Origin of the sequence: Cupriavidus sp. KK10, from assembly GCF_018223725.1 — a bacterium.
Lineage (GTDB): Bacteria > Pseudomonadota > Gammaproteobacteria > Burkholderiales > Burkholderiaceae > Cupriavidus > Cupriavidus necator.
Genome location: NZ_CP073677.1, coordinates 1622841 through 1735431 on the forward strand (window position 1 = coordinate 1622841; position 112591 = coordinate 1735431).

The 112591-nt window shown below is 67.2% G+C and carries 107 protein-coding genes and 2 pseudogenes (2 of these 109 only partly in view); 53 read left to right on the plus strand and 56 right to left on the minus strand.

Annotated elements, in window-relative coordinates; all coding sequences use genetic code 11:
* From KB879_RS07920 to KB879_RS39240, 5 genes are all read left to right on the plus strand, one after another.
* Positions 1–461, plus strand: the 3' portion of a protein-coding gene (locus KB879_RS07920; RefSeq protein WP_013956544.1) for an SDR family oxidoreductase. It extends 442 nt beyond the left edge of the window; 461 of the gene's 903 nt are visible here — the last part of the coding sequence; the start codon falls outside the window, past its left edge; it ends in the stop codon at positions 459–461.
* A gap of 34 nt (positions 462–495) precedes the next feature.
* Positions 496–1446 carry an alpha/beta fold hydrolase gene (locus KB879_RS07925; protein ID WP_153954824.1) on the plus strand — a complete coding sequence of 317 codons (951 nt, stop codon included), beginning with the start codon at positions 496–498 and terminating at the stop codon, positions 1444–1446.
* Positions 1447–1698: 252 nt separating this feature from the next.
* Positions 1699–1911, plus strand: coding sequence for a GntR family transcriptional regulator (locus KB879_RS07930; RefSeq protein WP_228772498.1), 213 nt, complete (start codon positions 1699–1701; stop codon positions 1909–1911).
* Positions 1908–2180 (plus strand): hypothetical protein, encoded by a 273-nt coding sequence (locus KB879_RS39235; protein ID WP_228772497.1) that lies wholly within the window; start codon positions 1908–1910, stop codon positions 2178–2180. The genes KB879_RS07930 and KB879_RS39235 overlap by 4 nt, the downstream gene beginning before the upstream one ends.
* Positions 2138–2680 carry a hypothetical protein gene (locus tag KB879_RS39240; RefSeq protein ID WP_228772500.1) on the plus strand — a complete coding sequence of 181 codons (543 nt, stop codon included), beginning with the start codon at positions 2138–2140 and terminating at the stop codon, positions 2678–2680. The genes KB879_RS39235 and KB879_RS39240 overlap by 43 nt, the downstream gene beginning before the upstream one ends.
* Before the next feature lie 41 nt (positions 2681–2721).
* Here KB879_RS39240 and KB879_RS07940 read toward each other — a convergent pair whose 3' ends face one another.
* Positions 2722–3243, minus strand: coding sequence for an O-acetyl-ADP-ribose deacetylase (locus tag KB879_RS07940; protein ID WP_013956548.1), 522 nt, complete (start codon positions 3241–3243; stop codon positions 2722–2724).
* A 77-nt stretch (positions 3244–3320) separates the two neighbouring features.
* On the minus strand, positions 3321–4469 hold the full coding sequence (locus KB879_RS07945) for an iron-containing alcohol dehydrogenase (RefSeq protein WP_013956549.1): 1149 nt from the start codon (positions 4467–4469) through the stop codon (positions 3321–3323).
* A gap of 334 nt (positions 4470–4803) precedes the next feature.
* Here KB879_RS07945 and KB879_RS07950 point away from each other — a divergent pair, with 334 nt between their 5' ends.
* The 4 genes from KB879_RS07950 (at position 4804) to KB879_RS07965 (ending at position 8047) form a co-directional block, all read left to right on the plus strand.
* Positions 4804–5826, plus strand: coding sequence for an alpha/beta hydrolase (locus KB879_RS07950; RefSeq protein WP_013956550.1), 1023 nt, complete (start codon positions 4804–4806; stop codon positions 5824–5826).
* 80 nt (positions 5827–5906) lie between these two features.
* On the plus strand, positions 5907–6890 hold the full coding sequence (locus KB879_RS07955) for a tripartite tricarboxylate transporter substrate binding protein (protein WP_013956551.1): 984 nt from the start codon (positions 5907–5909) through the stop codon (positions 6888–6890).
* A gap of 115 nt (positions 6891–7005) precedes the next feature.
* Positions 7006–7443 carry a YbgC/FadM family acyl-CoA thioesterase gene (locus KB879_RS07960; RefSeq protein ID WP_013956552.1) on the plus strand — a complete coding sequence of 146 codons (438 nt, stop codon included), beginning with the start codon at positions 7006–7008 and terminating at the stop codon, positions 7441–7443.
* A 235-nt stretch (positions 7444–7678) separates the two neighbouring features.
* Positions 7679–8047, plus strand: a complete 369-nt coding sequence (locus KB879_RS07965) for an EF-hand domain-containing protein (protein WP_153954823.1) — start codon at positions 7679–7681, stop codon at positions 8045–8047.
* A gap of 100 nt (positions 8048–8147) precedes the next feature.
* On the opposite strand, the gene denD is transcribed toward KB879_RS07965, so the two are convergent.
* The gene (gene denD, locus KB879_RS07970; RefSeq protein ID WP_153954822.1) at positions 8148–9122 is read right to left on the minus strand and encodes a D-erythronate dehydrogenase; all 975 of its coding nucleotides are present in this window, start codon (positions 9120–9122) and stop codon (positions 8148–8150) included.
* Positions 9123–9211: 89 nt separating this feature from the next.
* On the opposite strand from denD, the gene KB879_RS07975 reads away from it, so the two are divergent.
* Positions 9212–10021 (plus strand): transposase, encoded by an 810-nt coding sequence (locus tag KB879_RS07975; RefSeq protein WP_276522815.1) that lies wholly within the window; start codon positions 9212–9214, stop codon positions 10019–10021.
* A gap of 54 nt (positions 10022–10075) precedes the next feature.
* Here the strand turns inward: KB879_RS07975 and otnI are convergent, their stop codons facing one another.
* The 6 genes from otnI to KB879_RS08005 all read right to left on the minus strand — a co-directional run bounded on the left by otnI (position 10076) and on the right by KB879_RS08005 (position 16076).
* Complete coding sequence (gene otnI, locus KB879_RS07980) at positions 10076–10858, minus strand: 2-oxo-tetronate isomerase (RefSeq protein WP_013956556.1); 783 nt, start codon at positions 10856–10858, stop codon at positions 10076–10078.
* Between the two features lie 67 nt (positions 10859–10925).
* Positions 10926–12299, minus strand: coding sequence for an MFS transporter (locus KB879_RS07985; protein ID WP_013956557.1), 1374 nt, complete (start codon positions 12297–12299; stop codon positions 10926–10928).
* A gap of 129 nt (positions 12300–12428) precedes the next feature.
* On the minus strand, positions 12429–13082 hold the full coding sequence (locus KB879_RS07990) for an aldolase (RefSeq protein ID WP_114130384.1): 654 nt from the start codon (positions 13080–13082) through the stop codon (positions 12429–12431).
* Positions 13079–14380, minus strand: coding sequence for a 3-oxo-tetronate kinase (otnK, locus tag KB879_RS07995; protein ID WP_013956559.1), 1302 nt, complete (start codon positions 14378–14380; stop codon positions 13079–13081). Before otnK ends, KB879_RS07990 begins: the two co-directional genes overlap by 4 nt.
* Before the next feature lie 12 nt (positions 14381–14392).
* Positions 14393–15286, minus strand: a complete 894-nt coding sequence (gene ltnD / locus KB879_RS08000; protein WP_153954820.1) for an L-threonate dehydrogenase — start codon at positions 15284–15286, stop codon at positions 14393–14395.
* A 55-nt stretch (positions 15287–15341) separates the two neighbouring features.
* Positions 15342–16076 carry a FadR/GntR family transcriptional regulator gene (locus KB879_RS08005; protein WP_211980990.1) on the minus strand — a complete coding sequence of 245 codons (735 nt, stop codon included), beginning with the start codon at positions 16074–16076 and terminating at the stop codon, positions 15342–15344.
* Positions 16077–16277: 201 nt separating this feature from the next.
* Here KB879_RS08005 and KB879_RS08010 point away from each other — a divergent pair, with 201 nt between their 5' ends.
* The gene (locus KB879_RS08010; protein WP_013956562.1) at positions 16278–16706 is read left to right on the plus strand and encodes a GNAT family N-acetyltransferase; all 429 of its coding nucleotides are present in this window, start codon (positions 16278–16280) and stop codon (positions 16704–16706) included.
* Positions 16707–16724: 18 nt separating this feature from the next.
* Here KB879_RS08010 and KB879_RS08015 read toward each other — a convergent pair whose 3' ends face one another.
* The 3 genes from KB879_RS08015 to KB879_RS08025 all read right to left on the minus strand — a co-directional run bounded on the left by KB879_RS08015 (position 16725) and on the right by KB879_RS08025 (position 18946).
* Positions 16725–17552 (minus strand): NRDE family protein, encoded by an 828-nt coding sequence (locus tag KB879_RS08015; protein ID WP_153954819.1) that lies wholly within the window; start codon positions 17550–17552, stop codon positions 16725–16727.
* Positions 17553–17621: 69 nt separating this feature from the next.
* On the minus strand, positions 17622–17912 hold the full coding sequence (locus tag KB879_RS08020) for a DUF4936 family protein (protein WP_013956564.1): 291 nt from the start codon (positions 17910–17912) through the stop codon (positions 17622–17624).
* A gap of 17 nt (positions 17913–17929) precedes the next feature.
* Positions 17930–18946 (minus strand): folate-binding protein YgfZ, encoded by a 1017-nt coding sequence (locus KB879_RS08025; protein ID WP_211980991.1) that lies wholly within the window; start codon positions 18944–18946, stop codon positions 17930–17932.
* A gap of 224 nt (positions 18947–19170) precedes the next feature.
* On the opposite strand from KB879_RS08025, the gene mltG reads away from it, so the two are divergent.
* The 8 genes from mltG to KB879_RS08065 all read left to right on the plus strand — a co-directional run bounded on the left by mltG (position 19171) and on the right by KB879_RS08065 (position 24886).
* Positions 19171–20166: an endolytic transglycosylase MltG gene (gene mltG / locus KB879_RS08030; protein WP_013956566.1), complete on the plus strand. Its 996-nt coding sequence runs from the start codon at positions 19171–19173 to the stop codon at positions 20164–20166.
* A 7-nt stretch (positions 20167–20173) separates the two neighbouring features.
* The gene (gene tmk / locus KB879_RS08035) at positions 20174–20785 is read left to right on the plus strand and encodes a dTMP kinase (protein ID WP_013956567.1); all 612 of its coding nucleotides are present in this window, start codon (positions 20174–20176) and stop codon (positions 20783–20785) included.
* 117 nt (positions 20786–20902) lie between these two features.
* Positions 20903–21910 (plus strand): DNA polymerase III subunit delta', encoded by a 1008-nt coding sequence (locus KB879_RS08040; protein ID WP_153954817.1) that lies wholly within the window; start codon positions 20903–20905, stop codon positions 21908–21910.
* 61 nt (positions 21911–21971) lie between these two features.
* A complete protein-coding gene (locus KB879_RS08045) occupies positions 21972–22364 on the plus strand; it encodes a PilZ domain-containing protein (protein ID WP_010810001.1) in 393 nt (130 codons plus the stop codon).
* 37 nt (positions 22365–22401) lie between these two features.
* A complete protein-coding gene (locus KB879_RS08050) occupies positions 22402–22902 on the plus strand; it encodes a GNAT family N-acetyltransferase (RefSeq protein ID WP_153954816.1) in 501 nt (166 codons plus the stop codon).
* Between the two features lie 24 nt (positions 22903–22926).
* On the plus strand, positions 22927–23721 hold the full coding sequence (locus tag KB879_RS08055; RefSeq protein ID WP_013956571.1) for a TatD family hydrolase: 795 nt from the start codon (positions 22927–22929) through the stop codon (positions 23719–23721).
* Entirely contained in the window at positions 23714–24481 is a 768-nt protein-coding gene (locus tag KB879_RS08060) for an ankyrin repeat domain-containing protein (protein ID WP_153954815.1), read from the plus strand. Before KB879_RS08055 ends, KB879_RS08060 begins: the two co-directional genes overlap by 8 nt.
* Positions 24482–24496: 15 nt before the next feature.
* Positions 24497–24886, plus strand: a complete 390-nt coding sequence (locus KB879_RS08065) for a YkvA family protein (protein WP_041228373.1) — start codon at positions 24497–24499, stop codon at positions 24884–24886.
* Here KB879_RS08065 and egtB read toward each other — a convergent pair.
* Both egtB and KB879_RS08075 read right to left on the minus strand, forming a co-directional pair.
* Positions 24883–26172 (minus strand): ergothioneine biosynthesis protein EgtB, encoded by a 1290-nt coding sequence (egtB, locus tag KB879_RS08070; protein ID WP_013956574.1) that lies wholly within the window; start codon positions 26170–26172, stop codon positions 24883–24885. The genes KB879_RS08065 and egtB overlap by 4 nt on opposite strands.
* Positions 26173–26354: 182 nt before the next feature.
* On the minus strand, positions 26355–26975 hold the full coding sequence (locus KB879_RS08075) for an FMN-dependent NADH-azoreductase (protein ID WP_013956575.1): 621 nt from the start codon (positions 26973–26975) through the stop codon (positions 26355–26357).
* Between the two features lie 140 nt (positions 26976–27115).
* Here KB879_RS08075 and KB879_RS08080 point away from each other — a divergent pair, with 140 nt between their 5' ends.
* The 3 genes from KB879_RS08080 to KB879_RS08090 all read left to right on the plus strand — a co-directional run bounded on the left by KB879_RS08080 (position 27116) and on the right by KB879_RS08090 (position 29356).
* The gene (locus KB879_RS08080; protein WP_013956576.1) at positions 27116–28063 is read left to right on the plus strand and encodes a LysR family transcriptional regulator; all 948 of its coding nucleotides are present in this window, start codon (positions 27116–27118) and stop codon (positions 28061–28063) included.
* A gap of 197 nt (positions 28064–28260) precedes the next feature.
* Positions 28261–28680 carry a DoxX family protein gene (locus tag KB879_RS08085; protein WP_013956577.1) on the plus strand — a complete coding sequence of 140 codons (420 nt, stop codon included), beginning with the start codon at positions 28261–28263 and terminating at the stop codon, positions 28678–28680.
* A 109-nt stretch (positions 28681–28789) separates the two neighbouring features.
* A complete protein-coding gene (locus KB879_RS08090; protein ID WP_041227891.1) occupies positions 28790–29356 on the plus strand; it encodes a DUF4136 domain-containing protein in 567 nt (188 codons plus the stop codon).
* A gap of 18 nt (positions 29357–29374) precedes the next feature.
* Here the strand turns inward: KB879_RS08090 and KB879_RS08095 are convergent.
* Positions 29375–30605, minus strand: a pseudogene (locus KB879_RS08095) (EAL domain-containing protein).
* Between the two features lie 259 nt (positions 30606–30864).
* Here KB879_RS08095 and KB879_RS40320 point away from each other — a divergent pair.
* Both KB879_RS40320 and KB879_RS08105 read left to right on the plus strand, forming a co-directional pair.
* Positions 30865–34161 (plus strand): DNA translocase FtsK 4TM domain-containing protein, encoded by a 3297-nt coding sequence (locus KB879_RS40320; protein ID WP_211982143.1) that lies wholly within the window; start codon positions 30865–30867, stop codon positions 34159–34161.
* Positions 34162–34194: 33 nt separating this feature from the next.
* On the plus strand, positions 34195–34530 hold the full coding sequence (locus tag KB879_RS08105) for a cupin domain-containing protein (protein ID WP_013956581.1): 336 nt from the start codon (positions 34195–34197) through the stop codon (positions 34528–34530).
* A gap of 34 nt (positions 34531–34564) precedes the next feature.
* Here KB879_RS08105 and KB879_RS08110 read toward each other — a convergent pair whose 3' ends face one another.
* From KB879_RS08110 to KB879_RS08150, 9 genes are read right to left on the minus strand one after another with little or no spacing between them, the layout of a single operon-like run.
* Positions 34565–35719, minus strand: coding sequence for a peroxidase-related enzyme (locus KB879_RS08110; RefSeq protein ID WP_153954813.1), 1155 nt, complete (start codon positions 35717–35719; stop codon positions 34565–34567).
* A gap of 50 nt (positions 35720–35769) precedes the next feature.
* Positions 35770–37080 (minus strand): acyl-CoA thioesterase/bile acid-CoA:amino acid N-acyltransferase family protein, encoded by a 1311-nt coding sequence (locus KB879_RS08115; RefSeq protein ID WP_211980992.1) that lies wholly within the window; start codon positions 37078–37080, stop codon positions 35770–35772.
* Between the two features lie 11 nt (positions 37081–37091).
* Entirely contained in the window at positions 37092–38672 is a 1581-nt protein-coding gene (locus KB879_RS08120; protein WP_013956584.1) for an ABC transporter substrate-binding protein, read from the minus strand.
* Between the two features lie 52 nt (positions 38673–38724).
* Positions 38725–39792 (minus strand): ABC transporter ATP-binding protein, encoded by a 1068-nt coding sequence (locus KB879_RS08125; RefSeq protein WP_249221261.1) that lies wholly within the window; start codon positions 39790–39792, stop codon positions 38725–38727.
* Positions 39789–40799, minus strand: coding sequence for an ABC transporter ATP-binding protein (locus tag KB879_RS08130; protein ID WP_211980993.1), 1011 nt, complete (start codon positions 40797–40799; stop codon positions 39789–39791). Before KB879_RS08130 ends, KB879_RS08125 begins: the two co-directional genes overlap by 4 nt.
* Entirely contained in the window at positions 40796–41752 is a 957-nt protein-coding gene (locus KB879_RS08135; RefSeq protein ID WP_211980994.1) for an ABC transporter permease, read from the minus strand. The genes KB879_RS08130 and KB879_RS08135 overlap by 4 nt, the downstream gene beginning before the upstream one ends.
* Positions 41749–42756, minus strand: a complete 1008-nt coding sequence (locus KB879_RS08140; RefSeq protein ID WP_013956588.1) for an ABC transporter permease — start codon at positions 42754–42756, stop codon at positions 41749–41751. The genes KB879_RS08135 and KB879_RS08140 overlap by 4 nt, the downstream gene beginning before the upstream one ends.
* A complete protein-coding gene (locus KB879_RS08145; protein WP_153954811.1) occupies positions 42753–44201 on the minus strand; it encodes an NAD(P)-binding domain-containing protein in 1449 nt (482 codons plus the stop codon). The genes KB879_RS08140 and KB879_RS08145 overlap by 4 nt, the downstream gene beginning before the upstream one ends.
* Positions 44194–45204, minus strand: coding sequence for a LysR family transcriptional regulator (locus tag KB879_RS08150; RefSeq protein ID WP_013956590.1), 1011 nt, complete (start codon positions 45202–45204; stop codon positions 44194–44196). Before KB879_RS08150 ends, KB879_RS08145 begins: the two co-directional genes overlap by 8 nt.
* A gap of 240 nt (positions 45205–45444) precedes the next feature.
* On the opposite strand from KB879_RS08150, the gene KB879_RS08155 reads away from it, so the two are divergent.
* Entirely contained in the window at positions 45445–46899 is a 1455-nt protein-coding gene (locus KB879_RS08155; protein WP_153954837.1) for a glycine betaine ABC transporter substrate-binding protein, read from the plus strand.
* Here KB879_RS08155 and KB879_RS08160 read toward each other — a convergent pair.
* Positions 46896–48314, minus strand: coding sequence for a PLP-dependent aminotransferase family protein (locus KB879_RS08160; protein WP_013956592.1), 1419 nt, complete (start codon positions 48312–48314; stop codon positions 46896–46898). The genes KB879_RS08155 and KB879_RS08160 overlap by 4 nt on opposite strands.
* Positions 48315–48465: 151 nt before the next feature.
* Here KB879_RS08160 and KB879_RS08165 point away from each other — a divergent pair, with 151 nt between their 5' ends.
* From KB879_RS08165 to KB879_RS08175, 3 genes are read left to right on the plus strand one after another with little or no spacing between them, the layout of a single operon-like run.
* Positions 48466–48651, plus strand: a complete 186-nt coding sequence (locus tag KB879_RS08165) for a DUF2970 domain-containing protein (RefSeq protein ID WP_010811552.1) — start codon at positions 48466–48468, stop codon at positions 48649–48651.
* Between the two features lie 15 nt (positions 48652–48666).
* Positions 48667–50001 carry a cytochrome c gene (locus tag KB879_RS08170; RefSeq protein WP_013956593.1) on the plus strand — a complete coding sequence of 445 codons (1335 nt, stop codon included), beginning with the start codon at positions 48667–48669 and terminating at the stop codon, positions 49999–50001.
* 7 nt (positions 50002–50008) lie between these two features.
* Positions 50009–51853 carry an FAD/NAD(P)-binding protein gene (locus tag KB879_RS08175; RefSeq protein ID WP_153954810.1) on the plus strand — a complete coding sequence of 615 codons (1845 nt, stop codon included), beginning with the start codon at positions 50009–50011 and terminating at the stop codon, positions 51851–51853.
* A gap of 7 nt (positions 51854–51860) precedes the next feature.
* Here KB879_RS08175 and KB879_RS08180 read toward each other — a convergent pair whose 3' ends face one another.
* From KB879_RS08180 to KB879_RS08200, 5 genes and pseudogenes are all read right to left on the minus strand, one after another.
* Positions 51861–52763, minus strand: a complete 903-nt coding sequence (locus KB879_RS08180; RefSeq protein ID WP_035814968.1) for an acyltransferase — start codon at positions 52761–52763, stop codon at positions 51861–51863.
* Positions 52764–53012: 249 nt separating this feature from the next.
* Positions 53013–53324 (minus strand): annotated as a pseudogene (locus KB879_RS08185) (transporter); the annotation flags it as partial.
* 108 nt (positions 53325–53432) lie between these two features.
* Positions 53433–53702 (minus strand): ankyrin repeat domain-containing protein, encoded by a 270-nt coding sequence (locus KB879_RS08190; protein WP_013956596.1) that lies wholly within the window; start codon positions 53700–53702, stop codon positions 53433–53435.
* A 159-nt stretch (positions 53703–53861) separates the two neighbouring features.
* Entirely contained in the window at positions 53862–54320 is a 459-nt protein-coding gene (locus tag KB879_RS08195; protein WP_013956597.1) for an Lrp/AsnC family transcriptional regulator, read from the minus strand.
* 66 nt (positions 54321–54386) lie between these two features.
* On the minus strand, positions 54387–54959 hold the full coding sequence (locus KB879_RS08200; protein WP_013956598.1) for a cysteine dioxygenase family protein: 573 nt from the start codon (positions 54957–54959) through the stop codon (positions 54387–54389).
* A gap of 300 nt (positions 54960–55259) precedes the next feature.
* On the opposite strand from KB879_RS08200, the gene KB879_RS08205 reads away from it, so the two are divergent.
* Entirely contained in the window at positions 55260–57989 is a 2730-nt protein-coding gene (locus KB879_RS08205) for a UPF0182 family protein (protein WP_013956599.1), read from the plus strand.
* A 35-nt stretch (positions 57990–58024) separates the two neighbouring features.
* On the opposite strand, the gene acs is transcribed toward KB879_RS08205, so the two are convergent.
* Positions 58025–60082, minus strand: coding sequence for an acetate--CoA ligase (gene acs, locus KB879_RS08210; RefSeq protein WP_013956600.1), 2058 nt, complete (start codon positions 60080–60082; stop codon positions 58025–58027).
* 205 nt (positions 60083–60287) lie between these two features.
* On the opposite strand from acs, the gene KB879_RS08215 reads away from it, so the two are divergent.
* From KB879_RS08215 to KB879_RS08225, 3 genes are all read left to right on the plus strand, one after another.
* The gene (locus KB879_RS08215; protein WP_013956601.1) at positions 60288–60716 is read left to right on the plus strand and encodes an ACT domain-containing protein; all 429 of its coding nucleotides are present in this window, start codon (positions 60288–60290) and stop codon (positions 60714–60716) included.
* A 317-nt stretch (positions 60717–61033) separates the two neighbouring features.
* The gene (locus tag KB879_RS08220) at positions 61034–61486 is read left to right on the plus strand and encodes a PA2169 family four-helix-bundle protein (protein ID WP_013956602.1); all 453 of its coding nucleotides are present in this window, start codon (positions 61034–61036) and stop codon (positions 61484–61486) included.
* 29 nt (positions 61487–61515) lie between these two features.
* Positions 61516–61818, plus strand: a complete 303-nt coding sequence (locus tag KB879_RS08225) for a hypothetical protein (RefSeq protein ID WP_013956603.1) — start codon at positions 61516–61518, stop codon at positions 61816–61818.
* Here KB879_RS08225 and KB879_RS08230 read toward each other — a convergent pair.
* The 7 genes from KB879_RS08230 to rpoD form a co-directional block, all read right to left on the minus strand.
* A complete protein-coding gene (locus tag KB879_RS08230; RefSeq protein WP_041227895.1) occupies positions 61815–62420 on the minus strand; it encodes a J domain-containing protein in 606 nt (201 codons plus the stop codon). The two genes, KB879_RS08225 and KB879_RS08230, sit on opposite strands and share 4 nt — an antisense overlap.
* 104 nt (positions 62421–62524) lie before the next feature.
* A complete protein-coding gene (locus KB879_RS08235; RefSeq protein WP_153954808.1) occupies positions 62525–64975 on the minus strand; it encodes an SAM-dependent methyltransferase in 2451 nt (816 codons plus the stop codon).
* A gap of 25 nt (positions 64976–65000) precedes the next feature.
* A complete protein-coding gene (locus tag KB879_RS08240; protein ID WP_013956606.1) occupies positions 65001–65780 on the minus strand; it encodes a protein-L-isoaspartate(D-aspartate) O-methyltransferase in 780 nt (259 codons plus the stop codon).
* Positions 65781–65852: 72 nt separating this feature from the next.
* Positions 65853–68681, minus strand: a complete 2829-nt coding sequence (locus tag KB879_RS08245) for an Hsp70 family protein (RefSeq protein WP_013956607.1) — start codon at positions 68679–68681, stop codon at positions 65853–65855.
* Complete coding sequence (locus KB879_RS08250) at positions 68656–70503, minus strand: Hsp70 family protein (RefSeq protein ID WP_013956608.1); 1848 nt, start codon at positions 70501–70503, stop codon at positions 68656–68658. The genes KB879_RS08245 and KB879_RS08250 overlap by 26 nt, the downstream gene beginning before the upstream one ends.
* On the minus strand, positions 70503–71081 hold the full coding sequence (locus KB879_RS08255) for a DUF2760 domain-containing protein (protein WP_153954807.1): 579 nt from the start codon (positions 71079–71081) through the stop codon (positions 70503–70505). Before KB879_RS08255 ends, KB879_RS08250 begins: the two co-directional genes overlap by 1 nt.
* Before the next feature lie 56 nt (positions 71082–71137).
* Positions 71138–73108 (minus strand): RNA polymerase sigma factor RpoD, encoded by a 1971-nt coding sequence (gene rpoD / locus KB879_RS08260; RefSeq protein ID WP_153954806.1) that lies wholly within the window; start codon positions 73106–73108, stop codon positions 71138–71140.
* A gap of 327 nt (positions 73109–73435) precedes the next feature.
* On the opposite strand from rpoD, the gene KB879_RS08265 reads away from it, so the two are divergent.
* Complete coding sequence (locus KB879_RS08265) at positions 73436–74281, plus strand: class II glutamine amidotransferase (protein WP_013956611.1); 846 nt, start codon at positions 73436–73438, stop codon at positions 74279–74281.
* Positions 74282–74339: 58 nt separating this feature from the next.
* Here the strand turns inward: KB879_RS08265 and KB879_RS08270 are convergent, their stop codons facing one another.
* The 6 genes from KB879_RS08270 to KB879_RS08295 all read right to left on the minus strand — a co-directional run bounded on the left by KB879_RS08270 (position 74340) and on the right by KB879_RS08295 (position 79496).
* Positions 74340–74591: a hypothetical protein gene (locus KB879_RS08270; protein ID WP_153954836.1), complete on the minus strand. Its 252-nt coding sequence runs from the start codon at positions 74589–74591 to the stop codon at positions 74340–74342.
* Positions 74592–74732: 141 nt separating this feature from the next.
* Positions 74733–76109: an MFS transporter gene (locus KB879_RS08275; protein WP_153954805.1), complete on the minus strand. Its 1377-nt coding sequence runs from the start codon at positions 76107–76109 to the stop codon at positions 74733–74735.
* Between the two features lie 39 nt (positions 76110–76148).
* Positions 76149–77402 (minus strand): NAD(P)/FAD-dependent oxidoreductase, encoded by a 1254-nt coding sequence (locus KB879_RS08280; protein WP_153954804.1) that lies wholly within the window; start codon positions 77400–77402, stop codon positions 76149–76151.
* A gap of 31 nt (positions 77403–77433) precedes the next feature.
* Positions 77434–77748: a non-heme iron oxygenase ferredoxin subunit gene (locus KB879_RS08285; protein WP_013956615.1), complete on the minus strand. Its 315-nt coding sequence runs from the start codon at positions 77746–77748 to the stop codon at positions 77434–77436.
* A gap of 19 nt (positions 77749–77767) precedes the next feature.
* Entirely contained in the window at positions 77768–78238 is a 471-nt protein-coding gene (locus tag KB879_RS08290) for an aromatic-ring-hydroxylating dioxygenase subunit beta (RefSeq protein ID WP_013956616.1), read from the minus strand.
* A gap of 4 nt (positions 78239–78242) precedes the next feature.
* Positions 78243–79496, minus strand: a complete 1254-nt coding sequence (locus KB879_RS08295) for an aromatic ring-hydroxylating dioxygenase subunit alpha (protein WP_013956617.1) — start codon at positions 79494–79496, stop codon at positions 78243–78245.
* Between the two features lie 114 nt (positions 79497–79610).
* Between KB879_RS08295 and KB879_RS08300 the strand changes: the two genes are divergently transcribed.
* From KB879_RS08300 to mdcH, 10 genes are all read left to right on the plus strand, one after another.
* Positions 79611–80513: a LysR family transcriptional regulator gene (locus KB879_RS08300; protein WP_013956618.1), complete on the plus strand. Its 903-nt coding sequence runs from the start codon at positions 79611–79613 to the stop codon at positions 80511–80513.
* Between the two features lie 340 nt (positions 80514–80853).
* Complete coding sequence (locus KB879_RS08305) at positions 80854–82260, plus strand: SLC13 family permease (protein WP_211980995.1); 1407 nt, start codon at positions 80854–80856, stop codon at positions 82258–82260.
* Positions 82261–82365: 105 nt separating this feature from the next.
* Positions 82366–83283 carry a LysR substrate-binding domain-containing protein gene (locus tag KB879_RS08310; protein ID WP_013956620.1) on the plus strand — a complete coding sequence of 306 codons (918 nt, stop codon included), beginning with the start codon at positions 82366–82368 and terminating at the stop codon, positions 83281–83283.
* Positions 83284–83419: 136 nt separating this feature from the next.
* Positions 83420–85078: a malonate decarboxylase subunit alpha gene (gene mdcA, locus KB879_RS08315; protein ID WP_211980996.1), complete on the plus strand. Its 1659-nt coding sequence runs from the start codon at positions 83420–83422 to the stop codon at positions 85076–85078.
* On the plus strand, positions 85078–86019 hold the full coding sequence (locus KB879_RS08320; RefSeq protein ID WP_153954802.1) for a triphosphoribosyl-dephospho-CoA synthase: 942 nt from the start codon (positions 85078–85080) through the stop codon (positions 86017–86019). Before mdcA ends, KB879_RS08320 begins: the two co-directional genes overlap by 1 nt.
* Positions 86000–86317, plus strand: a complete 318-nt coding sequence (locus KB879_RS08325; protein ID WP_013956623.1) for a malonate decarboxylase subunit delta — start codon at positions 86000–86002, stop codon at positions 86315–86317. Before KB879_RS08320 ends, KB879_RS08325 begins: the two co-directional genes overlap by 20 nt.
* On the plus strand, positions 86314–87165 hold the full coding sequence (locus tag KB879_RS08330) for a biotin-independent malonate decarboxylase subunit beta (protein ID WP_211980997.1): 852 nt from the start codon (positions 86314–86316) through the stop codon (positions 87163–87165). The genes KB879_RS08325 and KB879_RS08330 overlap by 4 nt, the downstream gene beginning before the upstream one ends.
* Positions 87162–87998, plus strand: a complete 837-nt coding sequence (gene mdcE / locus KB879_RS08335) for a biotin-independent malonate decarboxylase subunit gamma (RefSeq protein WP_153954800.1) — start codon at positions 87162–87164, stop codon at positions 87996–87998. The genes KB879_RS08330 and mdcE overlap by 4 nt, the downstream gene beginning before the upstream one ends.
* A complete protein-coding gene (locus KB879_RS08340; protein ID WP_013956626.1) occupies positions 87986–88633 on the plus strand; it encodes a malonate decarboxylase holo-ACP synthase in 648 nt (215 codons plus the stop codon). The genes mdcE and KB879_RS08340 overlap by 13 nt, the downstream gene beginning before the upstream one ends.
* Positions 88630–89547 carry a malonate decarboxylase subunit epsilon gene (mdcH, locus tag KB879_RS08345; RefSeq protein ID WP_211980998.1) on the plus strand — a complete coding sequence of 306 codons (918 nt, stop codon included), beginning with the start codon at positions 88630–88632 and terminating at the stop codon, positions 89545–89547. Before KB879_RS08340 ends, mdcH begins: the two co-directional genes overlap by 4 nt.
* A 58-nt stretch (positions 89548–89605) precedes the next feature.
* Here the strand turns inward: mdcH and KB879_RS08350 are convergent, their stop codons facing one another.
* Both KB879_RS08350 and KB879_RS08355 read right to left on the minus strand, forming a co-directional pair.
* Complete coding sequence (locus KB879_RS08350) at positions 89606–90172, minus strand: YbhB/YbcL family Raf kinase inhibitor-like protein (RefSeq protein ID WP_013956628.1); 567 nt, start codon at positions 90170–90172, stop codon at positions 89606–89608.
* Between the two features lie 49 nt (positions 90173–90221).
* Complete coding sequence (locus KB879_RS08355; protein ID WP_153954799.1) at positions 90222–91424, minus strand: MFS transporter; 1203 nt, start codon at positions 91422–91424, stop codon at positions 90222–90224.
* A gap of 361 nt (positions 91425–91785) precedes the next feature.
* On the opposite strand from KB879_RS08355, the gene KB879_RS08360 reads away from it, so the two are divergent.
* Complete coding sequence (locus tag KB879_RS08360) at positions 91786–92166, plus strand: hypothetical protein (protein ID WP_013956630.1); 381 nt, start codon at positions 91786–91788, stop codon at positions 92164–92166.
* A 52-nt stretch (positions 92167–92218) separates the two neighbouring features.
* On the opposite strand, the gene KB879_RS08365 is transcribed toward KB879_RS08360, so the two are convergent.
* Genes KB879_RS08365 through cyoA form a run of 7 tightly spaced genes read right to left on the minus strand, consistent with a single transcriptional unit; the run spans position 92219 to position 98775 of the window.
* Positions 92219–92467, minus strand: a complete 249-nt coding sequence (locus tag KB879_RS08365; protein WP_153954798.1) for a hypothetical protein — start codon at positions 92465–92467, stop codon at positions 92219–92221.
* Positions 92468–92495: 28 nt separating this feature from the next.
* Complete coding sequence (locus tag KB879_RS08370) at positions 92496–93035, minus strand: DUF934 domain-containing protein (RefSeq protein ID WP_153954797.1); 540 nt, start codon at positions 93033–93035, stop codon at positions 92496–92498.
* Complete coding sequence (locus KB879_RS08375; protein WP_153954796.1) at positions 93028–94767, minus strand: nitrite/sulfite reductase; 1740 nt, start codon at positions 94765–94767, stop codon at positions 93028–93030. The genes KB879_RS08370 and KB879_RS08375 overlap by 8 nt, the downstream gene beginning before the upstream one ends.
* Positions 94768–94794: 27 nt before the next feature.
* Positions 94795–95172 carry a cytochrome o ubiquinol oxidase subunit IV gene (gene cyoD / locus KB879_RS08380; protein ID WP_013956633.1) on the minus strand — a complete coding sequence of 126 codons (378 nt, stop codon included), beginning with the start codon at positions 95170–95172 and terminating at the stop codon, positions 94795–94797.
* Positions 95169–95801 (minus strand): cytochrome o ubiquinol oxidase subunit III, encoded by a 633-nt coding sequence (gene cyoC, locus KB879_RS08385; protein ID WP_013956634.1) that lies wholly within the window; start codon positions 95799–95801, stop codon positions 95169–95171. Before cyoC ends, cyoD begins: the two co-directional genes overlap by 4 nt.
* 2 nt (positions 95802–95803) lie before the next feature.
* Positions 95804–97780 carry a cytochrome o ubiquinol oxidase subunit I gene (cyoB, locus tag KB879_RS08390; RefSeq protein ID WP_013956635.1) on the minus strand — a complete coding sequence of 659 codons (1977 nt, stop codon included), beginning with the start codon at positions 97778–97780 and terminating at the stop codon, positions 95804–95806.
* Positions 97781–97782: 2 nt separating this feature from the next.
* Positions 97783–98775, minus strand: a complete 993-nt coding sequence (gene cyoA / locus KB879_RS08395; RefSeq protein ID WP_013956636.1) for a ubiquinol oxidase subunit II — start codon at positions 98773–98775, stop codon at positions 97783–97785.
* 167 nt (positions 98776–98942) lie between these two features.
* Between cyoA and KB879_RS08400 the strand changes: the two genes are divergently transcribed.
* Positions 98943–100325, plus strand: coding sequence for a PLP-dependent aminotransferase family protein (locus KB879_RS08400; RefSeq protein ID WP_013956637.1), 1383 nt, complete (start codon positions 98943–98945; stop codon positions 100323–100325).
* Between the two features lie 21 nt (positions 100326–100346).
* On the opposite strand, the gene KB879_RS08405 is transcribed toward KB879_RS08400, so the two are convergent.
* Positions 100347–101276, minus strand: a complete 930-nt coding sequence (locus tag KB879_RS08405) for a LysR substrate-binding domain-containing protein (RefSeq protein ID WP_211980999.1) — start codon at positions 101274–101276, stop codon at positions 100347–100349.
* A gap of 163 nt (positions 101277–101439) precedes the next feature.
* Between KB879_RS08405 and KB879_RS08410 the strand changes: the two genes are divergently transcribed.
* The 3 genes from KB879_RS08410 to KB879_RS08420 all read left to right on the plus strand — a co-directional run bounded on the left by KB879_RS08410 (position 101440) and on the right by KB879_RS08420 (position 104376).
* The gene (locus KB879_RS08410) at positions 101440–102432 is read left to right on the plus strand and encodes a tripartite tricarboxylate transporter substrate binding protein (RefSeq protein ID WP_013956639.1); all 993 of its coding nucleotides are present in this window, start codon (positions 101440–101442) and stop codon (positions 102430–102432) included.
* A 35-nt stretch (positions 102433–102467) separates the two neighbouring features.
* On the plus strand, positions 102468–103679 hold the full coding sequence (locus KB879_RS08415; RefSeq protein WP_013956640.1) for a PLP-dependent aminotransferase family protein: 1212 nt from the start codon (positions 102468–102470) through the stop codon (positions 103677–103679).
* 91 nt (positions 103680–103770) lie between these two features.
* Complete coding sequence (locus KB879_RS08420; protein ID WP_013956641.1) at positions 103771–104376, plus strand: glutathione S-transferase family protein; 606 nt, start codon at positions 103771–103773, stop codon at positions 104374–104376.
* A gap of 21 nt (positions 104377–104397) precedes the next feature.
* Here KB879_RS08420 and KB879_RS08425 read toward each other — a convergent pair whose 3' ends face one another.
* Both KB879_RS08425 and argH read right to left on the minus strand, forming a co-directional pair.
* On the minus strand, positions 104398–105366 hold the full coding sequence (locus tag KB879_RS08425; protein WP_153954794.1) for a tripartite tricarboxylate transporter substrate binding protein: 969 nt from the start codon (positions 105364–105366) through the stop codon (positions 104398–104400).
* 32 nt (positions 105367–105398) lie between these two features.
* A complete protein-coding gene (gene argH / locus KB879_RS08430; RefSeq protein WP_013956643.1) occupies positions 105399–106898 on the minus strand; it encodes an argininosuccinate lyase in 1500 nt (499 codons plus the stop codon).
* A 126-nt stretch (positions 106899–107024) separates the two neighbouring features.
* On the opposite strand from argH, the gene KB879_RS08435 reads away from it, so the two are divergent.
* The 5 genes from KB879_RS08435 to KB879_RS08455 all read left to right on the plus strand — a co-directional run.
* A complete protein-coding gene (locus KB879_RS08435; RefSeq protein ID WP_013956644.1) occupies positions 107025–107903 on the plus strand; it encodes a LysR substrate-binding domain-containing protein in 879 nt (292 codons plus the stop codon).
* Between the two features lie 120 nt (positions 107904–108023).
* Positions 108024–108515, plus strand: a complete 492-nt coding sequence (locus KB879_RS08440; protein WP_013956645.1) for a VOC family protein — start codon at positions 108024–108026, stop codon at positions 108513–108515.
* A gap of 81 nt (positions 108516–108596) precedes the next feature.
* Positions 108597–108851: a hypothetical protein gene (locus KB879_RS08445; protein ID WP_013956646.1), complete on the plus strand. Its 255-nt coding sequence runs from the start codon at positions 108597–108599 to the stop codon at positions 108849–108851.
* Between the two features lie 92 nt (positions 108852–108943).
* Positions 108944–111310, plus strand: a complete 2367-nt coding sequence (locus KB879_RS08450; protein ID WP_211981000.1) for a DNA polymerase II — start codon at positions 108944–108946, stop codon at positions 111308–111310.
* A gap of 289 nt (positions 111311–111599) precedes the next feature.
* Positions 111600–112591, plus strand: partial view of an efflux RND transporter periplasmic adaptor subunit gene (locus KB879_RS08455; protein ID WP_013956648.1) — the 5' portion only. Its footprint extends 160 nt past the window's final position; only the first 992 of its 1152 coding nucleotides appear in the window; its start codon is at positions 111600–111602; the stop codon falls past the right edge of the window.

A 112591-nucleotide genomic window follows, 5' to 3' on the forward strand; every position in this document is an offset into this window, starting at 1 on the left:
CGATGGCGGGCTTGCTGAACCCGCCGGCAATGGGCGTGTACAACGTGTCCAAGCACGCGGTGGTGGCTTTGACTGAAACCCTATACCAGGACCTGGGCCTGGTGACGGAGCAGGTGCGCTGCTCGGTGCTGTGCCCGTACTTCGTGCCGACCGGCATCAACCAGTCCCAGCGCAACCGGCCCGCCGACCTGGCCAACCAGGCGCCGCCGACGCGCTCGCAGCTGGTGTCGCAGGCCTTGTCGGACAAGGCCGTCGGCTCCGGCAAGGTGACCGCCGCCGAGGTCGCGCAGCTGACCTTCGATGCCATCCGCGACGAAAGCTTCTATATTTATTCCCACCCCCAGGCGCTCGCCCCCGTGCGCCAACGCTTCGAGGATATCGTCGGGCAGCGCAATCCCGGCGATCCGTTTGCCGACAAGCCCGAGGTCCGCGCGGGCCTCGTTGCCGCGTTGCGCGGCTGACGCCAGCACAACGCCACAACGAGGAGGACCGCATATGGAGAACAACATGGCTGCCCCCGCCGCCGTGATCCGCCACCTGCAGTACGCCACGCTGCCCAACGGCACCCGCCTGCACTACGCCAGCGCGGGCGAGCGCGGCAAGCCGCTGATGCTGTTCGTGCACGGCTTTCCTGAATTCTGGTTCGAATGGGAGGCCCAGCTGGCCGAGTTCGGGCGCACGCATTTTGCCGTGGCGCCGGACCTGCGCGGCTACAACCTGTCGAGCAAGCCCGCCGAGGTCGAGGCCTACCGGCCGCGCCATATCGTCGAAGACCTGGTGCAGCTGGTCAGCGCGCTGGGCTATGACCAGGCCGTGGTGGTGGCGCACGACTGGGGCGGGGCGATCTGCTGGAACCTGGCGATCCAGTTCCCGCGGCTGGTGCGCCAGCTCATCATCGTCAACTCGCCGCATCCGTACCTGTTTGCGCGCGCGCTGGCCACCGATCCCGAGCAGCAGGCCGCTTCCGCGTACATGAACTGGCTGCGCAAGCCGGGCGCGGAAAAGGCACTGGCCGCCAACGACTTCGCGCTGCTGGACCGGATGCTGGCCGATGCCGACGGCAAGCCGGCGGCCTGGTACACGCCCGAGACGCGCGCCAGGTACCACGCGGCATGGTCCCAGCCGGGCGAAGGCCTGGACGCCGGCGTCCATCCGCTCACCGGCGGCGTCAATTTCTACCGCGCCTCGCCCATGCACCCGCCGGGCGAGGGCGAGCCGCCGCCCGACATCTCGCGCCTGGATTCGGCCGCCTTTGTGGTCAGGGTGCCCACGCTGGTGATCTGGGGCGAGCGCGACCGCGCGCTGCCGAAATCACTGGTGGACGGGCTGGGTGACTTCGTGCCGGACCTGCGCGTGGAACGCATCCCCGAGGGCACCCACTGGGTGATCCACGAGCAGCCGGAGCGGGTCAACCTGCTGATCCGCAGCGCGCTGCCTGTGTCCTGATCCGGGCAAGACCAGCCCCCGGGGGCTGGTCTTGCCTTCTTCCTCTTCCATTGCCATCGCGGCGCCGCCCCCCATCTCCTCTTCCACCCGGCGAACCAGTCATGCTCCAGCGAGTTTGCCGAAATTGGTTCGTACTGGTCCCTTAGTGATATCTAATTGATGCCAATGGTATTAATTGGCCGAAGGGAAGGCAGCGGCCGCGCCAGACTTGAAAGATAACGACTGCCATTCATGGGAAACCAGAGCTCACCGATGCTGCGTTATCACCGCATTTACCTCGTATTGCGCCAGAAAATCCTCAACGGGGTCTATGACGTGAGCGGCCTGCCGCCCGAATTCGGGCTGATGGAGCAGGACCGGGTGGCGCGCGTGACCGTGCGGCGGGCGCTGGCCGAGCTGCACAAGGAAGGGCTGATTTACCGGCGGCCGGGGCAGAGGACCTTCGTCACGCCGCCGGCGGCATGAAGTCGCTGGGCGGCGCCAGGCTGGAAGCGGTGCTGGGCGATGCCGAGTCGCAGCCGGAGATCGGCGCAGCCGAAGTCGAGAAGATGAACGAGGCTGGCGCCAGCGCCGTGGTCGGCGCCTATGCCAGCGCGATATGCCTCGACACCGACGCCATTATCCCGTCGCGGGAAATGAAGCGTGTCTCCAAGCACGGGCTGGCCGAGGGCCTGTTCTCGGCTGGCGCTACCTGGCGGGAACGGACCGCAGCCTCGCTCCCTTGTTCGTGCTGAACCAGCCGGCGTACACCGGGGCGTCGATCCTGCTGGCCGGAAGCGATTTCGGCTCCGGCTCCTCGCGCGAGCATGCGGTGTGGACGCTGAAGGAGTTCGGCATCCGCGCCATCGTCGCGCCTGGCTTCGGTGCCATCTTCCACAACAACTGCGTGCGCAACGGCCTGTTGCCGGTGGTGCTGCCGATGGCAACGGTGCAGGCGCTCGCCGACGACTGCGCCGGAGCGCCGGCCACGCATCACGGCACCGCGATCTTCAACAACGTGGAAGCCAGCTTCAAGTACCAGGTGACGCCGGCATTGCTGATGAGCGTGTGGCCGCGGACTATGCCAGGGGCTGCGGCATCAACGACGCTCCAGGCGCACCGAATGGCGATCTACCAGAAGGCATCGGGGATCGATTGCACCGGCCAGCGCGCGGTGGCCGCGATCAACGGCGTGTGTCCGTCGGCCGATGACAGCCAGGCGGTGTTGCCCGTGGGCCTGCGCCACAAGTTCTGACGCAGGCGGTGCGGATCGCGGGGCACGCCCCGCGATCCGTCTCAGGACAACCGCTCGCGGTACAGGCGGTAGTTCTCGTCGTCGAAGCAGACGAAGGTGACCTGCTCGATCTCCGGCGCCCCGGCCAGCGCCTCGCGCACCGCGGCGATGGCAATGTCCGCCGCGCGCTCGCGCGGGAAGGCGTAGATGCCGGTGCTGATATTGGGAAAGGCCAGCCTGCGCAGGTGGTGCTGCGCCGCCAGCCGGATGCTGTTGCGGTAGGCGTTGGCGAGCAGTTCGTCCTCGCCCTGGTCGCCGCCTTGCCAGACCGGCCCGACCGCGTGGATCACGTATGGCGCCGGCAGGTGGCCGCCGGTGGTGATCACCGCCTCGCCGGTGGGGCAGCCGCCCTGCGCGTCGCGGATCGCGCGGCAGGCCTCCTTGATGGCGGAGCCGCCGGCCCCGTGGATGGCCCCGTCTACGCCACCGCCGCCCAACAGGCCGCTATTGGCCGCGTTGACGATGGCATCGACCTCCATCCGGGTGATATCGCCATGGACTACCTGCAAATGCTCGCCGCTCATGTTGTCTCCTGCGCTGTGGAGGGGAGGGCCGCCGGACAGCCGCTTGGTCGGTCTGACCGGCGGGAAGCTGCTGTGTGCTACATGGACTGCTCAAGCATACGCCGATAATCCGCGGCGCTGGCGTCTTTCGGGTTGGTCTTGTGGCAGTGATCGACCAGCGCACCGGCAATCACCTTGTCGAACATGTCCTCGGTGACGCCCATCTGGCGCAGCCCGGTGGGCAACCCCAGGCGCGCGGTCATGTCGTGCACGGCCTGCGCGATATCGGCGCCGTCGGGCAGGTGCATGGCGCGGCGCAGGCGTGCGTAGCGGTCGTCGCGCACCACCGTGGGCGCGTCGGCATTGAAGCGCAGCACCGCGGGCATCACTACCGCATTGAGGGTGCCGTGGTGCAGGCCGGTGCGGCCGTCGATCTTCAGCCCGCCCAGCGGGTGCGACAGCGAATGCACGCAGCCCAGCCCCTTCTGAAAGGCCATTGCGCCCTGCATCGATGCGCTCATCATGTTCAGGCGCGCGTCGCGGTCCTGGCCGTCGCGGGTGGCGCGCTCGATATGGCCCCAGCCGCGCTCCAGGCCATCCAGCGCAATGCCGTCCGCGGGCGGGTTGAAGGCGGGGGCCAGGAAGGTCTCGATGCAGTGCGCGATTGCATCCATGCCGGTGGCCGCGGTCAGCCCGGCGGGCAGCCCCAGCGTCAGTTCGGGGTCGCAGACTGCGGACTTGGGCAGCAGGTGCCAGGAATGGAAGCCCAGCTTGCGGCCGTCGTCCAGGATGATGATGGCGCCGCGTGCTACCTCGCTGCCGGTGCCCGAGGTGGTGGGCACCGCGATCAGCGGCGCCGCCTTGTCGGTGATCTTGGCGCTGCCGCCTTCGATGGTGGCATAGGTGGTCAGCTCGCCCTCATGCGTGGCCAGGATGGCGATGCCCTTGGCCAGGTCGATCGACGAGCCGCCGCCCACCGCCACCAGCCCGTCGCAGCCGGCCTCGCGGTATTGCGCGGCGGCCTTGCGCACCATGGCCTCGGTCGGGTTCGACGGGGTTTCATCGAACACTGCAACCTGCAGGCCCTGCATCGCATCAACGGCACGCTGCGCCACGCCGGCGGCGACCACGCCCTTGTCGGTCACCAGCAGCGGGCGGCGGATGCCGATGCGCTCGCATTCGGACTTGAGCAGGCTTACTGCGCCGAAATCCAGGTGGATGTGGGTCAGATAGTAGATAAACGCCATGTTTGCTTGTCTCCTGCCGGGATCTGCCGCGAAATTGTCTTTTGCACGGGCCTGGACCGGATACTCGCCAGGCACGCTGTCTTGGGTTTCAATGGGCCTGCATTGCTGTTTCCGGAGCCCTCGGGATCGCTTCAGCCGATCATCGCCCAAAAACTTGCCGCGTGGCAGGCTGACAGGGATTTTTCGGGGTTATCTCGTACTGCCGGGCACCTGGAACATCTGGCATCATACTAAAATCGAACGATCGTTCACAATTCGAACTTCTCCCGATGCGGGCGACGTGCCAGAGCTTCTGCGCGCCGCTGGCGCCGGGTCCGGATCCGCGTCATTCCCTATGTCCGCCGTACCGTCTTCCAGCCCTGATGCGCCCGCCACGCCCGGCCTGCCGTCCAGCCCGCTCGACCCGCAGGTGGCCGCGCTGCTGGAGCTGATCGCGCGCGCCAAGCGGCCGCCGATCCACGCGATGGCGCCGGAGGACGCCAAGATCGCCTACGAGAAAAGCGCGCCGATCCTGGATATCAACCCGCCGCCCGTGCATATGGCGGAAGACCTGCTGGTGCCGGCGTGCGACGGCCACGCCATTCCGGTCAGGCTTTACACCCCGCGCGAGGCCAGCTGGACTGAACCGCTGCCCTTGCTGGTGTATTTCCACGGCGGCGGCTTCACGGTCGGCAGCGTCAATTCGCACGATCCACTGTGCCGGCTGCTGTGTGGCCAGGCGGACTGCATGGTGCTGTCGGTGGACTACCGGCTCGGGCCGCAATGGCGTTTCCCGACGGCGGCCAACGACGCTTTCGACGTGCTGCACTGGGTCTTCGCCGAAGCCGACCGGCTGGGTGCCGACCCGGCGCGCATCGCGCTGGGAGGCGACAGCGCCGGCGGCACGCTGGCCGCGGCGTGTGCCGTGGAGGCCCGCAATACGGGCCTGGCGCCCGTGCTGCAGTTGCTGATCTATCCCGGCACCTGTGCGCGCCAGGACACGCCGTCGCACCGCGCGCTGGCCGATGGCTACCTGCTGACGGCGGACATGATCCGCTGGTTCTTTGCCCAGTACCTGGACCAGGAAGCCAGCCGCGACGACTGGCGTTTCGCCCCGCTGGACGGCGGCGGCACCGGCGCCGAGGTGCGCGGCACATGCCCTGCCTGGATCGCCGTGGCCGGCTACGACCCGCTGCACGACGAGGGCGTGGCCTACGCAGAGAAGCTGCGCGCCGCCGGCGTGGCCGCCACGCTGGCGGACTACCCCGGCATGATCCATGATTTCTTCAAGCTGGGCCGGTTCGTGCCGGCGGTGGCGCAGGCACATGCCGACGCCGTTGCCGCGCTGCGCGCCGCGTTCGGCACACCGCACAACTAGACCAGCAGCCGCGGTCAGCGCCGCACCGGCCCGGCCTTCCATTTTCAGCAGTGACTTGCAGCACAAGGAGACATAGTCAAATGCAACGCCGCCACTTCATCGCCCGCGCGGGCATCGCCGCCGCCACCGCGGCACTGGGCCTTGCCGCCATGCCCGCCCAGGCACAGGCCGACAAGTTCCCGCAGCGCCCGATCCGCCTGGTGATCGGCTACACCGCCGGCGGCTCCACGGATATCCCGTTCCGCGTGCTGGCCGACAACGCCTCCAAGATCCTGGGCCAGCCCGTGATCGTCGAGAACAAGCCCGGCGCGGGCGGCGTGCTGCCCGCGCAGATGATGCAGGCCACCGCGCCGGACGGCTACACGCTGGCCCAGGTGGCCATGCCGGTCTACCGCCTGCCGTACACCACCAAGATCAACTGGGACCCGGTCAAGGACCTGAGCTACATCATCAACCTCGCCGGCTATTCGTTCGGCCTGGTGGTGCCGGCCGATTCGCCGATCAAGACGATGCAGGAGTACATCGCCTACGCCAAGGCCAACCCGGGCAAGCTGACCTACGGCTCGCCGGGCTCCATGACCACGCTGCACCTGACCATGGAAGAGCTGGCCATGAAGCAGGGCGTGCAGTTCTCGCACATCCCCTACAAGGGCAATTCCGAGTCGATGCAGGCGCTGCTGGGCGGCCACGTGATGTCGGTGGCCGACACGCCGGCGTGGGCACCGTATGTGGAGCAGGGCAAGCTGCGCCTGCTGTCGACCTGGGGCGAGAAGCGCTCGGCGCGCTTCCCCAACGTGCCGACGCTGAAGGAACTGGGCATCGGCATCGTGCAGACCTCGCCGTTCGGCCTGGTCGCGCCCAAGGGTACCGACCCGAAGATCGTGCAGAAGCTGCATGACGCCTTCAAGAAGGCCATGGACATGCCGAACTACCGCGAATCGCTGGCCAAGTTCGACATGGAGCCGTACTACATGAACAGCCAGCAATACGCGCAGTTTGCGGCCGAGACCGTCAAGAAGGAAAAGGCGATCATCGAGAAGCTGGGGCTGGCCAAGGCGCAATAACGCGATCAGCCTGCCGCCACCATCATCGATTCAGGCCGCCGCGCCTGCCGGCCCTGTCCGGCGGGCCGGCGGCCTGGTGCCTTGACAAGCCACGACAAACAAGGAGACCAAGCCGATGGCCAAAGAGGATTTCCGCCACAGCATCCCCCTGCGCGTGCGCTGGGCCGAAGTCGATCCGCAGTCGATCGTCTTCAACGCGCACTACCTGACGTACTGCGATATCTGCGTGACCGAGTACTGGCGCGCGCTGGGCATCCGCTATCCGGAAGACGTGCTGCACGCGCATGGCGTGGACATCTTCGTGGTCAAGTCCACGCTGGAATACCACGCCTCGGCGCGCTTTGACGACGAGCTGGAAATCCGCGGCCGCATGTCGCGCCTGGGGCGCTCGAGCATGCTGTTCCGGGTGGAGATGTTCCGCGGCGACGAGCACCTGATCACCGGTGAGATCGTCTATGTGTGCGCGGACCCGGCCACGCAGAAATCGGCGGCGATTCCGGGGCAGGTAAGGGAGACGATTGAAGGGTATGAGGTGGTGAAGCCGGCGGTGTGAGGCAAGGCGTCACCGAATGACGCCGCCCGCCTTGCCGGTAGCGCGCCGCCGGATTCCAGGTGCAGCAAGAATTATCGGTGTCCTGCATCAGCTGTCGCGACCTGTAACACAAAGATGTTGGTAAGTAGGGATCGCTTGCCTAGAATCGGTGTGAGCCAGTGCTCAAAGAGGATCTTCGTTGCCGAAGCATTCTTTAGGAAGGCAATGTCGAATCACAAACCATGAGGAGACGGCAATGACCATGCGTAAGCTGCCTGCAGTCGGCTTGACAGTGATGATGGTGCTCGCTTTTACGGCGGCGAGCGCCCAGCAGAAACCGGAATCAACAGCCCCGCAAAGCGCGGAATCCACCCAAATTCCGCCAGCGCCATCGACTACCGCCGAAGCCAAGGCCAAAATCTCCGAGCGTTTCAAGATTGCCGATACCAACCACGACGGGAAGCTAAGCCGCGAAGAAGCCCAGGCAGGCGCGCCGGTAGTCTACAAGCACTTTGACAAGATCGATGTCAAGAAGTCGGGTTACGTCACCGAACGTCAGATCGGTGCGTACTGGACATCGAAGTCCAAGGCACAGCAGCAGAAAGAGGATCCCATCTGGAACTGACGTCTTCGCCTCTGCTTGACCCGGCCCCCTCTCCCGCGCACGGGAAAGGGGGCCGGCCCGCGGGAGATGCCAGTATGTCGCGAAGGAAGCCGGCCTGGCTTTACTTGCTCAGCCCCACATCCTCCATATAAGCCCGAATCACCTCATCAAAGCTCGCATCGCTCTGGAACCCCAGCGACTGCGCACGCTCCGCATTCCACGCCGCCGGCCAGGTGCCGACGATGTTCTCCACGCGCGCTTCGCGCTCCCACGTCACGCGGTCCGCCACGGCATCGCCCGCCACGCGGCGCAGGGCGTCGACCATGCCGGCAGCCGTGACCGACAGGCCCGGCAGGTTCACCACGCGGCGGTTGCCCAGCCGTTCGCCGGCCAGTTCGATGCCATTGACCAGTGCCGCCACCGCTGCGCGCGGCGACAGCAGCCACAGCGGCGTGTCCGGTGCCACCGGGCAATTGGCGCTGACACCCGACAGCGGCTCGCGGATGATGCCGCTGGCGAACGACGAGGCCGCCGCATTGGGCTTGCCCGGGCGCACGCTGATGGTGGGCAGCCGAAGCACGCGGCCGTCGACAAAGCCGCGGCGGCTGTAGTCCGACAGCAGCAGCTCGCCGATGGCCTTCTGCACGCCGTACGACGATTGCGGGCTCAGCGCGGTGTCGTCCTGCACCACCGGCGGCAACTGGCCGCCGTAGACCGCGACCGAGCTGGTGAACAGCACGCGCGGCTGGTGGCCCAGCTCACGGCAGGTTTCCAGCAGCGCGCGCGAGGCGTCCAGGTTGACGCGCATGCCGAGATCGAAATCCGCCTCGGCCTGGCCGCTGACCACGGCCGCCAGGTGGAACACGGCGCCGGTGTCCTTGTCGATGGCCTGGCGCAGCACGGCCGGGTCGGACAGGTCGCCCGTCACCACGCGCACGCGCGCATCGTCCAGGCCTTGCGGCGCTACCACGTCGAGCAGCGTCAGGCGGTCGATGGCGACGGGCTGGCCGTCCAGGTTCAGGGTGCCGCGTTGCAGCAGCAGGCGGGCGAGTTGCAGGCCGAGGAAGCCGGCGCCGCCGGTAATCAGTACGTTCATCAGACTTGCTCCGAGAAACCTCGCCCTTCAGGGCGGGGAGTGAAAGGAGTGCTGCCGGCAGCAAGCAATCCCATATTAGAATGACCGGCATGCTTCTGGTCTATCGCTGCCGGGTGAAGTCGCTGAACGGCCTGCTCAATCAGCAGAGCCGCGCGGTGAACTACGTCTGGAACTTCTGCAACGACACGCAGAAGCACGCACTCAAGTGGGGCAAGAAATGGCCCACGGGTTTCGATCTGAACGTGTTGACCACCGGCAGCAGCAAGGAACTGCGCATCCATTCCGGGTTCCTGAACATCGTGATTGAAGTTGCCGACACCCAGGCCCGCTGCCCGGAACGCGGCATCGGCATCGATCTGGGCTTTAAGGACATTGCCACGCTGTCCACCGGCGAGAAGGTCGAGAATCCGCGCCACCTTGGCCGACTCGAGCAAGCGCTGGCCAAAGCGCAGCGAGCGCGCAAGCGGCGACAGGCAACGAACCTTCACGCCCGCATCACCAACGCAAGGCGTGACTTCCTGCACAAGCTCTCGCGTCGCATCGTGCGAGACTTTGACTACATCGCGGTGGGGCATGTGAACGCCGCCGGCCTCGCCAAAACCAGCATGGCGAAGTCCGTCCTCGATGCGGGCTGGTCGACCTTCCGCACAATGCTCGCGTACAAGGCGATTGCGCATGGCGCGTGGTATGAGGAAGTCGACGAACGTTTCACCACCCAGGTTTGTTCTTCGTGCGACGCGATGCCGCCGGGGAGGCCGAAAGGTATCGCAGACCTCGGAATAAGGCAGTGGGTATGCAGTGAATGCGGTGCCGTACATGATCGCGATGTGAACGCTGCGTTAAATATCCTTGCCCGATCGGGACATCGATCGCCTGCAGAGGGAATCTCCTCCCTTTAGGGAGGGGAGAATGTCAAGGCAGGAAGGATTTGTTCTTTGGGTTTGCGCGAAGGATCAGCGGCCGAGGTAAGGCTTGAGCCAGCCCAGGCCCTCGGAAGTGCCGGCGCGGGGGCGATATTCGCAGCCGATCCAGCCTTCGTAGCCGAGCCCGTCGATGACCTCGAACAGATAGGGGTAGTTCAGTTCGCCCAGGTCCGGTTCATGGCGCTCGGGCACGCCGGCGATCTGGATATGGCCAATGCCGGACATGTCGCGCTTCAGTTTCATCGCGATATCACCCTCGACGATCTGGCAGTGATAGCAGTCGAACTGCACCTTCAGGTTGGCCGCGCCGATCTCCTTGCAGATTGCCTGCGCATCGTCCTGGCGGTTCAGGAAGTAGCCTGGCATGTCGCGCGTGTTGATCGGTTCGAGCACGATGGTGATGCCCTGTGCGGCAGCGGCCTTGGCGGCGAAGGCCACATTCTCCAGGTAGGCGGCGCGGTGGCGGGCGCGGTCGGCACCGGCCGGCACTAGCCCCGCCATCACGTGCACGCGGTCATTGCCGATCACGCCAGCGTATTCCAATGCGCGGCCGACGGCGTCGCGGAACTCCGCCTCGCGCCCCGGCAGCGCAGCCAAGCCGCGCTCACCGGCTGCCCAGTCGCCCGGCGGGGCGTTGAACAGCGCCTGCGTGAGACCGTTCGCGTCCAGGCGCGCGCGCAGCTCGGTGGCGGCGTGCTCGTAGGGGAACAGGTACTCCACTGCCCGGAAGCCGTCCGCCGCGGCAGCGGCGAAGCGGTCCAGGAAAGCGTGCTCGTTGTACATCATCGAGAGATTTGCGGCGAAGCGCGGCATGGGAACTCCAAAGCGGTAGTACGGAACCGGCCCGATCGAGGCTAGGTCGAAAGCGGGCCGGCCAGGATCAACGGTTGACCAGTTTAGCGGGCGTCAGCCACACCAGCACGGCGCCGACGACCAGGATCGCGGACAGCACGTACATGGGCAGCTGCGTACTGTGCGTCATGTCCTTCAGCGCGCCGACCATGTACGGCGACACGAAGCCGGCCAGGTTGCCGACCGAATTCACCACGGCAATACCAGAAGCGGCGGCAATGCCCGACAGGAACGAGGTCGGCAGCGACCAGAACAGAGGCGCGCAGGTCAGCACCCCGGCAGCGGCCAGCGACAGTGCGGCGATGGCCACCGTTGTATTGTTGGTGAACGAGGCAGCAATGGCAAAGCCCAAGGCACCCATCAGCGCCGGCACGATCAGGTGCCAGCGGCGCTCGCGGCGGGCGTCGGCGCTGTGGCCCAGGATGTTCATCACGACCACGGCGCAGATGAAGGGGATCGCCGACAGCAGGCCGATGTTCAGGTTGCCGGTCACGCCGCTGGCCTTCACCAGCGTGGGCATCCAGAAGGTCAGAGCGTATTGGCCGGTGACGAAGCAGAAGTAGATCAGGCACATCCACCACACGCGGCGGTCGGAGAACACCGCGCCCAGCGAGTGGCCGTGGGACTTGCCGGCGGCGGTGGCGGCGTTAAGGGCGTTGCGCTGGTCTTCCTCGATATTGCGCTTGAGCACGCGCTTTTCATCGGCGTCGAGCCACGGTGCCTTGTCGATGCCGTCGCGCAGCACGAAGATCGTCACCACGCCGATCACGAACGCGGGCAGCGCCTCGATCAGGAACATCCATTGCCAGCCACGCATATCGTGCACGCCGTTGAAGGCATCCATGATCCAGCCCGACAGCGGGTTGCCGAACATGCCTGCAATCGGGATGCCCGACATGAACAGCGCGATCATCTTGCCGCGGCGGTTGGCCGGGAACCAGTAGGTCAGGTACAGGATCACGCCGGGGTAGAAGCCCGCTTCGGCCAGGCCGAGCAGGAATCGCATCGTGTAGAACTGGGTCGGCGTCTTCACGAACAGGAACAGCGCCGAGATGATGCCCCAGGTGATCATGATGCGCGCGATCCAGATGCGCGCGCCGATGCGGTGCATCAGCAGGTTGCTGGGCACCTCGAACAGGAAGTAGCCGATAAAGAACAGGCCGGCGCCGAGGCCGAACACGGTCTCGGAGAAGGCCAGGTCCTGGCCCATCTGCAGCTTGGCGAAGCCGACGTTGACGCGGTCGAGGTAGGCGACCACGTAGCACAGCATCAGGAACGGCATGACACGCCAGAACACCTTGCTGTAGGCGCGTTTTTCGATCTGGGCTTCGGTGTCCAGCCGGGCGTTGCCGCCCAGGCTGTCAAGGGCGGGCACGCTCGCCGCCGGTTGGTTTGGATTCACGGTGGTCTCCGGGTATGGTGGTGGGTCTAATGCGGCGGCGCGCGGAATGCAGGCATGCGCGTCCCCCGCACGGTGGCCGCTAGGCAACCGCGCCGGGTGAAGCCGTCGTTTATCGGGGAAAAGCGGTTGTTACCAGCGCGCCTGGAAGGCGTCGCGCAACTCAGCCAGTGCGCCGTCGGGCAGCGCCGCGCGGGCGGCGAAGCCCGGCGTGTCTTTCATCGTCATCCATAGCTTGGCGGTCTCCTCCAGTTCTTCCAGCGCGAACGCGGCGCGCGAGACGCTGGATTCCCACACCACCGGGCCAAGGCGCTCCAGCAGCACGCCACGCACCTGCGCGGCCAGCGTGGCCACGCGCGCGGCCACGGCCGGATCGCCGGGGCGATGGTAGGGAATCAGCGGGATATGGCCGACCTTCATCACGTAATACGGCGTGAGCGGCGGCAGTACGTCGTCCGGTTGCCAGACACCAGCCAGCGTCAGGGCCACGAGGTGCGTCGAGTGCGTATGCACCACGGCGTGCGCCCCGGGGTTGTTGTCGTAGATCGCGCGATGCAGCGTCAGCGTCTTGGACGGCTTGTCGCCGGAGACCCAGCTGCCATCAGTGGCCACCTTGGCAACCGCGGCCGGGTCCATCATGCCCAGGCAGGCATCGGTCGGCGTGATCAGCCAGCCGTCGTCCAGCCGCGCGCTGATATTGCCGGCCGAGCCCACGGTATAGCCGCGCTGGTACAGGCTGGCGCCGATGCGGCAGATCTCTTCGCGCAGCTGGTTTTCCGTACTCACGACTGGCCTCCAAGCTGGCGCAGCGCCTCGTCAAAGAAGTCCGGGCCGCCGAAGTTGCCCGACTTGAGCGCCAGCGCCAGCGGCTTTGCATCCAGCGTGACGGTGGCCGGCACGCCCGGTGCAATCTGCGCGCCGATACGCAAGGCGCGCACGCCCAGCGCCTGCACCACCGCGCCGGAGGTTTCGCCGCCGGCCACGACGAAGCGGCGCGTACCGCGTGCCAGCAGCCCGGCGGCAACCGTGGCCAGGCACTGCTCGACCAGGTGTCCTGCGCGCTCAACGCCCAGTTCGGCCTGCACGGCCTTGACTTCATCGGGGCTGGAGGTGGCGTAGATCAGCACAGGTTCGTCATGCGCGGCAGCAAAGGCCAGCGCCGAGTCGGCCACGGCTTCGCCGCGCGCCAGCGCGAGCGGGTCGATGCGCAGCGCCGGGCGGCCTTGTTCCAGCCAGCGTGCCACCTGGCCATTGGTCGCGCGCGAGGCGCTGCCGGCCAGCACCACGCCCGGGCCGTCGATGGCAGGCACCGAAGCGGCGTCACCGCGCTGCGGCAGCAGGCCGGCGCGGCGGAAATTCCCGGGCAGTCCCAGCGCGATGCCGGAGCCGCCGGTAATCAGCGGCAGGTTGGCGCAGGCTTCGCCCAGCGTAAACAGGTCCGCGTCGGATACCGCGTCGGCTATCGCCAGCCGCACGCCGTCGCTGCGCAGCGCGGCGATACGCTCGGCCGTGGCCTGCGCGCCGCGTGCCACCGCGTCGTAGCGCAGCAGGCCGACCTTGCTCTTGCTCTGGCGCTGCAGCACGCGCACCAGGCTGGCATCGGTCATCGGCGTCAGCGGATGGTGCTCCATGCCCGATTCATTGAGCAGCACGTCGCCCACGAACAGGTGGCCGCGGAAGATGGTGCGGCCGTTCTCGGGAAAGGCCGGGCAGGCGATGGTGAAATCGCTGTCCAGCGCCGCCAGCAGCGCTTCGGCCACCGGGCCGATATTGCCGGCATCGGTTGAGTCGAAGGTGGAGCAGTACTTGAAGACAAACTGGCGGCAGCCCTGCGCGCGCAGCCATTGCAGCGCGGCCAGCGACTGGGCCACGGCCTCGACGGCCGGGATGGTGCGGGACTTGAGCGCCACCACCAGCGCATCGGCTTCGCCAATGTCCTGCACGGCGCCCACGTCGGGCAGGCCGATGGTCTGCACGGTGCGCATGCCATTGCGCACCAGCGTGTTGGCGAGGTCGGTGGCGCCGGTGAAATCGTCGGCGATGCAGCCCAAAAGCGGGCGATGGGCGAGGGTGCCTGCGGTCATCGTGCGCCCCTCTTATTCGGCCTTGCCCGGCAGTTCGATGCCCGGGAAGATCTTGATCACGGCCGAGTCGTCCTCGCCGCCATGGCCGGCGGTGGAAGCCATCATGAACATCTGGTGCGCGGCCGCCGACAGCGGCAGCGGGAATTTGCTGTGGCGCGCGGTGTCGAGCACCATGCCCAGGTCCTTGACGAAGATGTCGACCGCTGACAGCGGCGTGTAGTCGCCCTTCAGGATATGGGGCACGCGGTTCTCGAACATCCACGAGTTGCCCGCGCTGTGCGTGATCACGTCATAGAGCGCATCCGGGTCCACGCCTTCGCGCAGGCCCAGTGCCATCGCCTCGGCGGCCGCGGCGATATGCACGCCGGCCAGCAGCTGGTTGATGATCTTGACCTTGGAGCCCGCGCCGTGCGCGGCGCCCAGGCGGTACACCTTGCCGGCGATGGCGGCCAGCACGTCCTCGGCCAGCGAGTAGGCTTCGGCCGGGCCGGAGGTCATCATGGTCATTTCGCCGCTGGCGGCGCGCGCTGCGCCGCCGGAGACCGGTGCGTCCAGCATCAGCAGGCCCTGTTCCGCCAGCCGGCGGCCCAGCGCCTGGGCAAAGCCCGGCGGCACGGTGGCGCTGGCGATCACCAGCTTGCCCGGCTCCATCGCGGCCGCGGCACCGTTGGCGCCGAACAGCACGGCCTCGGTCTGCTGCGCGTTGACCACCAGCGTCAGCACCACGTCGCAACGGCTGCCCAGCTCGGCGGGCGAGGCGCACGGCACACCGCCGGCATCGGCAAAGCGCTGCAGCACTTCGGGGCGCAGGTCGCACGCGTGCACGTTGAAGCCGGCACGCAGCAGCGACTGCGCGACACCAAAGCCCATGGCACCAAGGCCGATGACGCCGATATTCCTGGACATGAAGGGACTCCTGAAACAGATACGGATAATTCGATGGTTCGGGCTTGCGCGCGCGTCAGTTGGTGGCGCCGTGCGCTTCGCCGCTCTCGTCGGCACCCAGCTGGGCCAGCCGGTGCGCGGCGTTGTACATATGGTTCTGCGCGGCATTGCGGGCGGCCAGCGGGTCGCCTGCGCGGATGGCGGCGACGATGGCCTGGTGTTCTTCACGCACCTGGCGCGAAAAGTCCGCGCGGCGCGCCTCGTTGGTCCGGGTCACGCGCGTGGCCGCTTCCAGGTACTGGCTGAGGAAGGCCAGCGTCTTCAGGAAATACGGGTTGCCGGTGGCCTCGGCGATGGCACGGTGGAAGGCCACGTCTTCGGTCACGCCGTCGCCGCCTTGCGCTACCTCTTCGTCGAGCCGGGCCAGCGCGGCGTCGATGGCTGCCATCGACGCATCGGTGCGGCGGCGGGCGGCCTGCGCGGCCACCTCGGCCTCGATCGCGCGGCGCAACTCGACGATCTGCAGCACCGATTCCAGCGTGCCGGTTTCGGTGTAGTCGATGCGCAGCGGCCGGATGCCGGCCTGTAGCGTCACGAACACGCCGCTGCCCTGGCGCGACTCCACCACGCCTTCGTACTTGAGCCGGGAGATGGCTTCGCGCACCACGGTGCGGCTGACGCCGAATTCCTCGGACAGCACCGCCTCGGTCGGCAGCTTGGCGCCGCGGGCAAAGGCGCCGCTCTGGATCTTGTCCAGCAACTGTTCGGCGACGTTGTCGGTCAGGGCGCGGGCTGGGACTTTCTGGAACACGGAAGTCTCCGGGTCATTGGGTAATAAGGTCATCATACAAATTTGCTAAAGGGATGCCTCCCCGGGCAAACCCTAATCTGGTGCGGAAGATGTCGTCTTTGGTCCACTTTGGTGCAATATGCGCGCCCCGCACCACTGGCGTATGATGAGCGCCCGCCCGGATTTCGGGCGCTGCCATTCAACCAGCCTGATTGCACCGCCATGCCCGTCACCGTCCTGATCTGCCCCTGGTCCGAAGCCCGCGAACGCGCGCGCGCCATCCGCTACACCGTCTTCGTCGAAGAGCAGGGCGTGCCGGTGGAGCTGGAATGGGATGAATGGGACGAGCCGAGCTGGCACGCGCTGGCGCTGGCCGAGGATGGCACGCCGGTCGCCACCGGACGGCTGCTGCCAGATGGCCATATCGGGCGCATGGCGGTGCTGAAGTCCGCGCGCGGCACCGGCGTCGGCGCACTGGTGCTGGATGCGCTGATGCGCAAGGCTGAGGCGCTTGGCTACCCGGAACTGGTACTCAATGCGCAGACGCACGCGGCGCCGTTCTATGCGCGCGTGGGCTTTGCTCAGGTGGGGCCGGAATTCGAAGAGGCGGGCATCCCGCACGTGGAGATGCGCAAGCGGCTGGCCGGCTGAACGCCGGGAATCCGTGCTTCAGCGTGGCGCGGGCACGATGCCGGTGTCGCGTTGCAGGTTCAGCTTGCCGTGGAAGTTGACGTCGCCGATGCGCCCGTCGGCGTCGAAGCTGCGCTCGCTCAGGTCGAAACGGCCATCGTGGCGCACGCGCAGCACCGTGCTGGCGCGCGTGCCGTACAGCGGCGAGCGGATGAATGCCGACGACAGCAGCTTTTCCCATTCCGGCGCCACGCCCGTGGCTGGCAGTTCGAAATCCGCCGCCTGGCGCGCGTCGGCGAGCATTTGCAGGTAGGGCTCGGCGCTGGCGTTGGCCTGGCCGCTGTCGGCGGCCAGCACCTCGGCCAGCGCGCCCACGCGGCTGCGCACCTTGGGCCAGGGCGTGTCGAGCAGGGCGTTGGACAGGCCGTACAGCCCCGGGCGCAGCCGTTGCGGCTGGCGCGAGGCGGAGCGGTTGCTGTACCACCAGAGTTCACGCAGGTCGCTCGCCAGCAGGTTGAAGCCGTTGTAGCAGCCGTCTTCGCCGGCGAGGCCGTCCAGGTAATCGAACGGGGCCGTATGGCCGCGCAGGAAGCCGGCCACCAGCTCGCCGCGCGAGCGCGCGTCGGTGCGTTTTTCGGACGGGGCGCGGTAGTTGGTCAGTGCGGCGAAGCGGCCGTCGGCGTTGACGCCCATCCAGGTGCCAGGCTCGCCGATGACTTCCGCCAGGTCGCGCCCAGCCAGCACCTGCGGTGCATCCTGCCACCAGTGCGCGGCCGCCGCGGGGCGGACATAGAATTCATCGCGGTTGCCGGCGACGACCAGGGCATAGTCCGGGTGGGATTGCCAGGCAACCAGGATCAGACACATCGCTTTGCTTCCTTTGCCGCCGGGGTTGCTGCAGTGGCACCCGGCGTACTTCAGTCCAACGGCAGACGTCTATAGCACGTCCAGGTCCACAAAGTGCTCGGCCCGCCGCTCGCCATCCACCCATTGGTCCAGCCCGCTCTGCCGCCACAGGCCTTCCAGCGTGGCATCGAAAGCAGGCGGCACGTCGGCGTAGCATTCCATCCAGGTCTGCACGCCGGCGCGGGTTTCCGGCCTGCGCATCAGCGTACCACCAATTCCGGTTGCTTCGGCGACCGTCTCCATCCAGCGGTGCCAGTGCGGTAGCGCCTCGGCGGCGACGGCTTCCGGGACGCGGAAATAGACGTAGAGGTGATCGCTCATGGCAGGTCCCTGTGGGTTCAGCCAGCGGCCTGGGCGGCCTCGCCCAGCGGCACCTCGTAGGGCAGGGCGGCGGTGGCCACCGCTGCGCCCTCGGCGCTGCCCAGGCGCAGCGCGCTGGCGGCGGCATCGATCTTCAGCTCGGCCAGGCCGGCCCATCCGCCCTGGGGTGCCGGCGCGGCATTGACGATCATGCCGCACGGCTGGCCCGGATCTTCCGGACGATAGATTTCAGCCGCCGGTGCCGGCACTTCGCCTTCGCCCTGCACCAGCCACATGCGGCGCTTGAGCGTGCCGCGGTACTGGCTGCGCGCCACGATTTCCTGGCCGGGATAGCAGCCCTTGCGGAAATTGACGCCGCCTACCAGTTCGAAATTGATCATCTGCGGCACGAACTGCTCTTGCGTGGCCGCGACGATGCGCGGCAGGCCCGACTGCACTTCCAGCCAGTCCCACAGCGCGGGCGACGCATCCTGCAGCGAGGCGGCAAGCGCCGCGCGCACCGCCTCGGCCCGCTCGGCCGGCAGCACCAGCTGCCAGCGCGGCTGGCCGGCGCCATCCGGCAGGCGGATCACGGTGACGCCGTCGGCTTCGGCGACGGCAAAGGCGACCTCCGGCGCGGGCAGGCCGGCTGCGGCCAGGGCCTTGGCCGCGCCCGCCCCGGCGAGGCCGAGGACAGCATGGGTGGGGGTGATGTCGGACAGCCTGGCCTTGGCGCGCAGCACGAACATCGACAGGCGCTTCTGCACCGGGGCCTGGATGTCAGCCGACAGCTGCAGCACGATGCCTTCGGCATCGCGCCACATCAGGAAGGTGGCGAGCAGCCGCCCCTTGGGCGAGCAGTAGCCGGCCAGGCGGGCCGCGCCGGCCTTCAGGTCTTCGACCGCATTGGTCAGCTGGGTGTGCAGGAAGCTGCCGGCATCGTCGCCGGCCACGCGGACCAGGCCGAGCCCGGCCGGGCTGCAGACGATGCCGCTGCCGCTCAAAGCTTCAAGGTTTGCGGCGAGTTCCTGGGCTTGGGCATTCATCACTGACATTGCGTGGCAATCGTTGAGGCAATTCGGGAGAGGGAAGGCACCGGTCGTGCGCCGTGCCGGGCGGGCCGTCAAGCGGCGCCGGCGCCGCGGCGCATGGTCGGTGCGAGGCTGCCGGTTATTATATGGGGCTATGAGATTTTCGGCCGGCGCCGGCAGCACGTGGCGGCAAGCGGTGGCGCGCAAGCCCTCCGACGGATCCGGTCAGCCGCCCCTATTTTTGATACATGAAACGATTTTTCCTTAGTCTTGGCCTGGCCATCCTGGTATTCGCGCTGGCGGCCGTGGGCGCGTTCGCGTGGTGGGCCAATCACCCGCTGCCCCTCAACAAGTCGCCCATGGAGGTGGTGATCAAGCCCAATTCCGGCGTCGCCAGCGTCGGCCGCCAGATCCAGCGTGGTGGCGTCGGCATGGACCCGCGGCTGTTCATGCTGCTGGTGCGCCTGACCGGCCACGGCCCTGACCTGAAAGCCGGCGGCTATGAATTCGAGACCGGCGCCACGCCGCTGTCGATCATCGGCAAGCTGGCGCGCGGCGAGGTTACGCACTATGTAGTCACGGTGATCGAGGGCTGGGAATTTCGCAAGATGCGCGCCGCCGTGGACGCCAGCCCGGCGCTGCGGCACGACACCCGGGACATGTCCGACGCGGAGCTGATGAAGGCAATCGGCGCGGCCGAGACCTCGCCCGAAGGGATGTTCTTCCCGGATACCTACCTGTTCGCGCGCGGCAGCAGCGATGTCGAGTTGTACAAGCACGCCTACCGTGCCATGCAGCGGCGCTTGAACGAGGCCTGGAACGCACGCTCGCCCGACCTGCCGTACAAGACCCCGTACGAAGCCCTGGTGATGGCGTCGATCGTCGAGAAAGAAACCGGCCAGGCCGCCGAACGGCCGATGATCGCCGCCGTGTTCATCAACCGGCTGCGCAAGAACATGATGCTGCAGACCGACCCGACCGTGATCTACGGCCTGGGCGATGGCTTCGACGGCGACCTGCGCAAGCGCGACCTGCAGGCCGACACCCCGTACAATACCTACACCCGCACCGGCCTGCCGCCCACGCCGATTGCGCTGCCGGGGCTGGCCTCGCTGGCGGCGGCCACCACGCCGGCGCCATCCGACGCACTGTACTTCGTCGCACGCGGCGACGGCAGCAGCCATTTCTCCAACTCGCTTCCCGAACACAACCGCGCGGTCGACAAGTACCAGCGCGGCAAATAGGCATTCCATGCGCGGAAAATTCATCACGTTTGAAGGCATCGACGGCGCCGGCAAGAGCACCCATATCGACTGGGTCGCCGACCGCCTGCGCGCACGCAGCGATATTGCCGGCGTCGTCACCACCCGCGAGCCCGGCGGCACGTCGCTGGGCGAAGACCTGCGGCAGATCCTGCTGCATCGCAAGATGCACCTGGAAACCGAGGCGCTGCTGATGTTCGCGGCCCGGCGCGAGCATATCGCCGAGGTCATCGCCCCCGCGCTGGAGCGCGGCAAGTGGGTGATTTCCGACCGCTTCACCGACGCCACCTTCGCCTACCAGGGCGGAGGCAGGGGCCTGGCCACCGAGCGCCTGGAAGTGCTGGAAGACTGGGTGCAGGGCGGCCTGCAGCCGGACCTGACGCTGCTGTTCGACGTGCCGCTGGAAACCGCCAGCGAGCGGCTGGCCGGGGCGCGCGCGCCCGACCGGTTCGAATCCGAATCGCGCGCGTTCTTCCAGCGCACCCGCGACGAATACCTGCGCCGCGCGGCCCAGTCGCCGCAGCGCTTCCGGGTGATCGACGCCACGCGCAGCATTGCGGACATTCGCGATGAACTTGAAAAAATCATCGCAACTGTCTGATTTTTGGCCGATATATGCCTGGCGTGATAGATGTGAATGCCGCGCCATTGTGGAATCGCAATGGCAGGGCGTTCATTAGGTAAAACTTGAAGTTAGATCGCTAATCTACTGATTCACATGCTATATCCCTGGCAGAAGGAAGACTGGCAACGGCTCGGCGCGCTGCGTGAACGGCTGCCGCATGCCTTGCTGATCCATGGCCAGCAAGGCATCGGCAAGCGCGACCTGGCCCTGCATTTCGCGCAGGGACTGTTGTGCGAGGCGCCGCTGCCGGACGGCCAGCCCTGCGGCCAGTGCGCCGCCTGCCACTGGTTCAGCCAGGGCAACCACCCGGACTTCACCGTGGTGCGGCCCGAGGCGCTGGACGCCGCGGCCGAGGCCGAGACCGACGAGGGCGGCAAGAAGAAGGCGCCCAGCAAGATCATCCGCATGGAGCAGGTGCGCGCGCTGATCGAGGCCGTTGGCGTGGGCACGCACCGGGCCGGGCTGCGCGTGGTGGTGGTGTATCCACTCGATGCGCTGCAGACCGAGGGCGCCAACGCACTGCTGAAGACGCTGGAAGAGCCGCCGCCGTCCACCGTGTTCCTGCTGGTGACCGACCGCCTCGACCGCATCCTGCCGACCATCTTGTCGCGCTGCCGCCAGTTCTCGACCCAGCGCCCGACGCCGGAGGCCGCGCTGGCCTGGCTGCGCGGCCAGGGCGTGGCCGATGCCGAGGCCCAGCTGGCGCTGGCCGGCGGCTCGCCGCTGACCGCGCTGCATGCCGCCGAGGCCGAGGAGCAGCCGCTGCAGCGCTGGCTGGTCGGCCAACTGGGCGCCGCCGCCGCCTTCGACGCCTCTGCGGCGGCCGAGCAACTGCAGAAGCTGCCGGTGCCTGCCGTGCTTGGCATCCTGCAGCGCTGGACGTACGATCTGCTGACGCTGCGCCTGGACGGCAGTGCCGCGCCGCGGTACCTCCCCAAGGAACGGGCCGTGCTGGCGCGCTGCGCCGAGGCCACCGACGCGCGCCGCCTGCAGGCCTTTGCCACCCGGTTGGCCGCGCACCGCCGCAGCGAGAACCATCCACTGGCGGCCCGGCTGGTGATGGAGGCGGTATTCCTGGAATACCGCCAGCTGTTCCGGTAGTACGCCTGGCAGTCAAAAAAAGCCATAACAACAAGCATTACCGTCATTCAGGGGGTCAACCATGAACACAGCAGTCGCCGGCGCACCGCCCGCTGCGCCAACTGGCAGCGGAGCGGCATCGCGTCCCAATGTGCTGTCCTTGTCGATCAAGGACCAGGCCGGGCTATATGCGGCCTATATGCCGTTCCTGGCGCGCGGCGGCATCTTCGTGCCGTCGAACCGGCCGTTCCGCCTGGGCGAGCAGGTGTTCCTGGTGCTGTCGCTGCTGGACCGGCCGCAGAAATACCAGATCGCGGGCCACGTGGCCTGGATCACCCCGGCGGGCACGCCGATGAAGACCCCCGGCGTCGGCGTGCATTTCCCTGACGACGACAACGGGCGCAACCTGCGCCGCGCGGTGGAGGAGATCCTGGGCAAGATGCTGGAGTCCGGGCGCCCCACACAGACCTTATGAACGTTGTGAGGTTGTTCTCACAATATTTTGATTTTCAATGAATTTTTCACTTCGTATTGCCGAGCCCCGCGACCTGCCGGGCATCGTCGCCATCTATAACAGCACCGTGCCCTCGCGCATGGTCACCGCCGATACCGAACCGGTCACCGTGGCCTCGCGCCAGGCCTGGTTCGACGCCCACCAGCCCGGGCGCCGCCCGCTGTGGGTGTGCGAGGACGCCGACGGCCGCATGGCCGGCTGGATGAGCTTTTCAGATTTCTATGGCCGCCCGGCCTACGGTGCCACTGCCGAGGTGTCGATCTACCTGGACGCGCAGCGCCGCGGCCAGGGGCTGGGCCGCTACCTGCTGCAACAGGCCATCGACCATGCGCCCAGGGTCGGCGTGAATACGCTGCTCGGCTTTATCTTCGGCCACAATGCGCCCAGCCTGGGCCTGTTCGCGTCGCTGGGCTTTACGCGCTGGGGCGACCTGCCGCGCGTCGCCGTGCTCGACGGTGTCGAGCGCGACCTGATCATCGTCGGCCGCCGCGTGGACTGAGCCACCCGCCAACAGAGATTCCCCATGTTTGTCGATTCCCACTGCCATATCGATTTCCCCGAGCTGGCTGCGCGCCTGCCGGAACTGCTGGAGAATATGCGCGCCAACCAGGTCACGCATGCGCTGTGCATCTCGGTCACGCTGGAAGACTTCCCGCGCGTGCTGGCGCTGGCCGAGCAGCATCCCAACCTGTACGCCTCGGTCGGCGTGCATCCGGACTACGAAGAGGGCGAGGAACCGACGCTGGAGCGCCTGGTGGAGCTGTCCGCCCACCCGCGCGTGGTCGGCACCGGCGAGACCGGGCTGGACTACTACCGCCTGAACGGCCGCAGCATCGCCGACATGGAATGGCAGCGCGAGCGCTTCCGCACCCATATCCGCGCCGCGCGCCAGACCGGCAAGCCGCTGATCATCCATACCCGCTCGTCTGCCGACGACACACTGCGCCTGATGCGCGAAGAGAATGCGCGCGAGGCCGGCGGCGTGATGCACTGCTTCACCGAGACCTGGGACGTCGCCCGCCAGGCCCTGGACGAGGGTTTCCATATCTCGTTCTCGGGCATCGTCACTTTCAAGAGCGCGGCCGACCTGCAGGAAACCGCGCGCAAGGTGCCGCTGGAGCGCATGCTGATCGAGACCGATTCGCCCTACCTGGCGCCGGTGCCATACCGCGGCAAGACCAACGAACCTGCCTGGGTGCGCCATGTGGGCGAGTTCATCGCGCAGCTGCGCGGGGTGCCGGTGGAACAGGTTGCGGAACAGACGACGGAAAATTTCTTCAATCTATTCAAGCATATTGACAGGGAATCGCATGTTTAACATGAAGTTTGCCCGACGCGCTGCCGGCGCCCTTGCGCTAGTCGCCGCCACGCTGGCGCAGGCCGCGCCTGCCGACGACATGCGCAAGGCCGTCGAATTCGACGACGCCAACACCGTCAAGAAGCTGCTGGCCAAGGGCGTCGATCCCAATCTGGTGGACAGCCGCGGCAACCCGGCGCTGGTGCTGGCGCTGCGCGAGAAGTCGCTGAAGGCGGCCACGGTGCTGATCCGCGCCAAGGACATCGATTTCGACAAGGCCAACCCGGCCGGCGAGACCCCGCTGATGATGGCCGCGCTGCAGGGCGAGCTGGACATGGTCAAGCTGATGGTCGACGAGATGGAGGCCGAGGTTAACAAGACCGGCTGGACGCCGTTGCACTATGCGGCCACCAACGGCCACAACAATGTGGTCAAGTACCTGGTCGACCAGGCCGCCTATATCGACGCCGAGAGCCCCAACGGCACCACGCCGCTGATGATGGCTGCGCGCGGCGGCCATATCGAGACCGTCAAGCTGCTGCTGGACGAGGGCGCCGACATGCGCTTGAAGAACCAGCAGGGCATGACCGTGATCGACTTTGCCGAGCGCTACAACCAGGCCGAGATCGCCAAGGGCCTGAAGGTGCGCTGGCAGAAGCTGTACCCCCAGACGCCGATCGTGGCGGCGCCGCCGCTGAAGGCGCCCACCGGCGAGCCGGGCGGGCAGCGGCCCGCGGCACAGCAACCCGCGGCGCAGCAGCCCAAGACCAAGGGCTGGTAAGAGCTCATGCCGGCGATGACCGTCGGCGCACGCCTGCGCCAGTGGGCGCGCGGGCTCAAGGCGAGCCTGCTGACGCTGTGGTTCTGCAGCCGCCATCCCGGCACGCCGTGGAGCGCGCGGCTGCTGGCCGCGCTGGTGGTGGCCTATGCCTTCAGCCCGATCGACCTGATCCCCGATTTCATCCCGGTGCTGGGCTATGTCGATGACGTGCTGCTGGTGCCGCTGGGCATCTGGCTGACGCTGCGGATGATTCCACCGGCGGTAAAGGATGAATGCCGCGGCCGGGCTCAGGCGTGGCAGGCCACGCATGCAAAACGGCCGCGCAATCGCGCGGCCGCCGTGGTCATCGTGCTGGTGTGGGTGTTGCTGGCCTGGCTGGCATGGCGCTGGCTGGCGCCGGCCTAGACATCATCCGCCAGCCGCACCCCGGTGAACTGCCAGCGCTGGTGCGGATAGAAGAAGTTGCGGTAGGTCGCCCGGATATGCGATTCGGGCGTGACGCACGAACCGCCGCGCAGCACCATCTGGCCGCTCATGAACTTGCCGTTGTACTCGCCCACCGCACCCGCGTTCGGGCGGAAGCCCGGATACGGCAGGAAGGCGCTGCCGGTCCATTCCCACACATCGCCGAACATCTGGCGCAGCACGCCTGAGGTGTTCTGCCGATCCGGCAACGGCCGCAGCGCGCGGCCTTCAACAAAATTCCCGGTGGCCGGCAGGCTGCGCGCCGCGTGCTCCCATTCGGCCTCGGTCGGCAGCCGGCGTTCGGCCCAGCGCGCGAATGCCTCGGCCTCATAGAAGCTGACGTGGGTGACGGGGCTGTCCGGATCGACCGGATGCATCCCACGCAGCGTCATCTGCCACCACGTGCCTTCGCGTTCTTCCCAATAGAGCGGGGCCAGGATGCCTTGCTCGCACACCCAGCGCCAGCCGTCGGACAGCCACAGCCCGGCCGTCTGGTAGCCGCCATCCTCGATGAATTCAAACCATTGCCGGTTGCTGACCGGGTGCGAGCACAGCGTGAACGGCGCCAAGTAGGCCTTGTGCCGCGGCCCTTCGCAGTCAAAGGCAAAGGTCTCGCCGCGGTGGCCGATCTCCACCAGGCCGCCGTCAAAGCCGATCCAGTCCGGCGCGGGCCGCGGGTCGGCAATCACCGGCTCGGGCAGTTCCGGGGCAAAGGCGGGGCGCAGCGGGTTCTGCGCGAACAGGTGCAGGATATCGGTCAGCAGCAGTTCCTGGTGCTGCTGTTCGTGCTGCAGGCCGAGCATGATCAACGCCGCCTCGTCATCGGTCTGGGCGCTGCCCAGCAGCGTCAGCATCGATTCGTCCACGGCTTCGCGGTAGGCCAGCACCTCATCCAGCGAGGGGCGGGTCAGCAGCCCGCGTTGTGGCCGCGGGTGGCGCGGGCCGACCGCTTCGTAGTAGGAATTGAAGAGGTAGCGGTAGTCCGGGTCCACCGGCTCGTAGTCCGGGATGCGCGCGGCCAGCACGAATTCCTCGAAGAACCATGTGGTGTGCGCCAGGTGCCATTTTGCCGGGCTGGCGTCGTCCATGGACTGCACGGTGGCATCGGCATCGGACAGGTCGGCCACCAGGGTCTCGGTGGCGGTCCGTACGTGGCGATACTGCGAAAGCAGGGCGGGTTCGTGCGGCGGATGGAGGGCGGCGGCTGGCAACAGGGCTGAAGTCATGCGGGCTCCCGGGAGTGGATCGGTCGATGACTGCAGGCGGCGGGACAGCCGCGGGCAAATAGCCGGGGCCGGCGCGCCGCCCATGGCACGCGGGGCGCCGTAGCGCCCCGATCCATCATAGACCTGATCCGTCCGCGGGGCGAGCCGGCGCCGTCCTGCAGCGCCGGCCGGCCCTCGGGACCTCAGGCTGCCAGGCGGCCGGCGTCGTTCAGTGCCGCGATTTCGGTGCGGGCGCTGGCCAGGCCGGCTTCGCGGAACTGCGGACCCATGGCCAGGCCGTGGGCACGCACGTAGCTGATGTCGGTGATGCCCAGGAAGCGGAACACGATGTCGACGGTCTTTTCGTGCAGGTCCAGCTCATTGGCATCCTGGCGCACGCCACCGCGCGACGACACCACGATCACGCGCTTGCCGCCGGCCAGGCCCACCGGGCCGTTCTCCGTGTACTTGAAGGTGCGGCCAGCCTGCGCGATGCGGTCGATCCAGGCCTTGAGCTGGCTGGGGATGCTGAAGTTGTACTGCGGCACGCCCACCACCAGCACGTCGGCGGCCAGGAATTCGCCCAGCCATTGCTCGGTGCGCTGCAACTCGGCTTCCTGAACGGCGTTCAGGCCTTCCTTCGGGCCGCCCAGCACGGGCAGCAGGTTGCCGGACAGGTGCGCCGGAGCGTCCTGGTCCAGGTCGCGCACGGTGACCTGGGCGCCCGGGTTGGCGGCGACGAGGTCGGCTACCACGCTGGCGGTCAGGCTGCGCGAAACGGAGTTGTCGCCAAGGACGCTGGAATCGATCTGCAGGATGTTCATGTCTTTCTCCACAAGGGTGCGGTTGCGATGGATGAAAGATAGCGGCTGGCCATTGGTATCGGTAGTGAGGCAAAATGCAAATGATTGTTCTACCGGCGCAACGCCAGCCTGGCGGGCGCACGGTGATCCCGGAGCCATCCATGCAAGACCTCAACGACTTGTCCCTGTTTGCCCAGGTGGTCGAACACGGCAGTTTTTCCGCGGCCAGCCGCGCCTCCGGCGTGCCCAAGTCACGCCTGAGCCGGCGCATCGCCCAGCTGGAACGTGACCTGGGCGTGCAGCTGCTGCGTCGCACGACACGGCAGGTGCGCGTTACCCCGCTTGGCGAATCCTTCTACGAACGCTGCCGCGCCATGCTCAATGAGGCCAAGGCGGCCCGCGAGGTCATCGAGCAGGCGCGCGAGCAGCCCGGCGGCACGCTGCGCGTGAGCTGCCCGATCGCCATCGCCCAGATCCTGCTGGCGCCGGCCATCGGCCATTTCATGCGCGCCAACCCGGCGGTGCGCATCGAGCTGGAGACCACCAACCGGCGCGTGGACGTGATCGGCGAAGGCTTCGACCTGGCGCTGCGCGTGCGCGAGTCCATGGAGGACTCCAGCCTGGCGGTGCGCACCTTCGGTGAAAGCCAGGTGATGCTGGTGGCCAGCCCCGCGCTGCTGGACAGCATCGGCCGCCCGCGCACGCCGCAGGCGCTGGATGGCATGCCCGGCGTGGGCCAGCCGCCCCACGACGGCAAGCATGTCTGGAACCTGCGCTGCAAGACCAGCGACTCGATCCAGATTGCCTATGAACCGCGCCTGGTCACCGAAGACTTCGTACTGCTACGCGAGGCGGCGATCGCCGGCGCGGGCGTGGCCATGCTGCCGCGGATGTATTGCCGTGATGCGCTGGAAAGCGGCGAGCTGGAACTGGTGTTGCCGCAGTACGACATGCCGGTCGGCACGCTGCATGCGGTTTTTCCGTCGCGCAAGGGCGTGACGCCTGCCACCCGGCGCTTTCTCGACTTCCTTGGCGAGGTCCTGCCCGAATGCGCATACAAGGCCGGCATGCTTGAACCGCGCCAGCCGGCCATGCACCGGGTGGTGTAGCGCAAGCCTCCCGGATGCGGCACGGCGGGATTGGCGAGGTGGTGTGCCGGTCGCATGCCGGCCAGACGGCAGCCTCGTATTTGCGGCTTTACCTTCACGCCGCCTCGCACTAAGGTACAGGGGCGAGCCTCGCGCGTGAGGGTAAAGGCGCTTGGCTTCAACAACCAACTCGACAGACAACGGCAAGGAGAACGGCCATGGGTGGCTCTCAGGGTTCCCAGGACTTGGGCAAGGCGCTGCTGCGCATCGTGCTTGGCGTGCTGATCCTGATGCACGGCATCGCCAAGCTGACCGGTGCGTCCGGAATGGGCTTTGTGGCGAAGGTGGTCGCCGACGCCGGGTTGCCGGCATGGCTGACCTACGGCGTCTACATTGGGGAAGTCATAGCCCCGATCCTGCTGATCATCGGGCTGTGGAGCCGCCTGGCGGCGCTGATCGTTGCGCTCAACATGCTGTTTGCGGTAGCGCTGGTGCATACCAAGCAGCTCGGCATGCTGGCCGATACCGGCGGCTGGGCGCTTGAGTTGCAGGGGATGTTCCTGGGCGCGGCGCTGGCGGTGGCCCTGCTGGGGGCGGGCCGGCTCAGCGTGGGCGGCATCAATGGCAAGATGAATTAGCCCGTCGGGTCAGATGGCGTACGCTGCGCCGGCGTTCCGGCGCCGGTGGCGCGTGTGCGTGCCTGCATGGCTGCATGTGCGCGCTGCCGCGGACTCATGGAGATGTATCGTGAAACCCTTCCGGCAGCTCTTTCCGGTTGTGGCCGCGGCGCTGGTCCTGTCAGGCTGCGCCAGCGTGCCCGACATCAAGACCGACTACAACCGCAGCACGGATTTCAGCGTCTATCGCAGCTTCGGCTTTGTCGAGCACCTTGGCACCGACCGCCAGGGCTATGAAAGCCTGACCACTCAGTACTTCAAGTCTGCCGTGCAGCGGGAACTGACCGCACGCGGCTACCGCTATGCGGCGCAGTCGCCGGACTTGCTGGTCAACTTCAATGCCCGGCTGCAGGAGAAGGTCCAGGTCAGCCCGGCGCCGACGCCGATGATGGGCTACTACGGATATCGCGGCGGGCTGTATGCGCCGTGGCCGGGCTACGGCTTCTATAACGACGTCTATACCTACACCGAAGGCACGGTCAACATCGACCTGGTCGACCGGCGCCAGATGAAGCTGGTCTGGGAAGGCGTGGCGGTGGGCAGCGTGGACACCAGCGACAAGGCCAGCGCCCAGCAGCGCATCGACAAGACCGTGACGCAGATCTTTGCCAAGTATCCGTTCCGGGTCGGGCAGTAGCGCCGGCTCCGGGCCATGTCAGGCTGCCGGCGGCGTGGTTGCTGCCCGGTCGATGGCATCCGCGACGAAGACCTCGGCCGGCTTGGGCGCGGACCACAGGTAGCCCTGGCCCAGCGGGCAGCGCAGCGCCAGCAGCGCTGCCCGCTGCGTGTCGGTCTCGACGCCTTCGGCCACACACTCCAGGCCCAGCTCGCGCGCCAGGTTGATCATGTTGCGGCAGATGGCGGCACGCTGGCCATGCCCGTCGACATCGACAACGAACGACCGGTCGAGCTTCAGCTGCGTGAAAGGCAGGTCCGCCAGCAGCTTGAGCGTGGCGATGCTAACGCCGAAATCGTCGATTGCCACACCGTAGCCCAGCAGCCGCAAGCGGTTCAGCGCGACCGACAGGGCCAGCGTATCGGGCACCGGATAGCCCTCGGTCAACTCCACTGTCAGCGCCTGCCGCGGCACGCCGCTGGCGGCCACCAGGGCATCAGACGCCTCCAGCACGCCCGACCGGCACAGGGTTTGCGCCGACGCATTGATGCCCAGCGCAATGTGGATGCCGGCTGCGCGCAGCCGCTGCTGCGCTGCCAGGCACTGGCGGGTCACAAAGAAGAACACCGGGTCGGCCGCATCCAGTGCTTCGAGCCGTGGGATAAAGAGGTCGGGCTGTACCAGGCCGTGCTCGGGATGGCGCCAGCGCACCAGCGCCTCGGCGCCGGCCCGCCGGCCGCTTGCAATGTCGTGCTGGGGCTGCAGCATGACCAGCAGGTCCGTGCCTGACTGGGTGGCGGCGAGCAGTTCCGCGTCGTCGGGTGACCACGCCGGCGGGGCGGACTCGCCCGCGGGCTGGCGCACCAGCGCATCGGCCAGGATCTCTTCCACCGCATCGCGCGACAGCGGCTTGCGCAGCGCGTGCACGCGCGGGATGCCGGCGGCGTGCGCCAGGCCGCGGTTTGAATCCAGGATGTCCTCCGCCAGCGCCGTCACCCAGACCCACATCGGCGCCGCCCCGGCAAAGGCATGCTGCCCCGCGCCGGTGCAACTCGGCAATCAGTTCGGGGCCGTTGCCGCCAGGCATCTCGATGTCGCAGAGCACGATGTCGAACGGTTCGCGTGCAAGGATCTCGGCCGCTTGCGTCCCGTTTTCAGCGCAGACCGGGGTCTGCACGCCTAGATGTCGCAGCAGTCCCTCGGCCGCGACGCGCTGGAACGGATGGTCTTCGACGACAAGAGCGCGCAGCCTGGCGTAGCGGATCGGCATGGGGGAGGGGGGAGGGGGAGGCGGCGGGCCGCCTGGAGTGCAATTCGATCGGGGGTTGCCGCATGGTAGCGCGGCGCCGCTGCGCCAACCACCGGATGGCGCAAAGTCTGCCGCCGCTGGCATCCGGAATCGCACAGGGATCGAGCGCAATCGCCCCGGAAACACGCTGCGTTACGAATATTTGCGCTTTCCGATTCAATCGCCGCCTGCCATAACCGCTACAATCGCTGCCCGTAGTTTTGAACATGGCATGTCGATAATGGGTTTTGGCTGGTTCGGATTTTCGACTTTCTGGATAGTGCCGCTGGTCTGGCGGCTGGTGACGCGCTGGCTCGCCGGCGAGCGCCGGCTGGCAGGGCCCGGCTCATTGCGCGTCTGGCTCGGCACGCTCGCCGTGCTGTGCGCGAGCGCCTGCCTGGAAGCGCTGACCAGTGGCACCGATCCGGACTCGAGCGCCGGCGGTTCGGCCGGCCGCGCGCTGGCCGGCATGATGGGCAACCTGTTCGGCTGGACCGGTGCCTTGCTGTTGATGCTGGGCGTGCTGGCGCTGGCCGCGCCGATGGTGTTCGGCGAAACCTGGCGCAGCCTGTTCGCGCGCAAGCCGCGCCGCGGCGCCGCGCCCGACGCGGCGCCGGAAGAGCCGCCGGTTTCCTTTGCGCCCACCCAGCCGCTGCGCGAGGCAGAGCGCTGGGAGCCGCCGTCGGCAGGCAACCCCGGCTGGACTGCGCCCGCCACGCGCCATCGCAGCTTTGAGGCGGTCTCGGCGCGCCGCCAGCCCGCCTGGCAACCGCCGCGTCGCACGCGTGAATCCCCGCCGCAGCCGGGCGAGATCTGGCTGCACCATGCCGAGTCGCCGAACGCGGTCAAGCCGACGCGCAGCGCGCCGCCCGCACCTGCCGCACCGGCACCGGCACCGGCACCGCGCCCTGCCCAGCCGGCGGCACGCAAGCCGGCCGCGACGGCAGCCCCTTCACCGGCTTCAGCGCCGCGGCCGGCGCAGCCTCTGCGCGGCACGGTGGTAAGCAGCCCGTTCCGCCAACCGCAGCCCCTGGTGCGTTCGGCGATTACGACGCTGCCTGAGGCTTCCGGCAAGGGCATCGCCGCGGCCGCTGCTTCAGTCACCGTAGCTGCCGCCGTATCCGCGCCGGCCGAAGCCGCCGCCGCTGCGCCGGCGGCCACTGGCGCCACGCAAGCCGTGGCCGCTCCCGCGCAGCCGGTTACCAGCCCGGAACCTGAGGTAGTGGCAGTGCCCGAAGCGCCTGCCATGGAACCAGTGTCCGCAGACACCGATATCGTTGGCGATATTGCGCCGGAAGCAGTGCCGGCCGAAGCCGACGAAGCCACGCTTGCCGCGATCCGGCAGGAAGCCCTTGACCTGCTGGCCGAGTTGCAGGCGCTGGCCGGCAAGCCGGTAGTGCCGCAAGCGGCTGCGCCGGAACCGCAACAACTGGAAGCGGCTGCGCCGGATTCAGCGCCGAATATTGCCGACGACGCAGAACCGCAAGCACTGTCTACCGTCACCCTGCCAGCCGAAGCCGAAGCCGAAGCCGAAGCCGAAGCCGAAGCCGAAGCCGAAGCCGAAGCCGAAGCCGAAGCCGAAGCCGAAGCCGAAGCCGAAGCCGGGAGCGGAGATCACGTCGTTGTTATTGGGGAACCCGAAGCGCTGGCCACAGCCGAGCCCGAATTGGATGTCACCGGCGCCGAGGCCGTAGCCCAGGCCGTGGCAAGCTCCGCGATGGAAGAGGGCAGCACTCTCGATGCCAGCACCCAGGCACCCGCGGAGGACAACGAAACGGACGGATTGATGGACGGCAACGGCCTGATCGCCGAGGAGGCGGAAGCGGATGCGGCCGAGCCTGCTGAGGCAGCAGAACCGCCTGAAGCGACTGAAGCCCCGGAAGTCCCGGAAGTCCCTGAGCCCGCTGAGGCGCCTGAACTGAACCAGGCTCCGGTCCCGGCCGCCAAGCCGCGCATCGTGCTGCCCGCCGTGGTCGGCCGCACCGTGCCGCTGGCTGCCGCCCAGCCGGCGCCCGTGCCGGTGCCGGTTGCGCCGCCGCCTTCGCGCCCCTTCGTCGACTACCGCCTGCCACCGGCCGAACTGCTGGAGACCGGGGTCGACAGCGCAGAACAGGTGTCGGAAGAACGCCTGCGCGAAACCGGCGAGCTGATCGCCCAGCGGCTGGCCGAGTTCAAGGTGCCAGTCGCCGTGGTCGGCGCCGGTGCCGGCCCGGTGATCACCCGCTTCGAGGTCGAGCCTGCCATGGGCGTGCGCGGCGCCCAGGTGGTCGGGCTGATGAAGGACCTGGCGCGCGCGCTGGGCGTGACCTCGATCCGCGTCGTCGAGACCATTCCCGGCAAGACCTGCATGGGGCTGGAGCTGCCCAATGCGCGCCGGCAGATGATCCGGTTGTCGGAGATCGTCAACGCGGCCTCGTTCCAGGCGCACCATTCGCGGCTGGTGCTGGCCATGGGCAAGGACATCACCGGCAATCCGGTGGTGACCGACCTGGCCCGCGCGCCGCACCTGCTGGTGGCCGGCACCACCGGCTCGGGCAAGTCGGTGGCGGTTAACGCCATGATTCTGTCGATGCTGTACAAGGCCACGCCCGAAGACGTGCGCCTGATCATGATCGACCCCAAGATGCTGGAATTGTCGGTCTATGAGGGCATCCCGCACCTGCTGGCGCCGGTGGTCACCGACATGAAGCAGGCCGCGCACGCGCTCAACTGGTGCGTCGGCGAGATGGAAAAGCGCTACAAGCTGATGTCCGCGCTGGGCGTACGCAACCTGGCCGGCTACAACCAGAAGATCCGCGCCGCGGAGGCCGCCGAGCGCAAAGTGCCGAACCCGTTCTCGCTGACGCCGGAGGCGCCCGAGCCACTGTCGCGCCTGCCGATGATCGTGGTGGTGATCGACGAACTGGCCGACCTGATGATGGTCGCCGGCAAGAAGATCGAGGAACTAATCGCGCGCCTGGCGCAGAAGGCGCGCGCCGCCGGCATCCACCTGATCCTGGCCACGCAGCGCCCCTCGGTGGACGTGATTACCGGCCTGATCAAGGCCAATATCCCGACGCGCGTGGCGTTCCAGGTCTCGTCCAAGATCGATTCGCGCACCATCCTTGACCAGATGGGCGCCGAGAGCCTGCTCGGCCAGGGCGACATGCTGTTCCTGCCGCCTGGCACCGGCTATCCGCAGCGCGTGCATGGCGCCTTTGTTGCCGACGACGAAGTGCACCGCGTGGTGGAACACTGGAAGCAGTTCGGCGAGCCGGACTACGATGAAACCATCCTTGCCGGCGACCCTGCCGAGGCCGGCAGCACCGACCTGTTCGGCGACAGCGGCGGCGACGGCGAGGCCGACCCGCTCTACGACGAAGCCGCCAGCTTTGTGCTGACCAGTCGCCGCGCCTCGATCTCCGCCGTGCAGCGCCAGCTGCGCATCGGCTACAACCGCGCGGCACGCCTGATCGAGCAGATGGAGGTGGCCGGGCTGGTGTCGCCGATGGGCCGCAATGGCGCACGCGATGTACTGGCGCCCGGGCCGGGCAACTGACAGGCCCCGCAACCACGACTTCCAGGAGGCAGCATGCAGCCTGAACACGGAAACCTGCTGGCGGACGTCCCGGCCGGCGCGGTGCAGGAGTGCTTCCAGCCGCTGCTGGAACGGCCCGGGTTGCGGATCGAGCGCATCGTCTCCAACGGGCAGGCCAGTCCCGAAGGCTTCTGGTACGACAGTGCTGAGGCGGAATGGGTGCTGCTGGTCAGCGGCAGCGCCGCCATCGAGATCGAAGGCCAGTCCGGCCAGCATCCCATGAAGCCGGGTGACTGGCTGCACCTTCCCGCCCACTGCCGCCACCGGGTGGCGTGGACCGATGCTAGCCAGCCCAGTGTCTGGCTGGCGGTGCATCACAACGCGGGCTGAGCGCCCGCGTGCGTTGTGGCTGGCGCCTGACCGCCTACTCCCCGGATTGCTCCGGAAACACTGGCTCGCCGAGGTTTAGCATCAGCCGGTTCGCCCAGGCAAAGATGGCGACCGAGTGGATCAGGTCCAGGATCTCCGCATCCGTGACGCCCGCTTCCCGCAACGGCTTGAGCTGCTCGGCAGTGACTTCGGCGGGCTGTTCGGTCAGTTCGATCGAGAACTTCGCGATTGCCTGCTCGCGCGCAGTCATGCCGGCGGTATGGGGATCGTCGAACACCTGGCGGATCACCTCGTTGCGCTTGGCCAGCTGCTCAAAGCGCTGGGCATGGACTGACGCGCAGTAGACGCAGCCATTGATGCGGGACACCACCGTGCTGGCCAGTTCGCGTTCGGCGCGCGGCATGCCACCCGGGGCGTACATGATGGCGTTGAAGGCGGTGGAGCGCTGGCGCAGGATCTCGGGCTGGTGCACGAGGAACAGGTAGTAGTCCGATACCTTGGCCTTGGGGTGGCTCTCCTCCAACACCGCGACCTGCTCGGGCGTGGCGCTGTCGACGGATACCACGTCCAGCCAGGCCTTCCAGTCCAGCACTTCGTTAGTGAAGCCATGCGCGCGGATCGGGCTCTGCAGCAGGGTGCCGGCCGTGGCGGGCACGGTAGTGATCGCTGGGGTGCCTGCGCCCAGTGCCTGCATCGCCTTGAGTCCGGCGACCAGGCGCACCTGGTAGGACAGGAAGGCGATCAGTTGCGCCAGCGTTACCACGTCGGGCGTGGCAAGGCCGGCGGCGGGCAGGGTCTTCAGCGCGGCCTGGTCGCCTTCCACGGGGCGTTCACTCAGCGTGCGGGTGAAGGCCAGGATGGCGCGCAGGCGCGCGTCGGCGAGCGTGTCGGGGTCGCCCTGCTGGGCGAGGGTGACCAGCGCGGCGTCGGCCTCGATGGCCTGCAGGCGGGCGCGGTAGTGGGCCACCAGATCGGCGGCGCCGGCCAGGCGGGCGGCGTAGAGCGCGATCAGAAGGCGCTCGGCTAGGGTCAGGCCGGGCAGGGCAGGATCGAACAGCCCGTTGTAGCTGCCCTGGGTGGAGGCAACCACCTTGTCGCGTGCGTGACGCAGCGTGTGGATGGCGGAGCCGGCGGCTAGGCCGGCGACCTGGTCGACCACGTCAGTGGCGGCAGCGTTGGCTTGGGTCATTTGAAGACTCCCGGAGTGTCGAAGGATTCGTTGTCGTGCTGGCGCAGCCGTCAGTTCCCGGCGGTTTGCTTGCGCGCGGCCACTGCCCGCGCCAGGAATGCGCGGACCCCGCGCCAGGATGCCTCGTCGGCACCGGCATTGGCCTCGGGCGTGCCGCCAGTAGTGCTGATACGGCGCGATACCGGATGCGCGTAGACCGCTTGCGTGGTGGGCACGTAGGGAAAGAGGATGGCATGGCCGGCGTGCTCGAAGTCGAGGTGCTCGACCGGATACGGATGGCCGGTCTCGGTCAGCTTGTCGGCGACCATGCGCGAATACAGGCTGGACGGCCACGAGCCGTCGTCGGTGCCGGACAGCAGCATCACCGGCCCGCGGATGTGCTCGACCCGGATGCGGGCGCGCGCCACGGCCTCGGCATTCTTCAGCGCGGTGAGGATGGCGCGCTCGTGCCGGTGCGGCGCCGGGCCTTCGTCGAACGGTGCCCAGCTGGCGTCGGGGTTGTTCTCCCACACATGCGGCAGCGGCTTGTCATGGTGCAGCCAGGCTGCGCCCTCACGGCCGATGGCCGGGTCGGCGGCATTCTGGGCGCTATGCACCACCGCGCCCGGCACGTAGCCGACCACCGCCGACACCAGATCGGGAAAGGTCGCACCCAGCAGCAGTACCAGCTCCCCGCCGCGCGACTGGCCGGACAGGGCGACAAAGCCATGCGCCGGACGCAGCTCGCGATGCATCCATTGCAGGCCGCGCTCGAAGTATTCCAGCGGCGTGTTGGAGATATAGTCCGACAGGCCCGGCGCCTTGAAGTAGCCCAGCGCCAGCGCGGCATAGCCATGCGAGGCATAGAGCGCGGCGCGCGGTTCGTTGATGCCGCCGCCGGACCCGTTGAGCACCATCACCGCCGGGTGCGGGCCGGCGCCAGGCGGGCGGTACAGCGTGCCGACCAGCCCGTCCACGCGGATGTCTTCGCGCACCACGCCCGGTGCGGCGAGGCGCTGCACCAGCTCGCTGCGAGCCTCGCCGCCGGCGGCCGTGACGGTAATCTCGGTCACCAGCGGCCGGGTTGCGTCGGTGTGGAACAGCTCGCGGCTGTCCGATGCCACCGGCCGCTGCGCCCACAGCAAGCCCATGGGCGCCACGCCGTCGTAGCTGCCGCGCACTGGCGCATCGCGCTCCAGGTCCACGCTGCCGTCGCCTGCGGCAATGAAGTCGGCCTGGCTGGCCCAGGCGACGTCGCGGCCGCGTACGGTGCGCGTGCTGACGGCCACGGTCTCGCCGGGCCGCAGGCCGGTGATGGCGATGCGGCGCGGCGCGTCGATGAGGGCATCGGCCGGGGTGATGTCAAGGGTTGGGGCGGTCATCACGGCCATGCTCACTTGCCCGTCCGCGTCACCATCATGGCGGCGGTGCGGTCGCTGGTCATCGGCGTTACCTTCAGGCCCTTCTTTGCCGCCCAGATATTCTGGTAGTGGTACAGCGGCACCACGCCGACGTCGTCGGACACCAGCTTGACCGAGCGGCGCAGGATCGTTTCGCGCTTGGCCGCGTCGAACTCGGCGGTGGATTCCTCCAGTGCGCGGTCTACGGCCGGGTTGCTGTAGTGGCCCCAGTTGGAGGCGCCCAGGCCCTTCTTGGCGTCCACGGTGGCCAGCACGTTGACCAGCGCATAGCTGGCCTCGCCGGTGCCGTTGCCCCAGGCCAGCATGCTGACCGCGTACTCGTTCTTGTTGGCACGGCCGGAGTAGACCGACCAGGGCACCACTTCCACCTGGGTCTTCACGCCCACGCGGGTCCAGAACTGCGCCACGGCCTGCGCCGTTTCCGGGCCCTGCGGGTAGCGGTCGTTGGGGGCATGGATGGTCAGCCTGAAGCCGTCGGGAAAGCCGGCCTCGGCCAGCAGTTTTTTGGCCTGCGCGGGGTCATAGGCGATGTCCTTGACCTCGGGGTTGTAGCCAAAAGTGCCCTTGGGCATCCACTGGTTGGCTACGGTGGCGGTGTTCTGCAGGATACGGCCCACCACGGCCTCGCGGTTGATGGCCAGCGACAGCGCCCGGCGCACGCGCACGTCAAGCAGCGGGTTCTTGTCCAGCGGCTTGCCGGCGTTGTCGGTGATGTAGGGGTTGGGGCCAGGCTTGAAGCTCGGTTGCAGCAGCATCACGCGCAGGCCGTTGTAGGGAAACACGCTGACGGTGGGCGATTGCTTGAGCTTGGCGAGGTCGGACACCGAGACCTTGTCGATCACGTCCACGTCGCCGGACAGCAGCGCTGCCGTGCGCGCCGGGCCGTTGTTGATGTAGCGGTAGTTGACCTGTTGCCAGATCGCCTTGGCGCCCCAGTAGCCGTCATTGCGCGCCATGATCACACGGTCGCCCGGGGTGTAAGAGATGAACTTGTACGGGCCGGTGCCCACCACCGCGCGGCCCGCGTTGTAATCGTCGGTATTGGCCTTGTCGCCCACGTGCTTGCTGACGATATGCACCGAGGCCAGGTTCAGCGGCAGGTCGGGGTTGGCGATGTTGGTCTTGACCAGCAGCGTGTACGGGTCCTTGGCGGTGGCGGATTCGATGGTGCGCAGGTAGCCCGAGAACGAGGCCACACTACCCGGCACGTTGCGTGCGCGCTGGTAGGAGAAGACCACGTCCTCGGCGGTGAAGGGCTTGCCATCCTGCCACTTGACGTCGCGGCGCAGCTTGAATTCCCAGGTCTTGTCGTCCAGCGCCTTCCACGACAGCGCCAGCCCCGGCTGCAGCTTGTTGTCCTTGTTTTCGATCAGCAGGTCCCAGAAGTGCAGGTCCACCGAGCGGTCGCCGGCGTGGTTGTTCAGCTGGGGGTCCAGCGACGACAACGGGTCGGCAAAGCCGATCGTCAGCGACTGCGCGGAAGCCACCGCGGCGGCGGCGCAAAGCACGGCGGCCACGGTGGCGCGCAAGGAGAAGGACGGCGAGCGATTCATGGGGCGATTCCTCGGGGCGGTTTCTGGGATGAAAGGGGCTATACGGTGAGCGTCAGCCTTCGTTGAGATGGCAGGCGCTCAGATGGTTGACGGCGATGCCGCGCAACCTGGGCGGCTCCACCGCGCAGCGCGCCATGGCATGCGGGCAGCGCGGGTGGAAGTGGCAGCCGGCCGGTGGCGCCAGCGGGCTGGGGATCTCGCCGCGGATGGCGGTGAAGGTCTTGTGGCGGGCATCCAGGCGCGGGATTTCGGCCAGCAGCGCCTGCGTGTAGGGGTGGTTGGGGCGGCGGAAGATCTCCGTGGTCGGCGCGCTTTCCACCACGCGGCCCAGGTACATGATCATCACGCGGTCAGAGATATGTTCGACCACGCCCAGGTCGTGGCTGATGAACAGGTAGCTCAGGCCCAACTGCTCGCGCAGGTCCATGAACAGGTTCAGCACCTGGGCCTGGATCGACACGTCCAGCGCTGCCACGGCCTCGTCGCACACCAGCAGCTCGGGCTGCACCGCCAGCGCACGGGCAATGCCGATGCGCTGGCGCTGGCCGCCGCTGAACTGGTGGGGGTAGCGCTGGCGCAGGCTCGGGTCCAATCCGGCGCGCTGCAACTGCGCGCTGACGTAGTCGTCGAAGCCGGCCGCATCCACCAGCCCTTGCAGGCGTGCGCCCTCGCCGACGATGCGGTCCACGCGCAGGCGCGGGTTCAGGCTGGCGTAGGGGTCCTGGAACACCATCTGGATCTTCAGGCGCAGTGCCTGCCGCCCGGCGCGGTCCAGGCTGGCGGGGCTGCGGCCGTCGATGTGGATCTCGCCGGAGGAGGGGTCGAGCAGGCCCGCGATCATGCGCCCCAGGGTGGACTTGCCGCAGCCCGATTCGCCCACCAGCCCGAGCACTTCGCCGTGCTTCAGGTCGAGGTCGACGCCGTCCACGGCGTGGGTGACGCGCTCGGGTTCGGACCAGCCCAGGCGCTCCAGCGCCCGGCCGATGCGTCCCGGCTTGCGCTCGCCGAAGCGCTTGGCCAGCGCGCGGGCGGACACCAGCGGCGGCCTGCCGCCTTCTGCTGCCGCCGGTACGGCTTGCGCGTGGCCGGTGTGGGCCGGATGCAATTGGCTGACGGTCATGCCGGCTCCATGCTGACGGCCAGCTGGCCGGGGTGGAAGCAGCGCACCTGGCGCCGCGGCGCGGGGGTAGTGATGGCCGGCGCTGCGCCGCACACGGCGCTGGCGCGCGGGCAGCGCGCGGCAAAGGCGCAGCCGGGCGGCAGGGCGGCCAGGTCGGGAGTCATGCCGGGAATCTGCCGCAGCCGCTGGCCGCGCTGGTTCAGGCTCGGCAGGCTCGCGATCAGGCCGGCGGTGTAGGGGTGCAGCGGGTGGTCCAGCACGTCGTCCACCGGGCCTTGCTCGACGATGCGGCCGGCGTACATCACCGCGACCTCGTCGGCGAGGCCCGCCACCACGGACAGGTCGTGCGTGATCCAGATCAGCGCAGTGCCGTGCTGGCGCGCCAGTGTCTGTACCTCCGAGAGGATCTGGGCCTGGATGGTGACATCCAGCGCGGTGGTGGGTTCGTCGGCGATGATCAGGTCGGGCCGGTGCAGCATGGCGGTAGCAATCGCCACGCGCTGGCGCATGCCGCCGGAAAGCTGGTGCGGGTAGGCCAGCAGCCGTTCGTCCGGGCTCGGGATGCCCATCATGCCTAGGGTGTCGCGGGCCAGTTCGCGCGCTTGCTTGTGGCTGGTCTTGCTGTGCGCGCGCACCGCCTCGATCATCTGCGCATCGATCCGCATCACCGGGTTCAGCGTCATCATCGGATCCTGGAAGATCATGGCGATGCGGTTGCCCTGCAGCTGGCGCAACTCGGCCGGGCGCATGCGCGTCAGCTCGCGGCCCTGGAACAGGATTTCGCCGCCGGCGATGTGACCGGGCGCATCCACCAGCCCCATGATGGAGAAGCCGGTGACCGACTTGCCCGAGCCGGATTCGCCCACCAGCCCCAGGATGCGGCCGCGCGGCACGGCAAACGAGACATCGTCCACCGCCCGCAGCACGCCGTTGCGGGTGTCGAAATGAGTGCGCAAGTGGCGCACTTCCAGCGTGGGGATATCGGGTAGCGTGGCGGGCGCGTTCATTTCTGCAGCCTCGGATTGAGGACGTCGCGCAGGCGGTCGCCCACCAGGTTGATGGCCACCACGGTCAGCAGCAGCGCAATGCCCGGGAAAAAGCTGATCCAGTATTCGTCGGACAGCATGAACTGGTAGCCATTGGCGATCAGCAGGCCGAGCGAGGGCTCGGTGACCGGCACGCCCAGGCCGAGAAAGGACAGCGTGGCCTCCAGCGTGATCGCGCGCGCCACCTGCAGCGAGCCGATCACGATCAGCGGCGGCATGCAGTTGGGCAGGATGTGCCCGACCACGATGCGCCAGTGCGCGATACCCTGGCCGCGCGCGGCCTCGACGTATTCGCGCCGGCTCTCCACCAGGGCCTGGGCGCGGGCCGTGCGGGCATAGTAGGCCCACTCCAGGATCACCAGCGTCAGCACCACGTTGCCCACGCCCTTGCCCAGGAAGGCCAGGATCATCATCGCCACCAGGATGGACGGGAAGGACAGGAGCAGGTCCACGGTGCGCATGATCAGGCTGTCCACGCGCCCGCCGGCATAGGCCGCGAGCAGCCCCAGCAGCGTGCCGAGCACGCCGGCGAGCGCCGCCGAGCCGACGCCCACCAGCAGGCTGATGCGAAGCCCGTAAATGATGCCGGACAGGATGTCGCGGCCCTGGCCGTCGGTGCCCAGCCAGTAGCTGTAGGTGCCGGCACCGTTGGCGGTGCCAGGCGCCAGGCGCGCGTCCAGCACATCCAGTTGCAGCAGGTCATAGGGGTTCTGCGGCGTGAGCCACGGCGCCAGCAGCGCGGTGAACACCAGCAGCACCAGCACCACCAGCCCGAACACGGCGGTGCGCGAGGCGAGGAAGTCAGCCACCACGCGGCGCCACGGCGCTTCGCGCCGTAACGCGGGCGCGGCGGGCGCGGCGGGCGGCGCGAAGGCTTCGGCTGGCACTGCGCTGGTCTTGTCGCTGGCGTTCATGCCGCACCCTCCAGCCGCACGCGCGGATCGAGCAGTTTGTAGAGCACGTCGACGATCAGGTTCAGCGTGACGAACAGGCACACCACGACCACCAGGTAGGAGACGATCACCGGCCGGTCGAGCGCGTTGATGCTGTCCAGGATCAGCTTGCCGGCGCCGGGCCAGGCGAAGATGTTCTCGGTCACCACCGCGAACGCGATGGTGGAGCCGAACTCCAGGCCCAGCACCGTCACCAGCGGGATCATGGTGTTGCGCAGCACGTGGCCGAGCACCACGCGCAGCGGCGACAGGCCCTTGGCGCGCGCGAACCTGACCCAGTCCTGCGGCAATACCTCGCGCACGCCGGCGCGCGTCAGGCGCAGCACCAGCGAGACCTTGAACAAGGACAGGTTGATGGCCGGCAGGATCATGTGGCGCAGCCCGTCGGCGGTCAGCCAGGACCACGGCACGCCCAGCCATTCCGTGGTGGCGCCGCGCCCGCCCGAAGGCAGCCAGCCCAGCCGCACGCTGAAGGCCATGATCAGCATCAGGCCGACCCAGAAGGTGGGCAGCGAGAAGCCGACGATGCTGCCGGTCATCAGCACGCGCGACAGCGGGTGCTCGGGATATAGACCGGCGAACAGCCCGAGCGGCACGCCCACCAGCACGGCCAGCAGCAGCGCCGCCACCGCCAGCTCCAGCGTGGCCGGCAGGCGCTGCAGGATCAGCTGGATCGCCGGCACGTTATAGACAAAGCTGTTGCCCAGGTTGCCGTGCAGCGCGCCGTTCAGGAAACCGAGGTACTGGCGCCACAGCGGCTGGTCCAGCCCGAGCGCGGCGATGATGCGCGCGCGGTCGACCTGGTCCACGTCCTGGCCAATCAGGATGTCGACCGGATTGCCGATGGCATGCAGGCCGGCGAAGACGATCACCGTCATCACCAGCACCACCGCCGCCGCCTGCAGCAGGCGGCGCAGCAGCCAGCGCCAGGGCCAGCGGGTGACGGCGCCTCTTATCGCCCTCATGGCGCCGGCGTCCATTCGTCGCCGAACACTTCGGGCTCGGCATAGGCTTCCAGGTTGGCGTAGTGGATCTCCACGTCTTCCTGGTACAGCAGCCCGGCGATCCCCTGGCCCAGCCGGCGCGCGCCGTCGCTGATGGCCGGGATGTCGCCCGACACCGTGCCGTGCGACAGCGCGGCCGGATAGCAGAAGCAGTGGATGCGCGACAGCCCGGGGCAGGCGCCGGGCGTCTTCTCGAGGAACTCGAAGGCCGGGCCCAGGTCCGGCGAGTCGTCCAGCTCCTGGTCTTCCTGGCCGGGGCGGGGTGTGTAGCGGTCGCGCCAGTAGCGGATTTGCGGGGCGAAGGCGGCGAACTCGGGCCGGGTGTCCAGGGCGATACGGAAACCGGTGGAGAAGATCAGGAAGTCCAGCTCGAACACGCCCTTGGGCGTGAGCACGCGCAGGCCGTCGCCATGCGGCTCGATCGCTTCGATCGGGCAGCCCAGGTGGAAGCGCGCATTGGCATGGCGCGAGACCCGCAGAGTGCTGCCGCGCGGCGGCGGCACCTGCTGCGCGTTGATGTAATGGCGGATGCGCCATTTCCATTCATCGGACAGCATGGTGTGGCCGTGGACCAGGCCGGGATTGCCCGCGCCCTTGCCCTTGTTGACGCGCGGGATGTCGGCGCGGCGGATCAGCATCTCCACGCAGGCGGCGCCGGCTTCCAGCGCGGTCGCCGCGCTGTCCATGGCCGAAGCGCCTGCGCCGACCACGCCCACGCGCTTGCCGCGCAGCGTGGCGTAGTCCATTTCGTCGGACGAATGCGCCCACAGTTGGCGCGGCAGTTTGCTCGCCACCGGCGGCAGGTAGGCGCCGCCCAGGCCGTCGCGGCCGGTGGCCAGCACCACGCGGCGCGCCAGTACGGTCTGCGGGCCGTCCGGGGTCTGCATCGACAGCGCGACCAGTCCGTCCGGGCGCGGCACGATGGCATCGACCTGGTGTTCGTTGCGAATATCCAGCGCCAGCACCTGGCGGTACCAGCGCAGGTAGTCCATCCACTGCAGCCGCGGGATCTTGTCCAGCGCCTCCCAGGCGGCCGTGCCAAACTGGGCTTCGAACCAGGCGCGGAAAGTCAGCGCCGACAGGCCCAGCGCGGGGCCGGTCAGTTGCTTGGGCGAACGCAGCGTTTCCATGCGCGCGGTGGTGGCCCACGGGCCTTCGAAGCCGGCCGGGGAACGGTCGAAGGCGCGCACGCGGATGCCGAGATGCGTCAGGGTGGCGCTGGCTGCCAGCCCGGCCATGCCGCCGCCGATGACAGCGACGTCCAGGATTTCCTGGCCATCCTGGGTGCGCTGGACGGTCCAGCCCTTGGCTGGCAGTTCCAGCCATGACAGGTCCTGGCGCAGGCGCGCTTCCAGCGCGGCGAGGCCGGCGGCGGGGGTAGGGGCGGAGGCGGATAGGTCAGTCATGGCTTGGAAGTCCGGCATCTTGTGAGAGCGTGTCAGCGTCGTCGCTGGCATCGCCATAGAGCGACTGCAGCAGCGCGCCGTGTTCGGCGGGCTCGCGCCGCACCAGGTCGGGCAACAGTTCGGCGGCGGCGTCGGCCACGGCCTGCACCAGCCCCAGCACCGCGGTGCTGGCCGGGCGGGCCTGCGGCGTGATCACGCCGAAGAAAAAGGGAATATCGGCATCGATGGCCCGCACGGCGATATCGGTCAGCGGCAGCCCGCGCGCGGTCACGGGTTCCAGCACGGCGATGCCCAGCCCCGCGCGCACCAGCGTGAGCGCGCTGATCGAGGTATTGGTGTCGATCACGCCCGCTTCAGGCACGCCGGCGCCGGCAAGCGCCCGGTCGACGCGGCGGCGCAGCCGGTAAGGGTTCTGCATGGTGACGATGCGGCGGCCGCGGCAGTCCTGCAGGGCGATGGCAGGCTGCGCCGCCAGTGGGTCGTCGGCACGCACGGCAGCCACGCAGGCTGACTGGCCAATCCAGTGCACGGTCACGCCGCGGTGTTCCAGCGGCAGGCTGTTCAGGCCGATATCGGCCGCGCCGGTCAGCACCGCATGCACCACTTGTTCCGGCGACAGGTTCTGCACCGATACCCGCTCCGGTGCGCACAGCCCGCGTTCGAAGGCCAGCGCCAGGGCCGGCGGCAGCAAGCCGGCTGCCAGCGCCGGGGTCGCGGCAATGCGCAGGGGCCGGCCATCGCCGCGCGCCAGGGCCGCGGCGCGTGTGCGGATCTGCTGCATGCCGGCCAGCGTCTGCTCGACCTCGTCGTAGAGCAGGAAGCCTTGCTCGGTCGGGCTGACGCGCGGGCCGCTGCGGGTGAACAGGGCAAAGCCCAGTTCGGCTTCCAGTTCCTGGATCAGTCGCGTAATGGCGGGCTGCGAGCGGCCCAGCAGCCGCCCGGCAGCGGTGACACTGCCAGTGGTGACCACTGCGGCGAAGGCTTCCAATTGCCGGATTTCCATGGGGGCGCGCTTGGAAAGAATGTGTTTTCTGGATTCTGATGCCTTCATCATGCAAATGACAAATACTATTTCTGGATAAGGACATGCGCCAGCTATGATGTAGCGATGCCGGGCGCACACCGGCCCCCTATCGGGACAGACGTTTTGGCTTGGATCCGTAGCAGTCGGGAGATCGGGAGAACTGGGCGCCCGCTGTGGCAGGCAGTGGTGTGGGTGCTGGCTGCCGCACTCGCGGGCGCCATGCCGGCGCGCGCGGCAGATCCGCTGCGCGTCGGCTCCAAGCGCTTCACCGAGTCATACATCCTTGGCGAACTGCTGACCCAGGCCGCGGGGCCGCCCGGCGCCGCTCAACACCAGCCAGGCCTGGGCAATACCGCGATCGTCTTCGAGGCGCTGAAGGCCGGCAGCATCGACCTCTATCCCGACTACACCGGCACGCTCGCCGCCGAGATCTTGAAACTGCCCCCCGGAGCCGGGCTCGATGCCATCCAGCGCGCGCTGGCGCCGATGGGGCTGGGCGCGGCAATTCCGCTTGGTTTTGAGAACACCTATGCGCTGGCCGTGTCCGATGCCCGCGCCGGCGCGCTGCGCCGGCTGAGCGATCTCGCCGCGCAGCCCCAGCTCAGGCTCGGCCTGTCCCATGAGTTCCTGGGGCGCGCCGACGGCTGGCCGGGGCTGGCCAGCCGCTACGGGCTGCCGCAACGCCCGGTCGGGCTGGACCATGGCGTTGCCTACGAGGCCTTGGCCGCGGGGCAGGTCGATGCCATCGACATCTATTCCACCGACGCCAAGATCCGCAAGTACAAGCTGCGCGTGCTGGAAGACGACCGGCATTACTTCCCGCGCTACGACGCGGTGGTGGTCTACCGCCTTGACGTACCGAAGCGTTTCCCGCAGGCCTGGCAAGCGTTGGAGCGGCTGGCCGGGCGCGTCAGCGCCGACGACATGAGCGCCATGAACGCGGCGGCGGAGATCGATGGCCAGTCATTCGACGCGATCGCGCGCGCGTTCCTGGCCGGCACTGCAGGGCAAAAGGCAACGCATGACGGTGCCGAGCCGCGCGGCCGGCTGGCTGCCGCGCTGTTCGGGCCCGACACCACGCGCCTGGCGCGGCGCCATGTCGGCCTGGTGGCGGGGGCGGTCGGCGCCGCCACGCTGGTCGGCGTACCGCTGGGGATGCTGGCGGCGCGGCGGCGCCGCACCGGACAGGCTGTGCTGGGCGTGGTCAACGTGCTGCAGACGGTACCGTCGCTGGCGCTGCTGGCGATGCTGATCCCGCTGCTGGGCCGCATCGGCGTCTGGCCGGCCATGGTGGCGCTGTTTCTCTATGCCTTGCTGCCGATCGTGCGCAACACCACGACCGGGCTGGAGCAGGTGCCGCAGGGCATGCGCGATGCGGGGCGGGCGCTCGGGTTGCGCGGCGGACAGGTGCTGCGCTACGTGGAGCTGCCGCTGGCCTTGCCGGTGCTTCTGGCGGGCATCAAGACCGCGGCCATCATCAGCGTGGGCACGGCGACGATCGCGGCCTTTGTCGGCGCGGGTGGCTTTGGCGAGCGCATTGCCACCGGGCTGGCGCTCAACGACACGGCGCTGCTGCTGGCCGGCGCAATCCCGGCGGCCATGCTGGCACTGGTGGTACAGGCAGCGTTCGAGACCCTGGAGTGGGCGCTGCGCCGCCATCGCGATGCGCGCTAGCTGCCTTGCTGCTGCGCGATGAGCCGCCCAAGGGTGGCGATGGCGGCCTCGGCCTCATCGCTCCACAGGTGCCCGTAGTTGAGCCGGATGCAGTTGCGGTATCCCTGCCGCGCAGAGAAGATCGGACCCGGCGCTATGCCGATGCCTGCCTCCAGTGCGGCATGGTGCAATGCCAGCGCATCGAAGCCGGGTGCAAACTCGACCCACAGGAAGTAACCACCGTCTGGGCGCGACACGCGCACATCTTCCGGGAAATGCTGGCCGATGGCATCGATCATGCGGCCCTGCTGCATCTCCAGCACATGGCGCAGCTTGCGCAGGTGCTTGTCGTAGCCGCCATGCTGCAGGTATTCGGCCAGCGCCACCTGCGTGGGCACGCCGGCCGACAGCGTGGTCATCAGCTTGAGCCGTTGGATGGCCTCGCCAAAGCGGCCCGGCGCCACCCAGCCGATGCGGAAGCCCGGCGCCAGCGTCTTCGAGAACGAACTGCAGTGCATCACCAGCCCTTGCGTGTCGAAGGCCTTGGCCGGCAGCGGGCAGCGGTTGCCGAAGTAGAGCTCGCCATAGACGTCGTCCTCGATCAGCGGCACCTGGTGGCGCGCCAGCAAGGCCACCAGCGCTTTCTTCTTGTCTTCCGACATGCTGGCGCCGAGCGGATTCTGGAACTGCGTCATGAACCAGCACGCCTTGACCGGGTGGCGCGACAGCGCGGCATCGAGCGCGCCCAGGTCGATGCCTTCGGCGGGGTCGACCGGGATCTCCACGGCCTTGAGCCGCAGCCGCTCCAGTGCCTGCAGCGAGGCATAGAAGCCGGGCGATTCGATCGCCACCACGTCGCCCGGCTGCGTCACCGCCATCAGGCACAGGTTGAGCGCCTCGAGCGCGCCGTTGGTGACGATCAGGTCCTCGGCCGGCTGCGGGGCGCCGGCGCCCAGGTAGCGCAGCGCGATCTGGCGGCGCAGCGCGGTATTGCCCGGCGGCAGGTCGTTGACCGAGTACCACGGGTCGAGTGCGCGGCCGGCGCGCGCCAGCGACTTGCCCAGCCGCTCCCACGGGAACAGCTCGGGCGAGGGAAAGGCCGAGCCAAACTGCACCAGCTCGCGGTCACGCGCGCCTTCCAGCACGGCGAAGACCAGCTTGGAGATGTCGACCTGCGTCGACACCTGGCGCGATGGCCGCGCCTGCGGCTGGGGCAGCTCGCGCCGCGCCGGTCCCGCCACGTAGTAGCCGGAGCGCTCGCGCGCCCGCACCAGCCCGCGCTCTTCCAGCCGGTAATAGGCCTGGAAGGCGGTCGAGGGGCTGACGCCATACTGGGCCACGGTCTTGCGGATCGACGGCAGGCGCGTGCCCGGCGGCAGGCTGCCGTTGCGGATATCAGCGGCCAGGGTCTCGGCAAGGGCTTCGTAGCGTTTCATGGCGGGTTGGCGGGGGCGGGGCGGTTGAGCGCATTATCTCCCGTGCAGGCAAACTGATACGTAAATTTTCCTGTTATCTGATGCTGTTATGGCTGGCGCGGACGGCCCATAATCGGCACTCGTACACAAAGGCGTTGTGCAAGGAGATGCCATGAACCCGTTGAGGCTGTTGCGGACCGTGCTGTGGGGCTTCTTTGGCCTGCGCCAGGGGCAGGAGCACCAGCGCGACCTGGACACCTTGCGCCCGGTGCCGCTGATCCTGACCGGCGTGGCCGTCGCCGCCGGGCTGGTGGTGTGCCTGGTGCTTGCGGCAAACTGGGCGGTGTCGGCTGCCTGACCTGAATCTGCTCCCATGCTTCTCCTGCCCCAAGGACCTGGTATCGCCACAGCCCGTGCGCTGCGCAAGCTGGCCTGCCTGACGCTGGCGATGCTGCTGCCCGTGGGCATGGCGCTGGCCGCCACCGACACGCAACAGATCGAACGCGGCCGCTACCTGGCGCGCATCGCCAACTGCGCCGCCTGCCATACCAGCGAAGGCGGCAAGCCATTCGCCGGCGGGCTGCCGATCCGCACGGCGGTCGGCACGATCCATTCGACCAATATCACGCCCGATGCCGGCAGCGGCATCGGCGCCTATACGCTGGCCGAGTTCGACCGCGCCTTGCGGTACGGCGTGGCGCGCGACGGCAAACGCCTCTATCCGGCGATGCCGTATCCCTCGTACGCACGCATGCGCGCCGAGGACGTGGCGGCGCTGTACGCCTACCTGCGTGCCGAGGTGGCGCCGGTCACCCAGCGCAACCCCGCACCGCAGATGCGTTGGCCGTTCAGCATGCGCAGCCTGCTGGCGGTGTGGAACGTCCTGTTCGTTGATGACGACCCGGTCCGCACCGACCCCGCGCGCGGCGCAGCCTGGAACCGCGGCGCCTACCTGGTGCAGGCGGTGGCGCACTGCGGCGCCTGCCATACGCCGCGCGGCAACCTGTTTGCCGAGAAGGGGCTGGACGAGCGCAGCCGCCATTTCCTGTCCGGGGCGAGCGTGGAGGGCTGGTCCGCCACCAACCTGACCGGTGACCAGGTCACCGGCCTGGGCGCGTGGTCGCGCGCGGACATCGCCGAGTTCCTGCGCACCGGGCGCAACGGGCACGCAACCTCGTTCGGTCCGATGTCCACGGTGGTCTCCACTGCCACCCAGTACATGAGCGCGCCCGACCTCGATGCCGTCGCCGCCTACCTGAAGTCCCTGCCCGGTGCGCGGGGCGAGGACAAGCCGTTCCGGCACGATGCCGCCACCGCGCAGCAACTGCAGCAGGGCCGCTTCGATGTGCCCGGTGCGCGCCAGTACGCGGTGTTCTGCATGCCTTGCCATGGCGCCGACGGCAAGGGCTTTGCCCGCGTGTTCCCGCCGCTGGCCGGCAACCCGACCGTCGCCGATCCCGATCCGGCCTCGCTGGTGAACCTGTTGCTCGACGGCGCCGTGACCGCGCGTGTGGGCACCGCGCCGGCGGATTACCACATGCCCGGCTATGGCTGGACGCTGGACGACCAGGAACTGGCCAATGTGCTGACCTTTATCCGCGGCAGCTGGGGCAACCGCGCCGCGCCGGTGCCGGAAGCCGCTGTGGCGGCACGGCGCAAGGCGCTGGCCGCGCAGCGCCCGGCCGCGGCAGGCGACGCATCCCGATGAGCACCCGATGACGATTACGCGCAGAGACTTCCTCAACGGCACCGCCCTGACCATTGCCGCCGGCCTTGCGCCCGTGCAGTTGCTGCACGCGCAGCAGGGTGGGGCAGGCGTGGCATACCCGCCCGCGCTGACCGGCCTGCGCGGCAACCATCCCGGCACCTACACGCTGGCGCACAGCCTGGCGCGCGAGGGCGCGAAATACCCGGTCGTGCTGGCACATGAGGCCTTCGACCTGGTGGTCGTCGGCGGTGGCCTGAGCGGGCTGGCGGCGGCGTGGTTCTACCGGCGCCGCTTCGGCGCCAACCGCCGCATCCTGATCCTGGACAACCACGACGATTTCGGCGGCCATGCCAAGCGCAATGAGTTCACGGTGCGCGGCCAGCGGCTGGTGACCTTTGGCGGCAGCGCCGAGATGCCGGCAAGCGCTGCCGGCGACGCCGCGGTGCGCGAACTGCTGGCAGGGATCGGGCTCGACGCCACGCGCGCGCCTGGCACGGCGCCCGCGGATCCCTATGCCGCGCTCGGCCTGGGCCGCGCCGTGTTCTTCGATGCCGAGCATTTCGGGCGCGACCAGTGGGTCGCGGGCGATCCGTTCGGCGAGCTGATCGATGTTCGCAGCGGGCAGCAGACCGGTGGCCCGGATGCGGCTGCCCTGTCGCGCTTCCTGGACAGCGCGCCTCTGCCTGCGGCGGACCGCGCCGCTCTGGCGCGGCTGGCCGCGGGCACCACCGATTACCTGCCGGCGTTGTCCGGCGCCGAGCGAGCGGCAGCGCTGCGCGCCATGCGTTACGCAAGTTTTCTGCGTGACAAGGCCGGCATCGGCCTGGCCGGGCAACGCTTCCTGCGCAGCCGCAGCAACGATGCCTATGCGCTGGATGCCGATGGGATCTCCGTTGCCGACGCTATTGCCATCGGTCTGCCTGCCGGCGCCAACATGCCCGCGCCGGCGGGAAACCTGCGGCTTGGCAAGTCGCCGGCTTCGCGCCTGTGGTTTCCGGATGGCAATGCCTCGCTGGCGCGGCTACTGGTGCAGAGCCTGATCCCTGGCGTGGCGTCGTTCGCCCGGCCGGCCGATGTGGTGTCGGCCGCGTTCGACTACAGCCGCCTGGACCGCGACGGGCAGCCGGTGCGCCTGCGCCTGAACAGCACCGCGATCGCGGTCGAGCCCGACGGCAATATCACGCGCGTGACTTATGGATTCAGCGGCAATCTGCACCGCGTCGAGGCGCGCCACGTGGTGCTGGCCGGCTACAACATGATGATCCCGTACCTGCTGCCGTCGCTGCCGGCGAAGCAGAAGGAGATGCTGCACAACGAGGCCAAGGCGCCGCTGGTCTACACCAAGGTGGCGCTGGACCACTGGCAGGCGTTCGCGACGCTGCGCACGCGCCGCATCCACGCGCCGGCCATGGCCTATACCGACCTGTGGCTGGAACCGCCGGCGGGCAAACATCCCTCCGATCCCGCGGTGCTGCATATGCTCTATGTGCCGACCGTGCCTGACAGCGGCATGCAGGCGCGCGACCGCTTCCGCGCGGGCCGTGCCTTGCTGCTCGGCACGCCCTTCGACACGTTGGAACGCGACATCCGTGCGCAGTTGGACCGCATGCTCGGCCACAAAGGCTTTGCTTCGAAGGACGTGATCCGCGGCATCACCGTCAACCGCTGGGCACACGGATACAGCTATATGCCCGACAGCCTGGCGGGTGAGAACGTGGCGCCCGACGCGGCGTGGCCGGGGCTGGCCGGCGTGGGCAATATCAGCATCGCGAACAGCGACAACGCCGGCAGCCCTTCGCTGACCGCGGCGGTGGGGCAGGGAAAGCGGGCAGTCGACCGCCTGCCCGGGTAGCGAGACTTCAGCCGGCACGCGGCGGCATCAGCGCATCGATCTCTGCATCCTTGGCTTCCCACTGGCGTGCCAGCCAGTTGTGGAATTCCCTGCGGAAGGCCTTGTCGCTACCGTAATCAGCCTCGCAGAAGGCCGGCGGCACCGGCAATTGCCGCATGCGCACCAGCACCGGGCCGGCGCGCCCGCAGGCCAGGTCCCAGAAGCCTGGCGCGCCTTCCGGATACACGATGCTGACGTCGATCAGCGAGCGGAACTTGTTGCCCATCGCATTCAGTGCCACCGCCAGTCCGCCGGCCTTGGGCTTGAGCAGATGGCGGTACGGAGAGTCCTGGGCCGCGCGCTTGGCCTCGGTAAAGCGGGTGCCTTCGGCAAACACCATCACGCTGGTCGGCACCAGCGAAAACTTCGCGCAGGCGCGCTTCGCCGTTTCCTGGTCCTGGCGCTGCAACGCCGGATTGCGCCGCAGTTGCGCCTTGCCATGGCGCTTCATGAACGGAAAGTCCAGCGCCCACCACGCCAGCCCGATCACCGGCACATAGATCAGCTGTTGCTTCAGGAAAAACTTCAGCAGCGGGATGCGCCGGTTCAGCGAGCGCTGCAGCACGAAGATATCCGCCCACGACTGATGGTTGCAGTTCACCAGGTACCAGTCGGCATAGCGCAGCCCCTCATTGCCCTGGACATCCCACGGCTCGCGCTGGATCCACGCGAACCAGCCGGTGTTGCCGGAGATCCAGGCGGTCGCGATGCCGTTGAGCAGCGGATCGATGCGCCGCCTGACGGCGGCAAACGGCAGCGCCAGCTTCAGCAGCGCCAGCGGAAACAGCAGCGCGCACCAGAACAGCGTGCTTGCAATCAGCAGAGTCCAGCTGAGAATCCCGGTGATCCAGGCGAAGCGGCCGCGCGGCACCGGAGCCCGGCGGCGGCGAGACAAGGGGGTGGGTTCCCCGGGTGTTGATGGCGCCGAGGGCGTTGAGGCACACGTGCCGGTGGCACGTGTTGACGAGGATGGGACTGAGGTCATGGATGCCAGTCTGCAGGCTTGCAAGGGTTGCGGGCTTGCGCGTGATCAACGCAGGCACTATTGGGTGCGTACTTTAACTCGCCCGATGGGGAGCGTGGGACGCATTCTGCCTTGCCGCCTGGGAACTTGCAGGACTCAGAACACGATGGTCGCCGTTCCCATGAACGTATTCGTGCGCTTCAGGCGGTTCTTGTTGGCCACCGAGGGCACCCAGCGCAGCCCAGCGACAGCAGGCTCTTGGCGCCGATCTTGGTGTCGTAGGTGACGGTCGGGCCCACCGCCCAGTCATGGCCGCGGAAGCCGTTCAGGCGGTCGCCAGCGGGCCGCTGTCATCGCCCAGATGCTGCGTCGTGCCGGCGATCAGCCCGAGGCCGGCACCGTGGCAAAGCGCTTGAGCAGCATGGTGTCGAGCGTGAACAGCGGCGCGTCCCGGTAATCGGTGGCGTTTGGCTTCGGCCATCTCGCGCGGAGTCTCGCAGTCGTCGATGCGCGTGCGGCAAGGCGCATCCACCCCCGCCACGAGCAGCAGCGCCACCGCGGGCAAGTTGCGCACGCTCACCGCCAATGCAGCGCGGTGTAGTCGTTGATGCCGCGCTGCGCGGGATCGGCGCCGAAGTCCAGCAGCAGCCGGAGCAGTTCGACCACGTCCGAGCGTGCGCTGCCGCCCGGCGCGGCGAGCGTGCATGACAGCGCGGCAATCAGCGGCGGAAAGCCCGCTTGATCCGCCGGCCGGGGAGCCGCGCCGGCTTCGAGCGGGGTGCGGATAAAGGGCAGCGGGCTATGGTAGATCGCGTATTCGAGGCAAGCGCCAATCCCTGGCAGCATGGTCCCGTGGGAATGCAGGCCGGATCATCAACCGCTGCTCGCAGCACTTCGATATCGCCGGCACGGAAGGCGGCATGGATCTTTTCGAACTGCCGGTACGCCTCGCAGCGCTCGATGTCTGGGTTCACGGTTTTGCCCGGATGAAGGGCCGGTGCCGGCCTACGCATAATCGAGCGGCAGCGCCGTGGTGTACTTGATCTGCTCCATCGCAAAGCTGGAACTGACGTCGGCCAGCTCGGCGCCCTGGATCAGCTTCTTGTAGACGCGGTCGTAGGCGGCAATATCCGGCACCACCACGCGCAGCAGGTAGTCGGTATCGCCGGCCATGCGGTAGAACTCGGTCACTTCCGGGATCGATGCCACCAGTCCGTGGAATTGCGCGAGCCATTTCACGTTGTGCTGGCTGGTGCGGACCGAGACAAAGACCGTGACCCCGGCATTGAGCTTGTCGGCGTCGAGCAGTGCCACGCGTTTGCGGATCAGGCCGGCCGCTTCCAGCCGCTGGATCCGGCGCCAGCACGGCGTCGAGGTCAGGCCGACCCGTTCCCCGATCTCCGCCACCGGCACGGTGGCGTCTTCCTGCAGGATGGCGAGAATCTGTTTGTCGTAGCGGTCCATGGCGCGTAGCGGGTCAGGTGAGGGTGGGCCGGCGCCCGCACGCGGCGCTGGTACGCGCGGCAGATGCTAGGCGTCGGCGGTCGGCACCAGCAGGTTCACGCCGGTGGCAATGTGGTCGCGGTGCACGCCGTAGAGGTGCAGGGACACTGCGATATCGTCGCTGGCATTGCCCAGCGCATGGATATGCTGCAGCCCGGACGGCACGCTGAAGGTATCGCCGGCCGTGCGCAAGACGGAGTTGGCATGGCGCGCCTGCCTGCTGGCGGGATCCCACCGGTAGTGCTGCTCGCTCAGCGTGCCGCGCAGCACGCGGTAGGCACACCAGGTGCGATGGCCGTGCACGGGGCTGGTCTGGCCCGGGCGCCAGACCAGCACCATCGCCGAGAAGCGCTCCAGCGGGTCGGCATGAACCAGGTGGCGGGCATAGGTATCCGGCCTGCCGAGCAGGGCGCCTGGCGGCAGTGTCGCAAGCAGCGTGTCGGTGTCCGGCAGATGCACGGCGATGTGCCCGGCCACCATGCGCGCACTGTGGGCGAAGGTGGCCTCGAGGTCGAGCGCCAGCTGGTCGAGCGGCGCAGTTGGCGGGGCGGTATGGGGAAACGCTGCCGGGGCTGCGGCAGTCAGGGGGGATCCGGTCATGGCGGGCACCTTGGTCTTGTTCTGGGTACATAGCCATGATATTTGCGGGCCGGAGCACAGGCATGCGAATTGTCGTTCAATGTCGTCGGAGATTGTAATTCTATTTCCCTATTGGTTGGATTTTGAGAATCATATGCTCGAATCGGGCCGGACATGGTGAATGGGTGCTCGCCGATAGCGCCACGGCCGTGCCAGGGTGGCGTACCCGGTGCGCTGTGCAGCGAAGGCATATATGCTGATATGGACAGGCAGCCCGAATGGCCGGGTCACGGACGACGGTGCGGCAAAGGAGCATGATCGATGCGCTCGCCAGCGAGGGACGCCACGCGTGTGAGACGCCTTGCGACGTGGGTTGTTGCCGTCATCGTCGCGCTGGTTGCTGTCGGCCGCGTCACCGGCCTCGTTGTTGACTGGTTGTGGTTTGCCTCGGTTGGCTACGCCGGGGTGTTCCGCACGATATTCGCCACCCAGGCGCTTCTGTTCCTTGCCGTATTCGCCGTTTCGGCAGGCGCGCTCTGGGTATCGGGCTGGCTGGCGCACCGCTGCGCGAGTCAGGCGCAGGCCTGGAGGCCGGAGGTCCTGGGCCAGCCGGTTGGCGAGATTGCAGCGCGCCTTCCGTGGCGCGCCGCCATTGCCGCCGCCGCCGTCCTTGTGGGGCTGCTCATGGCCGTCGGTGAACTGTCGAGCTGGGCCATTGCGCTGCGCTATATCCATCAGGTGCCTTTCGGCAAGACCGATCCGATATTCGGCAAGGACATCGGTTTCTACGTCTTCTCGCTGCCGGCGTATCTTGCACTCAGGAACTGGCTGCTCCTGCTGCTGGGCTGCAGCGCAGTGGTTGCCGGCGTGGTCTACGGCTTGCGCGGCGACATCGCGCTGGTCCGGTCGCCGCGCGGGCTTTCAATGGCGGCCGCTACCCATGGTTCGGCATTGCTCGGCTTGTTCTTCGCGCTGCAGGCGTGGTCCTACTGGCTCGACCGCTTCATGCTGCTCTACGGCGACAACGGCGTCGTGGTCGGCGCGAGCTATACCGATGTCCATGTCGGGCTGCCGGTCCTGTGGCTGCAAGTCGGCCTGGCTGCCGCGGCTGCCGCCGCTTCATGGGCCAATATGCGCTGGCGGGACTATCGGGTCCCTGCGGCCGCGGCGCTCCTGGTGGTCGGCAGCGCAATACTGCTCGGCACGATCTGGCCGGCACTGTTCCAGCGGTTCTATGTCAAGCCGAACGAGCTGCAACTGGAGACGCCGTATCTCGAACACAATATTGCGCTGACGCGGGAGGCCTATGGCGTGACGCAGATCGAGGTGAAGCCGTTCCCGGTCGAACAGAGCCTGGATCTCGCCTCGCTCCAGGCCAATCGGCCGACCATCGACAACATTCGCCTGTGGGATCTGCAGCCGCTGCGCGATACCTATGCGCAGTTGCAGGAGATCCGGACCTATTACAAGTTCCTTGCGACGGACATCGACCGCTATCAGCTCGGCGCAGGCTACCAGCAGGTCATGCTGTCGGCGCGGGAGCTGGAGCCGGCACTGATTCCGGCCAATGCCCAGACCTGGGTGAACCTGCATCTCCTGTTCACCCATGGCAATGGCGTGGTGATGTCGCCGGTCACCGAGAAATCCGCCGAAGGCCTGCCCTCGCTTTATCTGCATGACATTCCCCCGCTCTCCAACGGCGGCCCGGCCATCCAGGAGCCGCGCCTCTACTTCGGTGAAGGCGGCAGAGGCTATGTCATCGTCAAAGGCAGCGTGCCCGAGTTCGACTACCCCAAGGGCAAGGACAACGTCTATACGGCCTACCGCGGGCGCGACGGCATCGACATCGGCGGCATCGCGCGCCGGACCCTGTTCGCCTGGCAGCTCGGCGATCCCAATATCCTGCTGAGCGGCTACATCACGCAGGAAAGCCGCATCCTGCTCCATCGCAACATCCGGGACCGCGTGCACACGATTGCCCCGTTCCTCACCCTCGACCATGACCCCTATGTGGTCGCGAGCGAAGGGCGTCTTTACTGGATCCAGGACGCCTACACCACCAGCGGCTGGTTCCCTTATTCGCAGCCCGGCACCGGTGGCGGAGACAACTACATCCGCAACGCCGTCAAGGTCGTGATCGATGCGTACAACGGCACGGTCGACTTCTACATCAGCGACCCGGCCGATCCGGTCCTGCAGGTGTACCAGCGCATCTTCCCGGGCGTGTTCAGGCCGCTGGGCGCCATGCCGCAGGATCTGCAGCGGCATATCCGCTACCCTGAAGACCTGTTCCTGATCCAGGCGCAGATCTACCGCGCCTACCACATGGAAGCGGCGGAGGTTTTCTATAACCGCGAGGATCTGTGGGAGTTCCCACGCCAGCTGACAGGCATGAGCACAGGGAACATGCCCGCCGCGCGGATGATGCCCTACTACATGATCCTGCGGCTGCCGGACGAACCGCGCGCCGAGTTCGTCCTCATGCTGCCGATGGTGCCGAGCCAGCGCGAGAACATGATCGCCTGGCTGGCGGCGCGCTCCGATCCCCCCAACTACGGCAAGCTTGTCGCCTACACCTTCCCCAAGGAAAAGCTGGTCTACGGGCCGTTCCAGATCGAGGCGCGCATCCAGCAGAATACCGAGATCTCGCAGCAGATTTCCCTGTGGAACCAGATGGGCTCGCGCGTCATCCGCGGCCATCTGCAGGTCGTGCCGATCGAGAACTCCATCCTCTATGTCTCCCCGCTCTACCTGCGTGCGGAGTCCGGCCAGTTGCCCGAACTCAAGCGGGTGATCGCCGCCTATGGCGATCGCGTGGTCATGGAGGACACCCTGGGCGCAGCCCTTGCGGCCCTCTTCAAGGAATCCGCACCGGCGGCGCTACCGGCGCAGGGCGCAGCGAATGCCCGCGCCCGCGAGGCACTCGCGCACTATGACCGTGCCATCGCGCGCCTGAAGGCGGGGGACTGGAGCGGCTTCGGCGCGGAACTCGATGCCTTGCGGCCGCTGCTTGAGGCGCTCGGGGCCGGGGGTGCCGATGAGCGGAAGTGAGCGGCCTGCCGGGAGCCGCCGGCAGGAGTGCCGTCCTATGTCGCCAGCTCCCTGATCTTCTCGACGACCTCCGGATTGGCAAGCGTGGACACGTCGCCAGGCTCCTGGTGGTTGGAGATCGCCGCCAGCACGCGACGCATGATCTTGCCCGAGCGTGTCTTGGGCATGTCGGGAACAATCACGACGCGATGCGGACGCGCAATCGCGCCGATCTGGGACACGACCGAGGCCGAGACCTTGTTCGCGATCTTGGTGGAAGGCGACAGTCCCGGCTTGAGCGACACATAGAGATCAGGCACCTTGCCCTTGATCTCGTCGGCCACCGGCACCACCGCCGCCTCGGCGACGTCTGGCACCAGCAGTGCGGCCGATTCGATCTCCTTGGTGCCGAGACGATGGCCGGAAACGTTGATCACGTCGTCGATGCGGCCAAGGATGCGAAAGTAGCCGTCCGCCGCCTGCATTGCGCCATCGCCCGCCATATACGGCCAGTCGCGCCAGTCCTTGCTGTCGGGATTCTTGCAATAGCGCGCATAGTACTGGCGCACGTAGCGGTCCGGATCCTTCCAGACGGTCTGAAATATGCCCGGCCAGGGATTGCGGATGCAGATATTGCCCGCCTTGCCCGAGCCGGCCGGGATCTCCTTGCCTTCCTCGTCAAAGATCACCGGATGAATGCCCGGAATCCCCGGGCCCGTGCTGCCGGGCTTCATCGGGTGGATGCCCGGCAGCGTGCTGCAGAGGAAGCCGCCATTCTCGGTTTGCCACCAGGTGTCGACGATGACCGCCTCGCCCTTGCCGACTTCACGGTGGTACCACTTCCAGACTTCGGGCTCGATCGGCTCGCCCACCGTGGTCATGTGCTTGAAATGGCAGTCGTACTTCGCCGGCTCGTTGGGCCCGTTGCGCCGCAGCGCGCGGATTGCGGTGGGCGAGGTGTGGAAGATATTGACGCCAAGGCTTTCCGCAATACGCCACGGCCGGCCGGCGTCGGGCCAGGTTGGCACGCCTTCATAGACGACGGACGAAGCGGCGAGCGCGAGCGGGCCATAGACGATGTAGGAATGCCCGGTGATCCAGCCAATATCGGCCATGCACCAGTAGACGTCCTCGGGGTGGATATCCTGAATGTACTTCGAGGTCCACGCCACGTAGGACAGATAGCCGCCGGTGGAATGCTGGCAGCCCTTGGGCCGGCCCGTGGTGCCGCTCGTGTACATCAGGAACAGCGGCGCCTCCGCCGGCATCGGCTCGGGCTCGACACGCCTGCCGCGGAACCCGGCGAGCACGTCATTGAGAATGACATCGCGGTCCTTCACCAGTTTGGCGGCACTGGAATACTTGCCCGGGTAGCGCTGCCAGATCAGGACCTTCTCGACCTGCTGACCGGCGCTGGCGGCTTCTGCCACGGCGATGTCGGCCTTTTCCTTGTGATCGAGCAATTCACCGCCGCGGTAATAGGCGTCCATGGTAATCAGCAGCCGGCTCTCGGAGTCCGCGATGCGCTCGGCGCAGGCCTTGCCGCTGAAGCCACTGAATACCTGCGAATGAATCACGCCGATGCGCGCGCATGCGAGCATGGTGATGGGCAGTTCGGCCACCATCGGCATATGCAGCGTGACGCGGTCGCCGGCCTTCAGGCCGCAGAACTCCCGCAGCAGGGCGGCCAGTTCATTGACGCGAACAAAGAGCTCCTGGTAGGTGAGGTGATGCACCGCCTCATGCTCCGGCTCGGGCACGAAATGAATCGCGGTCTTGTTCCTGTACGCGGTGAGGTGGCGATCCACGCAGTTGTGGCAGGCGTTGATCCTGCCGCCGACGAACCAGCGCCAGAAAGGCGGGTTGCTGGTATCCACCGTCGTTTCCCAGTATTTGTACCAGTCCAGCAGGTCTGCGAACTCCTTGAAACACTCGGGGAAACGATCGAGGGAGAAGCGCTCGAAAATGTGGGGATCAGTCAGATTGGCCTGCGCAATGAACTGGCCGGCCGGCGGGACATAGTCCTCCTCAGGCCAATGGACCGCGATTTCGGCCTCGGACACATCGGCCAATTCCTGCTGTGCAGCATGGCGTGGCGATTTGCCTTCAGACATGACGATTCCCCTTCACTTTCCATGGCATCCATCCAGGTAGTGTCGGTGCCACTATCCTGCGATAGCTGCCGGAAACGACTAGTCCATATTAAGTCCGGGCACGGGGAGTTGCCAGGAAATCGGCCTGCCGCTGTCCGCCGAGCCCAGAGCTTGCCTGCCGGCCGCCATACGCTAGATTCGTAGGGGGGGCATTGGAGAATGAGCAATGACCAACGATCTTCTTGTGGAACGCGTGGACGTGTGGGCGGCAACCATACCGGACCGGCCCGGCGGCCTCGCGGAGGTACTGGAGACCTTGCGCGATGCCGGCGCGGACCTGCAATTCGCGATTGCGCGCCGCACGCCGGAGGACCCCGGCAAGGGTGTCGTGTTCGTGACACCGCTGCAGAATGACAGGGAAATCCGTGCCGCTGCCCAGGTCGGCTTCAATGTCACGCACAGCCTACATTCGGTGCGTATCATGGGCGGGGACCGGCCCGGCATCGTGGCTGAGCTGACCCGCAAGCTTGCGCAAGGCGGAATCAACCTGCGCGGATTCTCTGCCTCTGTCATCGGAGTACAGTTTGTCGCGTACGTGTCGATGGACTCCCTCGACGATGCGAACAAGGCAATGGCTATCCTGGGCAAGGGCTGAAGCTCGCCGCGGGGCGAAATACAGACAATCACAAACCGATGGCAATCTGGCCCGGCGGGACTCGCAGATCACGCCCGTAGCGGGCTCCTCGGCATGCGATGCCTTCGCGCCGGGGCCCGGCCATCTCCTATCATGGAATCACGCCTTGCCTCTTAACGAGCAGGCAGATGGGGCCCGGCGCGACCCGGCTGACTCATGTTGATGGCGTCTCCGACGACCTTCTCACGGCCGGTCGCGCCGTGGCGCTTCCTCCTTTGACGATCCTGGCGATTTGCGCCGAAGCCGCACGTCGCCGGCATGCATGTTGGGAGACTTCCATGGGCGACAACCAGCAACAAACTGTCCTCGCGCTCAACCAGCTGATCGAGGCTGGCAAGGACAGCGAACTGGCGTGCATGAGCGGCGCCAGCGAAGTGCACGATGCAGCGCTGCGCGACATTCTGACGAGCACCGCGGAATCGTACCGGGCGTCGGTGAAGGAATTGCAGTCGATGGTCAGCGCCATGGGCGGCGCGCCAACTGACCGGGGCAGCATGAATGGCATGCTGTTCCGCCGCTGGATGGCATTCCGCCACATGCTGTCGCCGAACAACGACGACACCGTGCTGGGAATGTGCGAGCACGAGGAAGATGCCGCCAGGCGCGAGTATCAGTCCGTCATGATGAAGCCGCTGCCACCAGAGGCCAGCGCGGCGCTTCAGCGCCAGTACGAGGCGTTGACGCAGCATCATGGCCGGATTCATGCCATGCGCGGGATGCAGATTCACTGAGGGTCCGGCTTGCGCGATGGGAGAAAGCAATGGCAACCTACGAGTTCAAGGACAAGGATCTCCAGTTCCTTGCCCAGGGCGCTGACTCCTGTTTCCCGTCCCCTGATGCTGCCTTCGTTGAGTGCGCGGACAGCCATCCGGCGTTCCTGGTGACATGGCCGGAGAGCGGACCGACGACGATGCAACTCAAAGTGCAGATTCGGGCAAGCCAGTACGCCAGTTACCTGACGGATCCATTCAGGGGACGCGAAGTCCTGCGCAAGGCGGTGGAAGATCGCCTTGCGCTGATCCACACGGTGAAAAGCGGGCTTCTGGTCGCCCCCGACATCTAGGAACGGATGCCGAACAAGCCGTGCCAGAACGAATCGAAGGCGCCGGCGTGACGCCTGGGCGGCTTCGCCTCGTCGGGGTTTGAAGCCCCCGCCCCGGCGGGCGCCTGGGCGGCCTCGGTGTCCGGCGCGTGCGCGGCCCGCGCACTTGCCCGCCGCGACTCCTGCAGGGCCCATATGCTGTCCGCGATGCGTGCCGCCAGTTCCGCGTCGCAGTCCCGGCCGAGCAGCACGCCGAAGATAACGTCGCGGTTGTGGCCGTCGTCGGCAAAGCGCATCGCGATACCGAGCATTTTCTCGTAGTGTTCCTGCGCGATGCGCTGGCTCTCGCGTTGCGCCTCGCGCTCCTGTTCTTCCTGGGCCTCGCGCTCGGCCTGCCAGCGCCGCATCTCCCGCTCGAATACCTCGTCGTAGATCTGGCGCTGCCCGGCATCGGAAAGAATGGTGTAGGCGTCGCGGATTTCCTGGAATGCCGCATGCGCCTCAGCCTCGCGGCCAAGGTTGCGGTCGGGGTGCCACTTCATCGCGGCGCGGCGGTAGGCGCGCTTGATCTCGTCCAGGGTGGCGTCCGGTTGCACGCCGAGGGTCGTGTAGAGGGTGGTCATGGGCCGATTGGGCGTCTGTCTGCTGGGCGGCTGCCGGGCGGGCATTCATCCTAGCATGGGGTGACCCGAAGCCATGGCATGCGAGATCGATCCCGGCCCCCGGTTCATGGGCACGCAAGCGCCGCAGCAGCGTACAGGAGCAGCGCCACCAGCACCACCGCGGTGAATCCGACGTGGATCGCGACCAGCGTGGCAAGGACCGCCGCCACCACCGAGGCGCAGGCGTTGATGCCCCATGCCCAGGGCACCAGCGTTTCGTCGCGGGCCGCGACCCGGGCCAGGCCGAGCGGGAACGGCATTCCCATCAGGAACGCCAGCGGCGCGATCAGCAGCACGGAGACACCTATCCTGGCCGGGTCCGGCAACCCGATCAGCAGCCTGAACACCGTCGGCAGCGCCACCAGGTAGACCAGCGCGGCCACGCAGATGCCGCTGACGGCCAGCGCCGCCTGCCGCCTGCCGCGGTCATCGCCAGCGCGCGCGGGCATGCGCTGGGCGTATCGGCTGCCCAGTCCCGCAAAGCAGAGAAAGGCGCACAGCACCACCGCGACCGCATAGAGCGGGTGGCTCAGGAACAGGATGAATTTCTGGATAAAGGCGATCTCCACGAACATGAAGCCGAGGCCGACCGCCAGGAAGTAGAAGCCGGCTCGCCATTCGGGCAACCGTCGCACGGCAGCGCCATTGCCGCCAGGCCCCGCGGCGGGCTGCGGCCGGGGGCGCCGCCGCAGGATCCAGAGCGGGACCACGATCAGCAGCAAGGCCAGGGCGGTGGCCTGCAGCAGCGTGGCCACCAGCACCGGATAGCCCCATTCCAGCAAGGGCAGGCCGCCCTGCGCCTTGAGCGACAGCAGTTCAGGCAGCGTGCGCCATTTGAAGAAATGGAAGAAGTACGGCCTGTCGTCGGTGGCGGGCCGCACATCGAATTTGTAGCGGGACAGGAAGCGGCCGCGCTCGGGGCCGAGCAGGGCTTGCGCGGCGTCGAAGAAGTAGGGCTGATCCAGCACGTTGTAGCGATTCGCCTGGCCGGGCTGGATGCCGGGAAAGTACTCGACGTCGAAGGAACGGGCGCGGCAGAAGCCGACGACGGCGGCAAGGTCCGCGGCACTGAATTCCCCGTTCTTGACCACCAGCGTGGCCGTCTTCCAGCCACGGACCAGCGCCAGCCGCCGGGATGGCTCGGGCACGCCAGCGCCTTCCATGGCGGCCACGGCGGTGGCGAGCAGTTTGGGTATGTCGCGCGGCGGCAGCGTGACCCAGCGCGTGATCGCAAGCAGGCCGCCGGGCCGAAGATGGCGCAGGTAGCCCTGGAAGGCCTCCACGGTATAGAGATAGCTTTCGGAGAGCGCGTACAGTCCGGCCGATGAGGTGCTGAATGAATCCAGCAGGGCCACCTGGATGAGGTCGTAGCGTGCCGTGCTGGCCGCCAGGAATCCGCGCGCCTCGCCGGTAAAGACACGGACGCCGGCCGCACTGTACGGCATTCCGGAAAACGCGGCGAAGCGGCCCTGCACCAGGTCGATCACCTGCGGATTCAATTCCACGGCATCGACCGCGCTGGCGTGGTGATAGACCGCCTGCAAGACGTCCGCCCCCGCACCGCTGCCCAGCACCAGCACCTTCGGATCGCGCAGCAGGTGGTAAGGCAGGGCAGAGGTGAGGTCGCCCAGGTAGGCCAGCGGTTCGCGCCGGCCGTCATAGCGGTTGAGCGCACTGAGCCCGTCGCCATCGGTAAACACGGCCAGTTGCGCTGGCGGCTCCTGGCTGGCATTCAGGCTCAGCCCAGGCGCGTGCCGCAACGGGATCGAAGGGCTCTCGACCACCGTGACCAGGCCAAGCGGACTGGAGCGCTGCGCCACCACGCGCGCGTTGCCGATGCGCAGGGCCTGGCTCAGCTCTTTGTACTCGGACGGCCGCAGCGCAATCCAGTCACCTGGCACGCCGGCCGGCACGATTGCCGCCAACAGCAGGAGCGCCGGCAGCCAGGGCCGATGCCAGCGGCATTCCACGCATGCCAGCGCCGCCGCCGCCATGCCTGCCGTACCGACCAGCCGCAGGGCGTCGACCGGGTGCAGCGCGAACAGCGCCACGATGATGCCCAGGCAGCCCAGCCCGGCGCCAAGGATATCGAAGCTGTAGATGCGGGGAACCTGCTCGGTGAAGCGGGAAAAGCTCAGGCAGATACTGGTGGCGGCGCAAAAGAACGGAACGAATAGCAGCAGGTAGATCAGCAACAGGCGCAGCGGCTGCGAAGGCTCCCACAGGATCTCCAGGGGATTGAACGCCACGTGCTGGGCCAGGGCGAAGCAGGCCATCGCGCTGACGCCGAACAGCAGGGCTCCGCCCGCGAACACGGGGACAAAATGGCGGAGCAGCGTTCGCTGCGCCAGCGCCACCAGCGCACCCGCCGCGCCATAGCCCAGCAGTGCCACGCTGATCATCATGTAGGCGAAGTGATGCCACTGGATGATGGAAAGCAGCCGCATCAGCAGGATCTCGTAGCCCAGCGCGGCGGCAGAGAGCAAGGCCAGGGCGAACAGCGGGGGACGTGGCATGGCGTCAGCTGGCAGGGCTGATGCCTCAGTGCTTGCCAACCAGCGGCACGAACCTGACCGGCAGGATCTGCCTGGTGGAAACGGTGCCGTCCGCGGACTTTTCTACCAGCAGCAGGTACTGCGTCAGGAACTGGGCGCCCACCGGGATCACCATGCGGCCGCCTGGCTTCAGTTGCCGGATCAGCGGCGGCGGCACATGGCTGGCCGCCGCGGTGACGACGATGGCGTCAAAGGGCGCGTGCTCGTCCCAGCCGTAGTAGCCGTCGCCCACCTTGCACGCCACCTGCCGGTAGGCCAGCCGCTTCAGGCGGTCGCAGGCCTGGCGTCCCAGTGGCTCGATGATCTCGATGGTGTAAACCGCGCGTGCCAGCCCGGTCAGCACCGCGGCCTGGTAGCCGGAGCCGGTGCCGATCTCCAGTACGGTGTCGCCAGGCTTGACCATCATCAGGTCGGTCATCAGGGCGACGATATACGGCTGCGAAATGGTCTGGCCATGGCCAATCGGCAGCGGCCGGTTCTCATAGGCGTGCTGCTTCTGCTCGTCCGGAACAAACTCGTGGCGAGGCACTTGGCCCATCACGGCCATGACGCGCGGGTCGATGGCATGCCTGCCGCTCTGGGCGGCGGCCGCTGCCGCGACCGCGGCGATCTCCCTGACCATGTCGGCGCGCTGTGGGGCAAGGGCGTCGTCGGCGGCGGTGGCCGAGCAGAACAAGGCCAGCGCGATGGTGGCAATCGGGATAGGGAAGGGTGGGCGGGGCGCTGACGGCTTCACGAGTGGGGCAGGCAAGGAGCCTACCGTCATCGTAGATCATCGGTCTGGCTGGCGCAGATAAGTGACAAAAGAGGCTCCTGCCAGTCGCTTCGCGCTAGTCCGCTACCCCGCGATTAGCTTGAGGCCGGCGGGCAGCGCCTCCCCAAACACCCGCCCCTCGTCCGCGGTATTGAGTTCCACCACTTCGCGCACCATGGCAATCCAGCTTGGCGGCGCGTTGGCGGCTTCCAGCCGGCGCACCACGGTTGCCCGGATCTCGTCAGGCAGGTCGCGGCTGCGATCGCCGGTCATGCGTGCGATCTGCACGGCGGCGAACGCGGCCGGTTCGACCTTTTTCCAGTCGAGGGCCAGGATCGCGTCCACCCATTGGGCGGCTGTCCCGGCCGGCACGACGCTGTGCGCGCTGCCGTAGAACGGCCGGCGCGCGCCGATGCGGCCCACGGCCCACCAGCCCTGGCTGTTTTCGGATGGCTTGCGCAGCCGGGCCAGCAGCCATTCGGCCAGCTCGATCTTGGCGTCGGCGGGAATGCGCTCGAGCGAGCCGGCAAGGCGCACCATATCGGCATAGCCGCCCCTGGCGGGCCCGGCGGGCTTCTTGTAGCGGGTGCTGCCGGGCGGCTGCAGGTAAAAGGCCATGTCTTCCAGCAGGCCCAGTTGCGCGCTTTCGTCCAGCCCGCCTGCCGCACGCCGCCACAGCGTCCACCACTCCGACCAGTTCTGGCTTTCGTTGACGTACTGGATGCCCTGGTCGTACTGCGACCAGAGCTGCTCGACGCGCCATTCGTCGAGCGGATAGCCGAACCCCGGGCGCACGCAATAGCCGGCCAGGTTCAGCCACAGGCGTTCATGATCGGCAGTGCGGCGCCGGCGCCGGGCGCGCTCCCAGAAGGCGCCGAACAGCTCGCGCAGCAGGGCGCTGTCCCATTGCTCGCGCGCACCCAGCAGCTGTTCCAGCTGCGCACGCAGCCGCTTGACTTCCTTGGGACCGACGTCCTGCGAGCGCGCGCCAAAGGTGCGGTCGATCGCCTCCAGGGCCTGCGGCAGGGACGGGTGTGCCGTATCGGGCGCCGGTGCTGCCGACCGGGTGTCGTTGCCGCGCAACTGGAATTCAAGGCGCCATCGCTGCGAGGCATCCGCAATATTGATGCAGTGGACCTCGAGCGTGCCGACCTCGGTCAGCGAGGTGGTGATCTGCACCGGCGTTTCCCGCGGGCCGCTGGCGCCGCGCGGCTGCACGACAGTCGCGATCGGTGGCAGGCGGACGAAGTCGCCGGTCGACAGGTCGGTCAGTTGACCGGGCTGATAGGCCGTGTCGGCGACGGAGGACACCAGGTGGAATTGCACCGGATGGCCGAGCCGCAAGGCGAAGGTGCGGTCGCTGAGGTGGATCTCGTGGCCTTCCTCAGTGCCGCGCGGCAGCAGGCAGATCCCTTGCTGCCCCGACGCGCCATCATCGAGAACCAGAAAGTAGCTGCGCGGCGAGCCACCGCCGATGCGCGGGGCCTGCCCGGCACGTGCCCGGGCATACGCGACCGCGCCCCGGGCCACGGCAACGTCGGGATTGTCGTTGTGCAGGACCTGCAGCGGCGCGCCGCGCCACGTGCCCAGCGTGTCAGCGATGCGGCCGGCCAGCGCCTGCGCCCGGAATACGCCGCCGTTGAGGAGCAGGGTGTCGGGCATCGGCAAGGCATCGGCCGGCGCCTGTGGTGCGTCCAGTGCCGCCCGCGACTGCGCAGCGTGCTGGCTCAGGAACGCCGCAACATGCCGGGTAACGGCGGGGTCGGACGCATATGGCAGGCCGAACTCGACAATCGCGCCCCGTGCGCGCCCCGGCCTTTCACTGGCCGGCACCTTGGGGAAGAAGCCGTCGACGACAAGCTGTTCGACCTCCTGCCGCGTCACTTCCACCGAGCGCGCGCCGCCGATCAGCCTGGCGCCCGCGCCCAGCAGCGTCACCGCGACCGAGTCCGGCGCCTGCGCGCCGAGCAGCTGTTCCTTGGCGGCACGGCAGCGCGCGACCAGCTGCGACAGGCCGGCTGCCGACAGCCGCGGCTGCGCGGCCCCGCCGGCCCCGAGGCGCGCCTCGACCAGATGTGCCAGGCCAAGATCCATGTTGTCGCCGCCGAGCATCAGGTGGTTGCCCACGCCGATGCGGGTCAGCTGCGGCTGCCCGTCCTGCATGTCCACCCGGATCAGGGTGAGGTCAGTGGTGCCGCCGCCCACATCGCAGATCAGCACCAGGCGGGTTTGCGCCAGGTCGGTGTCCAGGGTCTGGCGATGATGGAACAGCCAGTCGTAGAGCGCGGCTTGCGGCTCTTCGAGCAGGCGCAGGGCGGGCAGCCCGGCCAGGCGCGCCGCCTCCAGCGTCAGCGCGCGCGCCCCTTCGTCGAACGAGGCGGGCACGGTGAGGATCACGTCCTGGTCCTCGAGCCGGGCATCGGGAAAACGGTGGTTCCATGCCGCGCACACATAGCCCAGGTAGCTGGCGCTGGCGACCACCGGCGAGATCTTGTCGAGATCGTCATCCCCGCCCCATGGCAGGATGGCCGCGGTGCGGTCGACCGAAGCATGCGACAGCCAGCTCTTTGCGCTGGCTACCAGCCTGCCGGGCACTTGCGCGCCGAGCGTGGCCGCCAGGCGGCCGAACACGGTCCGGCGCGCGGCGGCGCTGGCGGCGGATTGCCAGGGCAGTTGCAGGTCGTCGCCGCTGAGCTCGCCTGGTGCCGCGTGGTAGCGCACCGAGGGCAGCAGGGGACGGGCCGCGACCTCGCCCGGGCTGACCAGCTGGTCGATATCGAAGACGCGGATATCGTCGGATCCGGCCTTCGCGTAGGCGACGACGGTGTTGCTGGTGCCGAGGTCGATGCCGACGACGTATTGCTTCGTCGCCGGCCCGGCCGCTTGCTCAGGCATCGGCGCTGCCGCGCACATCGAACTCGACCTTCCAGCGCTCAGCGCTGCCGCCGGGCACGGCTTCGAGTTCCAGGGTGCCGGCCTCGGTCACCCGCGCATGCAGCCTGACCGGTACCACTTCGCCTGCGGTGCGGCCTTCGGCTGGCAGGGTCGCCTGGATTTCTTCCAGCTCCTGCAATTCTTCCGGTCCCCAGTAGTCCAGCAGGGTGCCGACCTGGTCCTGGCGGCGCACCGACGAGCCAAAGAAGCGGAAGTGCACGGGTTCGCCCACCACCAGGCCGAATTCCTGCGGCGGCAGCGCGGCCTCGGTGCCTTCCTCCATGCCGAACGGCGCCACACACAGGGCCTGGATCGGCGGTTCGAAGCCGGGCACGGCGGGCATCGACGATTCCACGGCGATATAGTAGGCGCGCGCGGTGCCGCCACGAATCCGCACCCCCTTGCCACGCCGCACGTAGCCGTAATAGGCGGCGCCGCGTGCCACGGCCAGGTCCAGCTCCGCGCCGTCAAGCAGGCGGGCAGGGGCCGCGCCTTCCGCGGCGAGCCAGCCGTTGAGGGTCTGCAGGATGCGGTCCGCCAGCAGGCCGGACTTGAACACGCCGCCATTGAAGAGGACGGCGGTCGGGTGCAGGAAGGTCGCGCCTTCCGGCTGTGCGCCCTGCAAGCCTTCGATTTCGGCCAGCGCCGCCACCTGCCGCCCCAGGAACGCGGCCAGGTGCCGCGTGATGGCCGCATCCTGCGCATAGGGCAGACCAAGCTGCGTCAGGCCGGCGCGTGCCCGGCTCACCGGGCGGGCCGAGGCCTCGACTTGCGGGAAGAAGCCTTCCAGGATGGTCTGGGTCAGCTCGGCGCGGGTCAGGTCCGTGCGGATCGAGCCGCCGATCAGCTTCGAGCCGCGGCTGGGCACAACCAGGGGCACGGTATCGGTAGCCGGGTCGGTGAGCAGCGTTTCCTTGGCCGCGCGGCAGGCATAGGTCAGCGCGCGCAGTTGCCAGGGATCGGCCTGCGTGCCCTGGGCCGCCAGCTTGCGCGCCACCACGTGGGCCAGCGCCAGGTCCATGTTGTCGCCGCCGAGCAGGATATGGTCGCCGACCGCGATACGATGCAGCTCAAGGTTGCCTTCGCGCTCGATCACGGCGATCAGCGAAAGGTCGGTGGTGCCGCCACCCACATCGACGACGAGGATGATGTCGCCGACCTTTACCTGCTTGCGCCACTGGCCGCCGCTTTTCTGGATCCAGCTGTAGAGCGCGGCCTGGGGTTCCTCGAGCAGGGTCATGCGCGCATACCCGGCCGCGGCGGCCGCCTCGGCCGTCAGCTCCCGTGCGGCCGGGTCGAACGATGCGGGAATCGTCACGGTGACGTCCTGCTCGCCAAACGGCGCTTCGGGGTGGGCCTGGTCCCAGGCTTCACGCAGGTGCGTGAGATAGCGCACGGAAGCCTCCAGCGGCGACACGCGCGTCACCTCGGGCGGTGCGTCGTTGGGCAGGACCGGCGAGCGGCGGTCGATGCCGGGATGGCACAGCCAGCTCTTCGCGCTCGACACCAGGCGGATCGGCGTGGCCGCGCCGCGGCTGCGCGCCAGCTCGCCCACGGCGAAGTCGCGCCCGGCGTTCCACGGCAGCGCCAGGTCGCCCGGGGCGAGTTCGCTGGCGTGCGGCAGGTACAGGAAGGAGGGCAGCAGGTCCAGGTCTTCGATGGCCCCCGGCGCGGTCAGCTGCGTGATGGGCAGGACGCGCTGGCTGGTCTTCTCGCCATCGCTGGCGGCCAGGTCGACGTAGGAGACCGCGCTATGGGTGGTGCCCAGGTCGATGCCGATGGCATAGCGTGCTTCGCTCATCAAAGCTCCACCTCGGCGGGGGCAATCACGGTGGCGTCATGGCGTTCGGCCACACGCGGCAGGCGGACTTCCTCGACCTTCCAGCCGCGGTGGCTGATGCTGCCATGGAACGGCGCGCTGCCCACCACGTTGCCGGTCAGGCGGATGGCGGTGGCATCGAAGCCGTCGGCCAGCGTGACACGGCTGCCTTCGGCTTCCTCACGCACCGGCCGGATGGTGAAGTGCTCGCGCAGCACCCCGCGGCAGCCATCGTGCACCAGGCGGGCGGCGGCACCGATCTCCGTGTCGGAATAGCGCGCGATGTCTTCCTCGACGAAGTCGATGAAGCGTGCGTCGCGCTGGAGCAGTCCCAGCAACTGCAGCGCCGCCACCGGGCTGGCTTCCTTCAGCACGGGTGCGGCAGCTTCCACCACCGGGGCGGGTGCGGGTGCGGGTGCCGGTACAGGCGCCGGCGCCAATCCCTCACCGTCACGCAGGCGCCTGACGCCGGCTGCGAGTTCGCGGTTGCCAAGGACGGCGAAGAAGGTGCCCATGGCAAGCGAGACCCTGCCGAAGAAAGATAGGTTCGAGTCAGTCATCCGAAAGCTCCTGTCTGCTCTGTGTCAGTCGACCAAGCGGCTGTTGCCGGCAGGTGTCAGGCGTCACGCAGGTAAGTGATCAGCTGGTCTGCCCGGCTGGGATGCCTCAGCTTCTTCATTGCCTTGCTTTCAATCTGGCGGATCCGCTCGCGCGTGACATCGAACTGCTTGCCGACTTCTTCCAGCGTGTAGTCGGTGGACATGTCGATGCCAAAGCGCATCCGCAGCACCTTGGCTTCACGGGGCGTGAGCTCATCGAGCATCTCCCGCACGACGGCACGCAGGCCCGCCTGCAATGCGGCATCGGCGGGCGTGGCCGTGTCCGAGTCGGCAATCATGTCGCCCAGGCTGGTATCGCCGTCCTCGCCAACCGGGGTTTCCATCGAGACCGGTTCTTTCGCGATCTTCATGATCGAGCGAACCTTGTCTTCGGTCATCTCCAGGCGCTCGGCCAGCACCGCCGGATCGGGTTCCTTGCCGGTCTGCTGCATGATCTCGCGCGACAGGCGATTGAGCTTGTTGATCTGCTCGATCATGTGTACCGGGACGCGGATGGTGCGGGCCTGGTCGGCGATCGCCCGCGTGACGGCCTGGCGCACCCACCACGTCGCGTAGGTGGAGAATTTCCAGCCGCGGCGGTATTCGAACTTGTCGACCGCCTTCATCAGGCCGATGTTGCCTTCCTGGATCAGATCCAGGAACAGCATCCCGCGGTTGGTGTACTTCTTGGCAATCGAGATCACCAGCCGCAGGTTGGCCTGCGTCATCTCATGCTTGGCCTGGCGCATCTGCCGCTCGGCAGCCAGCATCTTGCGGTTGACGCCCTTCAGGTCGGGCAGCGACAGCGCCGCCCGGGCCTGGATGTCGATCAGCTTTTGCTGGTGCGCCTCGAGGTCCGGCAGGGCCCGCGCGACCGCCGCGCTGTACGGACGGGACTGGGCGACCAGCTCCTGCCCCCAGGCCAGGTTGGTTTCATTGCCGGGGAAGCGGGCAATGACCTCCTCACGCTCCATGCCGCAGCGCTCGACCAGCAGCTGTACCACCTGGCGCTCGACCGTGCGCACCTCGTCGACCATGGCCTGGACGTTGGCGCACAGGCGCTCGATGGTTTTCGCGGTAAAGCGGATCGTGCGCAGTTCTTCGCGCACCGCATCCCTTGCGGCCAGGAAGGCTGCCGAGCCCGCGCCATTTGCGGCGCTTTCCTGGCACATCAGCTCGAATTGCGCGGTGACGCGCCCGAACCGCTTCAGGCATTCCTCACGCAGCTGGGCCAGGGCCTTTTCGTTGCTTTGCTGGGTCGAGCCTTCGTCGTCGGAGTCTTCGGAATCGTCTTCGGCCTCGTCGGCACTATCGACGCTGTCGTCGGTCTCGTCAGCTGCCGCCGCCACGGCTGCTTCGGCAATACTCTCGTCGCTCAGGCCATCGACCAGGTCGTCGATGCTGATTTCATTGCTGGCGACCTTGGCCGACAGCTCGAGAATCGCGGCGATGGTGAACGGGCAGGCCGAGATGGCATGGACCATATTGTTCAGGCCTTCCTCGATCCGCTTGGCGATCTCGACTTCCTGCTTGCGCGTGAGTAGCGTTGCCGAGCTCATTTCGCGCATGTACATGCGCACCGGGTCGGTGGTCCGGCCGAACTCGGAGTCCACGGTCGCAAGCGCTACCTCGGCCTCCTCATCGGCCTGGTCGTCCGAGGCCACCACCGGGCCGTCGCTCAGGAGCAGCGTCTCGGCATCCGGCGTCTGCTCATAGATCTTCACGCCCATTTCAGCGAACGTGCTGACGATGCTCTCCATCGCCGCCGTGTCCGTGAAGTTCTCCGGCAGGTGGTCGCTGATATCTGCGTGGGTCAGGTAGCCGCGCTGCCTGCCCAGCTGGATCAGCGCACGCAATTGCTGGCTACGCGCGGCGGCTTCCGTCGATGGATCAGGCTGCGCCGTTGACCCTGCGCTGGTCTGGCCAAGGTCCTTGACTACGCCTGCTTCTCGTGTTTTAGCTGCCGTTCGTTGTGCGCCGCTTGTCATTTACTACTGTTTCCTTCGTGAATCGCGTTTCGACAGCAGCGCGCACGCTGTGCGTGCGCTATCGGGCCTGCTGTCAAGGCTCGTGAGGGTACCGGTGCGGCGCGGGCCGATATCGGACGCCGTGACCATTGGAATCGGGGAGGACGCGTATTCTACAGCCATTGCTGATTTGCAGCGCCAACTCGCCGTATCCGGGTGGGCCCGGTGCAGGTTTGAGGGTGGCCGGTGCGTCACAGCTAGCGCGTGCTTTGCGTTCGCGCGTTGCCGTCCTACAACTGGAAGTGTGGGCCGGAAGCCACCGGGCAGCACCGGTCAAGGAGGAGCATCATGTGCCGCTGGCTGGCTTATTCGGGCAAATCCGTTCCGCTGGAAACGGTGCTGTTCCAGCCGGAACACTCGCTGATCGACCAGAGCCTGAATTCGCGGCTGGGTCATACCACGACCAATGGGGATGGGTTCGGCGTCGGGTGGTACGGACGTCACTCGGAGGTGCCGTTCCGCTACCGCTGCCTGCACCCGGCCTGGAGCGACACCAACCTGCGCGAGACGGCGCGGGCGGTGAGGGCGCCGCTTTTCGTTGCGCACGTGCGCGCAGCCACCGGCACCCCGACGCAGGAGACCAATTGCCATCCGTTCCGCTTCGGCCGCTGGCTGTTCGTTCACAACGGCCTGATCCGCGACTATCCCCTGGTGCGGCGCGACCTGATGATGGCCGTGGCGCCGCACCTGTTCCGCTGGATCGAGGGATCGACCGATTCCGAGGTGATGTTCTTCCTGGCCCTGAGTTTCGGCCTGGAGCGCGACCCGGGCGGCGCGCTGGAACAGATGGCCGGCCTGATCGAGGACGTTGGCCACCGCTACGACGTGCAATTTCCGCTCAACATGACCGTTTGCGTGACCGACGGCCAGCAGATCGTGGCGGTGCGCTATTCGAGCGAGGCGGCCTCGCGCTCACTGTTCCACAGCACCTCGTTCCGGCAATTGCGCGCGCTTTACCCGGACGATCCGCGCATCATCGCCGCCGGCGACAATGCCTTCCTGGTACTGTCCGAGCCGCTGATCGAGGTGCAGGGGGTATGGGAGGAGATTCCTGAGGCGACCATCCTGGTGGCCCGGGGTGGCGAGATCGAGCGCAGCTGCTTCGTGCCGCGGCTGCCTTCCCAGTCGGCCTGAGGGCATAAGGGCGTAAGGGAGCGCGGCAGGATCCGGCTCTCCGCAGGATAAGTTGTCCTTACTCGTGACCGCTCACGGCCTTCTTGGTCGCGTGATAGCCCTGTTTGGTGGTATCGGCAATCGCATGGCCGGCCGCCTTTGCGCCGCGGCCAATGGCATGCGCGCCGTCGCGCACCGCATGCCCGGCCTGCTTGCCAGCCGACTTGACGCCGTTCTTGAACCCGCGCGCGTCCTCGGCCACGCTCGCGTACGCCATCGGGGTGGCCAGGGTCACCAATACGAATGCAATGATCGAGGCTCTTGCCTTCATCGTGACAACCTCTTCGATTCTGACTGAACCGGGGTCGGGGCCTGAAAGTGATCCCGACGTGGTTCCCATGACTATATTCTAGCCGTGCCCGTGTCTGTCCCCCGAAGCGTCTGCTCGCCGGGCCGCGCCGGCCTGGGGGAATCAGTTCCGGTCCGCGATGGACAGGCTGACCGGCGCCGCAGGCAGCCCGGCGCTCATTTCGCCGTAGTGGGCCGATGCTGACCGCCTGTGATCGATCAGCAGGACCGCGCCCATGCCAATCACGGCCGGAATGGCGATCGCGATGAAGTTCTGCTGCAGCGGGAGCTCCATGGCGACGAGTACCCCGATGACGATTGGCGCGAGGATCGCCCCGCTGCGGCCGATGCCCAGGGCCCATCCAAGACCGGTGGAGCGGATGGCGGTCGGGTAGAACTGCCCGGTGTAGGCATTGGCGACGATCTGCGTGCCGATCGTCGACGCACCGGCCAAGCCCACCACGACGAATAGCAGCTCAGTCGGCATCCTGAATCCGAGCAGCGTGATCGAAACCGCGGCCAGCGCGTACATGGCGGCGAGCACGTACTTGATGTGGTATCGGTCGGCGAGCCAGCCGCCACCCACGGCGCCGATCATCGCGCCGAGGTTGAGGACCAGCACGAACGTCAGCGCGGAACCCAGGCTGTAACCGGCGCCCGCCATCAGCCTGGTCAGCCATGAACTGAGCGCGTACACCATGAACAGGCACATGAAGAACGCGATCCAGAACATGATGGTGCTGAAGCCACGGCCCTCGTGGAACAGGTGCCGGATCGGTGCGCTGGCCGCCTTGTCCTGCGCCGGCACGGCGAAGCGGTCGGTGGCCGACCACCGTTGCTCCGGTGCAAGCTTGGAGACGATGCGCCGCAACGCTTCGTCATCGCCCCTGGCCAGCAGGAAGGGCATCGATTCGGGCAGCGACCTGAGAATGACAGGAATGAGGAGCACAGGCAGGCCGGCCGCCAGGAAAACCGACTGCCAGCCGTAGGCCTCGATCAGGCTCTTGCCGAGGAGCGCCGCCAGGATCCCGCCCACGGCATAGCCGCTGAACATCACGGTGACCAGGGTCGCCCGGATCTTCTTCGGCGCGTACTCGGTCATTTGCGCGACCACATTCGGCATCACGCCACCGATGCCGAGCCCGGCCAGGAAGCGGGCCATGCTGAACAGCAGCGGGTCCTTGACCAGTCCGGCCGCGGCGGTGAAGACGCTGAACAGGGCCACGCATATCGCGATTGTCCAGCGGCGGCCGATCCTGTCTGCAATGGTGCCGAGGAAGATCGCGCCAAATACCATGCCGAACAGCGCGGAACTGACCATGAGCCCCGCCTGGGTCGGGGCGACGCCAAGGTCCTTCATGATCGAAGGCAGCGCGATACCCACGACCGCGAGGTCATAGCCGTCGAAGATGATGATGAGTGCGCACCAGAACAGCACGAGCGCATGGAAGCGGTTGAAGCGGGCGGCGTCGGCCAGCTTGTGGATATCGATTTGCTGCATGAGGGCTTGTCTCCGGTCGGTCTGTTCTTATGGTTGGGCTTACTGCCTGGACATCGGCACGCTCGGGTCGGCAAGGCGGCTGGCATCGACCGGCTTGCACAGCTCGATGTGGCGGCGCGCGAAGCGCAGGTCGCGCGCGGCGTTGGACCCGAGCGCGGCCTTGACCACATCGCCGTCGAGGTAGAACAGCACGAAGCTGTCCGCGCCGGGCGTGCCGCGTGCCACCACGCGGTGCGAGGGAAGGGGGATGCCATGGATCTGCAGGTTCATGCCGTACTGGTCTGACCAGAACCACGGCAGCGGCTGATAGTCGACCGCGAGACCGAGCGCCGCGCGCGCGGCGGCAATGCCCTGTTCCTGGGCGTTCTGCCAGGATTCCAGCCGCAGGCGCCGGCCGGCCCACGGGTTGGGCGTGACCGCGACGTCGCCCGCGGCGAAGATGTCGGGGTCGGAGGTGCGGCAACCTGCGTCGACGACCACGCCGCCGTCGCACTCCAACCCGGCTTCCCGGGCAAGCTCGTCGTTCGGCACGAGACCGACACCCGCAACGATGGCGTGGCAAGCCAGCGTGCTGCCATCGGCCAGCGTCACGACGGACCGGCCGCCGGTACCGGGGGCGATGCCGGCGATGTTGGCGCCGAGCATGACACGGGTGCCATGCGAGGCATGCAGCCCGAGCAGGTGTTCAGAGACTTCCGGCGGCACGGTGCGCTCGCACAGCCGGCTCTGCGCTTCGAGCACGGTCACGTCGGCACCTTTGCGGCGCGCCGTGGCCGCGACTTCGAGTCCGATCCAGCCACCGCCGATCACCACGATGCTGCGCTCGGGCCGCAACGCCGGTGCCAGGGCCAGGGCATCGCCAATCGTGCGCAATGTATGCACGGCAGCCGTGTCGACGCCCGGGACGGTGAGCGCGCGGGCCCTGCCGCCGGTGCACAGGATCAGCTTGTCGTAAGACAGCAGCTCTCCATTGGCTGTCTCCAGGCGCTTGGCGGCCCGGTCTATGCGGGTGACCCGCGTGTCCAGCCACCACTCCAGCCCAAGCGCTGCGAACGCCTCGGGCTTGAGCAGCCACGTGCTGGCGGGCGCGGCCTCGCCGGCCAGCACGGCCTTGGACAAGGGCGGCCGCTCATGCGGTGGATGGGCCTCGTCGCCGATCAGCACGAGCCGGCCGGTGAAGCCCTCGTTGCGCAGCGTCTGGGCGGCCCAGCCGCCAGCCTGGCCGGCACCGATGATGACGATGGTGGCGGTTGGCGCTAGGGCAGTCGCGGTGTCTGAGCGCTTGGAATCCATGCCTGTCTCCTCTGGTTGGTGACGCGGCCTCTCAGCCGAGGTCGAGGTACACCTTGTCGCCGTCGATCCGAACCGGGTAGGTACGAATGTTCTCGGTCAGCGGGGCGCACTTCGCAGCGCCGCTGCGGATATCGAACCTGCCCTGGTGGAGCGGGCACTCGATCTCATGTCCCTCCAGGAAGCCTTCGCACAGGCGCGCATGGCCATGCGTGCAGATGTTGTCGGTCGCGTAGACGTCGCCGTCCACGCCGTACAAGGCGATCTCCTGGCCTTGCACGGCCACGGCGATGACATCGTCCTGCGGGACGTCGGACAGCAGCGCTGCCTCGATCCAGCTTTCGGTCATGAATGACTCCTGATAGAGACTAGATTGGGTAGATCAGCGAGTTGGGGATCATCTCGCTATCGAATACGCAGATGCGCGAGGCGAAGCGCAAGCCCGCCGGCGTCCGGACGATGATGTCGAGGTAGCGGCCTACGTTGTAGACATCGGTCATCTGGTCCGGCTTGGTGCGCAGCACCGCGTAGTTGGTCTCGGCCACGACCCTGTCGCCGTCGGCCTCCCTGATCAGTGGCGCGCCGACGATGTGGCGCTGGTAGTAGGGATCGTGGAACAGGGTGTCGCGAATACCGTAGATGCGGTCCTTGAGCATGCCCTTGCTTTCGAGCGAGAGCGTCGCCAGCGGCAAGCCACGCTCGTGGTTCTCGCGGGGCTGGACCCGGTAGAGGCAGTCTTCGGTGAAGAACTCGGGCCAGCGGTCCCAGTCGCCGTTGTCCACGGCGCTGGTGTAGTCGGCGAGCAGGGAGAGCAGGGCGTAGTAGTCAGTGAAGTTCATGGCATCAGACCTCCATCACCTTGCGCCAGTAGGCGTACATGCCGCGGATCAGGGTCTCGGTCACCATGTGGTCCGTGTTCTCCGCGGTCTTGCCGCCCAGTTCGGCGAGCACGCGATGCCAGGGCTTCTGGGAGAAGCCTTCCTGCGAGCATTCGATGGCTTCGCCGTCGTCGGCCGACACGAAGCCGGCGGGGCCGAAGAGATTCGCCTGGCGCAGGCGGCGCCGCGTCATCTCCTCGGTGTCGTCCTCGAAGCCGAAATGCGTCCAGACGAAATCGAAGGAATCCGGCCCATGGGGCTGGATATGGCGCGTGGACACCGAGTTGACCTGCTGCTGGAAGATCACGCTCGGGAACACCGTCATCATCACGGCGGTCGGCTCTCCCCACCACGGCTCGTGGACGATGTCGAGGATGCGGTCGTCGTGCAGCGCCATCTGGTCCTTGAAGCTGGACACACCGGAGGTCACGTCGCTCTTGCCGCCCTGGCCGCGGGTCGACACCATCGCGGCATGCCGGAAGTGCGGGTCCATCACGAGGCGTGCCTTGTTGTCGGCGCGCCAGAGGCCGAATGTGACAAACCAGGTATGCAGCAGGCCGGGGTGGTAGGGGTCCTTGATGTTCTCCTGCATGAGCTTCCAGTTGCCCGGAATGCGCTGCTTGTTGTAGCCGAGGACCTTCAGCTTGCGGCCATTGAAGAGCCGGTCGAAGTAGCCGAGGATGTCCGGCCCGAGGTATTCCTCGAGTGAGGGAGCCTCATGGTCGAACGAGGCAAACACGACCCCACCACGCGTCGCGACCTTCAGTTGCGTGAGCCCGTGCTCCTGCGGCTTGAAGTCGGCGGGCATGCCGCCGTTGACCTTGCCGTCCTGCTTGACCCCGCGACGCAGGGGCACGCCTTGCAGGTTGCCCTTCAGGTCATAGTTCCATTGGTGGTAGGGGCAATGGAAATCCTTACGGTTGCCGCTGCGCTCCCGGCAGAACTTCATGCCGCGATGGGCGCACACGTTTTCGACGACGTTGATCTCGCCGTCCTGGTCGCGCACCAGGATCACGGAGCGCTCGCCAAGCGTGGTGCGCTTGAAATCGCCGGGATTCGGGATCTCCGCCTCGAGCCCGACGTAGTTCCAGTGACCGCGGTAGAAGCAGCGTTCGAGTTCACGCTGGTATAGCTGCGCATCCGTATACACGCGGAACGGGATGCGGCTGATGCTGTCGTCGGCCCAGACCGGGCCGGCTTGTTGGGAGTCGATTGCCATGCTTGTCTCCGGCTATGTCTCTTCGTCTGGGAAGGATCATGGTGCACGGAGGAAAATTAACCAATAGAATCCTGGCTATAGTAAATATTCACCAAATCAATAAGAGGCGGCGCGATGGAGCTCAAGGACGTCGATCTGAACCTGCTGGTCGTGTTCGATAACCTGCTGCGGCAGGGCACCGTTTCCGGTGCCGCTAAGACCCTGAATCTCAGCCAGCCCGCGGTCAGCAACGCGCTGGCCCGCTTGCGCACCTTGTTCGGTGACCCGCTGTTTGTGCGAAGCAGCAAGGGCATGCTGCCGACACCCCTTGCAGAGGAACTGGCGGAACCGGTTGCCTATGCGCTGGAGTCGCTGCAGGCGGCGCTCAGCCACAAGGTGTCGTTCGATCCGCTGCGCAGCGCGCGCGCCTTCCGCATCGCCATGACGGATATCGGCGAGGTGTACTTCATCCCGCCGTTGATGGGCGCGCTTGGCGATCGCGCCCCGGGCGTCACGGTGACGACCGTGCGCAATACGGCAGTGGACCTGGCGGCGGAGATGAGCCAGGGAAAGATCGACCTGGCGGTTGGCCATCTTCCTGAACTCGGCACTGCGTTCTTTCAGCGGCGGCTATTTCGCCAGCAATACGTTTGCCTGTTCCGGCCCGGTCATGCCATGGACAAGAAGACGGTCAGCATGCGCGACTTCGAAGCGGCAGAGCACATCGTGGTCACGGCGGCGGGGACGGGGCATGCCCGGGTCGACGAGATCCTCGCCCAGCACGGCGTGCAGCGGAAGATCCGGCTGCGTGTCCCCCATTTCGTCGCACTGGCGGACATCATTGCCACCACCGACCTGGTAGCCACGGTGACCTGGACGTTTGCGGAGCGATGCGCCAAGTACTTCGGGCTCAGGTACGTCAAGCATCCGTTCGCGTTGCCGGAAATCCAGATCAACCTGTTCTGGCATGCCCGGTATCATCGCGATCCGGCGAATCAGTGGCTGCGCGACCAGTTCGTCGGCTTGTTTTCGGATTAGGCAATGGTCCCGGCCTGGCGCGCCTGCCTTGCCACCGATGTACTGTGATCCGTCTGGCGCTCCCGATGCTATTCCGGTCTCCGTAAGGATTGCCCTCGCACCTTAATTGATGCTCATTGTCCGCCACCTTATTCTTGGCTCAAAAGCAAGACTCAAAAATGGCGCCGACTTGAAGCATTCAAGCGAGGCCTTATCCACAAGGAGACGCATGTGACGGCCTACCCCTTCCACACCTTGCCGTAGCGGCGCATCACCTTCGGCAGTTCCAGCCGAAAACCAATCCCACGCAATTCCTACCAAGCGATGGGCGCCCCGGCGCGCCTGCCGCGACGGAGCCGCTATGTCGCAACACCTGATTTCCATCTCTGTCCTGGGGCTGATGTTCGTCATCGCCACGGTCCTGCCCATCAACATGGGCGCGCTGGCCTTTGTCGGCGCGTTCCTGGTCGGCACCCTGGTTGCCGCCATGCCGGCCAAGGCTATCCTGGCCGGCTTCCCCGCCGACCTGTTCCTGACGCTGGTCGGCATCACATACCTGTTCGCCGTGGCGCAGAACAACGGCACCATCGACTGGCTGGTGCGGCTTGCGGTGCGCGCCGTGGGCGGCCGGATCGCGGCGATCCCGTGGATCATGTTCATGATCGCGGCGGTGCTGACCTCGGTCGGCGCGGTCAGCCCGGCAGCGGTGGCAATCATCGCGCCGATCGCGCTGGGCTTTGCCGCGCGCTACGGCATCAACCCGCTGCTGATGGGCCTGATGGTGATCCACGGTGCGCAGGGCGGCGGCTTCTCGCCGATCAGCATCTATGGCGGCATCACCAACAAGATCGTGCAGAAGGCGGGGCTGCCGCTGAACGAGATGGCGACGGCCTTTGCCAGCCTGGGTGTCAACCTTGCCGTGGCCGCGGGACTGTTCGTCGCATTCGGCGGCCTGCGCCTGATGCGGCAAGCGGCGCCGGCGGCGGCAGCGCCGCAGGTGGTCGCCGACGGTGTGCTGGCCATGGGCCAACCCTTCGGTGCACACACCGTGCCGGCACAGGGCGCGCAGATCTATGGCGATGCCGAGGCCGAGGCCGGCATGGAAGAGCGGAAGACGATGGCGCGCGACCGCGGATCGATGCTCGAGGGCGATGCCGCCAGCACCGCCGAGGCGCCGGCCGGCCTCTACCAGTACCTGACCGTGGCCGGCCTGGTGGCACTGGCCGTCCTCACGCTCTACTTCAAGCTCGATATCGGCTTCGTTTCGCTGACCATCGCGCTGTTGCTCACGCTGATGGCACCGGAGCTGCAGAAGCGCGCGCTGGGCCAGGTGTCGTGGCCCGAGATCATGCTGATCGTCGGCGTCAGCACCTTTGTGGGCGTGATGGACAAGATGGGCACAATCGATTTCGTCGGCCATAGCGTGGCCCACCTGACCTCGCCGCTGATGGCGGCGCTGCTGCTGTGCTTTGTGGGTGCGGTGGTGTCGGCGTTTGCATCGTCAACCGCGGTGCTCGGCTCGCTGATCCCGCTTGCCGTGCCGTTCCTGCAGCAAGGCTCCGACGTCAGCGCGATCGGCTTTATCGCGGCGATGGCGGTGTCTTCGACGATCGTGGATGTGAGCCCGTTTTCGACCAACGGTGCGCTGGTACTGGCCAACGCACAGGGCGTGGACCGGCAGGCCTTCTTCCGCAAGCTGATGGTCTATGGCGCGCTGGTGACCGTGATTGCGCCGGTCGTGCTGTGGTTTATCTTCGTTGTGCTCTGAATTCCGGTCGCGATCGCTCGGCCAAGCCAGTTAGTCCACTAACCATGCGAACTGGCCGCCACGCGGCTAAGATAGGAGGCCGCCCCCACACCCGAGCCCAGAACCATGAGAATCCGCATTGGCGAAGAGATCACCTTCCGCAAACTCGAAGCCCTGCTGGCGTTCATGGAATCCGGCAACCTGGCCAAGGCGGCCGAGATCCTGGACACCAGCACGGTCAGCGTGCACCGTGCGCTGCATTCGCTGGAAGAGGGCACGAGCTGCGCGCTGTTCCGGCATGAGGGCCGCAACCTGATCCCGACCGATGCGGCCTATGTGCTGGCGGATACGGCAAGGGAAGTGCTCAAGGCCATGGCCGACGGCATCCGCGCCACGCGCGAGGCCGCCGGCTATTCGGCCGACCAGCTCAAGATCGGCTCGCTCTACTCGCTGACGGTCCAGACCGTGCCCAGGATCGTGATCGGGCTTAAGCTGCGGCGCCCGGAAATGCAGACTGAACTGGTGCTGGGCTCCAATGCGGACCTTCTGCACAAACTCAAGCAGGGCTCGATCGATGCCGCGTTGATGGCCGTGCCCGAGCCCGATCCGGAGATCGAGTCGATCCCGCTGTTCGAGGACGATATCTTCTTTGCGGCGCCTGCCGACTCGCCCTACGCCTCGATGCCGGCGGTCGACCTGCGAGCCTGCCGCGACGAGCCATTTGTGGCATTGAGCGAGGGCTTCGTCACCTATCACGGCTTTGTCGAGGCCTTCCGCATTGCCCAATTCACGCCAAACGTGGTGATGAAAGTCGGCGATATCTTCTCATTGATGAACCTGGTGGGTGGTGGCATCGGCTACACGCTTTTGCCGGGGCGGGTGAAAGGGGTGTATTCGCGCAACGTGGCGTTCGTGCCACTGGCCGGCGAATACGACATCAAGCAGACCATCGGCCTGAGCTTCCTGCGCCGCCGCGAGCGCGATCCCAACCTGCTGGCGCTGGCCGCGGTGTGCCGCATGGCCATGCGCGACGCGGAGCCATAGGACGCCGAGGCTGGGTCCGGCCGCGCTTCAGGCCTTGCTTCCGGCCAGCGTAATGGTTCTCCGCCCAACGTGATTGTTCGGTGAGCGCCGCCTGTTTAAGGTGGGCACATCAGACAGACGTCAGCCCGGAGATGCGATGACCACCACCAGCACAGGCCGCCAATGGAACACCCGCAGGGAAGCCAAGGCGCGCCGCAAGCAGAACGCCGCCGCCATTGCCCAGGGCAAGCTGGTGCCGACCAGCGATATCGTGCCCTTCCTGGAGGCAGTGCTGCTTTCGGGCGACCGCGTGGTGCTGGAGGGCAACAACCAGAAGCAGGCCGACTTTCTGTCGCGCTCGCTGGCACAGGTCGATCCCGCGCGTGTGAATGCACTCCACATGATCATCCCGAGCGTCAGCCGGGTGGAACACCTGGACCTGTTCGAGCGCGGCATCGCGCGCAAGCTGGATTTCTCGTACGCCGGCGCGCAGAGCATCCGCATCTCGCAGTTCCTGGAGGACGGCCAGCTCGAAGTGGGCGCGATCCACACCTATATCGAGCTTTATGCGCGGCTGTACGTGGACCTGGTCCCCAACGTCGTGCTGATCGCCGGCTACAAGGCCGACCGCGAGGGCAATCTCTACACCGGCCCCAGCACCGAGGACACGCCGGCACTGGTAGAGGCCGCGGCCTTCCGCGACGGGCTGGTCATTGCGCAAGTCAACGAGATCGTCGACGACCCCACCGGCCTGCCGCGCGTGGACGTGCCCGGCTCCTGGATCGACTACGTGGTGCAGGCGGACAAGCCTTTCTTCTGCGAACCGCTGTTTACGCGCGACCCGCGCCTGATCAAGCCGGTCCACGTGCTGATGGCGATGATGGCGATCCGCGGCATCTACGAGCGCCACCAGGTGCAGTCGCTCAACCATGGCATCGGCTTCAACACCGCGGCGATCGAGCTGATCCTGCCGACCTACGGCGAGTCGCTGGGTCTGAAGGGCAAGATCTGCAAGTATTGGACCCTCAACCCGCATCCGACGCTGATCCCCGCCATCGAGACCGGCTGGGTCGAGAGCGTGCACAGCTTTGGCAGCGAACTGGGCATGGAGGGCTATGTCGCCGCGCGGCCGGATGTCTTCTTTACCGGTGCGGATGGTTCGATGCGTTCGAACCGCGCGTTCTGCCAGCTTGCCGGCCAGTACGCGGTGGACCTCTTCATCGGATCGACCCTGCAGATCGACGGCGACGGCCACTCGTCCACAGTGACGCGCGGGCGGCTTTCCGGCTTTGGCGGCGCGCCCAACATGGGGCACCAGCCTGGCGGGCGCCGGCATCCGACGCCGGCATGGCTGGATCTGATCGAGACGGACGACCCGCTCGCGCGCGGCCGCAAGCTGGTGGTGCAGATGGTTGAGACCTTCCAGGCGGGTGGCAAGCCCACCTTCGTGGAATCGATGGACGCGGTCGACGTCGCGCACGAAAGCGGCATGCCGCTGGCGCCGGTGATGATCTACGGCGACGACGTCACGCACGTGCTGACCGAGGAAGGCATCGCCTACCTGTACAAGGCGCAATCGCTGGAAGAGCGGCGCCGGATGATCGCCGCGGTGGCAGGCGTCACGCCGATCGGCATGAAGCATGATCCTGCCACCACGCGCCGGATGCGAAGCGACGGCCTGATCGCGCTGCCCGAAGACCTGGGTGTGCAGCGCAGCCAGGCCACGCGCAGCCTGCTGGCGGCCAAGAGCATGGCCGAACTGGTGGACTGGTCCGGCGGGCTGTACGCGCCGCCCGCCCGCTTCCGGAGCTGGTAATGGCGAGCGCAGCAGCAAGGATCCTGCACACGCCGGCGCAGCACCGGCACCAGCCGGCGGCCGTTCCGCGCGCCCAGGCACTCGCTGGCCTGGCGGTCAGCGCGATCGTGGAAGAAGCACGGCTGTCGCCCAAGCCTGGCCTGGTCGACAGCCGTGGCAGCGGCGCGCATGCCGACCTGACATTGCCGCTGATGCTGCGCTCAGCGCACTCGCTGGGCCCGTCGTTCGCGGCCATGGCCGATGCCGGCCTGCAGGCGCCGCGCGTCGGGTATGGGCTGCGCGAGCAACTGGGCGCGCTCGGCCGCGAGGCAGAGGCGGTGATGCTGTCCGCCACCGGCGGTGTCAATACGCATCGCGGCGCCATCTGGTGCATCGGCTTGCTGGTCGGCGCCGCAGGACAGCTCGGCGCCGCCGGGCAGCCCGCCAATGCCGCGGCGATCAGTGCCACGGCGGGTGCCATCGCCGCGCTGCCCGACCGCCACCGGCCGGTGGTTACCGGCAACAAGGGCGAGCTCGCCTGCCTGGCGTACGGCGTTGGCGGTGCGCGGGCGCAGGCACGGGCAGGGTTCCCGCACGTGATGCGGCTGGCGCTGCCGGCCCTGCAACGCAGCCGCGCGCGCGGCGACACCGAATCCACGGCACGTCTCAATGCGCTGCTGGCGTTGATGAGCGAGCTGGACGATACCTGTGTGCTGGCGAGGTCGGGGCGCAAGGGCCTGGACTACATGCAGACCGGCGCAAAGGCGGTGCTCGCCGCCGGTGGCGCGGGCACGGTGGTGGGACGGCGGCACCTGCGCAGCCTGGACGCCGGCATGCTGGCGCAGCGCGCCTCGCCGGGCGGCGCTGCGGACTTGCTGGCCGCGACGATCTTCCTCGACCGGCTGTCGCAGGGCTCGATGGGCAACAATTCAGGGGACTTTGATGGAACAACTGCGATTTGAATTTCCGGCGGGGCAGCCTGCCAGGGCGCGCGTGCTGGTGGGCGTGGTGGGGTCGGGCGACCTCGAGGTGCTGGTCGAGCCCGGCAGCGGCGGCGTGACCACGGTTGAGATCACCACTTCGGTCAATGGCTATGGCCGTGTCTGGGATGCGCAGCTCGCGCGCGTCTTCGCCGCCGAGCCGCGCGCGTCGATGCAGATCCGCATCCACGATTTCGGCGCCACGCCGGGCGTGGTCGGCATGCGCCTGGCGGAGGCTTTCGAGGCGCTGGGCGACCCCCAACAAGGAGAGGGCGCATGAACACGGCGGAACTGCTGGCGCGCAACAGCTTTATCGAACTGGGGGCACGCGAGCGCGCTCGTGCGTTGCTGGACCCGGGCACCTTCCGCGAATTGGCGGGGCCGTTCGACGGCCTGCAGTCGCCGTGGCTGCCGCCGCAGGGTGTGGTGCCGCAGAGCGATGACGGCGTGGTGGTCGCCAAGGGGCGCATCGACGGGATGCCGGTGGTGGTGCTGGCCATCGAAGGCGCCTTCCAGGGCGGCAGCATGGGCGAAGTCGGCGGCGCCAAGATTGCCGGTGCACTGGAGCTGGCCGCCGAGGACAACCGCCGCGGTCAACCGACGCGCGCAGTGCTGCTGCTGGAGACCGGCGGCGTGCGCCTGCAGGAAGCCAATCTCGGCCTGGCCGCGATTGCCGAGATCCATGCGGCCATCGTCGACCTGCGCCGCTACCAGCCGGTGGTCGGCGTGATCGCGGGGCAGGTGGGCTGCTTCGGCGGCATGTCGATTGCCGCGGGCCTGTGTACCGCGCTGGTGATGACGCAGGAAGGGCGCCTTGGCCTGAACGGTCCGGCCGTGATCGAGCAGGAGGCGGGCATCGCCGAGTACGACTCGCGTGACCGGCCCTTTATCTGGAGCTTCACCGGCGGCACGCAGCGCGTTGCCACCGGCTTCGCCGATGCGTATGTCGATGACGACTGCGACGCGACGCGCAGGCAGGTCGCCGAACTGTTGCGCGGCCCGGTCGCGGGAAGCCATCGCAGTGAACAATACGCCCAATACCTGGCCGCGCTGCAGGCGTACGACGCCAGTGCGCAGCCCACGCCGGCCGATGTCCAGGCGTTGTTGCAACGGGGGACCGACGCATGAACTCACCAACCCAAACCGCTACCGCGCGCGAACCCAGCCGCGGTGAACGCTGGCTGCAGGCACTGGCGCCCGCGGCACGGATCCAGCCGGGGCTGCCGGACTCAGTGCTGGTTGCCGACGGCGAACTGGCGGGGACCGCGGTTCGCTGGATCGCGCTGGTGCCTGACGCCGACAGCCGCTTCCCGCGGGCACGTCATGGCGAGGCCGGTCTGCTCGAAGGCTGGTCGCTGGCGCGCGCGGTGCGCGAAGCGATCGAAGCAGACCGCGAATTGCCGGTCAAGCGCGCCATCGTGGCGATCGTCGATACGCCCAGCCAGGCCTACGGCCGGCGCGAAGAAGCGCTCGGCATCCACCAGGCGCTGGCCGGCGCTGTCGCTGCCTATGCCGAGGCGCGGCTGGCCGGCCATCCGGTGGTGGCGCTGATCGTCGGGCGTGCCATGTCGGGAGCCTTCCTCGCGCACGGCTACCAGGCCAACCGCATCATCGCGCTCAATGACGAGGGCGTGCTGGTGCATGCGATGGGCAAGGAGGCCGCCGCCAGGGTCACCATGCGCACAGTCGAGGACCTCGAAGCGCTGGCGTCGACGGTTCCGCCGATGGCCTACGACATCGAAAACTTCGCCACGCTGGGCATCCTGTGGCGGCTGATCGACGTCGAGTCGGCAAGTGCCCCGGTGCCGGCCGATGTGCACCTGGCGCGCGACACCATCCTTTCTGCGCTGGCGGAGATCCGACGCGACCCGGCGCACGGACTGTCCGGCCGGCTGGCGGGCGCAAACCGCAAGGCGTCGGCTGCAGTGCGTGACTGCCTGTCGCGGCAATGGCAAGCCTGAACACGGCGACCCCCGCGCCACACGACCTGGTCTGGCTGGGCGATCCGGCAAGCGACCTGGGCCGCGACGCCTTGCCGGAATGGGTCTGCCTGCCAGCGCTGCGCGAGACCCCGCTGGTCGTCCGGCGCGACGGCCGCCGGCCTGGCGCAGTCCCCGTCGGGCTGCGCGGCCGCACGCGCGCGGAACGCTTCGGCACCTGGATCACGCCCGCGGCGATCCGCAAGATTGTCACGCCGATGGACCTGGCCGCGCAGCGTGCATGGCGGCGGCGGCCGGAGCTGGCGGCCCTGCCAGCAATCCTCGCGCTCGAGGCCATCGCCGACTGGCTCGACGCCGCCGGTATCCGGTGGGGCGTGACGGGCAGCGCCGGCTTCTCGCTCGCCTGTCCGCACAACGTGCTGCGTGCCGACAGCGACCTTGACCTCGTCGTGCAGGCCGCACAACCCCTCCCGGCCCCGCATCTGGACCTGCTGGCCGAGCTGCAGCGCGCCGCGCCGGCCAGGCTCGATATACAGGTCGCGACCCCGTTTGGTGGCTTCTCGCTGCTGGAACGCCTGCGCAGCGGCGGCAAGGTGCTGCTGAAGACGGATCACGGCCCGCGGCTGTGCGACGATCCCTGGCAACCCACGGCATGAATGTCCTGCTTACCTTCCCCGGCCAGGGCACACAGCGGACCGGCATGCTGAAGGACCTGCCCGCGCATGCCGCGGTGGCAGCGGTGCTGGCCGAGGCGGAAGACGTGCTGCAAGTGCCGGCGGCGGAGATGGATACGCCGGCAAGCCTGCAGTCCACGGTATGGACCCAGCTTTGCCTGCTGACGGCGGGCGTGGGCATGGCGCGCTGCCTGGCCGCGCATGACGCCCGCGCCGACGCGGTGGCCGGTCTCTCCATCGGCGCCTATGCGGCGGCGGTGACCGCAGGTGTGCTGGACTTTGCCGATGCGTTGCGGCTGGTGCGTTTGCGCGGGGAGTTGATGGCGCAGGCCTTTCCGCATGGCTATGGCATGACGGCGATCCTCGGCCTGGACCGGAACCGGCTTGAACCGCTGGTGGCGCAGGTCTGCACGCCGCAGCAACCGGTGTACCTGGCCAATTTCAACGCCCCCACGCAGATTGTGATCGCGGGCAAGCTGTCGGCGCTGGCGGAAGTGTCGACGCTGGCGCTGGCGGCTGGTGCGCAGGCGGCCAGGCCGGTCGCCATCCACGTGCCGTCGCACTGTCCGCTGCTGGCTGACGCCGCGCGCTCCCTGGGCGAAGCCATGCAGGGGGTGGCGATTTCGGCGCCTGCGCTGCGCTACTTCAGTGCGAGCAAGGCGCGCGAACTGCGCGATCCACGCAGAATCGCGGAGGATCTCGCGCAGAACATGGCGACGCCAGTGCGCTGGCATGAAACCATGTTGCTGGCCCACGCCAATGGCGCCAGGCTGGTGGTGGAGGCACCGCCGGGCGATGTGCTGACACGGCTGGCGCAGCCGGTGTTTGCGGACGGCATGGCGCTGGCCTGTGACAGAACCCGGCTGGATTCGATCGTGGCAATCATGCGGCGCTGATTTTGCATCCGGCCGGCTACCCGACGCCGCACTACCGCACCGGGACACGCCGCGCCCTTCAACGCCCAAACCGTCCGACAAAGCTCTGTGCCTCCAGGGCATGCCCCTTGAGCGCAGCCATCAGTTCCTCGCGCGTCATGCCCGCAGGCAGGTTCGGCGCCAGATCCGTCGCGATGACCGTGACGACGTAGTGGTGGGGCGCCTCGCCGGTTGGCGCGCAGGGGCCGCGGTACGTTGCCTCGCCACGCACGTTCTTGCCGACCGTGATGCCTGGCCCGTCCGCCTTGCCTTCGCCTTCCTTCAGCTGGCCGCGATTTGCGGCAATGTTGTAGGCGACCCAATGCGAGACCCCGAGACCGGCGACGCCGTCCATGTCATACATCAGGATGGCGACAGACTTCGCGCCCGCGGGAAGCTTCGTCCACGAGACCTGCGGCGACACGCCCTTGCCACCGCAGGGCTTCTGGTCGCCGCCAACGCCATCATGCGCATACTGCGAGCCGATCGTGGCTCCCTCGGCGTACGAGGTGGACGACACCTGCATGCCGGCGGCGTGTGCGGTGCCGATGCACAGGCACATCAACGCCCCGGCCACCGGAGCGGAAACTGCGCTAGCGATCTTCATTCGAATTCTCCAGATAGGTAAGCAGCGGACCAGGAAAGGGAAGGCCCCGCTAACCGGAACCGACCTGCTGGCGCAGCACCTGTCTACGTGCCATCAGGTAGGTCAGGTTTCCTGACAGGAAAGCCGCCAGCAACAGGGCACCGGCACTCCAGGCCACGGCTGGCAGCCATGGCAGCAGGCTTGCCAGCACGGCGGTCTTGCTGGCGCCCGATGACACCAGGGCAATGCGCATGAACGCGGCAACCGCCAGGGCGGCAAATACGAGCCCGGTGTACATCCCTTCGCGGCCGACTTGACCGGCGTCGAGCGCCGCATTGGCCGTCGCGGCGAACATGATTCCCCACAGGCCGCCGGCAAGACATTGCACGGCGAGGATGGTCCGGAGCGAGCCCGCCACGGTGAAGCCGAACAACGACAGCGCGCCAAGGGCCGCGGCGGTCACCAGCAGCGTATAGGGCGGATAGCGCCGCAGCAACGATGTCGCGGGCAGCAGCGCGCCCAGCGCGAAGCCAATCCAGAACACCGGCGTCACGCGCTCCAGCCCGGCAGCCGTGACAAAGCGCAGGTAGGCCGGCGCGGAGTTGACGGTGGTGTGGATCTGGAAGCCGAGCGCAAGCACCCAGACTGCGGCAAAGAGCAGCCAGACGCGCCTGAGCGCAACGCCGGCTGCCGGCGCGGGCACGGCGTCGGCATCGTGGCGCGCCGGGCCGGATTCCATCCATCGCAGCGCGGCCACGGCCACCACCAGCCCCGCGCTGGCGGCCAGGAACGGCAGCATGGGCGACGCATCGCGCAGCCGGGCGGTCAGCAGCGGCGCCACGGCTCCGGCAAGGCCGACGCCGAGCAGCGAGCATCCCACCAGGAACGACGACGCGGTCGCGGGCAGCCGCCGGGCAATGATCACCATGGGCGGCGCGCGCAATGCCGAAGAGGTGGCCGCCCACAGCGCGGTCAGGCCCAGCAGCAGCACCGGTGAAGTTACCCGGGGCAGCAGCACGAACGCCATCGCGGAGATGACGGACAGCCCCAGCACCCAGCCTCCCAGCCTGCGCATTGCGTTGGCGACACGGTCGGCCGCGATGCCCAACGTGAAGTCCATCGCGACAAAGATCAACTGGTCCATCAGCAGGATCAAGGCGACGTGCGCGCGCGCGATGCCGGCCTGCGCGGCCAGCTGCGGCAGGAAGGCCACATAGAGGGTCCATGTCACCGCCAACAGGAACTGCACAGAGCAGAAGACCAACGCGCGCATGCCGCCCTCCCGCCGGGATTGACCAACAGCCGATTCCTGTGCCCGACGGCAGGATCGCCGCGCGGAGCCTCCCATAGCAAGGATAGGCCAGCGCCTTGCCATGGGAGTGGCGGGTTGTGCAGGTGCGATTGGGCCTCGCGAGTCGCTTGCGGCCCAACAGTCCTCGGGAAGTGCCGGGCCGGTGCCAACACCGGACCAATAGCGCCGCACCGGCGCCGCGCTCAACCGCCGCTCGCGCAGCCAATGCCGGGGCGTAATGTCATAAACGGGCGGTAGGCTGCACTTTTGGCATGGCCTGGCCAGGAACTTGCTTGGTCAATGCGTAGGATCGCAAGGCGACAACCATCCGTTGGGAGGATCTATGCAGCACGCACGCATCACCGCGCACAGGGGGATTCTGGTCGTCGAGCTGTTACCTGACCAGGAAAACGGCGAGACCACCTCGACCAACAAGCTCCGCAACCTGGCCACGGTCATTCATGACACAGGGCGGCACCTGGGGGTTTCAGAGGAAGCCCTGGCGCTGCTGAAGATGGTGAAGCGCGGCCTTGACGCCATCGGCGACTTCGCGTGGTTCCGGAGTGACGACGGGAGAGATCATTTTGCGTGGCTGGGCGGCCCGAAGCGGCTGGTGAATCCCGCCGCAGTGGCGGCTGCCCGGAGCTACGCGATACTCGCGCACCGCGTCATACCGAACGAGGTGCCAGAGGGCGCCAGGAAGGCCATCGAAGCCAATTTTTGAACGCGCGGCATCGCGCTCCGGGTCGGGCCGATCTTCCGAATGATCCGCGCAGCTAGAGCGTGGAGAGTGTGGAGCGATACCTTTCCCAGAGCTCTTGCAGGATGGATTCCGAAGGCGGTGTGATTTCAAAACCGGCGACGTTTCCGAAGACACCGAGAATGCGAGCCCGGAACGAAGCCATATCCGTCGTCGCCTTCGGTGAGAGCTGCGCGATATCGATAATCGTATGCAGTTGCTCGCCCGAGAGTTCGGCGATAGCGGACCACAAGCTATCAGGCTTGGCGCTGGGCTGGGAGGGCATCTTTCGTATCGGCGCCAGGCAGCGCTTGCTATCGGCTTGCCGGGCCATAGCTACGCTGGTACGACGACGAGAACGTGGCCAGCGCGCGCAGCGCCGCTGCCGGGTCGTGCCCGGGCTTGAGCGCAAAGCTGTTGAAACCGCAACGCGCCAGGTAGTGCACGGTGTCGATCATCACGTCACCCACGGCGCGCAGCTCTCCGGTCCAGCCTAGCTGGTGACGGAGCAGCTGTGCGATCGAATAGCCACGACCATCCGTGTAGACCGGGAAATCGATGGCAATGATCGCGATGCCTGTCGGGTCAACGGTCGTGGCACCAGGTTCCAGCAGGGTCTGAGGCTCCGCGTCCGGCGACAGGTAGACCGCGAGCGGATACTGTCGCAGCCGATATCGCTGGCGGTGGGCGATCCAGTTCTCCAGTGTCACCAGGTAGCCGGGCGCGTCGGGCGGGCAGGTGTTGTCGGCGTCTTGCGCATCCCAGATGTGAGCGAGCCAGTCATCCGCGATCAGTCGTCCGTCACGGATGACGTTGTGCCGGTCCTGCCCGGCGCAATGGTCATGGTCAGGCATTTACTGCCTCCTGGCGAGCTCGCCGCGCGCCGCTGTCAGGGTCCGGGTACACCGCGCGCTGGAAGGGTTCGATGCCGATACGGCCAACCACGTCGACAAAGCGTTCGGCTTCGCTGTCCCGATGCAGCAAATAGGTCTCGATCAGCCTCTCCACCATATCCGGAACCTGCTCCTGGGCAAAGGACGGCCCAATGATGCGGCCGATGGCTGCGCCGCTGGCCGCCACGCCATCCGGGCGGCGTTGGCCGTCGCCGCCGTTCTGCCGGCCGCCGATGGTGATCTGGTACCAGGCCTCGCCGGCCTTGTCGACGCCGAGGATGCCGATGTGGCCGATATGGTGGTGGCCGCAGGAGTTGATGCAGCCGGAGATGTTCAGGTCCAGCTCGCCGATGTCGTGTACATGGTCGAGGTCGTCGAAGCGCTCCTGGATCGCCTGTGCCAGAGGGATCGAGACCGCATTGGCCAGCGAGCAGAAGTCGCCCCCGGGGCAGGCGATGATGTTGGTAATCAGGCCCACGTTCGGCGTGGCCAGCCCGGCAGCGTCCAGCGCTTGCCACAAGGCGTGCAGGCCGCTGCGGCGGACATCGGCAAGGATCAGGTTCTGCTCATGCGACACGCGCAGTTCGCCGAAGCCGTGGCGCTCGGCCAGGTCAGCCATGATTTCCATCTGCTCCGCAGTGATGTCGCCGGGCGCCTGGCCCGCGGCTTTCAGCGATGCCGTGACGGCTGCGTAGCCAGGCACCCGGTGCCGATGCACATTGCTTTTCAGCCAGAGGCGGAAGGCACGGTCAGTCTTGGCCAGTTCGGCTGACTCGTCCGGCTCGTCGGCGGCCGCGGGCTCATACGGCGGGATCGTGAAGCGCTCGGCAATGGATGCGACAAAGCCTTCAGACACGGTGTCCGGGCCCCCGCGAATGCGTTGCCACTGCTCATCCACCTGCGCCCGGAACACTTCCGGGGTCAGGTCCTTCACCAGGATCTTGATGCGCGCCTTGTACTTGTTGTCGCGGCGGCCGTGCAGGTTGTAGACGCGCAGCGTGGCCTGCAGGTAGGTCAGCAGGTCCTGCCAGGGGACGAAGGGGTTGATCAGCTTGCCGACCATCGGCGTTCGGCCCATGCCGCCACCGACCCAGACCTTGAAGCCGGCCTGGCCGTCCTGTTCAACGGCCTGCAGCCCGATGTCATGGACGCCAACCGCGGCCCGGTCCGTCTGCGCGCCACTGATGGCAATCTTGAACTTGCGCGGCAGGAAGGCGAACTCCGGATGCAGCATCGACCATTGCCTGACGATCTCGCACCACACCAGCGGGTTCACCAGTTCGTCGGGCGCAATGCCGGCAAAGTGGTCGGTGGTGGTATTGCGGATGCAGTTGCCGCTGGTCTGGATCGCGTGCATCTGCACCGTGGCCAGCTCCGCGAGAATGGCAGGCGCATCCTCGAGCCGCGGCCAGTTGAACTGCAGGTTCTGCCGCGTGCTGAAGTGCCCGTAGCCGCGGTCCCAGCGGCGCGCGATCTCCGCAAGCTTGCGCAACTGCCGCGACGCCAGCATGCCGTAGGGAATCGCCACGCGCAGCATGGGTGCATGGCGCTGGATATAGAGGCCGTTCTGCAGCCGCAGCACGCGGAACTCATCCTCGGTGAGCTGGCCGCTCAGGAAGCGGCGGGTTTGGTCGGCGAACTGCACGACGCGTTCGTCGACGAGCTTCTGGTCAATGGCGTCATAGATATACATGGTGGAAAGCCTCCTTGCGCGCGAGCGCTAGTCTTTTGCACGTGCCCGTTCGATGGACATGTCGGTCGGCATCATGTTGATATCGGCGTTGTGCATCACCCACAGCGAGCCGGCCACGACGATGACGATCAGGAAGCCGGTACAGGCAAAGATGGCGGTGTTGCCGCGCTGGCCGGGACCGGTGCCCAGATGCAGGAAGTACACCAGCTGCACCAGCAGTTGCGCGACACAAAGGCCCACGACCAGCGCGATCGCGGCCTGCGTTGGCAGGGATCCGGTCATCACTGCCGCAAACGATGCCATCGTCAGCGCGACCGACAGCAGCAGTCCGATGGTGTAGCTGCGCACGCTGCCGTGCGCGGCCGTCTGGTCCGCATGCACCGAATGAAGGTGGGACGATTTCATGCGAACTCCCGCAGATAGACGAAGGTGAAGACACAGATCCAGACCAGGTCCAGGAAGTGCCAGAACAGGCTCAGGCAGGCCAGGCGGCGGCGCACGATATCGTCCAGCCCGAAATGCCTGATCTGGTGGATCATCACCGCAAGCCACAGCAGGCCAGACGTGACATGCAGCCCGTGCGTGCCGACCAGCGTGAAGAAGGCCGACAGGTAGGCGCTGACGCCGGGGCCCGCACCCTCATGCAACAGGTGCGCGAACTCATAGACCTCCATGGCGATGAACAGTGCGCCGAGCGCGAAGGTCACCGCCAGCCAGCGGATCATCCGCGGCGCGTCGTCGGCGCCCTGCCTGAGCATGGCCAGGCCGAAGGTATAACTGCTCAGCAGCAGCACCATGGTTTCGGCGAACACGAACGGCAGCTCGAACAGTTGCCGCCCGCCGGGGCCGCCGGCCGTGTTTCCGGACAGCACGCCGAAGGTGGCGAACAACACCGCGAAGATCAGGCAGTCGCTCATCAGGTAGAGCCAGAACCCCAGCGGAGTGTGCGCGCCGGCTTCGTGATGGTGGTGCGCCGCGTCGTGGGCCGCCTCGTGCCCGGGATGGTGCAGGGTAGGGGAGAGAGTCGGAGTCATGGTCAGGCAGCTTCCTGCAGTTGTGCATAGCGCGCGCGCTCGATCCGCTCGACTTCGGCGGCTGGCACGTAATAGTCGACGTCGCGGTCATAGCTGCGCACGATGAAGGTGGCGATGGCGCCGACCAGGCCGACGGCGGCCACCAGCCACATGTGCCAGACCAGCGCGAAGCAACACAGCAGCCCGAACGCCGACACGATGAAGCCTGCCGAGGTGTTGCGGGGCATGTGGATGTCTTCGTAGCGGGCCGGCTGGCGCCATGCGCGCCCGGCTTCCTTGTCGTCCCAGTGCTGTTCCAGCGAGGTGATATGCGGCACGTGCGCGAAGTTGTAGAACGGCGCGGGCGAGGCGGTCGACCATTCCAGGCTGCGGCCATCCCACGGGTCGCCGGTCAGGTCCTGGTTCTGCTTGCGGTCGCGGATACTGACCGCGAACTGCACGATCATCGCCAGGATGCCAGCGCCGATGACGAAGGCACCCACCAGCGCCACCACCAGGTAGGGATGCCAGTCGACGTTGGCATAGTGGTTCATCCGGCGGGTCATGCCCTTGAAGCCGAGCACGTAGAGCGGCATGAAGGCCAGGAAGAAGCCGGTCAGCCAGCACCAGAACGACACCTTGCCCCAGAACTCGTTCAGCTTGAAGCCGAACACCTTCGGGAACCAGAAGGTGATCGCGGCCAGGCAACCGAACAGCACGCCGCCGATGATCACGTTATGGAAGTGCGCGACCAGGAACAGGCTGTTGTGCAGCACGAAGTCGGCGCCGGGAATGGCGAGCAGCACGCCGGTCATGCCGCCGACCGCGAACGTCACCATAAAGCCGATGGTCCACATGGTCGAGGTATGGAAGCGGATCCGGCCCCGGTACATGGTGAACAGCCAGTTGAACAGCTTGACGCCAGTGGGGATCGAGATGATCGAGGTCATGATGCCGAAGAAGGCATTGACGTTCGCCCCGGAGCCCATGGTGAAGAAGTGGTGCAGCCAGACGAAGAACGACAGCACGCCGATCGAGGAGGTGGCGTACACCATCGACTTGTAGCCGAACAGGGGCTTGCGCGAGAACGTGGCGATGATCTCGGAGAAGGCGCCGAACGCCGGCAGGATCAGCACGTAGACCTCCGGGTGGCCCCAGATCCAGATCAGGTTCACGTACATCATGGCGTTGCCGCCCAGCTCGTTGGTGAAGAAATGCATGCCGAGGTAGCGGTCGGCGGTGAGCAGGGCGAGCGTGGCGGTCAGTACCGGGAAGATCGCCACGATCAGGATGTTGGTGATCAGGGCGGTCCAGGTGAAGACCGGCATCTTCATCAGGTTCAGGCCCGGCGCGCGCATGCGCAAGATCGTGACGATGAAGTTGATGCCCGTCAGCGTGGTGCCAAGCCCGGATATCTGCAGTGACCAGATGTAGTAGTCAACGCCTGGCGTGGGGCTGTAGCCCAGCTCGGACAACGGCGGGTAGGCGACCCAGCCGGTGGCGGCGAAGTCGCCGACGAACATCGACATCATCACCAGCACCGCGCCCATTGCCGACATCCAGAAGCTCAGCGAATTGACGAACGGGAAGGCAACGTCGCGCGCGCCGATCTGCAGCGGCACGATCACGTTCATCAGGCCGAGCACCAGCGGCGTCGCGACAAAGAAGATCATGATCACGCCGTGCGCCGTGAAGATCTGGTCGTAGTGGTGCGGCGGCAGGTAGCCCGCGGCATCGCCATAGGCGATCGCCTGCTGGGCGCGCATCATGATGGCATCGGCAAAGCCGCGCAGCAGCATCACCAGCGCCAGGATGATGTACATCACGCCGACCTTCTTGTGGTCGACCGAGCATATCCAGTCGTTCCAGAGGGTCTTCCACTTGCCGTAGTACGTGATGGCGCCCATCAGTGCGATGCCCAGCACGATCACGACGGCCAGCGTCCCCATGATGATCGGCTCATGGAGAGGGATGGCGTCCAGGTTGAGTTTTCCAAGCATTCTTATTGCTCCATGCGGCCAGCGGGCGCCGGCGGGACGCGCTGGAAGGCCTGCAGAGATTCCGGGGTGTCCGCGCGGCAGATCTGGCCGTTTGCCAGCATGTATTTGTCGACGACCTGGTCGAACAGCTTCGGCGCGACGGCGGCGTACAGCGTCACGGGGTCCTTGCTGCTGGGCAGTTCAAGCGTGCGGTAGGTCTTGAGGTCGAGCGCCTGCGACGAAGCGCGGGCAGCCTGGATCCAGGCATCGAACTCCTCGCGCGAGGTGGCCAGGGTCTTGAAATGCATGTCCGAGAAGCCGGGGCCGCTGTAGGCGGCGGACTGGCCGAGATAGACGCCGGGGGTGTCGGCGATCAGGTGCAGGCGCGTCTGCATACCCGCCATGGCGTAGACCATGCTGCCGAGCTGCGGGATGAAGAACGAGTTCATCATCGATTCCGCGGTCAGCCGGAAATTGACCGGCGTGCCGACCGGGATCGCAAGCTGGTTCAGCGACGCGACGCCGTATTCCGGATAAATGAACAGCCATTTCCAGTTCAGCGCGATTACATCGACCTGGATCGGCTTGACCTGCGATTCCAGGGGCCGATAGGGATCGAGCTTGTGCGTCGAGTCCCAGATCAGCACAGCCAGGCAGGCCACGATCACGCAGGGGATGCCCCAGACCACGACCTCGATCTTGGTGGAGTGCGCCCATTTGGGGGCATAGGGGGCGCTCGTATTGGTTTCGCGGTAGCGCCAGGCGAACCACAGCGTCAGGACGATCACGGGGATGACGACCATCAGCATGACGAACAGGGAGATCAGGATCAGTGACTTTTCCTGTTCCCCAATGCTGCCCTTGGGGTTGAGCAGTTCGAGGTTGCAGCCGCTCAGCAGGGCGCTCAGGCAGGCGCACAGCAACAGGGTGGGAAGACGGCGCTTCGAGCCGGGGGATGGGCGGGGGAGCGGGCCTTGTCGATTCTTGTCTGCCGGCCCGGCAATAGGTTTGAGCATTTCGGACACCTTGGTTACGGATCACCGAAGGCTCCCGGCCACGCGCTCCGATTCAAGTGCTGGCTCAGCCCCGCGCGGGCGTGGTTTGTATGGATTCCCTCGGTGATGTCTGGCATGCTAATGCAAGACAAAACCCATACATCGAAGAAATATACGGGATGAAATCCATGCAAGGAAGCGATGTCAGTGCTAAATGGGATCTTGAGATCACAATCGGTGGCGGTGCCCGCTACTTGCAGATCGTGGACTTTATCGAGCGGGCGATCGGCGAAGGCCGGCTGGTAACCGGCGATCGCGTGCCGCCACAGCGCAGCCTGGCCAAGACCCTCCGCGTGGACCTGACCACCGTCACGCGTGCCTACAACGAGGCCAAGCGCCGCCATCTGATCGATGCCCGCGGGGCCCTCGGCACCTTCATTGCCGCGCCGCGGGCGGAGCTGGCGCGGGTGATCGACATGAGCATGAACGTGCCGCCGCCACCGGCGGGGCTGGATTTCCAGGACCTGTTGCGGCGCGGCCTGTCGCAGGTGCTGCTGCATAGCGACCCGCACCTGCTGATGACCTACCAGCTCGGCGGCGGCAGTGCTGCCGACCGGTCGGCCGGAGCGCTCTGGCTCGCGCAGATATTCGGGCCCATCGCCACTGGGCGGCTGGTGGTATGCCCGGGCGCCCAGGCTGCGCTGGCCGCCGTGATCCTGGCCCGGACCCGGCCTGGCGATGCGATCGTGAGCGAGCCGCTGGCCTACCCCGGCATTCGCGCGGCCGCGGCACAACTCGGGCGGCGTGTGATCATCGCGCAGGTCGATGCCGACGGGATGCTCCCCGACGCCCTCGAAGCGGCCCGTGCCGACGGTGCAACGCTGGCCTACCTCAATCCGACAGCCCAGAATCCCACTACGCACACCATGCCGGCCTCACGCAGGGAGGCTATTGCCAGGGCCGCGGCGCACTGTGATGTCACCTTGCTGGAGGATGATCCCTACTGGCTGCTGACGCCGTCAGCGCCGCCGCCGCTGTCCAGCTTCGCTCCCGAGCGCACGTACTATGTCTCGACCCTGTCCAAGACGCTCAGTCCGGGGCTGCGGACCGCATATGTCATGCTGCCCGAGGGCAGGCGCGGCGACGATCTGCTGGCATCGCTGCGGGCTTTTGCCCTGATGGCGGCACCGATGACCGCCGCCCTGGCGACCCAATGGATCCACGATGGCTCGGCAATGCAGCTGCTCGACGGCATCAGGACCGAAGCGTTGGCCAGATGCGCGCTGGCAAGCCGATGGCTGAGCGGGATCGGCCAGCTCCCGCCCAGCGCCATCCACGCATGGCATCGCTTGCCCGAGCACTGGTCGGCGCAGCAGCTCACCAGGGCCGCGCTGGCGGAGGACCTGCGCGTGACGCCGTCCGACGCCTTCTGGGAGGGGCCCAACGCGCCGAATGCCATCCGCATCTCGCTCGGTGGCGTGGAGGACCGCGCGCAGTTATCGGCTGCGCTGCGCAGGCTGGCCGCATTGCTGGAACGCCGGCCGACGCCGGGTCTGGAAATGGTGGTGTGAATTGCGGCGTGCGTCGGCTTGCTAGTTGCCAGCATCGTCCGCAGGCGCAGACTGTTTTGTCGCAAACTCGCCCGCTGCTTCCAGCAGCCACTCGCGCAGCCGCTGCATCGCCTCGCTCATCGGCCGCGTATCCGGCGAGACCAGGTGATACGCGCTCGTGGAGCGCTGCGAATGGGCGACGGGCATGACCAGCTGGCGGTTTGCCAGGTATTCCCCCACGAGGAAGCGCGGCACCAGACCAACGCCCAGCCCGGTGCGTGCGGCGGCGATGACCATGGAGTGGTGGTCGAAGCGTGCACCGCGCATGGCGTTGACGTCGTCGATGCCGGCCGCTTCCATCCATTGCTTCCAGCCGAGAATGCGCGTGGCGAGGTGCAGCAGCGGGGACAGGGCGATGTCCTGCGGGGTGATCCGCTTTTTGCCTTCGAAGAAGTCCGGATGGCAGACCGCGACCGATTCTTCGTCAAACATCCGGTCGGCACGCGCGCCGGGATAGACGGCCTCGCCAAAGTGAATCGCCGCGTCGTAGGGCGTGCCGTCGAACAGGAAGATGTCTGACTGCGCGCTGATATTGACGACGATCCCCGGATGGCGCGCATAAAAGGCCGGTAGCCGCGGTATCAGCCACTCGACCGCCAGCGTGGGCACGCAGGCCAGCTCGACGGTGCCGCCCGCGCCCTCGTGCGCCATCAGGTCGAGCGTGTCGCGCTGCAGCTTGCGCAGCAACTCCCGCACCTGCCCGCTGTAGAGCGTGCCGGCCGCCGTCAGCGTGATGCGCTGGTTGGCGCGGTGGAACAGCTGCACGCCCAGCAGCCCTTCCAGCGACGCAATCTGGCGCGACACCGCGCTCTCGGTGATAAACAGGTCCGCCGCCGCGCGGCGCAGGTTCAGGTGCAGCGCGGCTGCCTCGAAGGCGCGCAGGCTGGACAGGCTGGGGAGTCGTTGCCGCATCGGGGGGCTGAGTTGATGATTTTAGGTCATCATCCTATACGGAAATCTCGCTTGAAAGCTTGGAGTTGATGAGAAATCATTCGATCCTTGCGTTGCCGCCTCTTCTCGGCATCGTCATCGCGACAACCTCATAACGACAACCATCAGGTAGACAGGAGACTGCATGAAACACTTGTTCAGCGCGCTCGCCGCCGGCGCCCTTGCATTCGGCGCGACCATGCCCGGCATTGCCGGCGCGCTCGAGTTCCCGGCCAAGCCGGTGCGCATCATCGTGCCGTACCCGCCGGGCGGCACCACTGACATGGTGGCCCGGCTGATCGGTGAGCAACTTGCCACGCAATGGAAGCAGTCGGTGGTGGTCGACAACCGCCCCGGCGCGGGCGGCATCGTCGGCACCGGCACGGCGGCCAAGTCCACGGCGGACGGCTACACCTTGCTGATGGGCTCAGTGGGCGAGTTCGGCATCAACCCGGCGTTGTACAAGAAGCTGCCCTATGATGCCGACGCCGATTTCGCGCCGGTCGCGATGGTGGCGCGCGTACCCAACGTGGTGGTGCTCTCGCCGGCGTTTGCGGAACGCGCGCGCGTGCAGACGCTGCCCGAGTTCATCGCCTACCTGAAAGCCAATCCGAAGCGCGTCAACATGGCGTCGGCCGGAAACGGCACCTCCACGCACCTTGCGGGCGAGCTGTTCCAGCGCATGACCGGCACGGAGATGAGCCACGTCGCCTACAAGGGCAGCAGCCCGGCCATCGCCGACCTGATGGGCGGCAGCGTCGACGTGATGTTCGACAACCTGCCGGCGTCGCTGCCGTTTATCCGCTCGGGCAAGCTCAAGCCGCTGGCCGTGACCACGCCAGCGCGCTCGTCGGCGCTTCCGAATGTGCCGACGGTCGCCGCCGCGGGCCCCGTCCCCGGCTTCGATGCCAGCCCATGGTTCGGCCTGCTTGCGCCGCGCGGGGTGCCCGCCGCGGTGGCCCAGAAAATCAGCCAGGACCTGACGCGCGTGCTTAGCGAGCCAGGCGTGCAGGCAAAAATGCGCGAGCTGGGCGCGGAACCGGCGCCCAGCTCGCCGGAGGCGTTTGCCGACGTGTTGAAGAAGGACCGCCAGAAGTGGGGCGAGATCGTTCGCCTGTCCGGTGCTTCGGTGGACTGAAGCACGCCCATATCCAGCACGCTCTGCATCCGCTCATGATTTCCGACGCCGCTTATCCCTTCGTCCCCGCGCTGCGCGACCCGGCAGGCTCGCCAATCCGGGAACTGTTCAAGTACCTGTCCGACCCCGGGATGATCTCGTTCGCCGGCGGCTACCCGTGCGCCACGCTGTTCGATGTCGACGGCATTGGCGCGGCGTCGTCGACGGTGCTGCGCGAGCGGCCCGCCGAATGCCTGCAGTACGGCGCCACCGAAGGCGCGCCGGCGCTGCGCCAGGCGCTGGCGTCGTTGATGGCCGGGCGCGGCGCGCCTGTGGCCCAGGACGAACTGCTCGTGACCAGCGGCTCGCAGCAGGGCTTCGATTTCCTCGTGCGTGCACTGGTCGAGCCCGGCAGCGTGGTGCTGGTCGAGGAGCCGACCTATTCCGCGACGCTGCAGGCATTGCGGCTGGCCGGCGCCGACATACGCGGCGTGCCGTCTAATCACGACGGCATGGACGTGGCTGCACTTGAAGCCATGCTGGCCGAGCCGTCGTTGCGGCCCCGGCTGATCTATACGGTGCCAACCTTCGCCAACCCCACCGGCGCCACGCTGTCGCCCGCACGCCGGCTGCAGTTGCTGAAGCTGGTGGCGCGGCACCGCGTGGTGCTGGTCGAGGACGATCCCTACGGGGCGCTGAGCTTCGATGGCGCACCGCCGCCTTCGCTGCTGGCGCTGTGCGCGTCGGTACCCGAGGCGCGGCCGTGGCTCGTGCACCTGGCCAGCCTGTCGAAGACGCTGGCCCCCGGCCTGAGGATCGGCTGGATGGTCGCCGCGCCCGGGATCGTGCGCCGCGCGGTGATTGCCAAGCAGGTATCCGACCTGTGCACGCCGCCATGGATCCAGCTGGCCGCGGCGCAGTATCTGGAAGCGGGCCGGCTGCCGGCACAGGTCGCGCGGGAAGTCGCGGCCTATCGTGACAAGCGCGACCAGCTCGCGGCGGCGCTGCGCCAGGCCTTTGGCGACCGCATCCGCTTCGCATCGCCGGCGGGAGGGATGTTCCTTTGGGCCGCGCTGGATGGCATCGACGATGCCGCCGCACTACTGCCGCACGCGATCGCGGAAAAGGTGCTGTTCGTCGCCGGTGCCGGATTCTATGTGGAGCGGCGCCAGCGCGCCGCATTCCGGCTGTCCTTCGCGAGCACGAACCTGACGCAGATCGGGGAGGGCGTCGCACGGCTCGCGCGGGCGGTTGCGCGGGCCGGATGAGGGCACCCACGACGCAAGCGGTTTGTGGCAGCCGGCGGATGCTATCCTGCTGCGGTCGAAACCACACGGCCGAACGCGGCAGGAGGACGGTATGACCATGACGCTCTACTACAACCCCCAAAGCCGCGCCTCGGTGGCGCGCTGGATGCTGGAGGAGGTCGGGGCTGACTACAAGCTGCAGCACATCGATTTCACCAAGGGCGAGAGCCGCTCGCCGGAGTTCCTGGCGATCAATCCGATGGGGAAGATTCCAACGCTGGTCTTGCAGGACGGCACGGTCCTGACCGAGAACGGCGCGATCATCGCCTGGCTTGCAGATGCCTTTCCGCAGGCCGGGTTGATGCCGCCCGCAGGCTCGTCCGCGCGCGGCACGGTGCTGCGGTGGCTGTTCTTCTGCGGCAGTTGCTTCGAACCGGCGCTGACTGACCGGATGATGCGCAAAGAGGCGCCGCTGCCGAAGCAGGCGGTCGGCTGGAGCGACTATGACGATGTGATCGACACCATCGAGAAAGCCCTGACTCCCGGCCCCTTCGTGCTCGGCGCAACCTTCAGCGCGGCGGACGTCTATCTCGGTGCCTCGCTGGCATGGGCGGGGCGATTCGGTGCGCCGCGCATCAGCGAGAGCCCGTGCATCCAGGACTACGTCAAGCGGATCACTGCGCGCGACGCGTTCGTGCGCGCGGCGCAGGCCCGGTGAGACGCGGCATGTCCTGCGGCCTCAGTCCAGCGCAATGTTCGCCTTGCTGATCACCTCGCGCCAGCGCTGGGTCTCGAAGCGCACCAGGTTGGCATAGTCGGCACTGGTGCCGGGCAGCGGGACCGCCCCTTGGGCAGCGAGACTGTCGGCAGTCGACTTCTCCTTCGCGATCTTGTTGATCTGGAGCGAGAGCTTGTCGATCACAGCCTTGGGCGTTCCCGCGGGCGCCAGCACGCCGGACCAGGAGTCGACCACGAAGTCAGGGACGCCAGCTTCCGCCATGGTCGGCACGTCCGGCAGCGAAGCGGCCCGTCGCGCGCTCGCGACCGCGAGGGCGCGCATCTTCCCGCTCTGGATGTGCGGCAAGACGTTAGGCAAGTTCACGAACATCAGGTCGATCTGCCCCGACAGGAGGTCGACTGTCGCAGGGCCCGCGCCCTTGAACGGCACATGCTCGAAACTGGTGCCGGTCTTGTGCTGGAAGAGTTCGCCGACCATCTGGTTGACGCTGCCGTTGCCGGCGGAGCCCATGAACAGTGTCTTGCCGCCTGCTTTGGAATAGGCGATGAACTCCTTGACAGTCTTCGCCGGTACCTTGTTCGAGACCACGAGCACGTTTGGCACGGCCGCGAACAGCGCCACCTGGACAAAGTCCTTGTTCGCGTCGTAGGGCAGCTTCTTGTAGATGAGCGGGTGGATGGACTGGTGGCTCGATGACGCGAGCAGGAGCGTATAGCCGTCAGCCAGCGACTTGGCGACCACGTCCGCACCCAGCGTGCCGCCCGCGCCGGGCTTGTTCTCCACAATGACCTGCTGGCCCAGGGTCTCCGAGAGACGTTGTGCCAGCACACGGCCAATGAGGTTCACGGTGCCTCCCGCCGCGAACGGGACGATGAGGCGGATCGGCTTGTCCGGGTACGCGGCGGAGGCGCCAGGGGCAACGCAAGCAGCGGTAAGCGCCGCAATCAGGAACTTGGCGATGAGCTTCATGGTTCTTGGCGATAGAAGGACGGGTTGGTGAATCAGGCGGCTGCCAATGCGGCGATGTCACGCTTCATCCGATCGCGCGCTGCATCGAGGCGCGCTCGGGTGGACTTCACCGAAGCCAGCACGGTGTCAACGTGGCCGCGTTGCCGCTGGATGGCGAGGGTGACCTCCGAAGGCGCCGGACCGCCGTTGCCGCGCGCGTTGACGCTCTCGACGGGATCCAGGTACTGCCGCAGCTTGTGCTCGGGCCATTCGATTGCCCGCCCGATCACGTCCACCGCGGCACGGTCCAGCATGGCACTGGTCAGCTCGCCTGCGGATTGTCCGGAATCGAGTGCCAAGCGCACCAGTCCGCCCACAACGTGGTGAGCGTCCCGGAACGACAGTCCGGCCTCGGCCACAAGCCCATCGGCCAGGTCCGTCGCCACGGAAAAGTCGAGGCTGACGCGCTGCAGCATGTTCGGCAGCCTCGGCTCCACGCTGCCGAGGATCAGCTCGAACAGGGACAGGCAGCGCGCGGTTTCCTCGCTGCATTCCCAGAAGCTGCGGATGCTCTCCCGGCTGCTGTCACCGGTGTGCGTGAAGTGCGTTCCCTTGACGGTAACCAGGGACGTCGTCAACAGGCCAACGATATGGGCGCTCTTGCCACGCAAGTACTCCAGCACTGCGGGATTCTTCTTCTGCGGCATGATGCTCGAGGTACTTGCCACCCGGTCGGGAAATGCAAGGAGGCCGAACTCGGGCGTGGACCACACGTAGAAGTCCTGCGCGACCCGGCCCCACGTCAGCGCGATGATGGCCATGGCGGACATCGCCTCCCAGGCGAAGTCGCGCGACGCCACCGCATCCAGCGTGTTGTGCACCAGCGAGCCGAAGCCAAGCCCGTCCGCCGTGACTTGCCTGTCGATCGGGAAACGCGTGCCGGCCAGCGCTCCCGCACCCAGCGGCATGGCGTCGATCCTCGGCAATGCCGCATGGAGCCGGTCCATGTCCCGGCCCAGGGCCTCGGACACGGCGCTCAGGTAGAAGCCGAAGGTGATCGGCTGCGCAGGCTGCAGGTGCGTGTATCCCGGCATGACGGCATCGGCGAATTCGCTGGCGCGCTGCAGCGCCACCTTGCGCAGCCTGCCCAGCGCCTCGATGGTGTCGATAACGATGGTGCGGGCGCGCATCCGGTCAATGGTGGCCGCAATATCGTTCCTGCTGCGCGCCATGTGCAGCCGCCCGCCGATGTCCCGGCTGGTCACCGTCATCAGCCTGGCTTCGTAGTTGAAATATGGGTCTTCCTTGGCGGGATCGAGGGTCACCGCGCTGGGGCCTTCATTTTCCATCTGCTGCAGGCCGCTGGCCAGCTTCCTGGCGATCTCCGGTGACACCAGGCCGGTCTTGTGCAGCATCAGCAGGTGTGCCTGGTTCACCTCGGTGAGGTAGGCGAATTGCCTGGAGAAGTCACGCGCAAGGCGCGGACCGTAAATGTGCTCGCAGATTTCTTTTGCAAGCGGCTCCTTGAGCCGGCGGCTGACTTTCGATTCCATGGTTTCCGATACGTTCTGTGGTGAATTGAGTATCGGAGGCCGATGGCATACCGGTCAAATGACAGATTTTGCCGTCGGCATGCATTTTTGATATGGACACGAAGGAAGGGCTGTACCATTGCGGGCATGAACTTCAAACAGATCGAGACCTTCCGGGCCGTCATGCTGACCGGCTCCATGACAGTTGCCGCGCAGCAGTTGCACACGTCCCAGCCAAACGTGAGCCGGGTCATCGGCAAGCTCGAGGCGGAGCTCGGCTTCGAGCTGTTCGACCGGCTGCCCGGACGTGTCGTGGCGACCAAAGGGGCCGAGGCGCTGTTCAAGGAAGTGGAGCGCGCCTTCGTAGGGCTGGACAGCCTGGGCGAATCGGCGCGGGCCATCCGCGACGCCGGCGTCGGAACGCTGCGTGTGGCGGCTGCCGCGTCGATATCGCTGAGCGTGCTCCCGCTGGCGGTCCGGATGTTCAGCGAAAAGTACCCCCTGGTCCGCATTGTTCTCGATACCAGTGAGTCCCACGTCATCGCCAACTGGATCGCCACCCAGCACTGCGACATCGGCTTCGTCTCCAACATTGCCGATAAGCCGGGGGTCGTCGCGTCCGTCATACACACCGAAAGCGCGGTTTGTGTCGTGCCGGCACGACACCCGCTGGCGAGGAAGAAGCGGCTCGTTCCGCAGGATCTGACCGGCGAGCGCTTCATTTCCCTGCCCAGCGGCAGCATGTCAAGGCGCGCAATCGATGCCGCCTTCAGCGACGGGGCCCGGATCATGGCGCTTGAAACCCCCTTCGCGGCGACAATCTGCAGGATGGTCAGCGAAGGTCTGGGGGTAAGCCTGGTGAATCCCATCGTCAGCCGGACGATGAAGTTCCCGGGCGTCGTGGCAATCCCGTTCAAGCCGGAAATCCCGTTCAGGAGCTACATGCTGCGCGCGAAACTGGCGCCACGCGACACGCACGTCAATGACTTTGTCGCCTGCATGCGAGCCGCCTTCAAGTCCATGTGACAGAGGCCGCTGGCGGCTCCTCAGTCCACCCTTTGCGCAGCCTGCGCCCGCCATCGGAATATGAGACATTGGAGTCCCGGTCGCGGATTCCCGGTGCTCGACTTTCCAGGAGACACGAAAATGCAAAGCAAGAACACAATCTGCTTATGGTACGACCACGACGCCCTTGATGCCGCAAACTTCTACGCTGAAACATTTCCCGACAGCGCTGTCAGCGCCGTCCACCGCGCGCCGGGCGACTATCCCGACGGCAAGCAGGGCGATGTCCTGACGGTCGAGTTCACCGTCGCCGGCATTCCCTGCCTCGGGCTGAACGGCGGCCCGCATTTCAAGCACAACGAAGCCTTCTCTTTTCAGATTGCGACGGACGACCAGGCCGAAACCGACCGCTTGTGGAATGCGATCGTCGGCAATGGCGGCCAGGAAAGCGAATGCGGCTGGTGCAAGGACCGGTGGGGACTGTCATGGCAGATCACCCCGCGCGCGCTCAGCGCGGCGATCACCGACCCTGACCGCGCGGCGGCCAAGCGCGCATTTGACGCCATGATGACGATGAAAAAGATCGATATCGCCACGATCGAGGCGGCACGGCAGGGCAGAAGCCCATCCTAGAATTGAGGTAGCGGGTCTCAGTGCCAGACCGCAATGAGGGCTGGGGCAGGGCCGCTTTTCCATCGACCGGGAGAGACCATCATGAGTCGTTTGCTGCTAGGCAACATCGAACCTGGCACCTCGGACGAGGAAATCGCGGCCTTCCTGGAAAAGTATGGGTTTCCCCCGTTCGACAACCTCGAACACGAGGAAGGCGATGGCTCGCAGCCTGCCGTGCTGTTGACCTATGGCAGCCTCGACCCCATGGTGCTGGGCAAATTGCAGCAGCGCATCCACCACATGTACTGGAAGAAGCGCGAATTGACCGCCTCTATCCTGCACGACCGCTTTGCATGAGCCGAAGATGCCTCGGGGTGGCTTACGCGGCTCACGCATCCGGCCCCATCCGCTAGAATCCTGACCGGTAGCCGTTTCCCAAAGTACCTAACGTGGCACTTCAGCAGGGTTTCATCCTGACCCGACACTGGCGCGATACGCCGGCCGGCACCGAAGTCGAATTCTGGCTGGCGACCGATGATGGTCCGCGCCGCCTGCGCCTGTCCTGTCAGCCGTCAGTCGCGTTTATCCCCGAGTCGCAGCGTGAGCGTGCCGAGGCGCTGCTGTGCCGCGAGCGCGATGTCGAGCTGCGCCCGCTCAGGCTCCAGGATTTCCAGCGCCGGCCCGTACTGGGCCTGTACTGCCGCCAGCATCGGCAACTGATCCAGCTCAGCCGTTCATTGCGCGACGCCGGCGTGGATGTCTACGAAGCCGATATCCGTCCGCCCGAGCGCTACCTGATGGAGCGTTTCATCACCGCTCCGGTCTGGTTCGACGGCGAGCCGGATGCCGGCGGCGCGCTGCGCAATGCCCAGATGAAGCCGTCGGTGGACTACCGGCCCAAGCTGCGCCTGGTCTCGCTCGATATCGAGACCAACGCGTTCGGCGAACTCTATTCGATTGCGCTCGAAGGCTGCGGTCAGCGCCAGGTCTACATGCTGGGCGCGGCGCCGCAGATGCCCGCCGACGTCGGTTTCTCGCTCGCATACTGCGCCACACGGCCCGAGTTGCTGGAGCAGCTGAACCAGTGGCTGGCCGATCACGATCCCGACGCGATCATCGGCTGGAATCTGGTCCAGTTCGACCTGCGCGTGCTGCAAGAGCATGCGCGCAAGTTCCAGATCCCGCTGCGCCTCGGCCGCGGCGGTGCCGAGATGGAATGGCGCGAGCACAACGCCCAGCAGCACTATTTCGCCAGCGCACCGGGCCGGTTGATCATCGACGGCATCGAGGCGCTGCGTTCCGCCACGTGGAGCTTCCCGTCGTTCAGCCTGGAGTCGGTGGCGCAGACACTGCTCGGCGAGGGCAAGGCGGTCGACAACCCGTACGACCGCATGGACGCCATCGACCGCATGTTCGAGCAGGACAAGCCGGCGCTGGCCCGCTACAACCTGCGCGATTGCGAGCTGGTGACGCGGATCTTCGAAAACACGGAGCTGTTGCCCTTCCTGCTGGAGCGCGCCACGGTCACGGGCCTGCCGGCGGACCGTAGCGGTGGCTCGGTTGCCGCCTTCACGCATCTCTACATGCCGCTGATGCACCGCCAGGGGTATGTCGCGCCCAACCTCGGCGAGAAGGCGCCCGAGGCCAGCCCCGGCGGCTTCGTCATGGACTCGCGGCCGGGGCTCTACGAATCGGTGCTCTTGCTGGACTACAAGAGCCTCTACCCGTCGATCATCCGGACCTTCCTGATCGACCCGATCGGCCTGGTCGAAGGCCTGGCGCATCCGGACGATGCCGATTCGGTGCCTGGCTTCCGCGGTGCGCGGTTTTCCCGGACGAAGCACTGCCTGCCGGCGATCGTCGCCAGGGTCTGGCAAGGCCGCGAGGCCGCCAAGCGTGACCGGAACAAGCCGCTCTCGCAGGCGCTCAAGATCATCATGAACGCGTTCTACGGCGTGCTCGGGTCCAGCGGCTGCCGGTTCTTCGATGCGCGGCTGGCGTCGTCGATCACCATGCGCGGGCACGAGATCATGCGACAGACCCGCGCGCTGATCGAGGCCCGCGGCTATGAGGTGATCTATGGCGACACGGATTCCACATTCGTCTGGCTGCGCCGCGCGCGAACGGAAGCCGATGCCAACCAGATCGGCCGCAGCCTGGTCGCCTACGTCAACGACTGGTGGCGCGATCACCTCGGGCAGACCTATGGACTGGAAAGCGCGCTGGAACTCCAGTTCGAAACGCATTTCCGGCGTTTCCTGATGCCGACCATCCGCGGCACGGACCTTGGCAGCAAGAAGCGCTATGCCGGCCAGGTGGAACGGCCCGACGGGAAGGTCGAGATGGTCTTCAAGGGGCTTGAGACGGTCCGTACAGACTGGTCGCCGCTCGCCCAGCGTTTCCAGCAGACCCTATACGAAAAGATCTTCAACCGCGAGCCGTACGCGGATTATGTGCGGGACATCGTGCGCCGCACCCTGGCCGGCGAGCTCGACGAGCAACTGGTCTATCGCAAGCGGCTGCGCCGCAAGCTCGATGACTACCAGCGCAACGTGCCGCCGCACGTCCGCGCCGCCCGTATTGCCGATGCCTATAACGAGCGCCAGGGACGTCCGCGCCAGTATCAGCATGGCGGCTGGATCAGTTATGTGATGACCGTTTCAGGGCCGGAGCCGCTTGAGACCCGGTCGGCGCCGGTCGACTATGACCACTACGTCAACAAGCAGTTGCAGCCGATCGCCGACGCGATCCTGCCGTTCCTGGACGACGATTTCGAGACGCTGCTGGCTGGGCAGATGTCGCTGTTTCCGCAATAGCCCGGGCGCCGGGTGTGCCGTGATCGCGGAGCGCCTTGTGCCTGCGCTTTCCCGTGTTGCGCGGCTCACGCCGGATCGCGATGTAAGTTCTTGAAATATGGGTAGCCGATAATCGGCCGAACCATTTCTTCGAGTCGGGATAGACTTTCTCGGCTACGTCTTCTGCAATTGGCGCTGGCGCAACGGCGGGCATGGCCCTTGCTTCATCCCGCTGTTCCGCTCTGGCACAGGTCAACCGACTTGCCGGTGACGTTTTGACTCGGCCTTGATTCTTACGCAGGAAATCGCAATGCAACGATCACGCGGCTGCAGCGCCTGGGTTTCGGTCACGCTGGCCATCGCCATGTCAATGCTTGCCGGATGCGGAAGCAAGAAAGAGGCCGCCGCCCCGCCGCCACCGCAAGTGAGCGTGGTCACGCTCAAGACCGAGCCGCTGACGCTGGATACCGAGCTGCCGGGGCGCACCACAGCGTTCCGCATTGCCGAAGTCAGGCCGCAGGTGGACGGCATCATCCTGCGCCGCCTGTTCAAGGAGGGCAGCGACGTCACGCAGGGGCAGCAGCTCTACCAGATCGACCCGTCCACCTACGAGGCCACCTACAAGAGCGCCAGGGCGACGCTGGAATCCACCCGCCTGCTGGCAGAGCGGTACGGGCGCCTGGTCGGTGACGAGGCCGTCAGCAAGCAGCAGTACGACGAGGCCAGGGCCGCTTGGCTGCAGGCGCAGGCGGCGGTGGACCGTGCCGAGATCAACCTGCGCTATACCAGGGTGCTGTCGCCGATTTCCGGGCGCATCGGGCGCTCGAATGTGACGGAAGGTGCGCTGGTCACCAACGGCCAGGCTACCGCGCTGTCGGTGGTGCAGCAGCTCGACCCGATCTACGTCGACGTGACCCAGCCCTCTGCCTCCCTGCTGCGGCTGCGGCGCGAACTGGCCAATGGTGCGCTGCAAAGTGCCGGCACCAACGCGGCCCAGGTTAGCCTGGTGCTGGAAGACGGTACCCGCTATCCCGAAACCGGCCGCCTGGAGTTCTCCGAAGTGGCCGTGGACCAGGGCACCGGCTCGGTGACGCTGCGCGCGGTGTTTCCCAACCCGCGCCATGACCTGTTGCCGGGCATGTTCGTCCATGCCCGCCTGCGTGAAGGCGTGAAGACCAATGCCCTGCTCGTGCCCCAGCAGGGTGTGACGCGCGACCTCAAGGGCCAGGCCACGGCGCTGGTGGTCAATGCCAGGGACGAGGTGGAACTGCGCCAGATCCGCACCGATCGCGCCGTTGGCGA

Bases quoted from the DNA above. Each gene is read 5' to 3' on its own strand.
- KB879_RS08365 (WP_153954798.1), bottom strand. From the start codon at position 92,467: ATGCCCTCCCAGCCCAGCGCCAAGCCTGATAGCTTGTGGTCCGCTATC.
- KB879_RS08130 (WP_211980993.1), bottom strand. From the start codon at position 40,799: ATGAACGCGCCCGCCACGCTACCCGATATCCCCACGCTGGAAGTGCGC.
- KB879_RS08410 (WP_013956639.1), top strand. From the start codon at position 101,440: ATGAAACACTTGTTCAGCGCGCTCGCCGCCGGCGCCCTTGCATTCGGC.
- argH (WP_013956643.1), bottom strand. From the start codon at position 106,898: ATGGAATCGAAAGTCAGCCGCCGGCTCAAGGAGCCGCTTGCAAAAGAA.
- otnK (WP_013956559.1), bottom strand. From the start codon at position 14,380: ATGACCGCAGGCACCCTCGCCCATCGCCCGCTTTTGGGCTGCATCGCC.
- mdcH (WP_211980998.1), top strand. From the start codon at position 88,630: ATGAATGTCCTGCTTACCTTCCCCGGCCAGGGCACACAGCGGACCGGC.
- KB879_RS08195 (WP_013956597.1), bottom strand. From the start codon at position 54,320: ATGGACCGCTACGACAAACAGATTCTCGCCATCCTGCAGGAAGACGCC.
- KB879_RS08045 (WP_010810001.1), top strand. From the start codon at position 21,972: ATGAACACAGCAGTCGCCGGCGCACCGCCCGCTGCGCCAACTGGCAGC.
- KB879_RS08440 (WP_013956645.1), top strand. From the start codon at position 108,024: ATGCAAAGCAAGAACACAATCTGCTTATGGTACGACCACGACGCCCTT.
- KB879_RS08105 (WP_013956581.1), top strand. From the start codon at position 34,195: ATGCAGCCTGAACACGGAAACCTGCTGGCGGACGTCCCGGCCGGCGCG.
- KB879_RS08075 (WP_013956575.1), bottom strand. From the start codon at position 26,975: ATGAACATCCTGCAGATCGATTCCAGCGTCCTTGGCGACAACTCCGTT.
- KB879_RS08405 (WP_211980999.1), bottom strand. From the start codon at position 101,276: ATGCGGCAACGACTCCCCAGCCTGTCCAGCCTGCGCGCCTTCGAGGCA.
- mltG (WP_013956566.1), top strand. From the start codon at position 19,171: ATGAAACGATTTTTCCTTAGTCTTGGCCTGGCCATCCTGGTATTCGCG.
- KB879_RS08435 (WP_013956644.1), top strand. From the start codon at position 107,025: ATGAACTTCAAACAGATCGAGACCTTCCGGGCCGTCATGCTGACCGGC.
- KB879_RS08265 (WP_013956611.1), top strand. From the start codon at position 73,436: ATGTGCCGCTGGCTGGCTTATTCGGGCAAATCCGTTCCGCTGGAAACG.
- KB879_RS08150 (WP_013956590.1), bottom strand. From the start codon at position 45,204: ATGGAAATCCGGCAATTGGAAGCCTTCGCCGCAGTGGTCACCACTGGC.
- KB879_RS08060 (WP_153954815.1), top strand. From the start codon at position 23,714: ATGTTTAACATGAAGTTTGCCCGACGCGCTGCCGGCGCCCTTGCGCTA.
- KB879_RS08445 (WP_013956646.1), top strand. From the start codon at position 108,597: ATGAGTCGTTTGCTGCTAGGCAACATCGAACCTGGCACCTCGGACGAG.
- KB879_RS07945 (WP_013956549.1), bottom strand. From the start codon at position 4,469: ATGGCGTTTATCTACTATCTGACCCACATCCACCTGGATTTCGGCGCA.
- cyoA (WP_013956636.1), bottom strand. From the start codon at position 98,775: ATGCTCAAACCTATTGCCGGGCCGGCAGACAAGAATCGACAAGGCCCG.
- KB879_RS08245 (WP_013956607.1), bottom strand. From the start codon at position 68,681: ATGTGCGCGGCAGCGCCGATGCCTGAGCAAGCGGCCGGGCCGGCGACG.
- KB879_RS08270 (WP_153954836.1), bottom strand. From the start codon at position 74,591: ATGAAGGCAAGAGCCTCGATCATTGCATTCGTATTGGTGACCCTGGCC.
- ltnD (WP_153954820.1), bottom strand. From the start codon at position 15,286: ATGTCCAGGAATATCGGCGTCATCGGCCTTGGTGCCATGGGCTTTGGT.
- KB879_RS08015 (WP_153954819.1), bottom strand. From the start codon at position 17,552: ATGTGTCTGATCCTGGTTGCCTGGCAATCCCACCCGGACTATGCCCTG.
- KB879_RS08280 (WP_153954804.1), bottom strand. From the start codon at position 77,402: ATGGATTCCAAGCGCTCAGACACCGCGACTGCCCTAGCGCCAACCGCC.
- KB879_RS08300 (WP_013956618.1), top strand. From the start codon at position 79,611: ATGGAGCTCAAGGACGTCGATCTGAACCTGCTGGTCGTGTTCGATAAC.
- KB879_RS08065 (WP_041228373.1), top strand. From the start codon at position 24,497: ATGACCGTCGGCGCACGCCTGCGCCAGTGGGCGCGCGGGCTCAAGGCG.
- KB879_RS08375 (WP_153954796.1), bottom strand. From the start codon at position 94,767: ATGTATATCTATGACGCCATTGACCAGAAGCTCGTCGACGAACGCGTC.
- KB879_RS08190 (WP_013956596.1), bottom strand. From the start codon at position 53,702: ATGCTGCCAGGGATTGGCGCTTGCCTCGAATACGCGATCTACCATAGC.
- KB879_RS08145 (WP_153954811.1), bottom strand. From the start codon at position 44,201: ATGACTGACCTATCCGCCTCCGCCCCTACCCCCGCCGCCGGCCTCGCC.
- denD (WP_153954822.1), bottom strand. From the start codon at position 9,122: ATGAACGTACTGATTACCGGCGGCGCCGGCTTCCTCGGCCTGCAACTC.
- KB879_RS08320 (WP_153954802.1), top strand. From the start codon at position 85,078: ATGGCGAGCGCAGCAGCAAGGATCCTGCACACGCCGGCGCAGCACCGG.
- KB879_RS08425 (WP_153954794.1), bottom strand. From the start codon at position 105,366: ATGAAGCTCATCGCCAAGTTCCTGATTGCGGCGCTTACCGCTGCTTGC.
- KB879_RS08420 (WP_013956641.1), top strand. From the start codon at position 103,771: ATGACCATGACGCTCTACTACAACCCCCAAAGCCGCGCCTCGGTGGCG.
- KB879_RS07955 (WP_013956551.1), top strand. From the start codon at position 5,907: ATGCAACGCCGCCACTTCATCGCCCGCGCGGGCATCGCCGCCGCCACC.
- KB879_RS08330 (WP_211980997.1), top strand. From the start codon at position 86,314: ATGAACACGGCGGAACTGCTGGCGCGCAACAGCTTTATCGAACTGGGG.
- KB879_RS08205 (WP_013956599.1), top strand. From the start codon at position 55,260: ATGCGCTCGCCAGCGAGGGACGCCACGCGTGTGAGACGCCTTGCGACG.
- KB879_RS08240 (WP_013956606.1), bottom strand. From the start codon at position 65,780: ATGACGGTAGGCTCCTTGCCTGCCCCACTCGTGAAGCCGTCAGCGCCC.
- KB879_RS08255 (WP_153954807.1), bottom strand. From the start codon at position 71,081: ATGACTGACTCGAACCTATCTTTCTTCGGCAGGGTCTCGCTTGCCATG.
- KB879_RS08235 (WP_153954808.1), bottom strand. From the start codon at position 64,975: ATGCCACGTCCCCCGCTGTTCGCCCTGGCCTTGCTCTCTGCCGCCGCG.
- KB879_RS08160 (WP_013956592.1), bottom strand. From the start codon at position 48,314: ATGAAACGCTACGAAGCCCTTGCCGAGACCCTGGCCGCTGATATCCGC.
- otnI (WP_013956556.1), bottom strand. From the start codon at position 10,858: ATGCCGCGCTTCGCCGCAAATCTCTCGATGATGTACAACGAGCACGCT.
- KB879_RS07975 (WP_276522815.1), top strand. From the start codon at position 9,212: ATGCTTCTGGTCTATCGCTGCCGGGTGAAGTCGCTGAACGGCCTGCTC.
- KB879_RS08370 (WP_153954797.1), bottom strand. From the start codon at position 93,035: ATGCCTGACCATGACCATTGCGCCGGGCAGGACCGGCACAACGTCATC.
- KB879_RS08350 (WP_013956628.1), bottom strand. From the start codon at position 90,172: ATGAAGATCGCTAGCGCAGTTTCCGCTCCGGTGGCCGGGGCGTTGATG.
- KB879_RS08355 (WP_153954799.1), bottom strand. From the start codon at position 91,424: ATGCGCGCGTTGGTCTTCTGCTCTGTGCAGTTCCTGTTGGCGGTGACA.
- KB879_RS07930 (WP_228772498.1), top strand. From the start codon at position 1,699: ATGCTGCGTTATCACCGCATTTACCTCGTATTGCGCCAGAAAATCCTC.
- KB879_RS08250 (WP_013956608.1), bottom strand. From the start codon at position 70,503: ATGAGCGAAGCACGCTATGCCATCGGCATCGACCTGGGCACCACCCAT.
- KB879_RS08125 (WP_249221261.1), bottom strand. From the start codon at position 39,792: ATGACCGTCAGCCAATTGCATCCGGCCCACACCGGCCACGCGCAAGCC.
- KB879_RS08140 (WP_013956588.1), bottom strand. From the start codon at position 42,756: ATGAGGGCGATAAGAGGCGCCGTCACCCGCTGGCCCTGGCGCTGGCTG.
- KB879_RS08290 (WP_013956616.1), bottom strand. From the start codon at position 78,238: ATGAACTTCACTGACTACTACGCCCTGCTCTCCCTGCTCGCCGACTAC.
- KB879_RS08135 (WP_211980994.1), bottom strand. From the start codon at position 41,752: ATGAACGCCAGCGACAAGACCAGCGCAGTGCCAGCCGAAGCCTTCGCG.
- cyoD (WP_013956633.1), bottom strand. From the start codon at position 95,172: ATGAAATCGTCCCACCTTCATTCGGTGCATGCGGACCAGACGGCCGCG.
- KB879_RS08275 (WP_153954805.1), bottom strand. From the start codon at position 76,109: ATGCAGCAAATCGATATCCACAAGCTGGCCGACGCCGCCCGCTTCAAC.
- KB879_RS07950 (WP_013956550.1), top strand. From the start codon at position 4,804: ATGTCCGCCGTACCGTCTTCCAGCCCTGATGCGCCCGCCACGCCCGGC.
- KB879_RS08020 (WP_013956564.1), bottom strand. From the start codon at position 17,912: ATGAGCGATCACCTCTACGTCTATTTCCGCGTCCCGGAAGCCGTCGCC.
- KB879_RS07960 (WP_013956552.1), top strand. From the start codon at position 7,006: ATGGCCAAAGAGGATTTCCGCCACAGCATCCCCCTGCGCGTGCGCTGG.
- KB879_RS08360 (WP_013956630.1), top strand. From the start codon at position 91,786: ATGCAGCACGCACGCATCACCGCGCACAGGGGGATTCTGGTCGTCGAG.
- KB879_RS08220 (WP_013956602.1), top strand. From the start codon at position 61,034: ATGGGCGACAACCAGCAACAAACTGTCCTCGCGCTCAACCAGCTGATC.
- KB879_RS08225 (WP_013956603.1), top strand. From the start codon at position 61,516: ATGGCAACCTACGAGTTCAAGGACAAGGATCTCCAGTTCCTTGCCCAG.
- KB879_RS08085 (WP_013956577.1), top strand. From the start codon at position 28,261: ATGGGTGGCTCTCAGGGTTCCCAGGACTTGGGCAAGGCGCTGCTGCGC.
- KB879_RS08010 (WP_013956562.1), top strand. From the start codon at position 16,278: ATGCCCGTCACCGTCCTGATCTGCCCCTGGTCCGAAGCCCGCGAACGC.
- KB879_RS08080 (WP_013956576.1), top strand. From the start codon at position 27,116: ATGCAAGACCTCAACGACTTGTCCCTGTTTGCCCAGGTGGTCGAACAC.
- mdcA (WP_211980996.1), top strand. From the start codon at position 83,420: ATGACCACCACCAGCACAGGCCGCCAATGGAACACCCGCAGGGAAGCC.
- rpoD (WP_153954806.1), bottom strand. From the start codon at position 73,108: ATGACAAGCGGCGCACAACGAACGGCAGCTAAAACACGAGAAGCAGGC.
- KB879_RS08050 (WP_153954816.1), top strand. From the start codon at position 22,402: ATGAATTTTTCACTTCGTATTGCCGAGCCCCGCGACCTGCCGGGCATC.
- KB879_RS08155 (WP_153954837.1), top strand. From the start codon at position 45,445: ATGCCGGCGCGCGCGGCAGATCCGCTGCGCGTCGGCTCCAAGCGCTTC.
- KB879_RS08120 (WP_013956584.1), bottom strand. From the start codon at position 38,672: ATGAATCGCTCGCCGTCCTTCTCCTTGCGCGCCACCGTGGCCGCCGTG.
- KB879_RS08200 (WP_013956598.1), bottom strand. From the start codon at position 54,959: ATGACCGGATCCCCCCTGACTGCCGCAGCCCCGGCAGCGTTTCCCCAT.
- tmk (WP_013956567.1), top strand. From the start codon at position 20,174: ATGCGCGGAAAATTCATCACGTTTGAAGGCATCGACGGCGCCGGCAAG.
- KB879_RS08110 (WP_153954813.1), bottom strand. From the start codon at position 35,719: ATGACCCAAGCCAACGCTGCCGCCACTGACGTGGTCGACCAGGTCGCC.
- KB879_RS08400 (WP_013956637.1), top strand. From the start codon at position 98,943: ATGCAAGGAAGCGATGTCAGTGCTAAATGGGATCTTGAGATCACAATC.
- KB879_RS08215 (WP_013956601.1), top strand. From the start codon at position 60,288: ATGACCAACGATCTTCTTGTGGAACGCGTGGACGTGTGGGCGGCAACC.
- KB879_RS08025 (WP_211980991.1), bottom strand. From the start codon at position 18,946: ATGTCAGTGATGAATGCCCAAGCCCAGGAACTCGCCGCAAACCTTGAA.
- cyoB (WP_013956635.1), bottom strand. From the start codon at position 97,780: ATGCTTGGAAAACTCAACCTGGACGCCATCCCTCTCCATGAGCCGATC.
- KB879_RS40320 (WP_211982143.1), top strand. From the start codon at position 30,865: ATGGGTTTTGGCTGGTTCGGATTTTCGACTTTCTGGATAGTGCCGCTG.
- KB879_RS08325 (WP_013956623.1), top strand. From the start codon at position 86,000: ATGGAACAACTGCGATTTGAATTTCCGGCGGGGCAGCCTGCCAGGGCG.
- KB879_RS07940 (WP_013956548.1), bottom strand. From the start codon at position 3,243: ATGAGCGGCGAGCATTTGCAGGTAGTCCATGGCGATATCACCCGGATG.
- KB879_RS39235 (WP_228772497.1), top strand. From the start codon at position 1,908: ATGAAGTCGCTGGGCGGCGCCAGGCTGGAAGCGGTGCTGGGCGATGCC.
- KB879_RS08170 (WP_013956593.1), top strand. From the start codon at position 48,667: ATGCTTCTCCTGCCCCAAGGACCTGGTATCGCCACAGCCCGTGCGCTG.
- KB879_RS08115 (WP_211980992.1), bottom strand. From the start codon at position 37,080: ATGACCGCCCCAACCCTTGACATCACCCCGGCCGATGCCCTCATCGAC.
- KB879_RS08295 (WP_013956617.1), bottom strand. From the start codon at position 79,496: ATGGCAATCGACTCCCAACAAGCCGGCCCGGTCTGGGCCGACGACAGC.
- KB879_RS08415 (WP_013956640.1), top strand. From the start codon at position 102,468: ATGATTTCCGACGCCGCTTATCCCTTCGTCCCCGCGCTGCGCGACCCG.
- KB879_RS08285 (WP_013956615.1), bottom strand. From the start codon at position 77,748: ATGACCGAAAGCTGGATCGAGGCAGCGCTGCTGTCCGACGTCCCGCAG.
- acs (WP_013956600.1), bottom strand. From the start codon at position 60,082: ATGTCTGAAGGCAAATCGCCACGCCATGCTGCACAGCAGGAATTGGCC.
- KB879_RS08310 (WP_013956620.1), top strand. From the start codon at position 82,366: ATGAGAATCCGCATTGGCGAAGAGATCACCTTCCGCAAACTCGAAGCC.
- KB879_RS07965 (WP_153954823.1), top strand. From the start codon at position 7,679: ATGACCATGCGTAAGCTGCCTGCAGTCGGCTTGACAGTGATGATGGTG.
- KB879_RS08175 (WP_153954810.1), top strand. From the start codon at position 50,009: ATGACGATTACGCGCAGAGACTTCCTCAACGGCACCGCCCTGACCATT.
- KB879_RS08230 (WP_041227895.1), bottom strand. From the start codon at position 62,420: ATGACCACCCTCTACACGACCCTCGGCGTGCAACCGGACGCCACCCTG.
- KB879_RS08165 (WP_010811552.1), top strand. From the start codon at position 48,466: ATGAACCCGTTGAGGCTGTTGCGGACCGTGCTGTGGGGCTTCTTTGGC.
- KB879_RS07925 (WP_153954824.1), top strand. From the start codon at position 496: ATGGAGAACAACATGGCTGCCCCCGCCGCCGTGATCCGCCACCTGCAG.
- KB879_RS08305 (WP_211980995.1), top strand. From the start codon at position 80,854: ATGTCGCAACACCTGATTTCCATCTCTGTCCTGGGGCTGATGTTCGTC.
- KB879_RS08055 (WP_013956571.1), top strand. From the start codon at position 22,927: ATGTTTGTCGATTCCCACTGCCATATCGATTTCCCCGAGCTGGCTGCG.
- KB879_RS08340 (WP_013956626.1), top strand. From the start codon at position 87,986: ATGGCAAGCCTGAACACGGCGACCCCCGCGCCACACGACCTGGTCTGG.
- mdcE (WP_153954800.1), top strand. From the start codon at position 87,162: ATGAACTCACCAACCCAAACCGCTACCGCGCGCGAACCCAGCCGCGGT.
- KB879_RS08040 (WP_153954817.1), top strand. From the start codon at position 20,903: ATGCTATATCCCTGGCAGAAGGAAGACTGGCAACGGCTCGGCGCGCTG.
- cyoC (WP_013956634.1), bottom strand. From the start codon at position 95,801: ATGACTCCGACTCTCTCCCCTACCCTGCACCATCCCGGGCACGAGGCG.
- egtB (WP_013956574.1), bottom strand. From the start codon at position 26,172: ATGACTTCAGCCCTGTTGCCAGCCGCCGCCCTCCATCCGCCGCACGAA.